The 112,372-nt window shown below is 71.9% G+C and carries 105 protein-coding genes (2 of these 105 cut by a window edge); 63 read left to right on the top strand and 42 right to left on the bottom strand.

Features of this window, described 5'->3' with window-relative positions:
* Nucleotides 1-811: the 3' portion of a hypothetical protein gene (locus tag ACICHK_RS31625; protein ID WP_406839547.1), read on the top strand. The gene continues 695 nt to the left of window position 1, outside the view; the window shows 811 of its 1,506 coding nt (coding positions 696-1,506); the start codon falls outside the window, past its left edge; the stop codon is at nt 809-811.
* Nucleotides 812-1,089: 278 nt separating this feature from the next.
* Nucleotides 1,090-2,016: a lysylphosphatidylglycerol synthase domain-containing protein gene (locus ACICHK_RS31630; protein WP_406841361.1), complete on the top strand. Its 927-nt coding sequence runs from the start codon at nt 1,090-1,092 to the stop codon at nt 2,014-2,016.
* 85 nt (nt 2,017-2,101) lie between these two features.
* Here ACICHK_RS31630 and ACICHK_RS31635 read toward each other — a convergent pair whose 3' ends face one another.
* Together ACICHK_RS31635 and ACICHK_RS31640 are read right to left on the bottom strand one after the other, a co-directional pair.
* Entirely contained in the window at nt 2,102-2,725 is a 624-nt protein-coding gene (locus ACICHK_RS31635) for a phosphatase PAP2 family protein (RefSeq protein ID WP_406839548.1), read from the bottom strand.
* Complete coding sequence (locus tag ACICHK_RS31640; RefSeq protein ID WP_406839549.1) at nt 2,722-3,396, bottom strand: DedA family protein; 675 nt, start codon at nt 3,394-3,396, stop codon at nt 2,722-2,724. The genes ACICHK_RS31635 and ACICHK_RS31640 overlap by 4 nt, the downstream gene beginning before the upstream one ends.
* Nucleotides 3,397-3,514: 118 nt before the next feature.
* On the opposite strand from ACICHK_RS31640, the gene ACICHK_RS31645 reads away from it, so the two are divergent.
* From ACICHK_RS31645 to ACICHK_RS31690, 10 genes are all read left to right on the top strand, one after another.
* Nucleotides 3,515-3,910: a BlaI/MecI/CopY family transcriptional regulator gene (locus tag ACICHK_RS31645; protein ID WP_151474687.1), complete on the top strand. Its 396-nt coding sequence runs from the start codon at nt 3,515-3,517 to the stop codon at nt 3,908-3,910.
* Entirely contained in the window at nt 3,907-4,839 is a 933-nt protein-coding gene (locus ACICHK_RS31650) for a M48 family metalloprotease (protein ID WP_406839550.1), read from the top strand. Before ACICHK_RS31645 ends, ACICHK_RS31650 begins: the two co-directional genes overlap by 4 nt.
* Nucleotides 4,840-4,924: 85 nt before the next feature.
* On the top strand, nt 4,925-6,559 hold the full coding sequence (locus tag ACICHK_RS31655; RefSeq protein WP_406839551.1) for an AlkA N-terminal domain-containing protein: 1,635 nt from the start codon (nt 4,925-4,927) through the stop codon (nt 6,557-6,559).
* A complete protein-coding gene (locus ACICHK_RS31660) occupies nt 6,556-7,041 on the top strand; it encodes a methylated-DNA--[protein]-cysteine S-methyltransferase (protein WP_151474689.1) in 486 nt (161 codons plus the stop codon). The genes ACICHK_RS31655 and ACICHK_RS31660 overlap by 4 nt, the downstream gene beginning before the upstream one ends.
* Before the next feature lie 167 nt (nt 7,042-7,208).
* Nucleotides 7,209-8,471, top strand: a complete 1,263-nt coding sequence (locus tag ACICHK_RS31665) for a glycosyltransferase family 4 protein (protein ID WP_406839552.1) — start codon at nt 7,209-7,211, stop codon at nt 8,469-8,471.
* 71 nt (nt 8,472-8,542) lie between these two features.
* Nucleotides 8,543-9,358, top strand: coding sequence for a hypothetical protein (locus ACICHK_RS31670; RefSeq protein ID WP_406841362.1), 816 nt, complete (start codon nt 8,543-8,545; stop codon nt 9,356-9,358).
* Between the two features lie 103 nt (nt 9,359-9,461).
* Nucleotides 9,462-10,097 (top strand): hypothetical protein, encoded by a 636-nt coding sequence (locus ACICHK_RS31675; RefSeq protein ID WP_406839553.1) that lies wholly within the window; start codon nt 9,462-9,464, stop codon nt 10,095-10,097.
* A gap of 143 nt (nt 10,098-10,240) precedes the next feature.
* On the top strand, nt 10,241-10,498 hold the full coding sequence (locus ACICHK_RS31680; protein WP_406839554.1) for a ferredoxin: 258 nt from the start codon (nt 10,241-10,243) through the stop codon (nt 10,496-10,498).
* Nucleotides 10,488-11,879 carry an NAD(P)/FAD-dependent oxidoreductase gene (locus ACICHK_RS31685; protein WP_406839555.1) on the top strand — a complete coding sequence of 464 codons (1,392 nt, stop codon included), beginning with the start codon at nt 10,488-10,490 and terminating at the stop codon, nt 11,877-11,879. Before ACICHK_RS31680 ends, ACICHK_RS31685 begins: the two co-directional genes overlap by 11 nt.
* A gap of 31 nt (nt 11,880-11,910) precedes the next feature.
* Nucleotides 11,911-13,149 carry a cytochrome P450 gene (locus ACICHK_RS31690; RefSeq protein WP_406839556.1) on the top strand — a complete coding sequence of 413 codons (1,239 nt, stop codon included), beginning with the start codon at nt 11,911-11,913 and terminating at the stop codon, nt 13,147-13,149.
* On the opposite strand, the gene ACICHK_RS31695 is transcribed toward ACICHK_RS31690, so the two are convergent.
* A complete protein-coding gene (locus tag ACICHK_RS31695) occupies nt 13,146-13,844 on the bottom strand; it encodes an SIR2 family NAD-dependent protein deacylase (protein WP_406839557.1) in 699 nt (232 codons plus the stop codon). The two genes, ACICHK_RS31690 and ACICHK_RS31695, sit on opposite strands and share 4 nt — an antisense overlap.
* A gap of 552 nt (nt 13,845-14,396) precedes the next feature.
* On the opposite strand from ACICHK_RS31695, the gene ACICHK_RS31700 reads away from it, so the two are divergent.
* Entirely contained in the window at nt 14,397-15,776 is a 1,380-nt protein-coding gene (locus ACICHK_RS31700; protein WP_406839558.1) for a hypothetical protein, read from the top strand.
* A 164-nt stretch (nt 15,777-15,940) separates the two neighbouring features.
* Entirely contained in the window at nt 15,941-16,468 is a 528-nt protein-coding gene (locus ACICHK_RS31705; RefSeq protein ID WP_406839559.1) for a hypothetical protein, read from the top strand.
* A 24-nt stretch (nt 16,469-16,492) separates the two neighbouring features.
* Here the strand turns inward: ACICHK_RS31705 and ACICHK_RS31710 are convergent.
* A protein-coding gene (locus ACICHK_RS31710; protein ID WP_406838891.1) for an IS3 family transposase occupies nt 16,493-17,655 on the bottom strand; the annotation gives its coding sequence in 2 pieces (ribosomal slippage) (nt 16,493-17,368 and nt 17,371-17,655; 1,161 coding nt in all).
* 43 nt (nt 17,656-17,698) lie between these two features.
* Between ACICHK_RS31710 and ACICHK_RS31715 the strand changes: the two genes are divergently transcribed.
* Nucleotides 17,699-17,839 (top strand): hypothetical protein, encoded by a 141-nt coding sequence (locus tag ACICHK_RS31715; protein ID WP_406839560.1) that lies wholly within the window; start codon nt 17,699-17,701, stop codon nt 17,837-17,839.
* A 19-nt stretch (nt 17,840-17,858) separates the two neighbouring features.
* On the opposite strand, the gene ACICHK_RS31720 is transcribed toward ACICHK_RS31715, so the two are convergent.
* The 4 genes from ACICHK_RS31720 to ACICHK_RS31735 all read right to left on the bottom strand — a co-directional run bounded on the left by ACICHK_RS31720 (nt 17,859) and on the right by ACICHK_RS31735 (nt 20,484).
* Nucleotides 17,859-18,593, bottom strand: coding sequence for an SIR2 family NAD-dependent protein deacylase (locus ACICHK_RS31720; RefSeq protein ID WP_406839561.1), 735 nt, complete (start codon nt 18,591-18,593; stop codon nt 17,859-17,861).
* Between the two features lie 116 nt (nt 18,594-18,709).
* On the bottom strand, nt 18,710-19,015 hold the full coding sequence (locus tag ACICHK_RS31725) for a DUF1905 domain-containing protein (protein ID WP_406839562.1): 306 nt from the start codon (nt 19,013-19,015) through the stop codon (nt 18,710-18,712).
* Between the two features lie 67 nt (nt 19,016-19,082).
* Complete coding sequence (locus tag ACICHK_RS31730) at nt 19,083-19,544, bottom strand: hypothetical protein (RefSeq protein WP_406839563.1); 462 nt, start codon at nt 19,542-19,544, stop codon at nt 19,083-19,085.
* A 46-nt stretch (nt 19,545-19,590) separates the two neighbouring features.
* Complete coding sequence (locus ACICHK_RS31735) at nt 19,591-20,484, bottom strand: 2-dehydropantoate 2-reductase (protein WP_406841363.1); 894 nt, start codon at nt 20,482-20,484, stop codon at nt 19,591-19,593.
* 411 nt (nt 20,485-20,895) lie between these two features.
* On the opposite strand from ACICHK_RS31735, the gene ACICHK_RS31740 reads away from it, so the two are divergent.
* The 3 genes from ACICHK_RS31740 to ACICHK_RS31750 all read left to right on the top strand — a co-directional run bounded on the left by ACICHK_RS31740 (nt 20,896) and on the right by ACICHK_RS31750 (nt 25,133).
* A complete protein-coding gene (locus ACICHK_RS31740; protein ID WP_406839564.1) occupies nt 20,896-21,180 on the top strand; it encodes a hypothetical protein in 285 nt (94 codons plus the stop codon).
* Nucleotides 21,181-21,639: 459 nt separating this feature from the next.
* Nucleotides 21,640-22,002 carry an effector-associated constant component EACC1 gene (locus tag ACICHK_RS31745; RefSeq protein ID WP_406839565.1) on the top strand — a complete coding sequence of 121 codons (363 nt, stop codon included), beginning with the start codon at nt 21,640-21,642 and terminating at the stop codon, nt 22,000-22,002.
* Nucleotides 22,002-25,133 carry a caspase, EACC1-associated type gene (locus ACICHK_RS31750; RefSeq protein WP_406839566.1) on the top strand — a complete coding sequence of 1,044 codons (3,132 nt, stop codon included), beginning with the start codon at nt 22,002-22,004 and terminating at the stop codon, nt 25,131-25,133. The genes ACICHK_RS31745 and ACICHK_RS31750 overlap by 1 nt, the downstream gene beginning before the upstream one ends.
* Nucleotides 25,134-25,337: 204 nt before the next feature.
* On the opposite strand, the gene ACICHK_RS31755 is transcribed toward ACICHK_RS31750, so the two are convergent.
* From ACICHK_RS31755 to ACICHK_RS31765, 3 genes are read right to left on the bottom strand one after another with little or no spacing between them, the layout of a single operon-like run.
* Nucleotides 25,338-26,024: a winged helix-turn-helix transcriptional regulator gene (locus ACICHK_RS31755; RefSeq protein WP_406839567.1), complete on the bottom strand. Its 687-nt coding sequence runs from the start codon at nt 26,022-26,024 to the stop codon at nt 25,338-25,340.
* Nucleotides 26,025-26,028: 4 nt separating this feature from the next.
* On the bottom strand, nt 26,029-26,742 hold the full coding sequence (locus tag ACICHK_RS31760) for an alpha/beta fold hydrolase (RefSeq protein ID WP_406839568.1): 714 nt from the start codon (nt 26,740-26,742) through the stop codon (nt 26,029-26,031).
* Nucleotides 26,739-27,683: an LLM class flavin-dependent oxidoreductase gene (locus ACICHK_RS31765; RefSeq protein WP_406839569.1), complete on the bottom strand. Its 945-nt coding sequence runs from the start codon at nt 27,681-27,683 to the stop codon at nt 26,739-26,741. Before ACICHK_RS31765 ends, ACICHK_RS31760 begins: the two co-directional genes overlap by 4 nt.
* Before the next feature lie 111 nt (nt 27,684-27,794).
* Here ACICHK_RS31765 and ACICHK_RS31770 point away from each other — a divergent pair, with 111 nt between their 5' ends.
* Nucleotides 27,795-28,223, top strand: a complete 429-nt coding sequence (locus ACICHK_RS31770; RefSeq protein WP_406839570.1) for an organic hydroperoxide resistance protein — start codon at nt 27,795-27,797, stop codon at nt 28,221-28,223.
* Nucleotides 28,224-28,326: 103 nt separating this feature from the next.
* On the opposite strand, the gene ACICHK_RS31775 is transcribed toward ACICHK_RS31770, so the two are convergent.
* Nucleotides 28,327-28,965, bottom strand: a complete 639-nt coding sequence (locus ACICHK_RS31775; RefSeq protein ID WP_406839571.1) for a hypothetical protein — start codon at nt 28,963-28,965, stop codon at nt 28,327-28,329.
* Nucleotides 28,966-29,220: 255 nt separating this feature from the next.
* Between ACICHK_RS31775 and ACICHK_RS31780 the strand changes: the two genes are divergently transcribed.
* Nucleotides 29,221-29,904, top strand: a complete 684-nt coding sequence (locus ACICHK_RS31780; RefSeq protein WP_406839572.1) for a DUF4389 domain-containing protein — start codon at nt 29,221-29,223, stop codon at nt 29,902-29,904.
* Nucleotides 29,905-30,014: 110 nt separating this feature from the next.
* Here ACICHK_RS31780 and ACICHK_RS31785 read toward each other — a convergent pair whose 3' ends face one another.
* Nucleotides 30,015-31,160 (bottom strand): MFS transporter, encoded by a 1,146-nt coding sequence (locus ACICHK_RS31785; protein WP_406841364.1) that lies wholly within the window; start codon nt 31,158-31,160, stop codon nt 30,015-30,017.
* A gap of 523 nt (nt 31,161-31,683) precedes the next feature.
* Here ACICHK_RS31785 and ACICHK_RS31790 point away from each other — a divergent pair.
* Entirely contained in the window at nt 31,684-32,988 is a 1,305-nt protein-coding gene (locus tag ACICHK_RS31790) for a chloride channel protein (protein WP_406839573.1), read from the top strand.
* Here the strand turns inward: ACICHK_RS31790 and ACICHK_RS31795 are convergent.
* Both ACICHK_RS31795 and ACICHK_RS31800 read right to left on the bottom strand, forming a co-directional pair.
* Nucleotides 32,939-34,756 (bottom strand): glycoside hydrolase family 15 protein, encoded by a 1,818-nt coding sequence (locus ACICHK_RS31795; protein ID WP_406839574.1) that lies wholly within the window; start codon nt 34,754-34,756, stop codon nt 32,939-32,941. The genes ACICHK_RS31790 and ACICHK_RS31795 overlap by 50 nt on opposite strands.
* A 54-nt stretch (nt 34,757-34,810) precedes the next feature.
* Nucleotides 34,811-36,229: a DUF2252 domain-containing protein gene (locus ACICHK_RS31800; RefSeq protein ID WP_406839575.1), complete on the bottom strand. Its 1,419-nt coding sequence runs from the start codon at nt 36,227-36,229 to the stop codon at nt 34,811-34,813.
* 365 nt (nt 36,230-36,594) lie between these two features.
* Between ACICHK_RS31800 and ACICHK_RS31805 the strand changes: the two genes are divergently transcribed.
* Nucleotides 36,595-37,239, top strand: coding sequence for a GAP family protein (locus tag ACICHK_RS31805; RefSeq protein ID WP_151474719.1), 645 nt, complete (start codon nt 36,595-36,597; stop codon nt 37,237-37,239).
* 128 nt (nt 37,240-37,367) lie between these two features.
* Entirely contained in the window at nt 37,368-37,787 is a 420-nt protein-coding gene (locus ACICHK_RS31810) for a DUF6325 family protein (protein ID WP_406841365.1), read from the top strand.
* Between the two features lie 230 nt (nt 37,788-38,017).
* Here ACICHK_RS31810 and ACICHK_RS31815 read toward each other — a convergent pair whose 3' ends face one another.
* Entirely contained in the window at nt 38,018-38,449 is a 432-nt protein-coding gene (locus tag ACICHK_RS31815; protein WP_406839576.1) for a hypothetical protein, read from the bottom strand.
* Between the two features lie 252 nt (nt 38,450-38,701).
* On the opposite strand from ACICHK_RS31815, the gene ACICHK_RS31820 reads away from it, so the two are divergent.
* The gene (locus ACICHK_RS31820; RefSeq protein ID WP_406839577.1) at nt 38,702-38,995 is read left to right on the top strand and encodes an SHOCT domain-containing protein; all 294 of its coding nucleotides are present in this window, start codon (nt 38,702-38,704) and stop codon (nt 38,993-38,995) included.
* A gap of 125 nt (nt 38,996-39,120) precedes the next feature.
* Here the strand turns inward: ACICHK_RS31820 and ACICHK_RS31825 are convergent, their stop codons facing one another.
* Both ACICHK_RS31825 and ACICHK_RS31830 read right to left on the bottom strand, forming a co-directional pair.
* Complete coding sequence (locus ACICHK_RS31825; protein WP_406839578.1) at nt 39,121-39,624, bottom strand: NUDIX domain-containing protein; 504 nt, start codon at nt 39,622-39,624, stop codon at nt 39,121-39,123.
* 38 nt (nt 39,625-39,662) lie between these two features.
* Nucleotides 39,663-40,730: an ADP-ribosylglycohydrolase family protein gene (locus tag ACICHK_RS31830; RefSeq protein ID WP_406839579.1), complete on the bottom strand. Its 1,068-nt coding sequence runs from the start codon at nt 40,728-40,730 to the stop codon at nt 39,663-39,665.
* Between the two features lie 201 nt (nt 40,731-40,931).
* On the opposite strand from ACICHK_RS31830, the gene ACICHK_RS31835 reads away from it, so the two are divergent.
* Entirely contained in the window at nt 40,932-42,050 is a 1,119-nt protein-coding gene (locus ACICHK_RS31835) for a glycerate kinase (RefSeq protein WP_406841366.1), read from the top strand.
* Nucleotides 42,051-42,275: 225 nt separating this feature from the next.
* Here ACICHK_RS31835 and ACICHK_RS31840 read toward each other — a convergent pair whose 3' ends face one another.
* Complete coding sequence (locus ACICHK_RS31840; RefSeq protein WP_406839580.1) at nt 42,276-43,505, bottom strand: PucR family transcriptional regulator; 1,230 nt, start codon at nt 43,503-43,505, stop codon at nt 42,276-42,278.
* A gap of 180 nt (nt 43,506-43,685) precedes the next feature.
* On the opposite strand from ACICHK_RS31840, the gene ACICHK_RS31845 reads away from it, so the two are divergent.
* The 5 genes from ACICHK_RS31845 (at nt 43,686) to ACICHK_RS31865 (ending at nt 48,707) form a co-directional block, all read left to right on the top strand.
* The gene (locus ACICHK_RS31845; protein ID WP_406839581.1) at nt 43,686-44,492 is read left to right on the top strand and encodes an ABC transporter ATP-binding protein; all 807 of its coding nucleotides are present in this window, start codon (nt 43,686-43,688) and stop codon (nt 44,490-44,492) included.
* A 73-nt stretch (nt 44,493-44,565) separates the two neighbouring features.
* Nucleotides 44,566-45,363 carry an ABC transporter ATP-binding protein gene (locus ACICHK_RS31850; protein WP_406841367.1) on the top strand — a complete coding sequence of 266 codons (798 nt, stop codon included), beginning with the start codon at nt 44,566-44,568 and terminating at the stop codon, nt 45,361-45,363.
* Nucleotides 45,360-46,250 (top strand): branched-chain amino acid ABC transporter permease, encoded by an 891-nt coding sequence (locus tag ACICHK_RS31855; protein WP_406839582.1) that lies wholly within the window; start codon nt 45,360-45,362, stop codon nt 46,248-46,250. Before ACICHK_RS31850 ends, ACICHK_RS31855 begins: the two co-directional genes overlap by 4 nt.
* Entirely contained in the window at nt 46,243-47,448 is a 1,206-nt protein-coding gene (locus tag ACICHK_RS31860) for a branched-chain amino acid ABC transporter permease (protein ID WP_406839583.1), read from the top strand. Before ACICHK_RS31855 ends, ACICHK_RS31860 begins: the two co-directional genes overlap by 8 nt.
* Nucleotides 47,445-48,707 (top strand): ABC transporter substrate-binding protein, encoded by a 1,263-nt coding sequence (locus tag ACICHK_RS31865; protein ID WP_406839584.1) that lies wholly within the window; start codon nt 47,445-47,447, stop codon nt 48,705-48,707. The genes ACICHK_RS31860 and ACICHK_RS31865 overlap by 4 nt, the downstream gene beginning before the upstream one ends.
* Before the next feature lie 164 nt (nt 48,708-48,871).
* Here ACICHK_RS31865 and pssA read toward each other — a convergent pair whose 3' ends face one another.
* The 9 genes from pssA to ACICHK_RS31910 all read right to left on the bottom strand — a co-directional run bounded on the left by pssA (nt 48,872) and on the right by ACICHK_RS31910 (nt 59,823).
* Nucleotides 48,872-49,690, bottom strand: a complete 819-nt coding sequence (gene pssA / locus ACICHK_RS31870; protein ID WP_406841368.1) for a CDP-diacylglycerol--serine O-phosphatidyltransferase — start codon at nt 49,688-49,690, stop codon at nt 48,872-48,874.
* A 22-nt stretch (nt 49,691-49,712) separates the two neighbouring features.
* On the bottom strand, nt 49,713-50,360 hold the full coding sequence (locus tag ACICHK_RS31875; RefSeq protein WP_078943298.1) for a phosphatidylserine decarboxylase: 648 nt from the start codon (nt 50,358-50,360) through the stop codon (nt 49,713-49,715).
* A 170-nt stretch (nt 50,361-50,530) separates the two neighbouring features.
* Nucleotides 50,531-51,736 carry an acyl-CoA dehydrogenase family protein gene (locus ACICHK_RS31880; protein ID WP_103551079.1) on the bottom strand — a complete coding sequence of 402 codons (1,206 nt, stop codon included), beginning with the start codon at nt 51,734-51,736 and terminating at the stop codon, nt 50,531-50,533.
* A gap of 2 nt (nt 51,737-51,738) precedes the next feature.
* Nucleotides 51,739-52,266 (bottom strand): MaoC family dehydratase, encoded by a 528-nt coding sequence (locus ACICHK_RS31885; protein ID WP_037621470.1) that lies wholly within the window; start codon nt 52,264-52,266, stop codon nt 51,739-51,741.
* A gap of 5 nt (nt 52,267-52,271) precedes the next feature.
* Nucleotides 52,272-53,237, bottom strand: coding sequence for an HpcH/HpaI aldolase/citrate lyase family protein (locus ACICHK_RS31890; RefSeq protein WP_406839585.1), 966 nt, complete (start codon nt 53,235-53,237; stop codon nt 52,272-52,274).
* Nucleotides 53,234-55,261, bottom strand: a complete 2,028-nt coding sequence (locus tag ACICHK_RS31895; protein ID WP_406839586.1) for a protein meaA — start codon at nt 55,259-55,261, stop codon at nt 53,234-53,236. The genes ACICHK_RS31890 and ACICHK_RS31895 overlap by 4 nt, the downstream gene beginning before the upstream one ends.
* A 9-nt stretch (nt 55,262-55,270) precedes the next feature.
* Nucleotides 55,271-56,608, bottom strand: a complete 1,338-nt coding sequence (gene ccrA / locus ACICHK_RS31900; RefSeq protein ID WP_406839587.1) for a crotonyl-CoA carboxylase/reductase — start codon at nt 56,606-56,608, stop codon at nt 55,271-55,273.
* 460 nt (nt 56,609-57,068) lie between these two features.
* Nucleotides 57,069-57,881 carry a TetR family transcriptional regulator gene (locus ACICHK_RS31905; protein ID WP_406839588.1) on the bottom strand — a complete coding sequence of 271 codons (813 nt, stop codon included), beginning with the start codon at nt 57,879-57,881 and terminating at the stop codon, nt 57,069-57,071.
* Nucleotides 57,882-58,017: 136 nt separating this feature from the next.
* The gene (locus ACICHK_RS31910; RefSeq protein ID WP_406839589.1) at nt 58,018-59,823 is read right to left on the bottom strand and encodes a 3-hydroxyacyl-CoA dehydrogenase family protein; all 1,806 of its coding nucleotides are present in this window, start codon (nt 59,821-59,823) and stop codon (nt 58,018-58,020) included.
* 369 nt (nt 59,824-60,192) lie between these two features.
* Here ACICHK_RS31910 and ACICHK_RS31915 point away from each other — a divergent pair, with 369 nt between their 5' ends.
* Nucleotides 60,193-60,771: an adenylosuccinate lyase gene (locus tag ACICHK_RS31915; protein WP_406839590.1), complete on the top strand. Its 579-nt coding sequence runs from the start codon at nt 60,193-60,195 to the stop codon at nt 60,769-60,771.
* Nucleotides 60,772-60,812: 41 nt separating this feature from the next.
* On the opposite strand, the gene ACICHK_RS31920 is transcribed toward ACICHK_RS31915, so the two are convergent.
* From ACICHK_RS31920 to ACICHK_RS31935, 4 genes are all read right to left on the bottom strand, one after another.
* Nucleotides 60,813-61,325: an N-acetyltransferase family protein gene (locus tag ACICHK_RS31920; protein ID WP_406841369.1), complete on the bottom strand. Its 513-nt coding sequence runs from the start codon at nt 61,323-61,325 to the stop codon at nt 60,813-60,815.
* A gap of 20 nt (nt 61,326-61,345) precedes the next feature.
* Nucleotides 61,346-61,744: a RidA family protein gene (locus tag ACICHK_RS31925; protein WP_406839591.1), complete on the bottom strand. Its 399-nt coding sequence runs from the start codon at nt 61,742-61,744 to the stop codon at nt 61,346-61,348.
* A 60-nt stretch (nt 61,745-61,804) separates the two neighbouring features.
* Nucleotides 61,805-63,388, bottom strand: coding sequence for an alpha/beta hydrolase (locus tag ACICHK_RS31930; protein WP_406839592.1), 1,584 nt, complete (start codon nt 63,386-63,388; stop codon nt 61,805-61,807).
* Nucleotides 63,389-63,607: 219 nt separating this feature from the next.
* Nucleotides 63,608-64,657: an Rv2578c family radical SAM protein gene (locus ACICHK_RS31935; protein ID WP_406839593.1), complete on the bottom strand. Its 1,050-nt coding sequence runs from the start codon at nt 64,655-64,657 to the stop codon at nt 63,608-63,610.
* Between the two features lie 181 nt (nt 64,658-64,838).
* Between ACICHK_RS31935 and ACICHK_RS31940 the strand changes: the two genes are divergently transcribed.
* The 9 genes from ACICHK_RS31940 to ACICHK_RS31980 all read left to right on the top strand — a co-directional run bounded on the left by ACICHK_RS31940 (nt 64,839) and on the right by ACICHK_RS31980 (nt 76,757).
* Nucleotides 64,839-65,282: an SRPBCC family protein gene (locus ACICHK_RS31940; protein ID WP_406839594.1), complete on the top strand. Its 444-nt coding sequence runs from the start codon at nt 64,839-64,841 to the stop codon at nt 65,280-65,282.
* Between the two features lie 162 nt (nt 65,283-65,444).
* Entirely contained in the window at nt 65,445-67,901 is a 2,457-nt protein-coding gene (locus tag ACICHK_RS31945) for a SpoIIE family protein phosphatase (protein WP_406839595.1), read from the top strand.
* 212 nt (nt 67,902-68,113) lie between these two features.
* Nucleotides 68,114-68,839 (top strand): class I SAM-dependent methyltransferase, encoded by a 726-nt coding sequence (locus ACICHK_RS31950; RefSeq protein WP_406839596.1) that lies wholly within the window; start codon nt 68,114-68,116, stop codon nt 68,837-68,839.
* 74 nt (nt 68,840-68,913) lie between these two features.
* Nucleotides 68,914-69,747, top strand: a complete 834-nt coding sequence (locus ACICHK_RS31955) for a M55 family metallopeptidase (RefSeq protein WP_151474905.1) — start codon at nt 68,914-68,916, stop codon at nt 69,745-69,747.
* Nucleotides 69,740-71,044, top strand: a complete 1,305-nt coding sequence (locus tag ACICHK_RS31960; RefSeq protein ID WP_406839597.1) for a M20/M25/M40 family metallo-hydrolase — start codon at nt 69,740-69,742, stop codon at nt 71,042-71,044. The genes ACICHK_RS31955 and ACICHK_RS31960 overlap by 8 nt, the downstream gene beginning before the upstream one ends.
* A gap of 9 nt (nt 71,045-71,053) precedes the next feature.
* Nucleotides 71,054-73,027: an LpqB family beta-propeller domain-containing protein gene (locus ACICHK_RS31965; RefSeq protein WP_406839598.1), complete on the top strand. Its 1,974-nt coding sequence runs from the start codon at nt 71,054-71,056 to the stop codon at nt 73,025-73,027.
* 154 nt (nt 73,028-73,181) lie between these two features.
* On the top strand, nt 73,182-74,108 hold the full coding sequence (locus ACICHK_RS31970; protein ID WP_406841370.1) for an LD-carboxypeptidase: 927 nt from the start codon (nt 73,182-73,184) through the stop codon (nt 74,106-74,108).
* Nucleotides 74,109-74,154: 46 nt separating this feature from the next.
* The gene (locus tag ACICHK_RS31975) at nt 74,155-74,703 is read left to right on the top strand and encodes a GNAT family N-acetyltransferase (RefSeq protein ID WP_151474908.1); all 549 of its coding nucleotides are present in this window, start codon (nt 74,155-74,157) and stop codon (nt 74,701-74,703) included.
* 77 nt (nt 74,704-74,780) lie between these two features.
* Entirely contained in the window at nt 74,781-76,757 is a 1,977-nt protein-coding gene (locus ACICHK_RS31980; RefSeq protein WP_406839599.1) for a DUF5107 domain-containing protein, read from the top strand.
* A gap of 144 nt (nt 76,758-76,901) precedes the next feature.
* On the opposite strand, the gene ACICHK_RS31985 is transcribed toward ACICHK_RS31980, so the two are convergent.
* Complete coding sequence (locus ACICHK_RS31985; protein WP_151474910.1) at nt 76,902-77,249, bottom strand: VOC family protein; 348 nt, start codon at nt 77,247-77,249, stop codon at nt 76,902-76,904.
* A gap of 119 nt (nt 77,250-77,368) precedes the next feature.
* Between ACICHK_RS31985 and ACICHK_RS31990 the strand changes: the two genes are divergently transcribed.
* The 3 genes from ACICHK_RS31990 to ACICHK_RS32000 all read left to right on the top strand — a co-directional run bounded on the left by ACICHK_RS31990 (nt 77,369) and on the right by ACICHK_RS32000 (nt 80,801).
* Nucleotides 77,369-77,860: a phage holin family protein gene (locus tag ACICHK_RS31990; protein WP_406841371.1), complete on the top strand. Its 492-nt coding sequence runs from the start codon at nt 77,369-77,371 to the stop codon at nt 77,858-77,860.
* A gap of 219 nt (nt 77,861-78,079) precedes the next feature.
* On the top strand, nt 78,080-79,927 hold the full coding sequence (locus tag ACICHK_RS31995) for a transketolase (protein ID WP_406839600.1): 1,848 nt from the start codon (nt 78,080-78,082) through the stop codon (nt 79,925-79,927).
* A gap of 139 nt (nt 79,928-80,066) precedes the next feature.
* A complete protein-coding gene (locus tag ACICHK_RS32000) occupies nt 80,067-80,801 on the top strand; it encodes a GvpL/GvpF family gas vesicle protein (protein WP_406839601.1) in 735 nt (244 codons plus the stop codon).
* A 108-nt stretch (nt 80,802-80,909) separates the two neighbouring features.
* Here ACICHK_RS32000 and ACICHK_RS32005 read toward each other — a convergent pair whose 3' ends face one another.
* The 3 genes from ACICHK_RS32005 to ACICHK_RS32015 all read right to left on the bottom strand — a co-directional run bounded on the left by ACICHK_RS32005 (nt 80,910) and on the right by ACICHK_RS32015 (nt 83,671).
* Nucleotides 80,910-81,080, bottom strand: a complete 171-nt coding sequence (locus tag ACICHK_RS32005; RefSeq protein ID WP_103551057.1) for a hydrophobic protein — start codon at nt 81,078-81,080, stop codon at nt 80,910-80,912.
* Between the two features lie 43 nt (nt 81,081-81,123).
* Nucleotides 81,124-81,957, bottom strand: coding sequence for a class I SAM-dependent methyltransferase (locus ACICHK_RS32010; protein WP_406839602.1), 834 nt, complete (start codon nt 81,955-81,957; stop codon nt 81,124-81,126).
* Nucleotides 81,958-82,165: 208 nt separating this feature from the next.
* Nucleotides 82,166-83,671 (bottom strand): bifunctional phosphatase PAP2/diacylglycerol kinase family protein, encoded by a 1,506-nt coding sequence (locus tag ACICHK_RS32015; protein ID WP_406839603.1) that lies wholly within the window; start codon nt 83,669-83,671, stop codon nt 82,166-82,168.
* A gap of 103 nt (nt 83,672-83,774) precedes the next feature.
* Here ACICHK_RS32015 and ACICHK_RS32020 point away from each other — a divergent pair, with 103 nt between their 5' ends.
* The 7 genes from ACICHK_RS32020 to ACICHK_RS32050 all read left to right on the top strand — a co-directional run bounded on the left by ACICHK_RS32020 (nt 83,775) and on the right by ACICHK_RS32050 (nt 91,607).
* On the top strand, nt 83,775-85,394 hold the full coding sequence (locus ACICHK_RS32020; protein ID WP_406839604.1) for an ABC-F family ATP-binding cassette domain-containing protein: 1,620 nt from the start codon (nt 83,775-83,777) through the stop codon (nt 85,392-85,394).
* A gap of 210 nt (nt 85,395-85,604) precedes the next feature.
* Nucleotides 85,605-85,847 carry a DUF6158 family protein gene (locus tag ACICHK_RS32025; protein ID WP_151473041.1) on the top strand — a complete coding sequence of 81 codons (243 nt, stop codon included), beginning with the start codon at nt 85,605-85,607 and terminating at the stop codon, nt 85,845-85,847.
* Entirely contained in the window at nt 85,844-86,422 is a 579-nt protein-coding gene (locus tag ACICHK_RS32030) for a TIGR03086 family metal-binding protein (protein ID WP_406839605.1), read from the top strand. Before ACICHK_RS32025 ends, ACICHK_RS32030 begins: the two co-directional genes overlap by 4 nt.
* Nucleotides 86,423-86,676: 254 nt before the next feature.
* Nucleotides 86,677-87,471: an RNA polymerase sigma factor SigF gene (locus ACICHK_RS32035; protein WP_406839606.1), complete on the top strand. Its 795-nt coding sequence runs from the start codon at nt 86,677-86,679 to the stop codon at nt 87,469-87,471.
* Nucleotides 87,472-87,927: 456 nt separating this feature from the next.
* Nucleotides 87,928-89,028: a hypothetical protein gene (locus ACICHK_RS32040; protein WP_406839607.1), complete on the top strand. Its 1,101-nt coding sequence runs from the start codon at nt 87,928-87,930 to the stop codon at nt 89,026-89,028.
* Nucleotides 89,029-89,193: 165 nt separating this feature from the next.
* Nucleotides 89,194-90,441, top strand: a complete 1,248-nt coding sequence (locus tag ACICHK_RS32045) for an aminotransferase class I/II-fold pyridoxal phosphate-dependent enzyme (RefSeq protein WP_406839608.1) — start codon at nt 89,194-89,196, stop codon at nt 90,439-90,441.
* A complete protein-coding gene (locus ACICHK_RS32050; RefSeq protein ID WP_406839609.1) occupies nt 90,438-91,607 on the top strand; it encodes an MBL fold metallo-hydrolase in 1,170 nt (389 codons plus the stop codon). The genes ACICHK_RS32045 and ACICHK_RS32050 overlap by 4 nt, the downstream gene beginning before the upstream one ends.
* Nucleotides 91,608-91,746: 139 nt before the next feature.
* Here ACICHK_RS32050 and ACICHK_RS32055 read toward each other — a convergent pair whose 3' ends face one another.
* Both ACICHK_RS32055 and ACICHK_RS32060 read right to left on the bottom strand, forming a co-directional pair.
* Nucleotides 91,747-92,370 carry a DedA family protein gene (locus ACICHK_RS32055; protein ID WP_406841372.1) on the bottom strand — a complete coding sequence of 208 codons (624 nt, stop codon included), beginning with the start codon at nt 92,368-92,370 and terminating at the stop codon, nt 91,747-91,749.
* Nucleotides 92,371-92,438: 68 nt separating this feature from the next.
* Complete coding sequence (locus tag ACICHK_RS32060) at nt 92,439-93,212, bottom strand: MBL fold metallo-hydrolase (RefSeq protein WP_406839610.1); 774 nt, start codon at nt 93,210-93,212, stop codon at nt 92,439-92,441.
* A gap of 85 nt (nt 93,213-93,297) precedes the next feature.
* Between ACICHK_RS32060 and ACICHK_RS32065 the strand changes: the two genes are divergently transcribed.
* The gene (locus ACICHK_RS32065) at nt 93,298-93,777 is read left to right on the top strand and encodes a hypothetical protein (RefSeq protein WP_404818649.1); all 480 of its coding nucleotides are present in this window, start codon (nt 93,298-93,300) and stop codon (nt 93,775-93,777) included.
* A 217-nt stretch (nt 93,778-93,994) separates the two neighbouring features.
* Complete coding sequence (locus ACICHK_RS32070; RefSeq protein ID WP_406841373.1) at nt 93,995-96,013, top strand: alkaline phosphatase family protein; 2,019 nt, start codon at nt 93,995-93,997, stop codon at nt 96,011-96,013.
* Between the two features lie 141 nt (nt 96,014-96,154).
* On the opposite strand, the gene ACICHK_RS32075 is transcribed toward ACICHK_RS32070, so the two are convergent.
* The gene (locus tag ACICHK_RS32075; protein ID WP_406839611.1) at nt 96,155-96,568 is read right to left on the bottom strand and encodes a DUF4345 domain-containing protein; all 414 of its coding nucleotides are present in this window, start codon (nt 96,566-96,568) and stop codon (nt 96,155-96,157) included.
* 91 nt (nt 96,569-96,659) lie between these two features.
* Between ACICHK_RS32075 and ACICHK_RS32080 the strand changes: the two genes are divergently transcribed.
* The gene (locus tag ACICHK_RS32080; RefSeq protein ID WP_406839612.1) at nt 96,660-97,316 is read left to right on the top strand and encodes a TetR/AcrR family transcriptional regulator; all 657 of its coding nucleotides are present in this window, start codon (nt 96,660-96,662) and stop codon (nt 97,314-97,316) included.
* Between the two features lie 329 nt (nt 97,317-97,645).
* On the opposite strand, the gene ACICHK_RS32085 is transcribed toward ACICHK_RS32080, so the two are convergent.
* Both ACICHK_RS32085 and ACICHK_RS32090 read right to left on the bottom strand, forming a co-directional pair.
* A complete protein-coding gene (locus ACICHK_RS32085; RefSeq protein WP_406839613.1) occupies nt 97,646-100,441 on the bottom strand; it encodes a tetratricopeptide repeat protein in 2,796 nt (931 codons plus the stop codon).
* 257 nt (nt 100,442-100,698) lie between these two features.
* The gene (locus tag ACICHK_RS32090; RefSeq protein ID WP_406839614.1) at nt 100,699-101,124 is read right to left on the bottom strand and encodes a hypothetical protein; all 426 of its coding nucleotides are present in this window, start codon (nt 101,122-101,124) and stop codon (nt 100,699-100,701) included.
* Between the two features lie 411 nt (nt 101,125-101,535).
* On the opposite strand from ACICHK_RS32090, the gene ACICHK_RS32095 reads away from it, so the two are divergent.
* The 10 genes from ACICHK_RS32095 to dnaK all read left to right on the top strand — a co-directional run bounded on the left by ACICHK_RS32095 (nt 101,536) and on the right by dnaK (nt 111,742).
* Complete coding sequence (locus ACICHK_RS32095) at nt 101,536-101,871, top strand: hypothetical protein (protein WP_406839615.1); 336 nt, start codon at nt 101,536-101,538, stop codon at nt 101,869-101,871.
* Between the two features lie 8 nt (nt 101,872-101,879).
* Nucleotides 101,880-102,311: a MerR family transcriptional regulator gene (locus tag ACICHK_RS32100; RefSeq protein WP_406839616.1), complete on the top strand. Its 432-nt coding sequence runs from the start codon at nt 101,880-101,882 to the stop codon at nt 102,309-102,311.
* On the top strand, nt 102,292-102,606 hold the full coding sequence (locus tag ACICHK_RS32105; RefSeq protein WP_406839617.1) for a hypothetical protein: 315 nt from the start codon (nt 102,292-102,294) through the stop codon (nt 102,604-102,606). The genes ACICHK_RS32100 and ACICHK_RS32105 overlap by 20 nt, the downstream gene beginning before the upstream one ends.
* Before the next feature lie 11 nt (nt 102,607-102,617).
* The gene (locus ACICHK_RS32110) at nt 102,618-102,953 is read left to right on the top strand and encodes a YnfA family protein (RefSeq protein ID WP_406839618.1); all 336 of its coding nucleotides are present in this window, start codon (nt 102,618-102,620) and stop codon (nt 102,951-102,953) included.
* A gap of 155 nt (nt 102,954-103,108) precedes the next feature.
* Nucleotides 103,109-103,855 (top strand): sulfite exporter TauE/SafE family protein, encoded by a 747-nt coding sequence (locus ACICHK_RS32115; protein ID WP_406841374.1) that lies wholly within the window; start codon nt 103,109-103,111, stop codon nt 103,853-103,855.
* Between the two features lie 376 nt (nt 103,856-104,231).
* Nucleotides 104,232-105,404, top strand: coding sequence for a hypothetical protein (locus tag ACICHK_RS32120; RefSeq protein WP_406839619.1), 1,173 nt, complete (start codon nt 104,232-104,234; stop codon nt 105,402-105,404).
* Between the two features lie 790 nt (nt 105,405-106,194).
* Complete coding sequence (locus ACICHK_RS32125; protein WP_151473026.1) at nt 106,195-107,256, top strand: ATP-binding protein; 1,062 nt, start codon at nt 106,195-106,197, stop codon at nt 107,254-107,256.
* 46 nt (nt 107,257-107,302) lie between these two features.
* Nucleotides 107,303-109,108 (top strand): DUF2201 family putative metallopeptidase, encoded by a 1,806-nt coding sequence (locus ACICHK_RS32130; protein ID WP_406839620.1) that lies wholly within the window; start codon nt 107,303-107,305, stop codon nt 109,106-109,108.
* A 165-nt stretch (nt 109,109-109,273) separates the two neighbouring features.
* Entirely contained in the window at nt 109,274-109,702 is a 429-nt protein-coding gene (locus ACICHK_RS32135; protein WP_406839621.1) for an OsmC family protein, read from the top strand.
* Between the two features lie 144 nt (nt 109,703-109,846).
* Nucleotides 109,847-111,742: a molecular chaperone DnaK gene (gene dnaK / locus ACICHK_RS32140; RefSeq protein ID WP_406839622.1), complete on the top strand. Its 1,896-nt coding sequence runs from the start codon at nt 109,847-109,849 to the stop codon at nt 111,740-111,742.
* On the opposite strand, the gene ACICHK_RS32145 is transcribed toward dnaK, so the two are convergent.
* On the bottom strand, nt 111,736-112,372 hold the 3' portion of the coding sequence (locus ACICHK_RS32145; RefSeq protein ID WP_151473022.1) for a helix-turn-helix transcriptional regulator. Its footprint extends 227 nt past the window's final position; only the last 637 of its 864 coding nucleotides appear in the window; its start codon lies beyond the right edge, outside the window; it ends in the stop codon at nt 111,736-111,738. The genes dnaK and ACICHK_RS32145 overlap by 7 nt on opposite strands.

Consider the following 112,372-nt stretch of genomic DNA (forward strand, 5'->3'; position numbering starts at 1 on the left):
GTGGATCGTCGAGGCGTACGTCTCGTACGGAGGCCTGGGCCAACGGCTCGCCGACGGTTCGCGCATCCAGGGCGGCCTCGGCTGGAACATCGCGGTCGGCGACCAGGTGCGCGGTCTCGGCGGGCGCGTGCTGTGCCGGCCCTGCACCGGCGGGATGCCGAACCCCGTGGTGACGGCGTGGTGGTTCGTCCTGCCGCTGATCGCCGCCCTCGGTCTGGTGATCGCCGTCAGGGCCCGCCGTCCGGCACCCACCCTGCTGCTCCTGGCCTGCGCCACGACAGCCGGGATCCCGTACCTCTTCATGATCGGATACGCGGCTCCGCGCTTCCTGCTGCCCCTCTACGCCCTCGTCGCGATCCCCGTCGCCGACGCCCTGGTCCATCTGGTCACCGTCCCCGGCGGGCGGTGGCGGCCGGTGCTCGTGACGCTGGTGGCCGCCGGTCTCGCCGGACATCTGGCCGTGCAGTTCGCGGTGCTGGAGACCACGGTCCGGCGCGCCGCCGACAGTCACCACGGCTGGGCGGTGACGGCGGCGGAACTGCACCGGCTCGGTGTACGGCCGCCCTGCGCGCTGGCCGGCCGTCAGTCCGTCCCCATCGCCTTCTACGCGGGCTGCTCCTCCGTGGCGACCAGCGGGCACAACGCCAACGCCACCGCGGCGGGCATCACGCGTTCCGCCCGGCACATGCCGGTCGCCGTCATCACGGCTCCGGGAGGCGAGCCGCCCGGATACGCCCGCGCCTGGGCGCACCGTCGCGCCGGTGACGTCGACATCCGCGTGTCTCCGGGTGTGGGGAGCCGTACGCCGTGATCCTTCCGCCGAAGACGCCTTCACCCGCGGGCGGGGCACGGACGGCCCGCGGCGGCCGGACGGCCGGTCCCGGCCGGCCCTCCGGCGGCGAACCGGCGGGCGGTCCGACGCGCGTCCCGGCCGGGAGCGGGCGGCCCGGCGGCGCACCGGTGTCCGTCGCGGGCCCCGGGCCGACGGCCGACGGCCCGGGGACGCCACCGCCCGAGCCGGTGTCCTGCCCGGGCGGGCCGTCGTCCCCCGTGCCGGCCCACGACGGGGGGACGGGCACCGGGCGACAGCTGTCCGTGCGGGACGGGCGGGTGGGCCGGCACGCCTGGCTCTCCCTGCTCGTGCTGGTGTGCGCCGCCTTCCTCGCCCACCGGCACTGGCCGGTGATCGAGGCGGGAGCCGGCCGGCTCGCCCACGCCGACCGGGGCTGGCTGCTGGTGGCGGCCGTCGCCACCCTGGCCACCTGGGCGTGCTCCGCCCTCGCCCAGCAGGGCGCGGTGCCGGAGCCGCTGCCGGCCGGACGACTGGTGGCGGTGCAGTTCGCGGCCGCCGCCGCCAACCACGTGCTGCCCTCGGGGCTCGGCGCGGGCGCCGTCAATCTCCGCTTCCTGACCCGGTGCGGACTGCCCCTCGCCCGTTCCGCGACCGCGCTCGCGGTCAAGGCCTGCGCCGGAACCGTCGTACGCGCCTGTCTGATCGGCGGGCTCGCCCTGGCCTGCCCCGGCGCGCTCCGTCCGCCCCGGCTGACGGCGAGCGCCTGGACCGTGGCCGCCTGGACGGCCGTCGCCGTGGCGGCCGCCGTCGCCGCGGCCCTCCTCGCCGGACCGCTGCGGCGGGTGCTGCGCCGTGTGCTCCTGGACGTCCGCGCCGTGCACGAACTCCCCGCGCGGGCCGCCGCGCTGTGGGGCGGCTCGCTCGCCTTCGCCGCGTTGCACACCACCGTGGTGGTCACCGTCGCGCAGGCCGTCGGTCTGCCGCCGTCACCGGCCCGGGTGGCCCTCGCCTACCTCGCCGCGAGCAGCGCCGCCGTCCTGCTGCCCACCCCGGGCGGTCTCGGCTCCCTGGACGCCGCCCTCGCGCTGGCCCTCACGCTCGCCGGGGCGCCCGGCGCCGCGGCGGCGTCGACCGTGCTCGGCTACCGGCTGCTCACCGTGTGGCTCCCGCTGCTTCCCGGGCTGGTGGCGCTGGGCGTGCTGATCCGCCGCCGGGTGCTGTGAACGAGGCCGGAGCCCTCGTCCCGGGGCCCGCGCCGAGCACGTGGTGGTCCTCGACGACCGGGATCCGTCGGTGCGTACGGCCCGCTCAGCCGCTCCTCGTGAGCCGGGGCGCGAGGAGCAGGACTCCGAGCCGCGACGCGGCCAGCGGGTGCCCCGACACGTCGGGGAGTATCCGCAGGGCCGCCGTCATCGCCATCGCGACCAGCGTGCCGACGAGCACACCGACCGCGACGTCGTGCGGGTAGTGCGCCCCCACCCAGACCCGGGAAGCGGCCATCGCGCCCGCGGCGACGACGGCGACGGCGCCGAGGCGGCGCGAGACGGAGAGGAGCGCGACGGCCACCGCGGCCGCGATCGCCGCGTGATTGCTGGGGAACGACCAGTCGCCCGGCGCCGGGCAGGCCTCCAGCGTCACCACCCGCAGGCTCCGGCAGGGCCGGTCCTCGCGCACCAGCAGCTTCACGCCGAGGTCCACCCCGTACGCCACGACCACGACGAGAGGCACGGCGAGCGCGGCCAGTGCCGCGCCGGGGCTCTCGCGCCGTGCCCGCCACCAGCCCAGCACCATCAGGACGGCGAACAGTCCGAGCCCGTACGTCGACCAGAAGGACACCAGGCCGTCGAGCCACGCGGGGGAGTGCGCGGCGAGACCGGTCACGTACCGGTAGGCGGAGCCGTCGACCGAGGATCCGTCGAAGGCCAGGATCATCCCCGGACCTCCTCCTCGCTCGTGGCGCCCCGCCGGCGCGAGCGGTACAGCTCGGCGGCGAGGGGGGCCAGGGACACCAGCACGATGACCGCGACGATCGGGAGCAGGTAGCGGTCCACGTTCGGGATCGAGGAGCCCAGCGCGTACCCGGCGAGGGTGAGGCCGAGACTCCAGACGAGGCCGCCGGCCACCTGCCACACGGTGAAGGTCCGCGCCGGCACGCCGAGGGCGCCCGCCATCGGGTTCAGCACCGTGCGCACGACGGGCACGAAGCGGGCCAGCACGATCGCCTTGGCGTGGCCGTACCGCTCCAGGAGTTCCTCGGCGCGGTGCGTGCCCGACCGCAGGCGGGGGGAGGAGGAGCGGGCGAGCAGGGCGCCGCCCGCCTTCCGGCCGATCAGGTAACCGGTCTGGGCGCCGGCCAGCGCGCCCGCGGCCGCGGCGATCAGCAGGGGAGGGAGCGACAGCTTCACGCCGTTCTGCCCCGATCCGGTGCAGAGCAGGCCCGCCGTGAACAGCAGTGAGTCGCCCGGCAGGAAGAAACCGATCAACAGGCCGGTCTCCGCGAACATCACCACGCCCACCCCCAGCACACCGAAGGCGGCGAGCAGGGACCGGGCGCTGAGAACATTCACGGCGAGGTCGGACGCCGTGAACAATGGTGCGGTCATCGTCGCGGTCCCTCTCATACTGGAAGGGGCGGGCACGGTCGAGACCCGCGCCCGACTGACTACAATTCTGTAGACGGTCTACTGAACTGTAGACGATGGTGGGGTGAGGATCGTTCCCATGAGCAGTGACAAGGACGAGCGCCGGCCTGCGGGCGAGCTGGAGGCCAGCGTGATGGCGGCTCTGTGGGCCGCGGGCGTGCCGCTCACGCCGGGACGCGTGCAGAGCGAGCTGGACTCGGGTCTGGCCCGCACGACGGTGACGACGATCCTTTCCCGGCTGCACGAGAAGGGCATCGTCGGCCGCGAGCGGCTGGGCCGGGGCTACGCGTACTTCCCCGTCCAGGACCCGCACGGCCTCACCGCGCGCCGCATGCACACCGAACTCGACCGCGACGACGACCGCGAGACCGCGCTGGCCCGTTTCGTCGCCCAGCTCAGTCCCGACGACGAGCGGCTCCTGCGGGACCTGCTGGAGCCGGACCTCGGCGTGCGTCCGGAGCCGGGTGGGGAATGATCCTCCTCCTGACGGTCCCCCTGCTGGTCCCCTTCGCGCTGGGGCCGCTGGCCCGCCGCTGCCTGGACCGGCTCACCCCGGTGGCCGCCCTGTGGTCGGTGACCCTCGCGCTCGTCGTGCTGGCCGGCGCCTCCGTGGCCGCGCTGGGCGCGTTCGTCCTGACGGGGCTGCTCAAGGTGCCCCTGCTCGCCGGCCTCGGTGACCTCGTCCATCCGTTGCGCACGGCCTCGGACCTCGTCGTCCTGCCCGCGGCCGCCGCCGCGACGGGTGTGCTCACCGTCGGCGCCTGGACCGTCGTCCGCTCGGCCGTGCGCCAGCTGCGCGCCTTCCGCACCGCGCGCAGCCAGGCCGACCGCCGTCCCGCCGCGGGCGACCTGTGCGTCATCGAATCGCCGCACCCCGACGCCTACGCGCTCCCGGGACGGCCGCACCGCATCGTCGTCACCACCGCGATGCTGCGCAGCCTCGGCGCCGACGAGCGCGAGGCCCTCTTCGCCCACGAGCGGGCCCACAACGCGGGCGGCCACCACCGCTTCCTCGTCGTGGCCGAACTCGCGGCCCACTGCCACCCGGGTCTGCGTACGGTCCGCGCGACCGTCGCGCTCGCGGCGGAGCGCGCCGCGGACGAGGCGGCGGCCCTCGCCGTGGGGGACCGGCGGCTGATCGCGCGGGCCATCGCCCGCGCCGCCCTGGCCACCGGCGAGGCCCGCCGCGAGCGCCCCGGCTTCGCCCCCGCGGCCACCACGGGCCCCGTCCCCCAGCGGGTCGCCGCCCTTCTGGCCGCCGCTCCCCGGCACCGCCCCCGCGCCGCCGCCCTGGCCGCTCTCCTCCTCGCCGTCTGCGCCGCCGTCTCGGCCGGGGCGTCGGGGGCGGGTGTCGTCTCCTTCCACCACGAGGTGGAGGTCGCGCAGGGCGAGGAGGCCCGTTGACGCGGCTCGCGCGGGCCGCAGGCCGGGCAAGGTTGATGTCGGATTCCTGCCAGCCCCGCCCCCCGGCGTACCCGATGCTTGAGGCATGCGGAACGGGATGCACACGGACACGGAGCGCTGCGTGCGTGCCGTCCAGTCGAAGGACGCGCGCTTCGACGGATGGTTCTTCACCGCGGTGACGACGACGAGGATCTACTGCCGGCCCAGCTGCCCGGTCGTGCCGCCCAAGCCCCGGAACATGACCTTCTACCCGAGCGCCGCCGCCTGTCAGCAGGCCGGGTTCCGGGCCTGCAAGCGGTGCCGCCCGGACACCAGTCCCGGCTCCCCCGAATGGAACCACCGGGCCGATCTGGTGGCCCGCGCGGTGCGGCTGATCGGCGACGGGGTCGTCGACCGCGACGGTGTCCCGGGCCTGGCCGCCCGGCTCGGCTACAGCACCCGCCAGATCGAGCGGCAGCTCCTGGCCGAACTGGGCGCGGGCCCCCTGGCGCTCGCCCGTGCGCAGAGGGCCCGGACGGCCCGGCTGCTCATCGAGACGACACCGCTCCCGATGGCCGAGGTCGCCTTCGCCGCCGGCTTCTCCTCCATCCGCGCCTTCAACGACACGGTCCGCGAGGTCTTCGCGCTGTCCCCGAGCGAGCTGCGCGCCCGCCTGCCCAGGAACCGGGCCGGCGCGACGGCCGCAGCCCCGGGCATGCCGGGCGCGCTGAACCTCCGGCTCCCCTTCCGCGCCCCGCTCAACCCCGACAACCTCTTCGGGCACCTCGCGGCGACCGCCGTACCCGGGGTGGAGGAGTGGCGCGACGGCGCGTACCGGCGGACCCTGCGACTGCCGTACGGACACGGCGTCGCCGCCCTGACACCGATGCCGGACCACATCGCGTGCCGCCTGGCCCTCAGCGACCTGCGTGACCTGTCCGTCGCGATCAGCCGCTGCCGCCGTCTGCTGGACCTGGACGCCGACCCCGTGGCGGTCGACGACCAGCTGCGTACGGATCCGCTGCTGGCACCGCTGGTCGACAAGGCCCCCGGCCGCCGGGTGCCGCGCACGGTCGACGAGGCCGAGTTCGCCGTACGGGCGGTGCTGGGGCAGCAGGTCTCCACGGCCGCCGCGCGCACCCACGCCGCCCGCCTGGTCACCGCGTACGGCGATCCGGTCGACGACCCCGAAGGCGGCCTCACCCACCTCTTCCCCTCGCCCCGGGCGCTCGCCGCGATCGACCCCGAGTCGCTCGCGATGCCCCGCACCCGGCGCACCACCTTCACCACGCTGGTGAGCCGACTCGCCGCAGGGGAACTGCACTTGGGAGTGGAGAGCGACTGGGAGCAGGCGCGGGCCGAGCTCCTGGCGCTCCCCGGCTTCGGCCCCTGGACCGTCGACGTGATCGCGATGCGCGCCCTCGGGGACCCGGACGCCTTCCTCCCCACCGACCTCGGGATCCGTTACGCCGCCAAGGAGTTGGGACTCCCGTCCACGCCCGCCGCGCTGACGGCCCGTGCCGCGGCCTGGCGTCCCTGGAGGGCCTACGCGGTCCAGTACCTGTGGGCGACCGGCAGCCACCCGATCAACTTCCTGCCGGGGCGGAACGGCGCCCCGCACCCGCCGGAGGCCACGAAGCCCGCCCCCCGTACGACACCGCCACGCGCGCGTGCTCCACGCACCCCGGCCGCCCGCGCCCAGGACTCCACCCGCACTTCACGCACCAAGGACGCCCAGTGAAACGGCACACGGTCATCGACAGTCCCTACGACCCCCTCACCCTCGTCGCCGACGACGACGGCGTCCTGTGCGGCCTCTACGTGGTCGGTCAGCGCCACCGCCCGCCGCAGGAGAGCTTCGGCGAGCGCGACGACACCCTCTTCGACGAGGCGACGGAACAGCTGAACGCCTACTTCGAGGGCGAGTTGAAGGAGTTCACCGTCCAACTGCGCCTGATCGGGACGCCCTTCCAGCGCAGCGTGTGGGACCAGCTGCGGCGGATCCCCTACGGCGAGACCCGGTCGTACGGCGAACTCGCCGAAGCCCTGGGCAACACGGGCGCCTCTCGCGCGGTCGGCCTCGCCAACGGCAAGAACCCGATCGGGATCATCGTGCCCTGCCATCGCGTGATCGGCGCGGGCGGGAGCCTCACCGGCTACGGCGGCGGGCTGGACCGCAAGAGGCGGCTCCTCGATCTGGAGAGCGGATCGGCACTCTTCTGACCGCTCCCGTCCGCCCCCCCCCACGCCCGCCCGCCGGGCCGCCGGACACCCCGGCCGCCCGGCCGGCGGAGCGGTTCCGGCGGCGGTTCGCGGCGGTTCGCGGCGACACGCGACACGGGTCGGTGACGAGCGGGAACCCTCACGGAGCCGGGGTCGTCTGAACCGCTATGAAGATCTCCTTTCTGATCCACAGCGCCTACGGGATAGGGGGCACGATCACCACCACCTTCAATCTGGCCCGTGCGCTCGCCGCACGGCACGAGGTGGAGATCGTCTCCGTGCTGCGCAACCGTGAGCACCCGTTGCTGTCCCTGGACCCCCGGGTCTCGCTGCGGTCACTGGTGGATCTGAGACGGGAGAAGGAACATCCGTCGCACCTGAGACCGGCGCGGGTCTTCCCCCGCGCCGAGTACCGCTACCGGGAGTACAGCGAGCTGACCGACCGGCGGATAGGCGAGTGGCTCGCGGGGACCGACGCCGACGTGGTGATCGGGACCAGGCCCGGGCTCAACGTGCACCTCGCGCTCCAGGCCCCGCGGCACGTCGCGCGCGTCGGTCAGGAGCACCTCACCCTGGACAGGCATCCGCCCCGGCTGCGTTCCGCCCTGCGCCGGGCCTATCGCCGGCTCGACACGCTCACCACGGTGACCGAGGCGGACGCCGCCGCCTACCGGCGCAGGATGCACCTGCCCGGAGTCCGGGTGGAGGCACTTCCGAACAGCGTGCCGGATCCCGTGCTGCCACCCGCCGACGGCACCGCGAAGGTGATCGTCGCGGCCGGCCGGCTGGTCCCCGTCAAACGCTACGACCTGCTCATCGAGGCCTTCGCCCTGATCGCCGCCGATTGCCCCGGCTGGCAACTGCGCATATACGGCAAGGGCGAGGAGCACGACCGGCTGCGACGGCTCGTCACCGACCTCGGCCTGTACGACCGGGTCCTCCTGATGGGCGCGGTGACCCCCATGGAGGCGGAGTGGGTCAAGGGCTCGATCGCGGTGGCGGCCTCCGACTCCGAGGCGTTCGGCATGACCATCGTCGAGGCGATGAGCTGCGGTCTGCCGGTGGTGAGCACCGACTGCCCCCACGGACCGGGCGAGATCATCGAGGACGGCGTCGACGGCCGGCTGGTGCCGGTCGGAGACCGTGACGCGCTCGGCGCGGCACTGCGGGAAGCGGTCCGCGACGACGAGTGGCGCCTGCGCGCGGGCCGTGCCGCCCGCAAGAACGCGCGGCGCTTCGCTCCAGGGCCCGTCGTCACCCAGGCGGAACGATTGCTCACCGAGGCCGTGGCGGCGAGGAGGGCGGGGCGGCCGGTCCTGCGGGAACGCCCGGGGGTGCGCCGTGCCCTGGCCGGCCGGGGCTTCGCGCTACGCGACATCGCGCGCGGCGCGGCCGGCCGCGTGCTGCGCGCCCTGCGGAGGCGAGGATGACCACCGACGGGACGAGCACGGACAGCACGAGCACCGACAGGACGAGCACGGACAGGACGAGCACGGACAGGATGAGCACCGACGGGGGAAAGCAGCCACGCGCCGGCTGCACGATCGACACGGACGGCCGGATCACCTTCGACCTGCCGCCCGGGCCGTCCGAAGGACAGCAGCTGCTGCTGCGACTGCGCCCCAGGAAGGGACAGCCCGAGAAGACGGTCCACGTCCTCGGCATCGAGCCGGCCGGTGAACGCCGGAGCGCCGTCCTGGACACGCGCCCCGTTCTCACGGAGGGCCGCTGGGACGTGTACCTGCTCCGGGAACCGGGGGCCGAGCGGCAGCGCCTGCGCGCCGGTCTGCGCGATCTGCGGGCCCTCGTCGGCGGACACCTCCGCCGGTGGCCGGCACCGCTGGCCGTCCGGATCCCCTACGTCACCAAGGACGGCCACCTCGCGGTGCGTGCCTGGCTGCGCACCGCCCACACGGAAGCCGAGGGCGTCGACGTCACCGGCCGTTCCACGACGGTCGGGGCACGCCTGCACGGCGCCTCGCTCCAGGAAGGAGCCGCCGTGATCCTGCGCCTGCGGGGTTCCGGCGACACCGTCCGCACCGTGGAGCACCGTGCCGGGGACGACGGCCGGAGCCTCTCCTTCACCGTCGACCACGCGGAGCTGGCCGCCGGGACACCGCCGGGGTCCGGCGTCTGGGACGTCTCCGTCCGGCCCGCGGCCGGAGCACCCCTCATCCGCGTCGGCCGCCTCCTCGACGACCTGGCGGACCGCAAGGACGTGGTCGTCTACCCGACGGCCGACCTCGGCGGTGTCGCCCTGCGCCCCTACTACACCGTCGACAACGACCTCTCCGTGGAGGTCGGAGGGCAGCCGTGACCTGTATGGCGCACCGCGCTCTTCCTCCCGGGTGACCCCGGTGGCGTGAGCCCCGCGATCACTGGTGTCTGGACGGAGGGGGAGCGGGCGGAAGGCGGAGACCATGGAGCGGAAGCACGACAGCCTCGCGACACCCCGGGCCGCCGGGATGGCCGGAGTGGTGTTCGCGATCCTGATGGCCTCGGCGATCGTGCTGGTGCGCATCGCCCTGCCCGGCGGCGAGGACGACGCGACCCTCGACGCCGGACAGCGCAGCGGCGTCCGCACCGCCCTGGAGCTGGTGCCGTTCGCCGGGATCGCGTTCCTGTGGTTCATGGGCGCCCTCCGCGAGCAGGCGGCCCGGGCCGAGGACCGGTTCGTCGCCACCGTGTTCCTGGGCAGCGGCCTGGTCTTCGTCGCCACGCTGTTCGGCGCCGCCGCGGCGGCCGGGACCGTGCTCGGCGAGAGCCAGCAGCAGGGACCCTCCTTCGGCAGCCGCTTCGCCTACGCCCTGCTGACCACGTACGCCATGCGGATGGCGGCGGTGTTCATCATCGCGACCTCGACCATCGGCCGCCGGCGCGGCATCCTCCCGCGCCCGCTCGTCGTGATCGGCTATCTGGCGGGCCTGACGCTGCTCGTGGCCGGAACGGGTCTGCCCTGGTCCGAACTGGTCTTCCCGGCCTGGGCGCTGCTCCTCAGCCTGAACATCCTGCGGGGCCGGCGTCCCCCCGCGGCACCGCCCGCCGCCCCGGCCTGACCGGGCCGCGCCGCTCACTCGAACGGTCTGCTTACTCGAACGGTCTGCTCACTCGAACGGTCCGTTCCTCGTCGCCGCTTCCCGTCCGGCCGTCGAGAGTGGTCGCAGGAGGGTTGACCGGGCCCATGGAGAGGACCGATCCCGTGGTAAGGATTGCCGTCGATCTGAACCGCTGTCAGGGGTACGCGCAGTGCGCGTTCCTCGCTCCCGAGATCTTCGCCATGCACGGCGACGAGGCGCTGCTGTACGACCCGGACGCCGACGAGGCGCCGCGCGAGAAGCTGGACCGGGCCGCCGCGGCCTGTCCGGTGCAGGCCATCCTCGTCGACGCGGTGGAGCCGGACGACGCGGAACCCGGCGCCCCGGACGTGCCGGCCGAGGCGGTGTCCCGTGCCCGGTGACGGATCCCTGGAACAGCTCAAGCGCGACGGCCGCATCGTCGTCGTCGGTGCCTCGCTGGCGGGCCTGCGAGCCGCCGAGACCCTGCGGGAGAAGGGCTTCGCGGGATCACTGACCATGATCGGCGACGAGCCCTGCGAACCGTACGACCGGCCCCCGCTGTCCAAGCAGGTGCTGCTGGGCCGGGCGAGCGCCGACCGTACGGCACTGCCCAGACTGCGGTCCGTCGACGCGACCTGGCGGCTCGGCACCCCGGCCACCGGCCTGGACATGGCCGCCCGGCGGGTGCGGCTCGCCGACGGCGACGAGGTGCCCTACGACCGCCTGCTGATCGCCACCGGCGTACGGGCCCGGCCGTGGCCCAACGAGGCCGAGGCGGAACTCGACGGTGTCTTCGCGCTGCGCACCCGGGACGACAGCGCCGCCCTCGCGCGCCGGCTCGACGCGGGCCCCAAACGGGTCCTGGTCATCGGGGGCGGATTCACCGGCTCGGAGATCGCCTCCGCCTGCCGCGAACGCGACCTCCCCGTCACCGTCACCGAACGCGGTGCCGCGCCCCTGGTCGGCGCGCTCGGCGGGGTGGTCGGCGCGGTCGCCGCGGAGATGCAGCGCGAGCACGGGGTGGACCTGCGCACCGGGGTCATGGTGACCGCCCTGGAGGGCGACGCCGCGGGAAGGGTGCGCGCGGCCCAGCTGTCCGACGGCTCCTCCGTGGAGGCCGACGTGGTGGTCGTCTCGCTCGGCGCCCTGCGCAACACCGAATGGCTCGCCGGGTCCGGCCTCGGCGCGGGTCCCCGGGGCATCGCCTGCGACGCGGGCTGCCGCGCCTTCGACATCCGCGGGATCGTCACCGACGACGTCTACGCGGCCGGTGACGTCGCCCGCTGCCCGAACGCCCTGTTCGGCTACCAGTTCCTGTCCCTGGAGCACTGGGGAAACGCCGTCTCCCAGGCCCGGATCGCGGCGCACAACATGCTCAGCGAGAGCACCGACCGCCTGCCCCACATGGAGGTCCCGGCCTTCTGGTCCTCGCAGTTCGGGGTCAACATCAAGTCCGTCGGGATCCCCTCGATGGGGACGGAGATCCTCATCTCCCAGGGCTCACTGGCGGATCACCGCTTCCTCGGCGTCTACGGGTACCAGGGACGCGTCATCGGCGCCGTCGCCTTCGACCACGGCCGGTGGCTGCCGTTCTACCAGGAGCTGATCGAGACCACCGCGCCGTTCCCGCCGCCGTTCACCACGGTCGACCGGCGCCCGGACGGACACCGCCCGCTCGACGCGGACTTCCCCGACCCCTCGGTCCCCACCCACGGCCCCACCGTGACCCTCAGCGGATACTCGCCGGCCGACCGCCGGATCACGTTCATCCCGGCGCACTGACCGCACGGCCACGAGGACCCTAGGACTCGCCATGACGCAAACCCTGCTGCACCAGATCCTGGACTACGCCAACCGGGCCGATCCGTACCCGATCTACAAGGAGCTGCGGAAGACCCCGGTCCACCACGAGGGCGACGGGCCGTACGTGGTCAGCACGTACTACGAGATCCGGAGCCTGCTGCACGATCCCCGGATCAGCTCCGACGCCCGCAACCTGGCCTCGAACGCGGCCGATCCGCTGGCCTCGGAGGCGCCCGCGGAGGAGAGCACCCTCCCGCCGGGCTTCCTGAAGCTCGACCCGCCGGAGCACGACCGGCTGCGGCGCATGACGAACCGCCCCTTCGGTCCGCCGCACTCCCCCCACCGGGTCGACGGGATGCGCGGAGAGCTCCGCGACATCGTCACCGGCCTCATCGACGGCATCGGCGAGCCGGAACGCATCGACCTGGTGGAGCAGTTCTCGTACCCCTTCCCGGTGACGGTGATCTGCCGGCTGCTCGGCATCCCCCGTGAGGACGAGGCGCGTTTCCACGTCTGGGCGGACACCCTGGCCGCGAGCCTGGACCCCGACCCGGACGCCGACACCGTCGGGAAGGGCAAGGACGCGCAGGACGCCCGAATGCAGTTGGGCATGTACCTGGCCGGTCTGATCGAGGAGCGCCGCAAGAACCCCGGGGACGACATGCTCTCCCAGCTGGCGACGGCCAAGGGCGACGACGGCCCGATGACCACGATGGAACTGCTCAGCACCGCGGCGCTGCTGCTCATCGCGGGACACGAGACCACGGTCAACCTGATCACCAACGGCATGCTGACCCTGTTGCGCAACCCCGATGTCCTCCAGCGGCTGCGTGCCGATCCGCGGCTGGCCGTGCCCATCGTCGAGGAACTGTTGCGCTTCGAGCCGCCGGTGCAACTGGTGCCGCAGCGCACCACCCTCGCCGACATCGAGGTCCGCGGGGTCACCATCCCCAAGGGCGCCGCCCTGTGGCTGGTCCTGGCGTCGGGCAACCGCGACCCCCAGCGCTTCGACGACCCGGACCGCTTCGACCCGGACCGCCCGGACATCCAGCACCTCGGCCTGGGCAGCGGCATCCACAGCTGCTTCGGCGCGCCGCTGGCCCGCCTGGAGACCCAGTTCGCCCTGGCGGAGCTGGCCCGGAGACTGGAGAACCCGCGCCTCCTGGAGGACCCGCCCCCGTACCGCCAGAACGCCGTCCTGCGCGGCCCCCGGCACCTGCACCTCGCCTGCGACGGGATCCGTCCCTAGGGAGCACCCTCCTCGCCGATCCGCCGCAGCAGCTCGGGCAGGGCGGTGCCGATGGGCTCGCGGACGACCTCCTCGGCTCGTTCGTCGTACGGGGTGGGTTCGGCGTTGACGATGACGAGCCGTGCGCCGTGGTCGGCGGCGACGCCCGCGAGTCCGGCCGCCGGGTGGACCTGGAGGGTGCTGCCGACGGCGATGAACACCTGGCAGGCCTTGGCGATGGCGGCGGCCTGGCCGAGGACGACGGGGTCGAGGTGCTCGCCGAACATCACGGTGGCGGGCTTGAGGATCCCGCCGCACTTCAGGCACTCCGGGTCGCTCTCACCGGCGTCGACGCGGGCGAGGGCCTCCTCCACGGGTGTCCTCGCGTGACACCCCGTGCACACCACCGCCCTCGCGGTGCCGTGGAGTTCGAGGACCTTGCGTTCGGGCATGTCGGCGAGCTGGTGCAGTCCGTCGACGTTCTGGGTGAGGACCCGCACGGGCACCCCGGACTTCTCCAGCTCGGCGACGGCCCGGTGCGCGGCGTTGGGCTCGGCCCCGAGCTCCTGCGTCTCCCGCCGCATCAGCCAGGCCCGGCGCCTGATCTCGGGATCACTCATGTAGTACTCGTACGTCACGAGCTTCTCGGCCTCGGGATCCTTCCGCCACAACCCGTTGGGCCCGCGGTAGTCGGGGATCCCAGAGTCGCAAGGCATCGGTATATGTAACCCTCTTGCATCGTCTTGCGATACAGCGACAGGCGGTGCTCACGGCGGCTACTTACCGCATTGAGCACCGCCGTTGTCCGCTTTGCTACTGATACTTGCTCTCCGGCACTGAGCAAGTGCACTTGCGTGTACGGAGAACATCTGCCGCGATCACGGCAACTGCGAGGGTCACAGTGGCCCAGGTAGTCTGTCCTTGGGTCTGGCCAGTGGCAATCCAGCCGGCAAGCCCGGATCCGGCGTAGGTGCCCACTCGGGATGTGAACCCGCAGGCGCGCGCCAACTTCCCCAGGCGAGGGACTCGAAGCGCCACTTGACGCCAACTGCCGTCCCCTGTGCTGGAAACGTGGTCGATACCGCTCAAGTGATCATCAAAGGCCATGTCAATTCCTCGTTCTTGCAGGTCAGTCGGTCGACTTGCCGCTCTGAGGTGAGCGAACAGAACCAACCTCACCACCATGCAAGGAACGAGCCGTTATTATGCTTCTAATTAGGACTAAAAGTTCCTACTCGGGAGTAGCTTTGGGTCGTCGCTTAGGTCGATTGGATCTATCTAAACCACTCGATGCCTTTGCATCTGACCTGCGGCGATTGCGGGATTCGGCCACGCCCATCAAGATTAAGATCAAAATCAAGGGCGAGCAGGGTGACCGTGTCGAGCAGGGCGAGCAGTGGGTGTTGCCCGATGTGAGGCACGTTGTGAAGAACTACGGGGTGAGTTCATCCAGCATCTACGCCGCCTTGAGCGCGCGGCGCTTGCCTTCTCGTACTTTGCTGCGAGCCATGGTCCTGGCTTGGGACCCGAGGGGGGAGAACGCGCTCCCCAATTGGATGAACCGAAGGTTGGAGGTTGAAACAGCGCTGAGTCTTGATCCGCCTGTCGTTCAGGACTCGATCACGGACACGGCTGAGATGCGTACTGCTGAGCTTGACGAGCCCGAGGTTCGCCGGCCTGAGCCCGTGGGTGGCTCCACGCCGTCAGGTGTTCCGTCGATGGCAGTTGGTCCCTCGTCGCCATCGGCGCTGACATCTGAGGTCAGACGGCTCTACGTGGCTGCCGGCCGCCCGTCGTTGAGGGCCATCAGCGAGGCTGTCCTGACCGACTCCGAAAGCAAGGATGTCAGTGCTGAGACCATTCGCCGCGTGATCTCTGGGGCACATGCAAAGCAGGGCAGTGTGATCCCCGTTGCCCGCGCATTGGCTGCCCTCAATGGCGACGACGTAGCGGCAGCGGAAGAGACGACGCGGCAGTTGCAGGAAGCTGAGGAAGTTGCTGCGGAAGCCGAACCCGCAGGGCGGAAGAGTGCTGGTGAGACACCGAGCGTGGTGGATCTAAGAGGAACAGTCATCTACGGCCTTCAGTTGATCGCAGGAGATGGACAAACGATTGACCTGCGCAATTCGGTGTTGAACCAGTCGGCTGTGCGGGCGGGGGATCAGCAGACTCTGCACATCGGTGGGAGCACGTTGAACGAGTCGGCTGTGCGGGCGGGGGATCAGCAGACTCTGCACATCGGTGGGAGCACGTTGAACGAGACGGCTGTGCGGGCGGGGGATCAGCAGACTCTGCACATCGGTGGGAGCACGTTGAACGAGACGGCTGTGCGGGCGGGGGATCAGCAGACTCTGCACATCGGTGGGAGCACGTTGAACGAGACGGCTGTGCGGGCGGGGGATCAGCAGACTCTGCACATCGGTGGGAGCACGTTGAACCAGTCGGCTGTGCGGGCGGGGGGACAGCAGACTCTGCTGACCAACGACAGTGTTCTTCAAGAATTGCCTGGTGAGGTGAAAGCCCTTCCGTCGCTTCCCGGAACTGATGCCTGCCTGTTGGGTGGTGCGCACCACCAAGATCATGTGGTAGCTCAACGCAGCAGCGATACTTGCGATGAAGCGCGGTCCTCGGGCCAGGAAACCTATTGACGAGCCCTTGAGTCGTAAGGCATTGGCAGATGTGACACCAGTGCCTGGATTGAGATCGTGACACCCACACATCGCATGTGTGGTAGGGACCGGACTGCGCACTGAACGAGGATCGCCTGTCCGATGCCGATCGTGGCGTCTCCATCAACCGCAGCAGCCGTGCAATGTTGGTCTGGGGCGAAATTCCGGTGATTGCAGGGCGCAGCATGCAGGATGATCTGCGCATGGGGATCGATATTGAGGCATTCAACAAGGCGGCAATTCCCGCTCTGGAGGCACTCACAGGGCTCCTAGCCCGGGGAGCGGCGGATTTCGCTCCAGCTCCCGCCGACAGGCGCCCGTTCCTGGTGGGCTGGGGCATGGTGGCTGCCCTGCACCGTCAGGCCGCAGCGGTAGTCACTCTGCACAGCAAGGGACTTGGGTACGAGGCTGCGCCCAACCGTCGCCTGATGGTGGAGTACGTGGCTAAGCTCCAGTGGCTCGTCCGGGATGGCGAGAACGCCGTGGATTCGATGAACATGGCGTTCAAGTACGAGCATTCGAAACTTCGGAAAGCGGCGGACGACGGCGGATACCAGTACGACGTGGACGCTGCGAACGCTGTTCGTGACGCGGTGCTTCCGAGCAACCCGGCCGATACCTACAACGGCACGAGCAACCTGCTCAAGCACCTTGGCGGCGGACGGGTCTGATGCAGGTTCGGGTGACAGGTTTGATCACGCGGCCTGGAAGGCCGGTGTGGTCATGACGGTCTCGAATTCGACGGGGGTCAGCCGGCCGAGTGCGGCTTGTCTGCGACGTCGGTGGTAGGTCCGCTCGATCCAGGTCACGATCGCGATCCGCAGTTCCTCGCGGGTGGTCCAGCTCCGGCGGTCCAGGACGTTCTTCTGCAGCAGGCTGAAGAAGGACTCCATGGCCGCGTTGTCGCCGGCTGCCCCGACTCTCCCTATCGAGCCAGCCATCCGGTGGCGGCCGAGCGCGCGCACGAATTTCCGGGACCGGAACTGCGATCCGCGGTCGCTGTGCAGGATGCATCCGTCGACGTGTTCCCGCCGGGCCGCGGCGTTGTCCAGGGCGGTCACGGCCAGGCGGGACTTCATCCGCGTGTCGATGGAGTAGCCCACGATCCTGTTGCTGAAGACGTCCTTGATCGCGCAGAGGTACAACTTCCCTTCGTTGGTGGCGTGTTCGGTGATGTCGGCGAGCCATAGTCGGTTCGGGCCGTCGGCGGTGAAGTCGCGGCGGACCAGGTCGTCGTGCACCGGCGGGCCGGCCTTCTTGGTCCTGCCGCGCTTCTTGCCGAACACACTCCACCAGTGGTTGTCCCGGCAGATCCGCCATGCGGTCCGGTCGGCCATCGCGGCCCCCGAGCTGCGGGCTTCATCGGCCAGGAAGCGGTAGCCGAACTCGGGATCCTCGCGGTGGGCGTCGAACAGCGCGTTCGCCCGGTACGCCTGCTCCAGCACGGCGTCGGTCACGGGCTTGTCGAGCCAGCGGTAGTAGGGCTGTCTGGCGAGCTTGAGCACCCGGCACGTCACCGTGACGGGCACCCCGTCCACGGCCAGCTCCTTCACGAGCGGGTAGATCCTTTTCCCGGCAGATGCGCCTGCGACAGACAGGCCGCCGCCCGGCGCAGGACCTCGTTCTCCTGCTCCAGCAGCTTGATCCGCCGACGTGCTTCCCGCAGTTCCGCGCTCTCCTGGCTGCTCACCCCGGGCTTGGCCCCGTCATCGATGTCCGCCCGGCGCATCCATTTCCACAACGTCATCGGATGGACACCGAAGTCCTTGGCCACCTGCTCCACCGTCACCCCCGGGCCACGGTTCCTCGCGACCCGCACGACGTCCTCACGGAACTCTTCGGGATAAGGCTTGGGCACAGCGACATCCTTCCCACCCGCCCCACAGGGCAAGCCAGTTCAGATGTCACCCGATCGTGCAGCAGACCCCTTCTTCTTCTTGTTCTTCGGCATGGTGGCCTTCAACGACTTGATGGTCGGCTCGCCCTGGACCGGTGATCTCAAAGCCATTGCCGACGCGGCTGGCCTCGCCAGCGCAATCTGAGCTGACACCGTGCTTACAGTTAGTCGCTCTTTGCCGTCAGTTCCGTCAGTAGCCTAGGTAGGGCGGTGCCGATGGGTTCGCGGACGACTTCGTTGGCGCGTTCGTCGTACGGGGTCGGTTCGGCGTTGACGATGACGAGCCGGGCTCCGTGGTCGGCGGCCACACCCACGAGGCCCGCCGCCGGGTGGACCTGGAGGCTGGTGCCGACGGCGATGAACACCTGGCAGGCCTTGGCGATGGCGGCGGCCTGGCCGAGGACGACGGGGTCGAGGTGTTCACCGAACATGACGGTCGCGGGCTTGAGGATCCCGCCGCAGGTGACGCAGGCCGGGTCGTCCTCGCCGGCGTCGACCCGGGCGAGAGCGTCCTCCATGGGCCCGCGTGCATGACATCCGGTGCACACGAAACTCCTTGCTGTGCCGTGGAGTTCGAGCACCTTGCGGTCGGGCATGCCGGCGAGCTGATGGAGTCCGTCGACGTTCTGGGTGAGGACCCGCACCGGCACTCCCGACCGCTCCAGCTCGGCGACGGCCCGATGCGCGGCGTTGGGCTCGGCCCCGAGCGCACCGCTCTCCCGCCGCATCTGCCAGGCCCGGCGCCTGATCTCGCGATCCGCCATGTAGTACTCGTACGTCACAAGCTTCTCGGCCTCGGGATCCTGCCGCCACAGACCCTTGGGCCCGCGGTAATCAGGAATGCCGGAATCGGTGGAGACGCCTGCCCCGCTGAGGATGGCGACGAGTGGCCTGTTCATGGACATGAAGGTACGGCGCGCACCTGTCCGGAGCGACCGGTTATCCGGGCGCGGGACAGGACGACATGGATCATCAAGCAGCGGTCACAGACCCTCCGGTCACCGGTGCCGTGAACCTAGCGGGGTTGGGGTTCGTGGAGGCGGACTGCCATCCTCACCGTCACGTCGTCTCCCGCCGAGAGGCCGCTCGGCTTGCGCACGGCCACCTTGAGCGGCAGCAGATAGCCGCCGTCCCTGGGGAAGAGAGACGTCTGGAAGACGACCTCACCGATCCGGGCCTCGACCGGGATCACGCCCCAGCCGTAGGTGGCCATTGCGGCCACCTCGCGGATGTCGGCGGACTCCTCGTCCGGCACGCGGACGAAGTAGTACGGCGACGGTCCGCGCCATTCGATCACTCGGCCGGAAAAGTCGAACTCCATGCGGTCGGTCTCCTTGCGTGGGGACGGCCAGGACGTGCGAAGGACCCTGCAGGGACTCCCGGTCGTCTCACCCCTCGACGAAGTAGGTGTACGGCGCCACCGAGACTCCCTCCGAGACCGCGCGTTCGTCGTCCTCGTCGGCCTCGGGGTCGATGTCACGGGCCCACAGCGAGTGCATGGACCATACGGAGAATCCGGCGTGGAAGTCGTGACCGATGTCTGAGGGCGTGCTCGTGTACCCCAGGCCGTGGAGGTCCGCGACGACGTCATCGAGAAAGCGATGAGTCAATTGGACCCCGTCGTAGTGCACTTCGGCCGGGCCGTCTTCACCGCTGTAGTGGGCCTCTACGAGTTCGACCGTCTCGTCGGTGGCGTAGGTGATGACCAGCATGGGTGTGGTGGTGTAGACGGCCCGTTGCCCGCCGGGGCCGTGATGCGGTGGCCCGATGGACTCTTCGACTTGCGAACGCCGGTCACCGATCCTGACCGTGTCGACGCCGATCCCCGGAATGATCTCCATGTCGGCCATACGACGATGGGTTACCGCGCCTTGGAACCTCACCGTCCAGCGGCCACTACGTCGCATCCCCGGATTCGCTGATGGCTTCGAGCAACGCGGTCGCGGTCTCGTTGTACGGAGTGGGGATGCCCAGGCGGGCACCTACGCGCACCACCGCGCCGTTGCGCGCGTCGTATTCCATGGGCCGGCCTGCCAGACGGTCCCACAGCATGCTGCTGCCGGACTCGGCAGACATGGCCCGCAGTCGGGCGATGACCCGGTCGGCCATGTCCTCGGGGAGGTTCGCCCCCGAAGCGGCGGCGACCTGTCGCGCTTCTTCCACCAACGCGTGGCCCAGGCGGGCGATGCGGGGATTGGCGAAGACCGGCATACGGCGCATCGTCAAGGCGGTAACGGCACCGTTGGCCGCGTTCAGGCACAGCTTCGCCCACGTTGCGGTGACGAAGTCCTCGGTCGAAGTCACGGTGATGCCGCTGTCCTCGCACAGGGCCGCGAACTTCGCACCGTCATCGCTCTCGGGTACCACGATCCTCGGGCGGTCGAACAGCCGGATGCGGCCGCGCTCCGGTGATTCGGCCGAGATCTCCACCACCGTCGGAAGGACCCGAGCCGCGCCCGCCAGCGGTGTGACCCGCTCCACGTGCTCGACACCGTTCTGCAGCACCACGACACGGGTGCCCGTGTCGCACAGTCGCTCCAGCCAGGGCGCGGCCCCGGCCGTCTGATGAGCCTTGGTCGCCAGCACCACCCACTCGACCGCGGACACCTGAGCAGGGTCGAGGATCTCCGGAATCACCGTGCTCTCGACCGCACCGCCAGGCTGTGTGATCCGCAGTCCGCCCAGTGGCGAGCGCACACAGGCAGTCACCTCCACACGCCCCGTCGAGGCCAGGCCAGCGGCCACCACGGCACCCACCGCGCCCATGCCCACCACCGCAACACGTGTCATGGCCACCGAGCCTACTCGCGGGTACGGGGCGGGGTGCGGGCTGGTGCCCAACGGGCTTCGCAGACAAGGCGGTTTGCTCCCTTGCAGGTCGCCCACCTGCCTGGCATCGACGTCGCCCGGCAGTACGGCGAGACCTATGACGACTGCCTGGAGATCCTCAACCTGCTGGGCGCCTTCGAAGAGTCCCGGAAGAGTCTGTGAACGCCCGAGGCTGCTCCACTCCACACTCCATGTCGATGCCGTCTCGTGGCAGACCTGCGCAGGGCCGTGTGTCCGGGCCGGCGGCCGCCGTTCGGATCACCCGAGGCGGCCCTTCAGGTGACTGCCGGACGCCTCATGAGGCAGGCGGGCGTCGCAGGGGTACGACGTCTCAGCAGAGAACGAACCCGGAACGCCGTGAGGAGCTTGGCGATGTACGCAGCAGTCCGGCGGTACGAAGGGGTGACGGATCCCGCCGAGGCGGCACGTCTCGTGAACGAGGGGTTCGTGGCCCTCGTGCGCCAGGTCCCCGGCTTCGTGGCCTACTACTGGATCGACGCCGGGGACGGAGTGATGGTCTCGACCAGCGTCTTCCAGGACCGGGCCGGTGCCGAGGAATCGATCTCGAGGGCCGCGGACTTCGTGCGGGACAACCTCGCGTCACTGCTCCCCAACCCTCCCCAGGTCATGGCCGGCGAGGTGGTGGCTTCCGCATGACCGCGTCCGGACCGGTCACATGAAGCTTCCAGGACTGTACCGGCCCGCAGTGTCCACGTGGTCGCCCTGCACAGCGTTGATCCCGCGAGGTGCGTCGGCCGCGAAGAGGGCTGTGAACGCGGCTTGACTTGGATCATCATGCCGCGTTCGCAGACTTTTGACGTCCTGTTGGCGAGATCGGGGTTGCCGGCGCCCGCATCGTCGCCCTGGTCATGGTTTCGAACTTGTCGGGTCCGCCCGGCAACGGTGGTGGGCTCTGAACGCACGCCGTCTCGTCGCCTGGTCCGGGAGGCACCCGCTTCGAATGCGGTCGGCTGGTCGAACTCTCCGAAGCGGTTGCGGCGTGGTCAAGGCCGGGCGGTGACCGCATCCGATGGTCCAAGTCCGGGTCTTGGGTGCCGTGTCGCCTCTACTCTGGATGTCCTGTGGGCAAGTGGTGCACGTCGGGAATGGTGGGGCATGCGCATCCGGGTTTTGGCCGAGAGTGACGAGCGGACGCTGGCGGATCTCCAGTCCTGGCTGGGGCGGGATCCGGGTACGGCCGGGCTGCCGGTGGAGCCGGTGACCGGTGACGGTCCGAGGACCATGGGGGTGCTGGAGGCGCTCGACGTGGTTCTCGGCAACGCCACCGGCATCGCGAACTTCGCCGTCGCCTACGCGACGTGGCGTACGACCCGGCCGACCGGGACGGCCCCCGGGGCGAGGACGCTGACACACGGCACCAGCACGGTCGACATCGGCCACCTCTCTGCGGAGGAACTCGCCGAGCTGCTGCGGCGCCTGCAGGGCGACGAGGACGGCACGCCTTCCGGTTCTTCCTGATGGCACTCGACCAGAGCGGGTCCCGGGCCGTCCTGTTCGGGGTGCACGCCTATCAGCACCTGTCGGCCCTGGACGGCGTCCGTCACAACGTGCCCGCGCTGCGGGACCGGCTGACCGCGCGGGAGGCGGGAGGCTTCGCCGGTGAGCACTGTGTGGCGGTCCCCGCCAACAGCGCTCCCCAGACGTTCCTGGACGCCGTGCAGGAAACCGCGGACCACGCGAGCGGTCTGCTGCTGGTGTACTACGCCGGGCACGGCCACTTCGGCCGTGACGGCCGCACCCTGCTGCTGGCAACCCAGGCCTCCCGCCCGGACCGCCCGCACCACTCGGTTCCCTACGAGGAGATACGGGCGATCGTGGCCGCCTCCAAGGCCCGGCACCGCGTCGTGGTGGTCGACTGCTGCTTCAGCGGGGCCGCCCTGCACATGAACGCACAGGACGACGGCCGGACGGGAGTGGAGTTCGACATCGAGGGCGCGTGCGTGCTGACCTCCTCGGCCGAGACCGAGCGGTCCCTGTGCCTGCCGGACGGCAGCGTCTTCACCCGGGAACTGGTCCTGCTCCTGCGCGACGGCCTCACCGGAGAACTGCCCGACAGCCGCCGCGGCGAACACCTTCGCGTACTGACGATGGCCGACGTCTACGACGTGCTGCGCGAACGGCTCAAGGGACGCACCGTGGAGGGCCACCGGGTGCCGGCCCCGCGGATGAGCACCCGCGACAGCGGCCACCGCATCCCTCTCGCCGCCAACCCGGCCCACCCCCCGCACACATCATCCCCGCCCCTCGCCCCGCCCCTCGCCCCGTCGGCCGCCCAAGCGTTCGGCCCGCCGGCCAAGGTGCATACGGCCTACGCGGCCACCCGGTACTTCACCGGCCGGGAGGACGAGCTGGCGGCGCTGACCGGGGCGGCCGGGCAGCCGGCCGCGGTGTGCGTCGTGCACGGGCGCGGTGGCCAGGGCAAGACCGAACTGCTGCGCGCCGCGGCCGCCCGTGCGGGGCATCGCTTTCCCGGCGGCTGCCTGGAGATCGACCTGCGCGGCTGGACACCCGGCCAGCAGCCCCGTGACCCGTACATGGTCATCGCCGAGCAGCTCCACCACCTGGGCCACGGCCCCGAACGCATCCCGGCCGACCTGACCGCGCGTGCCGAGACCTGGCGCCTGCAGCTCGCGCAGCATCCCGTCCTCCTGCTGCTGGACAACGCCCACGACGCCAAGCAGCTGGCGCCGCTTCTGCCGTCGGCGGGCTCGCCGAGCGTCGTCATGATCTCCAGCCGCTCGGCCTTACCCGAGATCAGCGCACACCTGCGCTGCGAACTGCGCCCCCTGCCCACCGATGACTGCGTCACGGTCTGGCACAAGATGGGCATCTCCCAGGACACCGATGATCTCGGCCAACTGGCCGACCGCGTCAACGGCAGTCCTCTGGCCCTGGGACCCGTCGGCACCCGCCTGCTGCGCGGAGCCCACCCCACCGCCATCCTCGCCTCACTGGCCGGCCAGGACCGCTCCACCGTCTTCCCCGACCTGGACGCTGCCGAACGCGACGCCTTCGACAGCGCCTACACGGCCCTGGACACCGACCTGCGTACCCTGATCCACCACTGCGCCTGGCACCCGGGACCCGACTTCGCCCCCGACTCCCTCGCCGCCATGGCCCAACGCCCCGAACACGAGGTCGAGGTCCGGCTCACCGAGATCGAACAGATCCTGATCCGCAAGAACAACCGCTACAGCCTCCACGACAGCAGCCTCGCCTACGCCCGCCGGACAGCCGCACACCACTGCACCCAGGACGAAGAACGATCCAGCAGATCCCGGCTCTACCACCACCTGCACACCAAGCTCAGCCACGCTCGAGACACCCTGAGCACAAGCGGGTCCCAGGAGGAGCAAGAAGTACGGAGCGCACGCGAGTGGCTCGATGCACACGCCCAGGAACTCCAGTCCGCCGCACACACCTCCAGTACGGACAAATGGCAGGACGCAGCCTCGTTCCTCAATGCTGTCGGTGAATCGCTCTACCTGGACAATCGCTATATCGAGGCCGATGGGCTTTTCCGGACGGTCTTGAGAACCACAGCCCCTGGATCCCTCGACCAAGCCAACGCCACCTACAGCCTTGGCGAGGTGCACCGGATGCAGGGTCGCTATGACGAGGCCACTACCGCCTACCGCAACGCCCTGACCATCTACCAAGCCATCGGTAACCGCCATGGTCAAGCCAACACCACCAAAGGCCTTGGCGAGGTCCACCGGATGCAGGGTCGCTATGACGAGGCCACTACCGCCTACCGCAACGCCCTGACCATCTACCAAGCCATCGGCAACCGTCTCGGCCAGGCCAACGTCATCGACAGCCTCGGCGACGTCCACCGGATGCAGGGTCGCTATGACGAGGCCACTACCGCCTACCGCAACGCCCTGACCATCTACCAAGCCATCGGCAACCGTCTCGGCCAAGCCAACACCACCAAAGGCCTCGGCGAGATCCATCAGGTGCAGGCTCGCTACGACGAAGCCACCACCGCCTACCGCAACGCCCTGACCATCTACCAGGACCTCGGCTACCGCCTCAGCCAAGCCAACACCACCTACAGCCTCGGCGAGGTGCACCGGATGCAGGGTCGCTATGACGAGGCCACTACCGCCTACCGCAACGCCCTGACCATCCACCAAGCCATCGGTAGCCGTCTTGGCCAGGCCAATACCACCAAAGGCCTCGGTGACGTCCACCGGATGCAGGGTCGCTACGACGAAGCCACCACCGCCTACCACGACGCCCTGACCATCCACCAAGCCATCGGCGACCGTCTCGGCCAGGCCAATACCACCAAAGGCCTCGGTGACGTCCACCGGCTGCAGGGTCGCTACGACGAAGCCACCATCGCCTACCACGACGCCCTGACCATCTACCAAGCCATCGGCGACCGTCTCGGCCAGGCCAACATCAGCTACAACCTCGGCGACGTTCACCGGACGCAGGGTCGCTACGACGAAGCTGTCGGGGAGTTTCAAAAGGCAAGAGATCTTTACACCGAGCTGGGCATCACCGCGTGGGCCGACCGCTGCCAACTGGCTGCGAGCGAAATCGAAGCCGCCAGGGCGAAAGATACAAGTTCCGGGTGAGCCCTCAGCACGAACCTCAGCCAGACACCCGTCATGCTCAGGCCGTAAGGATCAGCTCCTGCACACAGGTACGGGACGGTCGGGCCAGCCCTCACAAAGGGGGTCTGCGAACGCGGCTTGACTTGGATCATCGAGCAGCGTTCACGGACCACTCCCGGCGAGGGCTTCGGAGCACCGGTCGTTCCGGTGGGATCGGGAGGAGGATCAGGGCGAGGTCCGGTCCGTTCTCCGGGGGTGTGGGGGAGGCATGCGGAACAGGCCCCCCAGCCTGCACAGCGCCTCGCTGTCGCCCGTCGCCGACGCGGCACCGCTCTCGATCGCCTCGGCCCAGGTGAGGCCCTGGCCGGTCAGGCGGAGGAACGCGTCCGTGCTGGTCGTGACGGTCGCGTCCGGGTGCTGGGCCGGTCCGTGCAGCGCCTCGATCGTCCCGTCGTCGATCCGGGCGTGGAAGACCTCGTCGTCGATGCGGAACTCGTACACCGCGCGCAGTCCCGTGGCGGCCTCGGGGTCGAAGCAGGCCCGCAGGCCGAGCACGGCCCAGCCCGGGTGGAACGTCTCGGTCGCGCGCGGCTCGCCCATCGCCCACTTCAGTCCCCACCGGGCCAGCTCCAGGATCGCCGGCCCGAGTTCCTCACCGGCTTCGGTGAGGGCGTAGGCGGCGGTCCGGGCGGGCGGGGGAAGCGTGACCTTCCGGGCCAGGCCCTCGCGCTCCAGATGCTTCAGGCGCGCGGCCAGCAGCCCGGTGCCGAGGCCGCGCAGGCTGGCCTGCAGATCGCCGAACCGCTTGGGCCCGGTCAGCAGCTCGCGGATCAGCAGCAGCGTCCAGCGCTCGCCGACGAGGTCGAGGGTGCGCGCGGTCGCGCAGTACTGGTTGTACGTTCGCTGTTCCACTTCATCACTCTAGACTCGACGCTTCTCGTTCTTGAACGAAGAGGTCTTCAGAGGTCTCCATGAGCATCCGGGCGAGCGGCTCGGGCCGGGTGAGCATCACGTCGTGCGGGCCGTCCAGCGCCCGTGTCCGGTACCCGACGGCCTCGCCGAACCGGTCGAAGGGGTAGGCCCCCGGTCTGCAGTGGACGGCCGTTCCGGGGATCCGGTCGACGGCCCCGGTCAGGCGGGTGGTTTCGGTGAACGTGCGCAGCGGCTGGGGGAGCAGGCGCGCGGCGAGCCAGGCCGTGTCGTCGGCGTCGACGATGCCGAAGGCTTCCGGAGGCGGGGCCGGGATCCGCCGCCCGTGCCCGGACGTCTCGGCCGCCGTGCGCATCGCGTCGACGAAGGCGTCGGGGGCCAGGGTGAACATGCCGGAGCCGTCCGGCCCGGCCCATCCGTCCACGAGGACGATGTGGCCGACGGCGTCGGGCCGCGCGTCGGCCGCCTCCCGTACGACCAGGCCCGCGTAACTGTGCCCGACCAGTACGAGCTCGCCCTCCTGCCCGACGGTGTCGATGGCGGCGACGACCGTCCCGGCGTCGTCGTGGAGCCCGCGGTCTCCGACGGCGCCCAGGTCCGGGGTGAGCGCCCGCGCCCCGGCGGCGCGCAGCAGCGGGACGATCCGGTCCCAGGCCCACGGGCCGTGCCAGGCGCCGTGGACGAGAACGAACGTGGTCATCGGTGACGCTCCTCGCGCAGCAGGGGCAGGACCCGGTCGGCGAACTCCTCCAGGCCCGCGTCGTGGTCGTCGGTCGCCAGGCGGATCACCAGGTGGCGGGCGCCGGCCGCGACGTAGCCGGTCAGCCAGTCGGCGGCCTGGCGGGCGGTACCGGCGAACAGGGCCTGGATCGGTGCGATGGTGTCGAGCGGCGCGTTGTAGTAGCGCTCGACGCTCGTCCGCAGGCGTCGGCGTGCCTTCTCCGGGTCCTGGTCCAGGCAGAGCGTCGCGTACAGGGCGGGGGTGACCGGGCGCGCGGCCGCCTGCTCGATGACCTGGTGTTCCTCCGCGTACGTCGTCCACTCGGGCGGGTAGGGGAGCCAGCCGTCGGCGAGGCGGGCCACGCGCCGCAGTGCCGGTACGCCGCTCCCGGCCAGCCAGATCGGCGGACCTGAGGGGCGGGACGGCGGGGGCGCGATCCGCACGTCCTCGAAGGCGAAGTGCTCGCCCCGCCAGGACACCGCCTCCCCCGACCAGAGCTTCCGCATGACGTCGATCGACTCCGCCGTGCGGCCGGCGCGGCTCGCGAATCCGACACCGATCGACGCGAACTGGGCACGGGTCGCCTGGTTCGGGAACCCGCCGCCCATGCCCGCGATCAGCCGTCCGTCCGACAGCCGGTCGAGGGTGGCGAGTTGGTGTGCCAGCAGGATCGGATGGCGCAGCGCCGGCAGGAGCACCGCCGTGCCGAGCGTGACGCGTTCGGTGGCCTGGGCCACGGCGGCCAACAGCAGCAGCGGATCCGCGCGCGGCCTGGTCACGGGACTGTCGCCCGCCCAGACCGAGTCCAGCCCCAGCTCCTCCGCCCGCCGCGCCTGGGCGACGAGCCGCCTCGAGTCGTGCTCACCCATGACGGACCGGTCGCGTGTCGGCAGCAGATAGCCGACCTCCGGCTTCGCCATCTTTCCTCCCGGTCGTCGCGGGGCTCCCGATTCGGCTCCTGACCCTAGCTGTTGACTTCTTGTTTTTGAAGTGACAGGTTCAAACTACGGTAGCGACTGAAGGAGTTCAGGATGTCCAAGGCGCTCTACACGGCGCAGGCGCACGTCACCGGGGGCAGGGACGGCCGGGGGAGCACGTCCGACGGGAGACTGGATCTGGACCTGCGGATGCCCAAGGAGCTGGGCGGGGACGGCGAGGGCGCCAACCCCGAGCAGCTCTTCGCGATCGGGTACGCCGCCTGTTTCAGTACGACGCTCGCCCTGGTCGGGCAGCGGGGCGAACTCAAGGCGGACGACGCGGAGGTCGACGCGCTCGTCTCGCTGGTCCCGGTCGACGGCGGCCGCTTCGAGCTCGGCGTCGAGCTGCGGATCTCGCTTCCCTCGGTCGCCGGGGAGCAGGCGGTCGAGCTGGCGAGGACGGCCCACCAGGTCTGCCCGTACTCCAACGCCACGCGCGGCAACGTCGAGGTGGCGCTGGTGGTCAACGGCACACGGCTGTGACGCCGGCCCCGCTTCTCCAGGCCTGGGGGAAGCGGGGTTCCGCGCCGGCTCCTGCCGCCCGCCGTCGCCCGCCCGCCTGCGGGCCCGGCGGTGGGCGGAAGCCCTACGCTCCTCCGGCGAACGGATTGCCGTGCCCGGGAAGCTGCCCTTCCCTGGGGACGTACCGCAGCCGCCCGCTCCGCTCGGTCACCGGCGTGAACCCGGCGGCCTGCAGCAGGGCGGCGTACTTGGCTCTGTAGCGCCGGTTGACGACGAGCCCGACGGGCACGAGGGCCATCAGCACCGCCCAGGTGATGCCGGCGACGACCGCGGCGGTGGTGTCCGCGCCGAGTTGAAGGCCGAGACACACGGCCAACGTGCTGAAGCCGGCGACCAGGATGACCACCAGCTGTTTCTCGGTGTACCTGGTGGCGAGATCGAACGAGATGCGCGCCTTGAGGAGCTCGACCTCGCCGGGCACGAGCTCCGGCAGCGCGCCCCCGTCGACCGCGTCCGGATACCGCGCCCGGCTCTGCTCGGCACGCGCCCGGGCCTGCGGGCTGGGGTCGGGCACGATCAGCATCGTGAACCCGTTGCCCTGTGCCCCGCCGCCCTGCCGTACGTCCGCGTACTCGTACCCGAACTGCTGGGCGATGAAAGCGAGTCGGGCGATCTTCTTCATGGACGCCCTGGCGGTGACGACCTGAACGGGTTCCCCGCTCGCCATCTGCCGCAGCATCTTTCGCGCCTGCCGGTTACTCACCGATCGCCTCCTCGCACACGATCAGGCAGTCTTTCATATTGGCATGCTCATGCCAGACGTGGGCTGAGTCGTGGTGAACGGCGAGAGCGGCACGAACAGGGGGGGGCGGACCCACCCGAGTCGCGGCCCTCCACCTCGCGTGCGAGCCTGAATTCATGATCAGGCGATCGCCTCGCTGCCCGCCCACCTGCCCGTTCGGGTGAGGGCGGCCACCGGTGGCCGCCGGGCGGGGACGCCCGAAAGGAGTTCGGCCCCATGATTCCTGCCACCGCGTCACCTGTGCGTATCGAGGCATTCATCGATCCCCGGCTGTCCAGATGGATGTGGCTGGTGAAGTGGTTCCTCGCCATCCCGCACTACATCGTGCTGTTCTTCCTGTGGATCGCGTTCACCTTCGTGACCGTCGTCGCGTTCTTCGCCATCCTGTTCACCGGCCGCTACCCCCGATCCCTCTTCGACTTCAGTGTCGGCGTGCTGCGTTGGAACTGGCGTGTCGGCTATTACGCCCACACCGCGCTCGGCACCGACCGGTACCCGCCGTTCACCCTCGCGGACGCGCCCGACTACCCGGCGCGTTTCGATGTCGCCTATCCCGAACGTCTCTCCCGCGGTCTGGTCCTGGTGAAGTGGTGGCTGCTGGCGATCCCGCAGTACATCGTCGTCGGGATCTTCGTCGGCGGCTGGGGCTGGGGCGGAGAGGACAGCTGGCGCGGCATCGGCCTGATTCCCTTCCTCTCCCTGGTCGCCGTGGTCATCCTGGCGTTCACGGCCCGATACCCGGTTCACCTTTTCGACCTGCTGCTCGGTCTGGCCCGCTGGGCCGCACGGGTCGCCGCCTATGCCGCGTTGATGACCGATGAGTACCCGCCGTTCCGCCTCGACCTGGGAGGGCAGGACTCCCTTCTCATGAAGGCCCCGGCGACCGGTTCCGATCGATAGGACGGGCTCGGCGGGCCCAGCGGGGAAGAGGTGCGTGAGGGAGCGGCCCGTGGTGTGAACCGGGGTCGCGACACGCCCGGTTCGACACCCGGGGCGGGGGCCGGGCCCGGTCAGCGGGGGTCGGGTTCCCTCGCCGCCCGGCGCCCGAGAGCCGTCACCGGTGCCACGGCCAGGAGCACGGCCAGTGCCGCGTAGCCGTGGTCGAGGGTGGTGAGCGAGGCGACCGTGGCGACGAGCAACGGGCCGCCCGCGTCGCCGAGTTCCCGGCCGAGTTCGGCGGTGCCCATGGTCTGGCCGAGCCGTTCGGCGGGGGTCGAGGCGGCCAGGGCGGCGAAGCCGAGCGGGGTGATCAGGCCGGTTCCGGTGCCGATCAGCGCCGCGCCGGACAGCACCCCCGAAACGCCCGGCAGGGTCGCGCAGCCCGGGCCGGCTGCGGTGAGCAGCAGCCCCGCCAGGATGCCGCCGCGCGCGGTGAGGCGCCCGGCGTCCAGGGCACGTCCGGCCCGGGGCTGGACGACGGCCGCGCAGGCGGCGAGCACGGACACCGCCGCACCGGTGGCGACCGTGTCCAGACCGGCCGCCCGGCCGGAGACGGGCAGGAAGCCCACGCCGACGGACAGGGCGGCGGTCGCCGCGGCCAGCGCCGCCGTCGGACGGAGGAAGTCAGGACGGGCCAACCGCCGGGCCAGGTCCAGCACCGTCTGCCGGGCCTTCGGCAGCGGCGGCACCACGGGGACGGCGAGCGCCGCCCAGGCGGCGACGGCCGCGCCGGTCACCGCGAGGACCGTGAACAGCAGCCGCAGCCCGCCGGTCCACACGAGCACTCCGCCGAGCAGCGGGCCGAGGGTGTAGCCGACGGACTTGTAGAAGCCGTAGCCGCCGAAGGCCCTGCCGTGCTTCGCCGCCGGGTTGAGCCGGGCGACCAGCGCGGAGGCGGAGGGCGAGAAGGCGGACGCGGCGGCGCCCTGACCGAGGCGCGCCGCCCACAGCAGGCCGGGACTGTCCGCCAGCGCGTACACGGCGGAGGCGGCGGCGAACGCGACGAGCCCGCCGAGCAGGACCGGGCGGGCCCCGACACGGTCCGCGAGCGTGCCGAAGACCGGCTTGAGCAGCACCTCGGCGCCGTCGTACAGGGCGAGCAGCCCGCCGAGCACCATCAGCGAGGTGACCGCGCCGCCGCCGTGGCCGCCGAGGTTCGCGGCGATGCCGTGGGCGCCGAAGGCGGTGGTGAATCCGGCCGCGTACAGCGGCCACATCTGCCGGTCCGGGGCCGCTCGGGCGACGGGGGCTTCGGGGGTGCCAGGGCTGCCGAGGCCGCCCGGGGAGCCCGGGGTCCCGGTCACCGTACCGGCTTCCGCGGTACGGACGAAGCGCGGAAGGACCGCTTCCCGTCGGCGGGGGCGGCCGCGTGTCGGCCGAGGCGTTCGCCGGTCATGGAGCGAGGCTACGCCGGGCGGGCATCCCACCCGGCCGGGATGCCCGCGCCGGGTCACGAGGGTGCGTACGACGCGTCCACCCGGAGGGTTTTCGGGGCTCGGCGCGCGGGCCGCCCGGATGCGGAGGATCCCGTGGGTACGCTCGCGCTCCGACGGCAGAATCCCACGGCGGCCGGACAGCGGTCGCACGGCGTTCCACCGCAGCATCCCTCCGAGCGGACGTAGGAGAAGACCCATCACCGAGCCGAAGCCCGAGAAGGCCGGGACCGCTCCGGAGGGCCGGTCCGCCGGGGCGGAGTCCGCGCCGGGCAATCAGCCCACGGAGGCCGAGCAGCTGCGGAACATGCTGGTGCAGCCCGCGTACCGCAAGGCGCTGGTGTTCTGCGCCGTGATCGGCGTCCCGGTCTCGCTGGCCGCGTTCTGGTTCCTGGTGCTCCTCCACGAGCTGGAGAACCTGATGTGGGAGGAGTGGCCGAAGGATCTCGGGTGGTCGGATCCCCCGTGGTGGTGGCCGCTTCCCCCGATGCTCCTGGCCGGCGTGCTGGTGGGCCTGATCGTGCGGTGGCTTCCGGGCCGGGGCGGACACATCCCGGCCTCGGGCCTGCACGCCGGCGGGGTGGCGACGTCCGCGCTGCCCGGCATCGTGCTCGCCGCGCTGGCCAGCCTTCCGCTGGGAGCCGTGCTCGGCCCCGAGTCACCGCTGATCGCGCTCGGCGGAGGCCTGGCCCTGCTGTTCCGGGATCTCGTACGGGCCCCCGCGACCCCCCAGGGCACGGCGCTGCTCGGTGCCGCGGGCGCCGCCGCGGCCATCTCGGCGATCTTCGGCAGCCCCCTGGTCGCGGCCGTGCTGCTGATGGAGGTCGCCGGTGTCGGCGGGCCCCAGCTCTTCGCGGTGATGCTGCCCGCGCTGCTCGCCAGCGGGGTCGGCGCCATCGTGTTCACCGGCTTCGACGACTGGACCGGACTGCAGACCGGCAGCCTCAGGATCGGACTGCCCGCGCCCTCCACCCTCGACACCGGGGACGTGGTCTGGTCGGTGCTCATGGCCCTCGTGATCGGGTTCGGCGTCCACTGGGTGATCGTGGGCGGCCGGTACGCGGCCCGCGCCGTGTCCGCGCACATCCTGCGGGCCACGGCGCTGTGCGGGCTCGGGGCGGGCTGCTGCGCGGCGCTCTACGCGGTCCTCACCGACCGGTCTCCGGCCGAGGTGGCCCTGTCCGGCCAGACCACCCTCGCCCAGCTCGCCGCCCATCCGCACGCCTGGTCGGTCGGCAGCCTGGTGGCCGTCCTGGTGTTCAAGTCCATCGCGTACACGCTGTGCCTGGGCAGCCTCAGGGGCGGCCCGGTGTTCCCCTCGCTGTTCCTCGGCGGCGCGATGGGCGCCCTGCTGGCACCGCTCCCGGGGTTCGGCGTCGTACCGGCCATGGCGGCCGGCATGGCCGCGGCGTCCGCCGCCGCGCTCAGGCTGCCGGTCAGCTGCGTCGTGCTGGTCGTCCTCCTGGTGGGCAACTCGGGAACGGTGCCGGTGATCGTGCTCGCCGCCGTGGTGTCCTTCGTGACCGTGGAACTGCTTCCGCAGGGCCCGGACATCCCGCCGTTCAGGGCCGCAGCCGGTCGAGCGCCTCGTCCAGCGTCGTCGCGGCCATGATGAGGGAGAGATGGGTGAACGCCTGCGGGAAGTTGCCCAGTTGCTCACCGCTCGGGCCGATCTCCTCGGCGAACAGGCCGACGTGGTTGGCGTACGTCTGCATCTTCTCGAACGTGTAGCGGGCCTGGGGGAGCCGTCCCGCCCGCGCGAGCGCGTCGACGTACAGGAACGTGCAGAGGCTGAACGTCCCCTCGGAGCCGCGCAGCCCGTCCGGGGAGGCCTCGGGGTCGTAGCGGTAGACGAGGCTGTCGGAGACGAGGACGCGCTCCATGGCGTCCAGCGTGCTCAGCCAGCCGGGGCTGCGCGCGGAGACGAAGCCGACGCGGGGGGCCAGCAGCAGGGAGGCGTCCAGGACGTCGCTGCCGTAGTGCTGGACGAACGCCCGCTGCTCCTCGTTCCAGCCGCGCTCCATCACCTGTTCGAGGATCGCGTCCCGGGCCTTCGTCCAGCGGACCGTGTCGGCCGGCCTGCTGTACTCCACGGCCAGCTTCAGGCCCCGGTCGAAGGCGGCCCAGCACATGACCCGGCTGTAGGCGAAGTCCTTGCGTCCGCCCCGGGTCTCCCAGATGCCCTCGTCGGGGCGGTCCCAGGAGTCCGCGAGCCAGTCGAGGATGCCGGCCAGCGCCTTCCAGCCCTGGTAGCTGCCCTGTTCTCGCACCGCGCGGCTCTCGGCCAGGGCGTAGAGGGCCTCGCCGTAGATGTCGAGCTGCAGTTGACCGGAGGCGCCGTTGCCGGCGCGCACCGGGTACGAGCCCCGGTAGCCCTCGAAGTGCTCCAGGATCTCCTCCGTCAGATTCGGGTCACCGTCGACCCGGTACATGATCTGCAGCGGCTCGTCCTCCGGTCCCTCGCGCTCCTGGAGGCGTTCGCCCAGCCAGCGCGTGAAGTGGGTCGCCTCCTCCACGAAGCCGAGGTCGAGCAGCGCCCGCACCGACAGCGAGCCGTCGCGCACCCACGTGTACCGGTAGTCCCAGTTGCGCTCGCCGCCGATCTGCTCGGGCAGCCCCATGGTGGCGGCGGCGACCGGCGCCCCGGTCGGGGCGTAGGTCAGGAGCTTGAGGGTGATCGCGGAGCGGTGCACCATCTCCGTCCAGCGGCCCCGGTAGTTGGAGGTGCGGACCCACTTCTGCCAGAAGTCGACGTTGTTCCACAGTTCCTCGGTGAGCGAGTCGAGCGTGGGCGGCCGCGGGGCCTCGCCGTCCGGCCCGCACACCGTGAACACGACGGCCGCCTGCTCGCCGTTCTTGAGGGTGATGCCGCCCCGGACGTCCTGGCCGTCGCGTTCGAGCGGGATGTTGCCCTGGAGGTGCGCGGTGGCTCCCGGGGACCGGAACACGGCCTGGCCGGGGGTCAGTTCGAGTTCGTGGTCCGCCCGCGCGTAGTCGAACCTCGGCCGGCACTCCAGACCGAAGTGCACGGTGCCGCGTACCGTGCGGACGACGCGCACCAGACTGTGCCGGTCGCTCGGCGTCCGGCCCGTGAGGACCGGCATGTGGTCGATGGTCTCGCCCACGCCGTCCGGGGACATGAAGCGGGTCACCAGTACGGCCGTGTCCGGGTAGTAGAGCTGTCTCCAGGTTCCCTCGGGGTGATCGGGGGCGAGACGGAAGTGGCCGCCGCGGTCGTGGTCCAGCAGGGAGGCGAAGACGCTGGGGGAGTCGAAGCGGGGTGCCGCGAACCAGTCGACCACTCCCTGGGACGACACCAGGGCCGCGGTCTGCAGGTCCCCGACCAGGCCGTGGTCGGCGATGGGGGGATAGCGGTCCATGCGGGCCTCCTTGTCGGCCGCTTCTGTCGGACGGCCTCTGCCGGGTGGCTTCCGTCAGGCGGCCTCGGCCTTGACGCGGCCCGAGCGGACGGCGTCGACGAGTGCCTGGTGGTCCTTCTCGTTCTGGTCCGCGTACGACTCGGCGAACGGGACGAGCGCCCGGTCGAAGACGTCGCCCCCGCCCAGGTAGGAGGCGATGGCGATCCGGTCGCCCGACCTCGCGTGCGCGCGGGCCAGCGTGGCACCGCACAGCTCGCCGAAGGCCCGCATGGCCGCCGGCACCATCAGCTCGGGTTCGGCTATGCCCTTCCAGTCCCGCAACTGCCTCACGTAGAAGTCCCGTCGGCGGCCGTCGATGCCCTCGGCCCGCTCCCAGCCCAGGAAGATGTCGCTGGTGGCCTGCATGAGCCGCTGGCCGGCGACCACGCGCTCGCCCTGCGTCCGGTACTCGCTCGCGCCGACGTAGGGCGCCAGCACGGACTCGTCCGCCTCCTTGGCCTGCAGGAGCAGCGGATCCGAGTCGTCCCGGCCGAGCATGAGGACGATCCAGCAACGGGTGCCCACGCTGCCGACGCCGACCACCTTGCGGGCCACGTCGGCGAACCGGTACTGCTTCAGCAGGAACCGCCGGTCCGAGTTCAGACTCCGGCTGTAGCTCCCGATCAGTTTGCGGAGCTGCTTCTCCAGAGCGCCGCGTTCCATGTCGGGAAGCAGGTCCTGCAGCGGTACGACGAGCGGGGGATCCGCGGCGATCAGGGCCTGGCCGTCGACCATGTGCGTGAGCTTGTTGAACGCCTGGAGACTGTCCCGGCTGCGCGCCTTGGCGGTCGTCTTCTTCCAGCGGTCACGCCCCCGCGAGCCCAGCTCCCCGACGATGTGGGTCCGTACCCAGTCCTCGTCGAAATGCGTGTACCAGACGGGGAGGTTCCCGAGGCCGGCGAAGCGTCTCATCCACTCGCGGTACGACCGGACCGTCGTGCGGACGATGTCGGCGCGCTCCTTGCCGCTGTAGCCGTTCGCCCGGGCCGCGATGACGAGGCTGGCGGACAGCCGTTTGACGTCCCACTCCCAGGGACCGGGCAGCGTCTCGTCGAAGTCGTTGATGTCGAACATCATGCGGCGCTCCGGCGAGGCCAGCAGCCGGAAGTTCAACATGTGCGCGTCACCGCACAGTTGCGTCCTGATGCCGGACCGGGGCGTGCCGGCGAGGTCCGCGGCCATGATGGCGGCGGCCCCGCGGTAGAAGCGGAACGGCGACTCGGTCATCCGGCCGTAGCGGATCGGCACGAGTTCGGGCACCCGGGTCGCGGACTGCGCCTCCACGATGTCCACCGGGTCGGGACGCTTCGGCGCGGGGGTGAAGTCGGCGTGGCTGGAGCGCGGCACGGCGGAGCGGGCGGCCTTGCCGAGCGCGGCGCGCTCCGCCGGGGTGTGGTGCGGTGGAAGGCTGCCGGCCGGGTGCTTGGGAGTCATTGCGGACGCTCCGCGATCTGGTCGCAGGCGCGCGGGGCGCCGGCGAAGGCGGTCGGCGGGGGAATCACCGCGCCGAGGCTCGGGAGGGGAGCTCCTGTCGGGGACGTGCCGGTGGCCGGCGGGACGCGGCCGGCCGTGCGGGGCTCGCCGGCGACCCGCGGGCGGTCGGGGCGCGCCGGTCGTGGCGGGAGGGGCCCGGCCCGGTCACCAAGGTAGCTCCGGGCGATATGTCCGGCGAGTCGGGCCGGGCGGGCGCCGACGCCCGGGGCGGAACACCGGATTTGTGGGCGCATGAGGCAAAGGTGACGATGATGGCATGCGCGATACCGCGGCTCCGGGCCGCGCGAGACCACGCGGGGGCGGCGATGGTCCTTGACCTGCTCCTCATCGCCCTGGCGATCGCCCTGGACCCGCTGCCGGTCACCGGATTCGTGCTGGTGCTCTCCTCGGACAAGGGGATCTGGAAGGGCCTCGCCTTCATCCTGACCTGGCTGGCCTCCTTCGTCGCCATCATCGCCGCCGTGCTGCTCATGACCGGCGGTGAGCCGCCGCCTCCGAAGTCCACGCCCTCCACGGCCGCGCTGGCCGGCAAGCTCGCCATCGGCGTCGGACTCGTCCTGTACGCGGAACGCAGACGGCGCAACCTCGACAAGCAGCCGAAGTCCTCCGGCTTCATGTCCCGGATCGAACGGATCTCCCCCTGGACGGCGGCCGGGCTGGCGCTGCTGCTCCAGCCGTGGGGGATGATCGCGGCCGGCGCCTCCACCGTCGTGGACGCGAACCTCGACCACGCCGCGTCGTACGCGGCCCTGATGGGCTACGTCCTGCTGGCCAGTTCCAGCATCCTGGCGATGGAGCTCTACGCGACGTTCGCCCCGCGGACGGCCCACGTCCGGCTGGGGAAGCTGCGCGCGTGGCTGGAGCGGCACCAGGACCAGGCGCTGGTGTCGCTGTTCCTGTTCCTGGGGCTGTGGCTGGTGGGCAAGAGCATCTACCAGCTCACCGCGTGAACCACCCGGCCCGTCCGGGCACCGAAATGCGGCGGCTTCCGTCCGGTGCTGCAATGACATTGACCTGGGGCAGGGGAAAACCATGACCACGCAGGGGTGAAGCCGTGAGCGAAGATGAATTCGTCGAGATGGGACCGATCGACTATATCGTCGTGGAGTTTCCCGGTAACCGGATGACAGGGGAGGGACTGCCGATCCTGGTCGATCTGGTGGACCGCGGCCTCATTCGGATTCTCGACCTCTTGTTCGTGAGGAAGGACGAGGACGGATCCGTGGTCGGCATGGAGATCGCCGATTTCGACGGGGACGGAGCCCTCGACCTCGCCGTGTTCGAGGGCGCGTCCTCCGGTCTGCTGGGCGAGGACGACATCGAGGAGGCCGGGAAGGCGCTCGAACCCGGCAACTCCGCCGGAATCCTGGTCTACGAGAACGTGTGGGCGGCGCCCTTCGCCGCCGCGCTGCGACGTGGCGGCGCCCAGCTGGTCGCCTCCGGGCGCATCCCGGTGCCGGCCGTGCTGGCCGCGCTCGAGGAAACGGAGGCCGCGTAGCCGACACGAGTGCCGGACGCCCCCCACGGCGGCCCGGCCACGGCAGGAGCCGTGCCCCCGGACCCGCCGCCCGGCGGAGATCCGGGGGCACGGCCGTGTCCGTCCCCGGAGCCGGGGCCTCGCCGGACCCGGCCGGACGGGGGACGGGAACCGTCGGAGACGTGCGGCGGCCCCGCACGTCGGTGCGGGGCCGCCGCCGGCCGGAGACCTCGGGGAGGTCGCGCCCGGGGCTACGCGGTACGGGCGTCCCGGCTGGATCCGACGCACAGCGCCCAGATGACGAAGGCGTCGATGGCGATCAGCACGCTGGCCCACACCGGGGAGTACGGCAGCCACATGAAGTTGGCGATCATGGCCAGCCCCGCCAGGGTGATACCGACGATCCGGGCCCACAGCATGCCGCGGAACACGGCGATGCCGGCCAGGACGATCAGGACGCCGAGGGTGAGGTGGATCCAGCCCCAACTCGTGAGGTTGAAGGTGTAGACGTAGTTGCTGGTGGTGACGAAGACGTCGTCCTTGGCGATGGCGGCGATGCCCTGGAATATCGCCATCGCACCTCCGAAGATCATCATGACTCCGGCGAAGGCGGTCCAGCCGGACACCCACGCCCCCGAACCGCCGGCGGATTCCTGCCGGTGGTGCATACCCGTCGTAGCCATTGCGAGCTCCTCCTGCGTAGACCTCGCCACCGTCCGTCGCCGGCCGGTGGCCACATTTCAGCTTGCCACGGGAATGACGGACCGGCAGATCGTCGGAAATCGCGCCCGGTGACGGCGGGACCGAGATGCGGGGGAATCCGTTCGGTGCTCCAATGGACCTGCCCGGTGCGCCGGGACGAATTCGGCGCGCGCAAGGGACCGAATCCCTTTCGGGCCCGTTCCGTATGTTCTCGTGCCGGAAAGGAAACCACCGTGCCAGGTCTCCTCCGCGGGGTCGCCCGCACCGCCGTGGTGGCCGGTACGGCCACCGCCGTCTCGAACCGGGTGTCACGTCGTCAGCAGGGACGATGGGCCCAGCAGGAAGCACAGCAGCAGTACCAGTACCAGCAGCAGTACCAGGAGCAGCAGCCCCCGCCTCCGCCCGCGGCGCCGGCCGACGAGATGACCAGCAAGATCGACCAGCTGAAGCAGCTGGGGGACCTCAAGGCCCAGGGCGTGCTCACCGAAGCCGAGTTCGAGGCGCAGAAGGCCCGGATCCTCGGCTGACCCCCACAGGACCCCGTCGAGGGCACCTGACGACAACCTCGACGAGGACGCGTATATCGCGAACACCGGCCCGGCGGCCGGGGGCCCGGCCCCCGGCCGCCGGGGCGTGTGCGGCGGACTCCCGGTCAGCCCCGGGGCCGGTCCACCCGGTGGCCGTTCTCCAGTTCCGCCGCGCCCGAGCCCTCCGCCAGGACGTCGAGCGCGGCGAGGACACGGCGGCCCGTGGCCCCCGACAGGTGGGAGACCACGTCCTCGCGCGGCACCATCCGCCAGGACAGCAGTTCCTCCTCCTGCAGCCGGATCTCCTTGAGTTCCCGCTCGCCCAGCACGCCGCCGTCGTACAGATAGGCCACCAGCGGCGGCCGTCCCGGCCCGAGGACCCAGTCGACCGCCAGCAGCCGTCCGAGCTCCACGTCGAGCCCGATCTCCTCGGCCGTCTCGCGGCGCGCCCCCTGCCGCGGGCTCTCACCGGCGTCCGATTCCACGGTTCCGCCCGGAAGCGTCCAGCCCTCGCGGTAGTTCGGTTCGACGAGCAGCACCCGCCCGTCGGCGTCCCGGAAGAGCGCGGCGGCCCCGGCGAGGACACGGGGCAGGCCGGCGATATATGCGGCATAGTCCGAAGTGCTCACCCCGGAAGGGTAACCAGACCCGGCCCCGGACCCCCGGTTCATGCCTCCACCAGCGCGACCGTGCGGGACGCGAGCTCGCTGATCCGTGCCCCGTCGAAGCCGAACACCGCGCTGCGGACGGTGTCCTCCAGCGGGTCCTTCCACTGCGGGGGAATCGCCTCCGCCCCGCACAGGACGCCCGCGACGGAGCCCGCGGTCGCGCCGTTGGAGTCGGTGTCCAGTCCGCCGCGGACCGTCAGCGTGATGGTGCGGGTGAAGTCTCCGTCGCCGTACAGCAGCCCGGCGGTCAGCACGGCCGCGTTCGGGACCGTGTGGATCCAGCCCATCCCCGCGGTCTCCTCGGACATGGTGGTGAGCGTGTCCTCCCAGCTCATCCGGGCCTCGTGGAGCGCGATCACCCGGCGCACGGCGCGGGCCAGCCGGCTGCTCGCGGGGATCACGTCGAGCGCCGTGTCCAGCGCGTCCCGGACGGACGGGGCGGTGAAGGCCGCGGAGATCAGCGCCGCCGCCCACATCGCGCCGTAGACGCCGTTGCCGGTGTGGGACAGGACGGCGTCACGGCGGGCCAGGGACGCCGCGCGCCACGGCAGCCCCGGGGACGTCCAGCCGTAGACGTCGGCGCGGATCAGCGCGCCGATCCACTCCTGGTACGGATTCTCGTACGTCGCCGTCACCGGCGGTTTCAGCCCCTTGGCGAGGTTGCGGTAGGCGGCGCGCTCCGCCGTGAACGTCTGGAGGTACGGCAGGCGCGCCAGCCACAGGTCACCGACCTGCTCGGTGCTGAACGAGAAGCCGTGCGTCTCCAGCAGGTCGAGTCCGAGGATCGCGTAGTCCACGTCGTCGTCACGGCAGCTGCCGTGGATGCGGCCGCGCACGCACTCGCGCCACTCGGGCCGCAGCTCGAACTCGCCCCCGGCGCCGTCGTCGGCGGGCCCGGGGAGGTAGTCGGTCAGCGGCAGGGCCGCGGCCTGCCGTAGATAGCGGTCGATCCGGTCCCGCGTCCAGTGGTCGCCCTGCTCGACCGGCTTGCCGAGCATGTTGCCCGCGATCCGGCCCAGCCAGCCCCCGAGGACGCGGTCGGCGATGTCGGTGCCCAGGGGGGTCATGGCTCCGGTCTAACCGATTCCGGGCGGGCGTGCTCGCCGGGGCGGCGCGGCACCGGGCCGGTCCCGGGGATCGGGCAGGGGCATGACGACGGGGGCGCGCTCCGGCTATGGTCGCAGCGGCGCGACTGCCTTGACGTGCGCAAGGCCCGGAAGCAAGGGGAATGCAAGGTGGCGGACGCTGCTGTGGACCGGACCCCGCGTGTGCTCATCGCGGCGGACAAGTTCAAGGGATCGCTGACGGCCGTGCAGGTCGCGGAGCGGGTGACGGCCGGACTGCGCCGCGCCGCGCCGCACGCCGAGGTCGAGTCGCTGCCCGTGGCCGACGGCGGCGACGGCACCGTCGACGCGGCGGTCGCGGCCGGGTTCGAGCGCCGCGAGGTGCGCGTCGCCGGGCCGCTGGGCCACGAGGTGACCGCCGCGTTCGCGCTGCGCGGGTCGACCGCGGTCGTGGAGATGGCCGAGGCGAGCGGGCTGCAGCGGCTGCCCGAGGGCGTCTTCGCTCCGCTCTCGTCCTCGACGTACGGCACCGGGGAGCTGCTGCGCGCCGCGCTGGACGCCGGCGCCCGCACCGTCGTCCTCGGCGTGGGCGGCAGCGCGACGACGGACGGCGGAGCGGGCATGCTCTCCGCGCTCGGCGCGCGCTTCCTCGACGCGGAGGGCGAGCCGGTGGCTCCCGGCGGCGCCGCGCTGTGCGACGTGCGGAGCGCCGATCTGTCCGGCCTCGACGAGCGGCTCGCCGCGGTCGACCTGGTCCTCGCCGGCGACGTGGACAACCCGCTGACCGGTCCCCGGGGCGCGCCCGCCGTCTACGGCCCCCAGAAAGGAGCCGGTCCCGACGACGTGGCGGTGCTGGACACCGCCCTCGCCCACTTCGCCGGCGTCCTGGAGGAGGAGATCGGGCCGCAGGCCGCCGGATGCGCCGCCGCGCCCGGCGCCGGTGCCGCGGGCGGTGTCGGCTACGGGGCGCTGGTGCTCGGCGCCCGTTTCCGGCCCGGTATCGAGGTGATGCTCGAGGTGCTGGGCTTCGCGCCCGCGCTGGAGCGCGCCACGCTGGTGATCACCGGTGAGGGGTCGCTGGACGAGCAGACCCTGCACGGCAAGGCGCCCGCCGGGGTCGCGGCGGCCGCCCGGGCCGGGGGCAAGGAGGTCGTCGCGGTCTGCGGCCGCCTCGCGCTCCCGCCCGAGGCGCTCGGCAGGGCCGGCATCCGGCGGGCGTACCCCCTCACCGAGGCCGAACCCGACATCGCGAAGTGCCTCTCCGACGCCGGGCCGATCCTGGAGCGGGTGGCGGAGGACATCGGACGGGACTTCCTGGTCTGACGGCACGCCCACCGCGCGGCCGGTGTTCCTGCACGCCCACCGCGCGGCCGGTGTTCCTGCAGGGCCTCGGCGCGGCCGGTGTGCTCGTGGGCCTCGGCCCGGGCGCGTTTCGTACGGGCCCGCTTCCGGGCCGACGTTCGCACGGACCGGCCGCCTGGCCGGTGTTCCCACGGACTCATGGCCGGACCGACGGTCCCACGGCCGACGCCGAGGGGCCCACGGCCTTCACCGGCCCGGACCCGCCCCCGTGGCGGCCGGGGCGCCCGCCAGCCGGTAGGCGTCCAGGGCCAGGGTCATCTCGATCAGGTCGCGGGGACGGGCCAGTGAGCGCGAGGTCAGCTGTTCCAGCCGGCGCAGACGGTTGAAGACCGTGTTCCGGTGGCAGTACAGCCGTCCCGCCGCGCGCCCCGCCGAGCCCTCGCAGGCCAGCCACATGTCCAGCGTCTCGATGAGCACGGCCCGGTCCCCGGGTTCGAGCTCCAGCAGCGCCCCGAACACGTCCGACACCAGCCGGCCCGCCAGCTCCGGCTGGCTCACCACGAGCGCCGTCGGCATCCGCTGGTCGAGGCGTACGACCCCGGTCGCGTCCGGCGGACAGGTGCGCAGCGCCAGCTCGGCCCACCGCCGGGCCCGCCCCAGCTCGCCGAGCCCCGAGACCACGGGAGAGATGCCGCCCGGACCCGAACGCCGTCCGTCCAGCAGCCGGGCCACCCCGTCCAGGCCCTGCCCGGGGTCCAGCGCCACCACCGCGATCTCGCAGTCGGCCCGCATCCGCCAGATGAACCGCAGCCCCGCGCCCAGCACCGGCCGGACGCAGCCGTCCCGTCCGTCGTGACGCTCCGTCCGCAGCACGACGACGGCGTACGGTCCCCGCTCGGGCAGATCGAGCCCGGCGGCCGCCCGCGCCGCGAGCCCCGGTGTCTCCTGACCCTCCAGCAGGGCGTCGAGCAGGGCCTGCAGCTGTTCGTCGGTGCGCCGCCGCAGTTCGCGTTCCGTGGCGAGGTAGGACTCCGAGGCGGCCCTGGCCTGCGCGTCCACCGCCGACCACACCATCGTGGCGCACCGCATGAGCACCGCGAGCCGCTCGGGCTCCCGGCCCGCCGCGCCCTCCATCAGCGCGTCCCACACCAGATAGCCCGCGGCACGGTAGGCGTGCACGAGGAGTTCGAGCGGCAGCCCCTGATGGGCCCGCCGCCGGCCCGCCTCCTCGGCGTGCTCCAGATCGCGGCGCGGTGAGTCCCGCGGCGCGGAGATCGCCTCGATGCCGATGCGCATCGCGGTCTCCGCCTCCCGCCACTGCTGGTCGTACGGCAGCACCTGTCCGTAGACGGGGGAGTACTCGGCGAGCTGCCCGACGTGCTCGTCGACGAGCTCGGGCAGCCGTTCCAGCAGAGCCGCACACGACTCCGCGAGCAGCTTCCAGTCATGACCGGTCCGCGGTCTGCGCCCTCCCATGGCCGGAGCATGCCACCGGGACACGGGGGCGCACAGGCCCCTGACACGCGGTGTTGTGCGCGTGCACAACGGGCGGGCACCACCGGTGGGCTCCCGCCGCGTATCGGCCGCGGCCCGTGGACGGGGGTCTCCGCCGGTGCTGAGGTGAGCGCCACACCGAGTGAGGACAAGGGAGATGCCATGGGCGGTTCCGCTCTGCTCGTGCGGGATCTGTCGGCCGGATACGGCCCCGTACGCGCACTGCGTCATGTGTCGCTGGAGGTGCCCGGGGGAACCGTGGTGACGGTCCTCGGCGGCAACGGCGCGGGCAAGTCGACGCTGCTGCGGGCGGTGTGCCGCACCCTCTCCTTCCACGGGGGAGCGGTCACCGGCGGCACGGTCACCCTGGGCGGGCGCCCGCTGGACCGGCTGCCGCCGGACCGGGTGGTGGCCGCCGGGGTGTCCCAGGTCCCGGAGGGGCGGCGGGTGTTCAGCCGGATGACGGTCGCGGACAACCTGCGCGCCGGAGCCCTCGGCGGCACCGGCGGTCGCGCCGGCCGGGCCCGCGCCCTGCGGCGCGTGCACGAACTGTTCCCGGTCCTCGCCGACCGCGCCGGGCAGCGGGCGGGGCTGCTGTCCGGCGGGGAGCAGCAGATGCTCGCGGTCGGCCGGGCGCTCATGGGCGCCCCCGAGGTGCTGCTGCTCGACGAACCCTCGCTCGGGCTCGCCCCGCTGATGGCCGCGCGGATCGCCGACACCGTGCGGGAGATCAACGAACAGGGCACCTCGGTCCTGCTCGTCGAACAGAACGCCGCCCTCGCCCTGCGCCTCGCGTCCAGCGCCTACGTCCTGGAGGTCGGTGAGGTCACCCTGTCCGGTCCCGCGGACGAACTCGCCGCCTCCGACGAGGTGCGCCGCCGCTATCTCGGCGTGGTCGACGAGGACGCCGCGGCCGACGGAGCGGCCACGCCGGACGGCCTTCCGTCCCTGTCCCGCTGGAAGGGGTGAACCCGCCGTGGAGGAACGCGACGACGCACCGGCCCGCACGGCCGCTCCGGCCCGTACCACCGCTCGGACGACCGTGCCCTCCGGCGTCCCGTCACTCGACGTCCGGGACGTGACCGTCCGCTTCGCCGGGCTGACCGCGCTCGACGCGGTGAGCTTCACCGTGCGGCCGGGCACCGTGCACGCCCTCATCGGCCCCAACGGCGCCGGGAAGTCGACCTGCTTCAACGTGCTGTCCGGTGTGTGCCGGCCCGCCGCCGGAAGCGTCCGCCTGGGCGGCCACGAGCTCACCGGCCTGCCGCCGCACAGGATCGCCGGGCTCGGAGTGGCCCGCATCTTCCAGAACCTCGCCCTGCCCCCGCACGCCAGCGTCGAGGACTGCCTGCTGCTCGGCCGGCACCGGCTGACCCGCGCCGGGTTCCTCTCCGCCGGGCTGCGGCTGCCCTCGGCGGCCCGCGAGGACCGGCGCCACCGCGAGCGCGTCCGCGAGATCGCCGCGTTCGTGGGCCTTCAGCGGCAGCTCGGCCGGCCCGCCGGTTCGCTCCCGTACGGACAGCAGAAGCTCGCCGAGCTCGCCCGCGCCCTGTGCATGGAACCCCGGGTCCTGCTCCTGGACGAACCCGTCGCCGGCATGACCGCCGACGAACGGCGCCGTACCGCCGCGGTCGTCGCGGGGGTCCGCGACAGCCTCGGCATCTCGATCGTGCTCGTGGAACACGACATGGGGGTGGTGATGCGGCTCGCGGACGCGGTGACCGTACTCGACTTCGGGCGCCGGATCGCCGACGGCGCCCCCACCGACGTACAGAACGACCCGGCGGTGATCCGCGCCTACCTGGGCGAGCGCGCCGGACCGGAGGAGACCCCGTCATGAGCACCTTCGCCGAACTCCTGCTCAACGGACTGTCGTTGGGCTCCGTCTACGCCCTCATCGCGCTCGGATTCGTCGTCATCTTCCGGGCCACCGAGGTCGTCAACTTCGCGCACGCCTCGCTGCTGCTGGCGGGCGGCTACGTCACCGCGACCCTCCACGACGACATCGGCTTCTGGCCCGCCCTGCTCGCCGGGATCGCGGGTGCCGCGCTGGTGGGGGCGGCCGTGGAGTTCCTGGTGATGCGCCGCTACCGGGGCTCCGACCAGAGCGTCCTCGCGATCGTCACCATCGGCGTCGACATCCTGCTCACCACCGAGCTGACGCGCCGGATCGGCACGGACGTCCTGGTGCCGGGCGACCCCTGGGGCGACGCGGTCCTCACCGTGGGACCCGTGTCCGTCGCCCACACCCGGATCGCCGCCTTCGTCACGGCGTCCCTGCTCATCACGGCCTTCCTGCTGGCCTTCCGGTACACGTCCTGGGGAGTCGCGATGCGCGCCGCGGCCGAGAGCCCGGAGACCGCCGCCCTGATGGGCGTCCGGCTCGGCCGGGTGTCGCTCGGGGCGTGGGCGGTGGCGGGCGCCCTCGCGGCCGTCGCCGCGCTGTTCCTGACCGTCTTCCCGACCCCCGGGCTCGAACGCGCCACCTCGCTCGCCGCGCTCAAGGCGTTCCCCGCGGCGATCCTCGGCGGCCTCGACTCGACGACCGGCGCGCTGGTCGGCGGTCTCCTCGTCGGCGTCACCGAGTCCCTGGCCACCGGCTACCAGAGCGACCTCACCTTCCTCGGGCGCGGCCTCGGCGACCTCGCGCCCTACGTGGTCATGGTCGCGATCCTGCTCATCCGGCCCGCCGGGCTGTTCGGCACGAAGGAGCTCGCCCGTGTCTGAGGTCCTCACCCGCGACGAGGCGGCCGGCACGGCCGGTCCCGCCCGCCGGCGCACGGTCCGGCTGCCCGCGGCCCGGACAGCCGGCTGGGCCGGCGGCACGGTCCTGCTGCTCGCGCTGCCCTTCTACGTCGACCGCTTCTGGCTGCAGGCCGGACTGTTCGCGATGGCGGCCGCGATCGGCGCGATCGGCCTGAACCTGCTGACCGGCGCGACCGGGCAGCTCTCCATGGGGCACGCCTTCTTCCTCGCGGTCGGCGCGTACGGCTACTGCGTGTTCGCCGCCGACGGGAGCGACGGGCCGGCCGGCCTGGGGCTGCCCGCCTGGCTCGCGGCCGTGCTCGCCGTGGCCGTCTCCGGGATCGCCGGGGGCCTGTTCAGCCCGATCGCGGGACGGCTGCGCGGCGCCTACCTCGGCATCGCCACACTCGCCCTGATCTTCATCGGACAGCACGTCCTGTTCAACGCCCGGGATCTGACGGGCGGCTTCAACGGCCGCGACGTACCGCCGCTGAGCCTCTTCGGGCTCACCTTCGACGACCGCGAGCTGGTCGTCGCGAACGTTCCGTTCGGCTCGGCCGAGAAGCTCTGGTACGCGGGTCTGCTGCTGCTCCTCGGCTGCGCCCTCTTCGCCCGCGGCGTGCTGCGCGGCCGGCCCGGCCGGGCGATGAACGCGATCCGCGACCACCGGATCGCGGCCGGAGTGCTCGGCGTGCCGGTCGCCCGTTACCGCGCGGGCGTCTTCGTCCTGTCCTCGATGTACGCGGGGCTCGCCGGGGTGCTGCTCGCCCTGGTCTTCCAGCGCACGGTGCCCGACTACTTCGGGATCACGCTCTCGCTGGACTACCTCGCCATGATCGTCATCGGTGGGCTCGGCTCGGTGGGGGGAGCGGTGGCGGGGGCCGTGTTCGTCTCGCTGCTGCCCCAGGTGCTGACCCGCTACAGCGACGCCCTGCCCCTGGTCTCGGACCCGGGCACGGGCGGGATCGCGCCCGGCGAGGCGGCCCGGTACCTGTACGGCGCCGCCGTCGTGGCGGTGGTGCTCTTTCTTCCGGGCGGCCTGGTCAGGATGGCCGCCCGGCTGCGCGTCACGCCCCGTCCCGGGGCCCGCGTCACGCCCCGTCCCGGGGCCCGCGTCACGCCCCGTCCCGGGGCCCGCGTCACGCCCCGTCCCGGGGCCACCGAAGGGGAGGAACGATGAGAACGACACACACCGCGCGGCTGGCCGCCGGGGCGCTGGCCGCCCTGCTGGTCCTGGCCGGATGCAGTGCCAAGGCCAAGGACGGCGGCGGCGACAAGGGGGCGGCGGGCGGGGTGAAGACCGGGGAGGGGATCTCCGGGAAGACGATCAGCCTCGGCGTGCTCACGGACATGAGCGGGGTGTACGCGACCCTCGGCAAGAGCGTCACCCAGGCCCAGCAGCTCTACGTGAAGCAGACCAACGCCGCGGGGGGCGTCTGCGGCTACAAGCTGGCGCTGACGGTCCGCGACCACGGGTACGACCCGCAGAAGGCCGTCTCCGGCTACACGGAGCTGGCGCCGAAGGTGCTGGGCTTCACCCAGTTCATCGGCTCGCCGTTCGTCGCGGCCGTCAAGCAGCGCATCGACGGCCGGGACAAGGCCCTGGTCCTGCCGCAGGCCTGGTCGGCCACCCTGCTGGGCAGCCCGTACATCCGGCCCATCGGCTCCACGTACGACATCGAGACGATCAACGCGATCGACTTCCTGATGAAGGAGAAGGGGCTGAAGAAGGGCGACAGCATCGGTCACGTGTACTTCGAGGGCGACTACGGGGAGAACGCCCTGACGGGCTCCCGGTACATGGCGAAGCAGTCGGGGCTCAAGGTCGTCGAGCAGAAGATCAAGCCGACGGACAACGACATGACCGGCCAGGTCGTCGCACTGAAGAAGGCCGGGGTGAAGGCCGTGGTGATCAGCGCCGGCCCGCGCCAGGCGGCCTCGCTCGTCGGGGTCGCGGCGGCCGTCAAGTTCGACGTGCCGGTGATCGGCAACAACTCGGCGTTCGCCCCGCAGCTCCTCGCCACCGCGGCGGCCCCGGCCCTGCAGGCGAACTACTACGTGGCCAGCCCCCTGCTGCCGGTCGGCGCGGACACCCCGAAGGCGAAGAAGCTGGTCGCGGACTACAGGGCCGCCTATCCGAAGGACTCCCTGGACAACGGCGTGGTGGCCGGCTGGGTGGCCGCCTCGGCGTTCGGTGAGGCGCTGAAGAAGGCCTGCGCGGCCAAGGACCTCACCCGTGAGGGCGTCGACAAGGCCCTGCTGACCATCGACGCGTTCGACACGGGGTTCGGCGTCTCCCAGAACTTCACCGACCCGAAGTCGGCCTCGTCGAGGGAGAGCGTCATCCTGCGGCCCGACAAGAACGCCGTGGGCGGGATGAAGGCCGTCCGCGAGGCCGAGGCCTCGTCCGTCGCACAGGGGTACACACCCGGCACCTGACCCCGGCGCACGCCCGGCGCATGATCCCGTGCGCCCCCGCGCGGGGGCGCACGGGACCGGAAGAAGCCGTGTCCGGCCCGGCGGGACACCCCGCCCCGCCGGGCCGGACACGGCGAAGGGCCCCGAACCGTGTGGTTCGGGGCCCTTCGCCGTCGTACGGGGTGTTACGGGAGCTGCGCGGCTCGCGCCTCGCGGCGGTTGCCCCGGAAGTTGTTCACCCGGCGGGCCGTGGCGAACAGCGGGATCACCGCGCCCATCACCAGCTGCAGCGCGCAGCCGGTCTGGAGGAGCAGCTGGCCGCCCGGGGCGTCGAACGCCCACGCCGCCAGGAGACCCATCGACAGGACGATCCAGGAGAGCATCGCGACCGCGAGGCGTCCACGCGGCTTCGGGTACTCGACCCGGCTCACCATCAGCCAGGCGGTGCCCATGATCGCCATGAGCGTGGCGACGAAGGGCAGCTCGAGCAGGATGATGGAGACCACCGTCAGCGCGCCGAACGGGCTCGGCATGCCCTGGAACGTGCCGTCCTTCACCGTGACGCAGGAGAATCTCGCGAGCCTGAGCACCACGGCGAGGAGCACCACGATCGCTCCGACCGCCGCCACCTTCTGGTAGGCGTCGTCCGCGACCATGCCGTACACGAGCACGAAGTACGCCGGCGCGAGACCGAAGCTGATCAGGTCGGACAGGTTGTCCAGCTCGGCGCCCATCGGGGAGGAGCGCAGCTTGCGCGCCACCAGGCCGTCGAACAGGTCGAAGACCGCGGCGCAGAGCATGAGGATCACGGCCGTCGCGGCGGAGTGACGGGCCATGCCCGACTCGTCGCTGCCCGTGAGGTGCGGGATCAGGATGCCGGTGGTGGTGAAGTACACCGCCATGAAGCCGCACGTGGCGTTGCCGAGCGTGAGCGTGTCCGCTATCGAGAGGCGGAGCGAGAGAGGCATCTCCTCCTCGTCGTCCATCCCATCGGCCTCCGGCACCCAGCCGGCCTGTGTCTCGGGATCAATCACGGTCAATTCGAGTCACCCCAGCCACGGTCTTCTGACCGACCTCCACGTCGACCTCGACACCCTCGGGGAGGTAGATGTCGACGCGCGAGCCGAAGCGGATCAGGCCGATCCGGTCGCCCTGCTCGACCTTCGTCCCCTGCGGGATGTAGGGCACGATGCGGCGGGCGACGGCGCCGGCGATCTGGATCATCTCGATGTCACCGAGCTCGGTGTCGAAGTGCCAGACGACGCGCTCGTTGTTCTCGCTCTCCTTGTTGAACGCCGGGACGAACCCACCGGGGATGTGCTCGACCGACGTCACGGTGCCGGAGAGGGGCGCGCGGTTGACGTGGACGTTGAGAGGGCTCATGAAGATCGCGACGCGGGTGCGCCCGTCCTTCCACGGCATGATGCTCTGCACCACACCGTCGGCGGGCGAGATGACCCGGCCCTGCGTGATCTCACGCTCGGGGTCGCGGAAGAACCACAGCATCCCGGCCGCGAGCGCGGTGGCGGGTACGGCCACGGCCTTGGCCGCGCCGGAACGGCGCGAACGGGCCAGGCTGAGTGCTGCGGTGGCAACGGTCGGGAGAAGCCACGGCGATGCTCCGCGCGCGAGGCGGACCCGGCCGCGAGGTGCAGAGGTTTGGCTGTGGGGCATGGATGACCTTCGTAGCGGATGATGCCGCGCTCGAACGGGGGACGGCGGCTTTCACGCGATCGTACCGGTCGCATACCGCAACTGGGCAAGCCAAGATGCGGAGTCGACGGCTGAAGAGAGCTGACGGGGTGTGATCTTTTTCGCCAAGAAAACACCCCGAACCCGGACATCTAGCCCTGGAGTCGATACTCTTCGAGCAGCCGGCGCCCGATGATCATTTTCTGGATCTCGGCGGTACCTTCGCCGATCAGCAGCATCGGTGCCTCACGGTAGAGGCGCTCGATCTCGTACTCCTTGGAGAAGCCGTAGCCGCCGTGGATCCGGAACGCATCTTCCACGACCTCTTTGCAGTACTCGGAGGCGAGGTACTTCGCCATCCCTGCTTCGAGGTCGTTTCGTTCCCCAGAGTCCTTTTTGCGAGCTGCGTTCACCATCATTGCATGGGCGGCCTCGACCTTGGTAGCCATCTCGGCCAGCTTGAACTGGATGGCCTGGTGCTGGGCGATCGCCTTGCCGAAAGTGTGACGTTGCTGGGCGTATGACACACCGAGCTCGAATGCGCGCTGCGCGACGCCGCAGCCACGGGCCGCGACGTTGACGCGGCCGACCTCGACCCCGTCCATCATTTGGTAAAACCCTCGGCCGGTGGTGCCGCCGAGGACCCGATTGGCCGGAATGCGCAGTCCGTCCATGATGAGTTCGGTGGTGTCGACCCCCTTGTAACCCATCTTGTCGATCTTGCCGGGGATGGTCAGACCGGGACGGACCTCGCCGAAGCCCGGTTCCTTCTCCACCAGGAAGGTCGTCATCGACTTGTGGGGGGCCGTGCCCTCGGGGTGTCCTTCGTCACTTCTGACGAGAACGGCCACCAGGGTCGACGATCCGCCGTTCGTCAGCCACATCTTCTGGCCGTTGAGGACGTACTCGTCGCCGTCCTTGACCGCCTTCGATGTGATCGCCGACACGTCCGAGCCGAGCCCCGGCTCCGACATGGAGAACGCGCCGCGCACCTCGCCGAGCGCCATGCGGGGCAGGAAGTGGTCCTTCTGCTCCTGGGTGCCGTGCTGCTTGAGCATGTAGGCGACGATGAAGTGGGTGTTGATGATGCCGGAGACCGACATCCAGCCGCGGGCGATCTCCTCCACGCACAGCGCGTAGGTCAGGAGCGACTCGCCCAGGCCCCCGTACTCCTCGGGGATCATCAGACCGAACAGACCCAGCTCCTTGAGTCCGTCGACGATCTGCTGGGGGTACTCGTCGCGGTGCTCCAGCTCGGTGGCGACCGGGATGATCTCCTTGTCCACGAAATCGCGGACCGTGGAGAGGATCTCCTGCTGGACATCGGTCAGACCGGCGGTCTGGGCGAGTCGCGCCATGACTACTTCTCCGTCTTCTTCTCCGCCGGGGCGGTGAGTTCGGGCCGGCCGGGCTGCTCGCCGCCGCGCTCCTTGATGTACGTCTCGGTGGGGACCATCACCTTGCGGCGGAACACGCACACCAGCGTGCCGTCCTGCTTGTAGCCCTTGGTCTCCACGTAGACGATCCCGCGGTCCGACTTGGACCGGGAGGGCGTCTTGTCGAGGACCGTGGTCTCGCCGTAGATCGTGTCGCCGTGGAAGGTCGGCGCCACGTGCTTGAGCGACTCGATCTCCAGGTTGGCGATCGCCTTGCCGGAGACGTCCGGCACGGACATGCCGAGCAGCAGCGAGTAGATGTAGTTGCCGACGACGACGTTCTTGCCGAAATCGGTCGTCTTCTCCGCGTAGTTGCTGTCCATGTGCAGCGGGTGGTGGTTCATGGTCAGCAGGCAGAAGAGGTGGTCGTCGTACTCCGTGACCGTCTTCCCGGGCCAGTGCTTGTAGACCGCCCCGACCTCGAACTCTTCGTAGGTGCGTCCGAACTGCATGGTGCTCAGGCCTCCGGGGCTTCGAACTTGCTGGTGCGCTGCATGCCGGCGGCCCGGCCCTTGCCCGAGATGACCAGCGCCATCTTGCGGCTGGCCTCGTCGATCATCTCGTCGCCGAGCATCGCGGAGCCCTTCTTGCCGCCCGCCTCGGACGTGTAGTAGTCGTACGCGTCCAGGATCAGCTCGGCGTGGTCGAAGTCCTCCTGCGAGGGGGAGAAGATCTCGTTCGAGGCCTCCACCTGGCCCGGGTGCAGCACCCACTTGCCGTCGAAGCCGAGGGCCGCGGCGCGCTGGGCGACCGCCTTGTAGCCGTCGATGTTGCGGATCTGGAGGTAGGGGCCGTCGATCGCCTGGAGGTTGTTGGCGCGCGCGGCCATCAGGATCTTCATCAGGATGTAGTGGTAGGCGTCCGCCGGGTAGCCGGGCGGCTGCTCGCCCACGACCAGCGACTTCATGTTGATGGAGGCCATGAAGTCGGCCGGGCCGAAGATGATCGTCTCCACGCGCTGCGAGGCGGTGGCGATCGCGTTGACGTTGTTCAGGCCCTGGGCGTTCTCGATCTGCGCCTCGATGCCGATCTTGCCGACTTCAAAGCCCATGGTCTTCTCGATCTGCGTCAGCAGCAGGTCGAGGGCGACGACCTGCTCGGCCGTCTGCACCTTCGGCAGCATGATGCAGTCGAGGTTCTGCCCCGCGCCCTCGACGACCGTGACGACGTCGCGGTACGTCCACTCGGTGGTCCAGTCGTTGACGCGCACGACCCGCGTCTTGCCGGTCCAGTCACCCTCGTTCAGGAACTTCACGATGGTGTGCCGCGCCTCGGGCTTGGCCAGCGGCGCGCACGCGTCCTCCAGGTCGAGGAAGACCTGGTCCGCGGGGAGCCCCTGGGCCTTCTCCAGGAAGCGGGGGTTGCTGCCCGGCACGGCGAGACAGGAGCGCCTGGGACGCAGACGGTTGACGGGCGTGGTCATGCGGGGACCTCCAGGGGGTCGAGCTTGTTCGCTTTCCGGATCTCGTCGACGATACGGCCGATGATTCCGGTGATGTCGAAGTCCTTCGGTGTGAAGACCGCGGCCACTCCCGCGGCCCGCAGCTGTTCGGCGTCCGCGTTCGGGATGATCCCGCCCGCGATCACCGGAATGTCGCCCGCGCCGGCCGTGCGCAGCTTCTCCAGGACGTCCGGGACGAGCTGGGCGTGCGAGCCGGAGAGGATGGACAGGCCCACGGCGTGCACGTCCTCGGCCACGGCCGCGTCCACGATCTGCTCCGGGGTGAGCCGGATGCCCTGGTAGACCACCTCGAAGCCGGCGTCACGGGCCCGCACGGCGATCTGCTCGGCACCGTTGGAGTGCCCGTCCAGGCCCGGCTTGCCGACCAGGAACCGGAGGTTGCCGGCGCCGAGCTCCTTGGCGGTCAGCTCCACCTTGCGGCGCACCAGCGCGAGCGCGGTGCCCTCCTCGGCGGTGACCGCGACGGGCGCCGAGGAGACACCGGTCGGGGCGCGGAACTCGCCGAACACCTCGCGCAGGGCCCCGGCCCACTCGCCGGTGGTGACACCGGCGCGGGCGCACTCCAGGGTGGCCTCCATGAGGTTGCCGGTGCCCTTCGCGGCCTCCTTCAGCCGCTCCAGCGCCTTGCACGGGCGCGGGTGGTTGAAGGGCGGCTGGTACCGGGTGTCGCGCCAGGTCCCGAGCGCGGAGATCACCCGGGCCTCGACCGCGGGGTCGACGGTCTGGATCGCCGCGTCGAGGTCGGCCGTGAGCGGGTTCGGCTCGGTGGACTCGAAGACGTTGACGCCGACGATCTTGTCCTTGCCGCCCTCGATGCGGGCCCGGCGCTCGGCGTGCGAGGAGACGAGCTGCGACTTGAGGTAGCCGGACTCGACGGCGGCCATCGCGCCGCCCATCTCCTCGATCCGCGCGATCTCGGCCAGCGACTCCTCGACGAGGGTGGTCACCTTGGCCTCGATCACGTGCGAGCCCTCGAAGATGTCCTCGTACTCCAGCAGGTCGCTCTCGTGTGCCAGGACCTGCTGGATGCGCAGCGACCACTGCTGGTCCCACGGGCGGGGCAGGCCCAGCGCCTCGTTCCAGGCGGGCAGCTGGACGGCACGCGCGCGGGCGTCCTTGGACAGGGTGACGGCCAGCATCTCAAGGACGATCCGCTGGACGTTGTTCTCCGGCTGCGCCTCGGTCAGACCGAGGGAGTTGACCTGGACGCCGTACCTGAAGCGCCGCTGCTTGGGGTCCTCGATGCCGTACCGCTCGCGCGTGATCTTGTCCCAGATCCGCCCGAACGCCCGCATCTTGCACATCTCCTCGATGAAGCGGACACCCGCGTTCACGAAGAAGGAGATGCGGGCCACGACGTCGCCCTTGCGGTCTTCGGAGATCTGTCCGGACGCGAACACCGCGTCCAGGACGGCGATCGCGGTGGACATCGCGTACGCGATCTCCTGGACCGGCGTGGCGCCCGCCTCCTGCAGGTGGTAGCTGCAGATGTTGATCGGGTTCCACTTGGGGATGTGGTTGACCGTGTACGTGATCATGTCCGTCGTGAGGCGGAGGGAGGGTCCCGGCGGGAAGACGTGCGTCCCGCGCGAGAGGTACTCCTTCACGATGTCGTTCTGGGTCGTCCCCTGGAGCTTGGTGATGTCCGCACCCTGCTCCTCGGCGACGACCTGATAGAGCGCCAGCAGCCACATGGCGGTGGCGTTGATGGTCATCGAGGTGTTCATCTGCTCCAGGGGGATGTCCTGGAACAGCCGGCGCATGTCACCGAGGTGCGAGACCGGAACACCGACCCGGCCGACCTCGCCGCGGGCGAGGATGTGGTCGGGGTCGTAGCCCGTCTGCGTCGGCAGGTCGAAGGCCACGGAGAGCCCTGTCTGCCCCTTGGCGAGGTTGCGCCGGTACAACTCGTTGGACGCCTCGGCCGTGGAGTGGCCGGCGTACGTGCGCATGAGCCACGGCCGGTCCTTCTGGCGCTCTGTCATGGATGGACCTCAGACGTTCCGGAAGCGGTTGATGGCGTCGATGTGCTGGGCGCGCTTCTCGTGGTCGCGCACGCCCAGACCCTCCTCGGGCGCCAGCGCGAGCACGCCGACCTTGCCCTGGTGGAGGTTGCGGTGCACGTCGTAGGCGGCCTGTCCGGTCTCCTCCAGGGAGTAGACCTTGGAGAGCGTCGGGTGGATCTTGCCCTTGGCGATGAGGCGGTTGGCCTCCCAGGCCTCGCGGTAGTTCGCGAAGTGCGAGCCGATGATCCGCTTCAGCGACATCCACAGGTAGCGGTTGTCGTACTCGTGCATGTAGCCCGAGGTCGAGGCGCAGGTGGTGATGGTGCCGCCCTTGCGGGTGACGTAGACGCTCGCACCGAAGGTCTCGCGGCCCGGGTGCTCGAAGACGATGTCGATGTCCTCGCCGCCGGTGAACTCGCGGATGCGCTTGCCGAAGCGCTTCCACTCCTTCGGGTCCTGGGTGCGCTCGTCCTTCCAGAACTTGTAGCCCTCGGCGCTGCGGTCGATGATCGCCTCGGCGCCCATCGAGCGGCAGATGTCCGCCTTCTGCTCGCTGGAGACGACGCAGATCGGGTTGGCGCCGCCGGCGAGCGCGAACTGCGTGGCGTACGAGCCCAGTCCGCCGCTCGCGCCCCAGATCAGGACGTTGTCGCCCTGCTTCATGCCGGCGCCGTTGCGGGAGACCAGCTGCCGGTAGGCGGTGGAGTTCACCAGTCCGGGAGCGGCGGCCTCCTCCCAGCTCAGGTGGTCCGGCTTGGGCATCAGCTGGTTGGACTTGACGAGCGCGATCTCGGCGAGACCGCCGAAGTTGGTCTCGAAGCCCCAGATGCGCTGCTCGGGGTCGAGCATCGTGTCGTTGTGGCCGTCGCTGGACTCCAGCTCGACGGACAGACAGTGCGCGACGACCTCGTCGCCGGGCTTCCAGGAGTTCACGCCCGGACCGGTGCGCAGGACGACGCCCGCGAGGTCCGAACCGATGATGTGGTACGGCAGGTCGTGGCGCTTGCTGAGCTCGCTGAGCCGCCCGTAGCGCTCCAGGAAGTTGAAGGTCGACACCGGCTCGAAGATCGACGTCCAGACCGAGTTGTAGTTCACGGAGGACGCCATGACGGCGACCAGCGCCTCGCCCGGGCCGAGCTCCGGCAGCGGAACGTCGTCCAGGTGGATCGACTTGCGGGGGTCCTTGTCGCGACTGTTGAGCCCGGCGAACATCTCCGCCTCGTCCTTGTGCACGGTGATCGCGCGGTAGGACTCGGGGAGCGGAAGAGCGGCGAAGTCGTCGGCCGTGGCCGTCTGCGACTGGATCGCGTCCAGGATTTCCTTCACGGTGTTGCCTCCGGCGAGATGGGGTCTCCCCTGGTCGAGCGAAGTCGAGAGCTTGGGGAAGTTCCGAGGGAGAACGCTGAGGGGTACGTCGGTGCTGCTGCTGAGGGGTGTGCCGTCGGTCCGGCGGAGGGTGGTGCTGTGGCAGCGCTGTGGTTGGCGCAGGAGGTTGCCTGTGACGCAGGCGTCCGGGCGCGCAGGCCATGTGGCTTGCGGGGACAGCCGGCGTACGCATGGTCTCTGCACGCCGGCCGCCCGGACTCCTTCAACGTATGGCACGCCGTGTCACCTGACAAGGCACGGAGTGCCAGAAGTTGCGCTCAGGTGAAATCTTTACGTAACACCTGAGCGATGATCGATCAGATCGAGCCGTAAAACACTCAAACCGGGACACAAAAAACGCCGGACGCGCTCGAGAAGAGCGTGTCCGGCGAGAGTCTTGCCGTTATGGGGAGAAGGGGTCCTACGGCCGTTCCTTGAGGGCCTGCTCGATGGTGCGCATCACCTGGTCCAGCGGGGCGTCCACACGGGCGACGGTCACCAGGACGTCCCCCTCGGTGAAGGAGGACGCCGGCGCGGGTCGCGGCGCGGTCTCCCGTCCCGCACCGATCCCGGTGCCGAAGGTCTTGCGGACGATGGCGAAGGCGTGGTCCAGCTGCGACTCCACGTCGCCCTGGCCGCCGGCCCGCAGCCACCGCCGCAGGACGTGGTTGTGGGCCGTGACCACGGCCGACGCGGCGACCTCGGCGAGCAGCGGATCGTCGTTGGCGTCGTCGTCGTGCGCGTGCTCGTCGAAGTGGCCGAGGAGGTAGCGGGTGAAGAGCCGCTCGTAGCGGGCCACCGAGGCGATCTCGGCCTCGCGCAGCGTCGGCACCTCGCGCGTCAGCTTGTAGCGCGAGACGGAGATCTCCGGCTGGGCCGCGTACATCCTCATGACTTCCTTGATGCCGCGGCACACGGTGTCGAGCGGATGCTCGTGCGCGGGTGCCGCGTTGAGCACCGCCTCCGCCCGGATCAGGGTGTCGTCGTGATCGGGGAAGATCGCCTCTTCCTTGGAGCGGAAGTGGCGGAAGAACGTACGGCGGGCCACTCCGGCCTGGGCCGCGATCTCGTCGACGGTGGTCGCCTCGTACCCCTTGGCGGCGAACAGCTCCATGGCCGCGGCCGCCAGTTCCCGGCGCATCTTGAGGCGTTGGGCCGCCGCGCGACTGCCCGCGGCGCTCTCCGGCGCGTCGGGCGTGGCTGGTGTACGTGAGGACTTGGCGGGCTGGGACATGACCCGAACGTACTGCATGTGCGCAGGAGAGCGCGCATGTCCGGGGATCCCCCCGCCCTGGAAGAGCGGGGGGTGTCCGGCGGGGTCGAGCAGTCCGCCCCAGTCGGCGTCGTCCGCGAACCGGTCGCCCTGGCCGTCAGCGGCGGGCATATTCGCGGAAGCCGCGGCCCGTCTTGCGGCCGAGGCAGCCCGCGGCCACCAGGTGCTCCAGGAGTGGCGCGGGGGCGAGTCCCGGGTCCCGGAACTCGCGGTGCAGGACCTTCTCGATGGCCAGCGAGACATCGAGCCCGACCACGTCGAGCAGCTCGAAGGGGCCCATCGGGTAGCCGCCGCCCAGCCTCATCGCCGCGTCGATGTCGTCCAGCGAGGCGTAGTGCTCCTGCACCATCTTGATCGCGTTGTTCAGGTACGGGAACAGCAGCGCGTTCACGATGAAGCCGGCCCGGTCACCGCAGTCCACCGGGTGCTTGCGGATCTTCGCGCAGACCTCGCGCACGGTGGCGTGCACGTCGTCCCCGGTCAGCACGGTCCGCACGACCTCGACGAGCTTCATCGCCGGGGCCGGGTTGAAGAAGTGCATGCCGATGACGTCCTGCGGGCGCGAGGTGGCGCGGGCGCAGGCGACGACGGGCAGCGAGGAGGTGGTGGTGGCGAGGATCGCGCCGGGCTTGCAGACCTTGTCGAACGTGCCGAAGAGCTGCTGCTTGATCTCCAGGTCCTCGGCGACCGCCTCCAGCGCCAGGTCGACGTCGGCGAAGTCGTCGTAGCTGCCGGTCGGCGTGATCAGCTCCAGGGTCCGCGCCGCCGCCTCGGCCGTCATGCGGCCCTTGTCGACGGAACGGGAGAGCGACTTGCCGATGCGGGCCTTGGCGGTCTGCGCCTTCTCCTCCGTACGGGCGGCGAGGACGACCTCGTACCCGGCCTTGGCGAAGACCTCGGCGATCCCGGAGGCCATCGTGCCGGAGCCGGCGACACCCACCGAGCGGACCGTGCGCCCCTCCGCCAGGACGGCGCCCTCCAGCGGCGTCAGCGCGTCCCGCACGACGGCGTCGCTGCCGGGGGCCTCGTACGAGTAGAAGCCGCGGCCGGACTTGCGTCCGGTCAGGCCCGCCTCGCTGAGCTGCTTGAGGATCGGCGCGGGGGCGTGCAGCCGGTCGTGCGACTCGGCGTACATCGCCTCCAGGACGGTCCGCGCGGTGTCCACGCCGATCAGGTCGAGCAGCGCGAGCGGGCCCATGGGCAGTCCGCAGCCGAGCCGCATCGCCGCGTCGATGTCCTCGCGGGAGGCGTACTTCGCCTCGTACATCGCGGCCGCCTGGTTGAGGTAGCCGAAGAGCAGGCCGTCGGCGACGAAGCCGGGGCGGTCGCCCACCGCGACGGGCTCCTTGCCGAGCTCCAGCGCCAGGTCGGTGACCGCGGCCACGGCCGCCGGCGCGGTCAGCACCGAGGAGACGACCTCGACGAGCTTCATCGCGGGCGCCGGGTTGAAGAAGTGCAGGCCGAGGACGCGCTCGGGGCGGGCCGAGTCGGCGGCGAGACGGGTCACGGACAGGGCGTTGGTGCCCGTCGCGAGGATCGCCTCGGGGCGCACGATGCCGTCGAGCGCCCGGAAGACCTGCTGCTTGATGTCGTACGACTCCGGGGTCACCTCGATGACGAGGTCGGCGTCGGCGGCGGCCGCGAGGTCGGTGAAGGTGCGGAAGCGGGCGAGGGCGTCCGTGCGCTCCGCGTCGCTCAGGTGCTCGCGGCGCACGGCGCGGGCGGTGGAGGCTTCGAGGGTGGCCACGGCCTGGGCGGCCGCGGCTTCGCTGACGTCGATGCCGATCACGTCACGGCCGGCCCGGAGCAGGACCTCGGCGATGCCGGTGCCCATGGTGCCGAGGCCGACGACGGCGACGGTCTTCAACGGGGACAGAGGGGTGTCGGACAGGGGAGTGGCCATCGCGGGACTCCTGGAAGAGGTGACGACTGAGGAGCGCACGCGGGTGCGCCGAAAGGCGCACACCGTGCGGAGGTTGCGGGTGTTTCCGGGCTGACGAGCGCACACGCCCGGTGCCGTCCCGAAGCGCCGTCGAACGGGCGCCCACGGGCGGTGAAAGCCGACCGGCCCTGTCCCGGAGCCATGTCGTACTGAGGTACCTGAAGTACCGAACCGACTGCTCTCACGGCGGCTGCGTCACCAGGCCACCGAGAGGTGAGACACGAGTGGGTAACTCGCTCGTCTGAGCTTAACCCGCCGGTAACGAGCGCGCCAGTCCCCGACTTTGTGATGTACGTCCCCGCACCTCGCGGGCTTGCCTAAGCTCGGCCCATGGACGAAGCGTTGCGATCGCTCACGGAGCGTCTGCGGACCGAGGCCGGGGCTTCGGCGGCATTCGAACGTCTGGCGCGGACGGAGGACCGCGAAGTGCTGGCCGCCGCCCTGACCGAGCCGGGACAGCCTCTCTGGGCAAGGGAGTTGGTCGCCTTCCGGCTCGGCACGGCAGGGGACCGGCGGGCTTTCGAGGCACTCGTCCTGCTGCTCAACCACCGCGATCCGCAGCGCTGCGCGTCCGCCGCCGACGCCCTGGCCCGGCTCGGCGACCCGCGCACGGCCCGCGCCGCCGCCGCGCTCGCCACCAACGAACTGCGGGTCGCGTACGCGCTCCAGCCGGTACGCCTCCTGGTCCGGCTGCGCGCCCCCGAGGCCGTACCCGCGCTGATCACCACCCTGGAGCGCAGGCTGCGCCCGCACGACCCCTACCGAAAGGTCGCCCTCGCGTGCGCCGAGGGCCTGGGCGTCCTGGGCGACGCCCGGGCGAGAGGAGTCCTGAACGAGGCACTGGCCCACCCGGCGCTCGCCGAGACGGCCGTGCACGCCCTGGCCCGGCTGACCGAGGCACAGGTGTAGGCGCCGGCCCGTGGGTGCGCCCGCGGGCCGGCACGCCCTCGTCAGTCCGCGTCGCCGCCCGTCAGCACGCGCGTGTAGCGCACCTCGGGCACCGCGACCCCGGCCGCCTCGAAGGGCTCCTCGGCGCCGTCGGGGCGGAAGCCGGCCCGCTCGTAGAAACGGCGGGCCGGGGCGTTCTCCTTGAGGACCCACAGCAGCATGCGCTCGTGCCCGGCCGCCGCGCAGCGGTCCGCGGACTCCCGCAGTAGGGCCTGCCCGATCCCCTGGCCCAGCACGTCGGGGTGTACGTAGATGGCGTACAACTCGACTTCCCCGGAACGGGCTTCGTCGTCCCGGTGCGGTCCGTGGCAGGCCCAGCCGACCACGGACCCGTCGCGCTCCGCGACCAGGTTCACGACGCCGCCGTCACCCTGCTCGAGGGTGCGGCGGCGCCGCGCCGCGTCCTCGGTCACGCTGAGCCCGTCCAGGTACGACCGCGGTATCAGGCCCTCGTACGCGGTCTGCCAGCCGCGCACCCGGATCTCGGCCACGCGCGCGCAGTCGTCGAGGGTCATCTCGCGGACCCGGGTCCCGCTCACGCGCCGACCACCGCGTACGCCTCGATCTCCATCAGGAACTCGGGCCGGACCAGCGCGGCGACCTGGACCGCCGAGGCGGCCGGAAGGCGTTCCGCGGGTATGTGCGCGGCGCGGGCGGCCCGGATCGCGGGCATGTGGGCCATGTCCGTGACGAAGAAGGTGAGTTTGACGACGTCGTCGAAGCCGGCGCCCGCCGCCGCCAGGCACCGGCGCAGGTTCTCGAAGACCTGGCGGGCCTGGGCCTCGGCGTCGCCCTCGCCGACGAGGGCGCCGTCCTCGTCCAGGGGGAGCTGGCCCGACACCGCGACGAAGCGGCCCGTGCCCGTCACGACATGGGAGTAGGCGGTGGCTGGGGCGACCCCGTCGGGGGCGGAGATGCGTGTCGGCTCACTCATGGGTCCATCGTGGACCATGGGTCCGGCGGTGCCCCCGACGGGTTCGCGGGCGGGGCGGGATCAGCCGCGGTGACCGAGGAGTTCGTGCAGTGTCGACCCCCGCGAGGAGGCGGACGCGGCCTTCGCGGTCAGCGGCTTCGGGTCGGGCAGCGTCTGGCACACCGCGTCGGCCTCGCCGTCGCCGCGCGGCACCCTGCCGTCGGCCAGATAGGCCGCCAGGTACTTGTCCAGGCAGTCGTTGCCGCTCAGGGTGATGCCGTGGTTGCCGCCGCCCTGCTCGACCACCAGGCTCGATCCGCGCAGCTGGTGATGGACGGTCACCCCGCCCTCGTAGGGCGTGGCCGCGTCGTCGGTCGCCTGGAAGAGGAGCGTCGGCGGGAGCCGGCGGTTGGAGACGTCCACCGGCCGGAGCGAGTCCGTGGGCCAGAACGCGCACGGCGCGTTGTACCAGGCGTTGTTCCAGGTCATGAACGGTGCCTTGGCGTGGACCGCCCAGTTGTCCCGGCGCCACCGGCGCCAGTCGCGCGGCCAGGACGCGTCACGGCACTGGACCGCCGCGTAGACGCTGTAGCCGTTGTCGCCCGAGGCGTCGACGGCGCCGAAGTTCTCGTACGCCTCCACGAGCGCGTCCGAGTTCTTGTCGTTCACGTAGGACGCGAACGCCTCGGCGAGGTAGGGCCAGTAGCCGTTGTAGTAGCCGCCCGGGATGAAGGTGTCCTCCAGTTCGGAGGCGCCCACCGTCTTCTGGGCGGGGTTCTTGGCGAGCGCCGCGCGCATCGCGTACCACTTGGCCTCGACCGCGGCCGGGTCGGTGCCGAGCCCGTAGGCCGCGTCGTTCCTGGCGACCCACGCGAGGAACGCCAGGTGGCGGTCGTTGAAGGCGTAGTCCTGGCTGATGTTGTCCTCGTACCACACACCGGTGGGGTCGACGATGGAGTCGAGGACCAGCCGGCGGACCCGCTGCGGGTAGAGCTTGCCGTACACGGCCCCCAGATAGGTGCCGTACGAGTAGCCGAAGTAGTTGATCTTCTTGGCGCCGAGGGCGGCGCGGATCGCGTCCATGTCGCGGACCGCGCTCACCGTGTCGAGGTACGGCAGCAGCTTCGCGTACTTCTTGCCGCACGCCTCGGCGAAGGACCTGGCGCGGGCCAGGTTGGCCTTCTCGAGGGCCCGGGTGCTCGGAACGGTGTCGGGGCGGACGGGCTTGAAGTACCCCGGCTCGCAGTCCAGCGCGGGCTTGCTCGCGCCGACACCGCGCGGGTCGAAGCCGATGACGTCGTACTGCGCCGCCACGGCCTTGGGCAGCGCGGAGGCGACGAAACCGGCCAGTGTGAGTCCGCTGCCGCCGGGACCGCCCGGGTTCACCAGCAGCGGCCCCTGGAACTTCTTCGCGGTGTGCGGGACGCGGGACAGGGCGAGGGTGATCCGCTCGCTGTAGGGGTTCGCGTGGTCCAGCGGCACCTTCAGGGACGCGCACTGGAGCGTCGGGTAGTCGTTGGTGCCGCACTTCTTCCAGACGGGTTTCGCGGTCGGGGCGGTGCGCGGTGCGCCAGCGGAGCCGGGGCTCGCGCCGGCGGGGACCGACGTGATCATCCCGGCCAGTACGACGGCCGCCCCGCACACAGCGGCTGCGCGTTTCTTCACAAGGCCTCCCAGGACGGAGGGTTCTGAGCCGTGCACGCCACGGCCTTCGCCGTATCGTGCCGGAGGGGGGTCCTGGAAGAACGCGTTCCGGCGGGACTCGACCCGATCGGACCGCGGGATGCGCCCGGATGCCGTCACGGCCGCCTCCGGAGGCATTCAGGGGCCCGGAGGTTCCGGGGGAGCGCGCGGCGGACGGCCGTGAGGGCCCGTCACCGTCCTTCAGAGCAGCGTCAGCTGGGTCGGTCCGGGCGCGGCGGGCGCCGGCGCGAGGGTGGGTTCGGGGACGGTGATCCGGCGTGGCATTCCCGCGCGCACGGGGCCGATGCCGTACTCCTGGGCCAGTTCGTGGACCTGACGGGTGATCCGGCGCTGGTACCACTTCGGGGCGTAGGCGCCCTCCGCGTACAGCCGCTCGTAGCGCCGTACGAGGTGGGGGTGGTGGCGTTCCAGCCAGGCCGTGAACCACTCGCGGGCGCCGGGCCGCAGGTGCAGCACCAGCGGGGTGACCGAGGTGGCCCCCGAAGCGGCGACGGCCCGTACGGTGGCGCGCAGCTGGGCGGGGTGGTCGCTCAGGAAGGGGATCACGGGGGCCATCAGGACGCCGCAGCCGATGCCGTGGTCCGTCAGCGTCCGGACGACGTCCAGGCGGCGCTCGGGGGCCGGTGTGCCCGGCTCCACGGTGCGCCACAGCTCGCCGTCGGTGAAGCCCACGGAGACCGATATCCCGACGTCGGTGACCTCGGAGGCCTGCTTCAGCAGGTCGAGGTCGCGCAGGATGAGCGTGCCCTTCGTCAGGACGGAGAAGGGGTTCGCGTGGTCGCGCAGGGCCGCGATGATGCCCGGCATGAGCCCGTAGCGGCCCTCGGCGCGCTGGTAGCAGTCGACGTTGGTGCCCATCGCGATGTGCTCGCCGTGCCAGCGGGGCGAGGCGAGCCGGCGGCGCAGCAGCTCCGGCGCGTTGACCTTCACCACGATCTGCGAGTCGAAACCGAGTCCGGTGTCGAGGTCCAGATAGCTGTGCGTCTTGCGGGCGAAGCAGTAGACGCACGCGTGCGAGCAGCCGCGATAGGGGTTGACCGTCCATTCGAACGGCATGCGGGAGGCCCCCGGCACCCGGTTCACGATGGACCGTGCCTGGATCTCGTGGAACGTGATCCCTCTGAACTCGGGGGTGTCGAACGTCCTCGTCGTGACCGCGTCCGCGTCGAACAGGGCGGCGTCCCGGGCGGGGCTGCCGGCGAGGTCCGCTGTCAGGTTCTCCCAGCGCATGGCGCCTCCTAGGTAGCACTGGACAGAGAATAGAACACATGTTCCCTTGATCGTGCGACCCGTTTCCCGTGTCGCCCCGCGGGCGGGGCACGCACCCGCGGGCACCCCGATTTGGGCGGCCGGGGCGCCGGGTGGTTGGCTGGCCGTACAACCCGAGGAACCACACGCTGGAGGAAGTGCCATGGCGCAGGTCGAGGCCACGACGGAGCGGGTCATCGCGGCGGACGCGGAAACGGTGTTCGACGCCCTGGCCGACTACAGCGGCACGCGGCCGAAGCTGCTGCCCGAGCACTTCAGCGAGTACGAGGTGCGCGAGGGCGGCGACGGTGAGGGCACCCTCGTCCACTGGAAGCTCCAGGCCACCAGCAAGCGCGTCCGTGACTGCCTGCTCGAGGTGAGCGAGCCCACCGACGGCGAGCTCGTGGAGAAGGACCGCAACTCCTCCATGGTCACCACCTGGCGCGTCACCCCGGCCGGTGAGGGCAAGGCCCGCGTCGTGGTCACCAGCGTCTGGAACGGCGCGGGCGGCATCGGCGGCTTCTTCGAGCGGACCTTCGCGCCCAAGGGCCTCGGCCGCATCTACGACGCCCTGCTCGCCAACCTCGCGGCGCAGACCGAGAAGTGACCCGCTCCCCCGGGAGGCACGCGCTTCCCGGGGGCCCCGCGCGCCGGAGCCGCCCCCGCCGGGGCCAATTCCCGCGTTGCCGCACATCGTGACGGGACGCCGCCGTACGGTGGTGGGGGCGGCACAGATCTTGCGGAGCCGTGGGGAGAGAGGGCCTGGGCCATGGACCGTGGCACCGAAGCGGGCGCGACTTCCAGCCCCGGAGCTGGGAACGGCGCGGCGGAGCGCGCCGACGCCGGCCGTGTCCCGCTGGCCGTGGTGGTCGTGGACCGCGACGGGCTCGTCTCGCACTGGAGCAGCGGCGCGCGGCGGATGTTCGGCACCCCCAAGGAGGAGGCGCTGGGCCGCCACGCGGCGGACCTGCTCCCCGTCTCCGGCGCGCTCCCCGAGGGCGCGGACGGGTCCCCCTTCGGGAGCCGTGCCACGTACGACGGACTCGGGCCCGGTCTGGAGTCCTCCCTGGACGGACGGCTCTCCTACCCGGCCGCCGGACGCGCCCGGCTCACCGCGGCCGGTGCCGACCGGATCGACGTCCTGTGGTGGGCCTACCCGCTGGTCGGCCCGGGCCCGGAGCGGCTGCTCGTGCTCGCCGCCGACGCGGGCGCGACGCGCCACGAGGACGACGACGTCTCCTTCGAGCGCATCGCGCCCGGCTTCGCGCTGCACACCGACTTCCCCGGCGCCGACGAGCTGGCCCGCCGGCTCCCCGAGATCCTGCCCAGCATGAGCGTCGGGGACAGCGCCCGCATCGTCTCGCAGGTACTGGAACTGGGATATCCCGTCCTGGAGTTCAGCCAGAACGACCGGGTGCCCGTCACCCCCGACTGGGGCGTGCCCCGGCGCGCGGAGCGCAGGGCGCGCCGCGAGCGGGCGATGCGGGCCGCGGCCCTCGGCGCGCCCGTGCCGCGGGACCTCCCGGACGACGAGGGCGAGGACCTCGAGTACGTGGCCGTCCGGGAGCGCCTGGAGTTCCTGAACGAGGTCAGCGGGCGCATCGGGACCTCCCTCGACCTGTCGCGGACCGTCCTGGAGGTCAGCCGGGCCGTCGTGCCGCGCTTCACGGACGTGGCGGGCACCTATCTGCGCGAGCAGGTCGTCGCCGGTGAGGGCTTTCCCGAAGGCGTGCCCGACACGACCACGATGTGGCACCGGGTCGCCGTGGAGCACACCGACGAGCCGGGCCGCTGGGACGACGTCGTGCCGGTCGGGGAGGCCATGCCCTTCCCGGCGCACACCCCGTTCTTCCAGTGCATGACCACCGGTGAGCCCGTCCTCGTGCCGCGCATCAGCGAGCAGATGGGACACATGATCGCCGCGCAGTTCGAGAAGCGCGACATCAGACCGCTCATCACCGGCCGCTCCATGCTGGTCGTGCCCCTCAAGGCCCGTGACGTGGTGCTCGGTTTCATGATCCTGCTGCGTCACCCCGAGCGCGTCGAGTTCAACGACATGGACCGGGTCACCGGCGCCGAACTGGCCGCCCGCGCGGGCCTGGTGCTGGACAACGCCCGCATGTACACGTACCAGGAGAGCGTCGCCGAGACCCTCCAGGACAGCATGCTGCCGACCATCGAGCCCCGTATGGCCGGCTGCGACATCGCCACCCGCTATCTGCCGGGAACGCTCCTCGGACGCATCGGCGGCGACTGGTTCGACTCGGTGAAGCTGCCCGGCTCGCGCACCGCCCTGGTCGTCGGGGACGTCATGGGCCACGGCCTCAACTCGGCCGCGATGATGGGCCAGTTACGCACCGCCGTACAGACCATGGCCGCACTCGACCTGCCGCCCGCCCAGCTTCTGCGCAACCTCGACGACCTCGCCCAGCGCCTCGGCGACAGCTACCTCGCGACCTGCCTGTACGCCGTCTACGACCCGATCGCCGGAATGCTGCACATCGCCAACGCGGGCCACATCCCGCCGGTCCTGGTCCGCGCCGCGGACGGCCGCAGCGAACTGCTCGACCTGCCGACCGGAGCGCCCATCGGGGTCGGCGGAGTGCCCTTCGAGGCGGTCCGCGTGCGGGTGCGGCCGGGCGACCGGCTCGTGATGTGCACCGACGGGCTGGTCGAGATGCGCGGCGAGGACATCGGTGTCGGCCTCGCCACCCTCTGCGAGTCCGCCGCCCACCCGGCCGCCTCCATGGACCACGCCTGCGACACCATCATCCGCGCGCTCAACACCCGCGGCGGGCGCAAGGACGACGTGGCCCTGCTGATGGCCCGGCTCAACGGGATCGCGCCCGCGGACGTCGCCGAATGGCGCCTGGCCCTCGACCCGGCCGAGGCCGGCAGGGCGCGCGCCGTGGTCCGCGAACAACTGCACGCGTGGGGTCTGGCGGGGCTCGTCGACAACGCCGGGCTGATGGTCGGCGAGCTCGTCACCAACGCCGTACGGCACGCGAACAGCCGGGGGATCGGACTGCGGCTCGTGCGCGGCGACACCCTGCTGTGCGAGGTGGACGACGAGGACCACACGCTCCCGATCCTGCTCAGCGCCGGTCCCGGCGACGAGTTCGGACGCGGACTGCGGCTCGTCAGCGCGCTGTCCCGCGCGTGGGGGTCCAGCCGCACCGGCGCGGGCAAGACCGTGTGGTTCGAACTGACGCTCCCGCGGAGCTGATCCGTCCGCGCGGCGTCCGCACGGTGTCCGCGGCGCCCGCACGACGGGGTCGGCTCCGGCACGCGAAGGAGCACGGAGGCGCACGGAGGCGTACGGGGTTCGAATGAGCGGTGAAGGAATGCGCCGGCGGCTTGTCGCCGCACCCCGGGCGCGGTAGACCGATCGGGCCCGCCGGGTCCCGGCGGGCGCGGTCACGACCCCGGGGAGCGGACATGAGCGTGAGCAGTCGGTACAGGCAGGCCTGGGAGGGCTTCTGGCGCGAGGCCCCCGGCGGACAGGGCGGGGTCCTCTGGGACGCCGAGCCCGTGCTCACGGCCGCGGTCCACCTCGCCCACTTCGAGCCGCACCTGACGACGCCCGAGCTGCCCCTGGTGGACCTCGGCTGCGGCAACGGCACCCAGACCCGCTTCCTGGCCGGCCGGTTCCCCACGGTCGTCGGCACCGACCTCGCGCCCGCGGCGCTCGACCACGCCCGCACCGCCGATCCGGCGGGCCGGGCCCGGTACCGGCTGCTCGACGCGGCGGACAAGTCCGAGACCGAGGCGCTGCACGCGGAGCTCGGCGACGCCAACGTCTACATGCGGGGCGTGCTCCACCAGACCGAGCCGGACGACCGGCAGCCTTTGGCGGACGGCCTGGCCACCCTGGCGGGCGACCGGGGCCGGGTCTTCCTGGTCGAACTCGCCGAGGCCGCCGGTCCGGTCCTGCGCGCGCTGGCCCAGGGTCCGGACGGCCCTCCGGCCAAGCTGGCCCCGGTGTTCCGGCACGGCATCGCCCCGGGCGAGATCGCGGACGCGGCGGTGCCCGAGCATCTGCGCCGGGCCGGCCTCACGGTCCTCGCGAGCGGCGAGCTCCCGCTCCTCACGACCGAGCACACGCCCGACGGCACCCTCATCGAGCTTCCGTCGCGGTGGCTGGTGGCCGGCCGCCCCGGCTGACACCGGTGGTCCGGACCCGCCCGAGTTGTCCACAGGCTCTGCCGGGTCCGGGCCGAAGCGCGTACGGTTTCGGCATGAAGATCCTCATCAGCGCCGACATGGAAGGCGCCACGGGTGTGACCTGGCCGGCCGACGTGTTGCCGGGGACTCCCCAGTGGGAGCGGTGCCGCGCGCTGTTCACCTCGGACGTGAACGCCGCGGTGCTCGGCTTCTTCGACGGCGGCGCCGACGAGGTGCTGATCAACGAAGCCCACTGGACCATGCGGAACCTCCTGCTGGAGCGGCTCGACGAGAGAGCGGAGATGCTCACCGGGCGGCACAAGGCGCTGTCCATGGTCGAGGGCGTGCAGCACGGGGACGTGGACGGCATCGCGTTCGTCGGGTACCACGCGGGGGCGGGCACGGAGGGCGTCCTCGCCCACACCTATCTGGCGAACTCCATCACGGGCGTGTGGGTCGACGACGTACGGGCCAGTGAGGGGCTGCTCAACGCCCGCGTCGTCGCCGAGTACGGCGTGCCGGTCGTGCTGGTCACCGGCGACGACGTGGCCTGCGAGGACGCGCTGGGGTACGCGCCGGGGGCGCTGAAGGTCGCCGTGAAGGACCACGTCTCGCGGTACGCGGCCGTGTGCCGCACCCCGGCCAGGACCGCCGCGGACATCCGGGCCGCGGCCAAGGAGGCGGCGGCGCTCGCGGTGCGGCACGAGCCGGTCGCCGGCGGGCCGGTCACCATCGCGGTGGAGTTCGACGCCGAGCACCTGGCCATGGCCGCCACCGTCGTGCCGGGGGTCGGCCGTGCCGGTGAGCGGAAGATCGTGTACACCAGCGACACGATGTACGAGGGGATCCGGACCTTCAAGGCGGTCACCACGATCGTCTCGGCTGCGGTGGAGGAGCAGTATGGCTGACGAACGCGCACTCGACGAGGTCGTCCGGTTCACTTCCGACCTCATCCGGATCGACACGACCAACCGGGGCGGCGGGGACTGCCGGGAGCGTCCCGCCGCCGAGTACGCCGCCGCGCGGCTCGCCGAGGCGGGCCTGGAGCCCACGCTGCTGGAGCGCACCGAGGGGCGCACGAACGTCGTGGCCCGCCTGGAGGGCACCGACCCCTCCGCCGACGCGCTGCTCGTCCACGGTCATCTGGACGTGGTGCCCGCCCAGGCGGAGGACTGGAGCGTCCACCCGTTCTCCGGGGAGGTCCGCGACGGCGTCGTCTGGGGACGCGGCGCGGTCGACATGAAGAACATGGACGCGATGATCCTCTCCGTCGTCCGCTCCTGGGCCCGCGAAGGGGTACGGCCCCGGCGTGACCTGGTCATCGCCTTCACCGCCGACGAGGAGGCGAGCGCCGCGGACGGCTCGGGCTTCCTGGCCGACGAGCACCCCGAGCTCTTCGAGGGCTGCACCGAGGGCATCAGCGAGTCGGGGGCGTTCACCTTCCATGACGGCGCGGGACGGCAGCTGTATCCCATCGCGGCGGGTGAGCGCGGCACCGGATGGATCAAGCTCACCGCGCGGGGACGGGCGGGCCACGGCTCCAAGGTGAACCGGAGCAACGCGGTGACCCGCCTGGCCGCCGCGGTCGCCCGCATCGGTGCCCACAAGTGGCCGCTGCACATCACCCCGACCCTGCGGGCCGCCCTGACCGAACTCGCCCTCCTGTACGGCGTGGACGGCGACCTGGACGACGTGGACGCCCTGCTGGTCAAGCTCGGCCCGGCCGCCTCGCTCGTCGAGGCGACCGTCCGCAACAGCGCCAACCCGACGATGCTGAGCGCCGGTTACAAGGTCAACGTGATCCCGGGGGAGGCCGTCGCCTACGTGGACGGCCGCTATCTGCCGGGCGGCGAGGGCGAGTTCCGCACGACCATGGACGAACTCACCGGACCGGACGTGGAGTGGGAGTTCTACCACCACGGGGTGGCCCTCCAGGCACCGCTGGACTCGCCGACGTACGCACGGATGCGCGCGGTCATCGAGGAGTTCGCGCCCGAGGGCCATGTCGTCCCCTACTTCATGTCGGGCGGCACGGACGCCAAGCAGTTCTCCCGCCTCGGCATCACCGGCTACGGCTTCTCGCCGCTCAGGCTCCCGGAGGGCTTCGACTACCAGGCGATGTTCCACGGGGTCGACGAACGGGTCCCGGTCGACGCGCTCCACTTCGGCGTCCGGGTCCTCGACCGCTTCCTGCGCACGGCCTAGGGGGACGAGATGCAGACCACGCCATACGGTTCATGGCCCTCGCCGATCGACGCGAGGCTCGCCGCCGCGCACGACGGCCATCCCGAGTTCGTCGGCTTCGTCGGCGACGAGGCCTGGTGGACCGAGCCCCGGCCGGCCGAGGGCGGGCGGCGCACACTGGTCCGGCGGAAGGCGGACGGCACCGAGGAGCCGGTGCTCCCGGCTCCCTGGAACGTGCGCAGCCGCGTCATCGAGTACGGCGGCAGCCCCTGGGCCGGAGTCATGCGCCCCGAAGGCCCGCTGATCGTCTTCGTCGACTTCGCCGACCAGCGCCTCCACGTCTGCGAGCCCGGAGGCGAACCGCGCCCGTTGACCCCGCTCTCGCCGGTGGGCGGCGGACTGCGCTGGGTGGATCCGCAGCTGCGGCCGGAGTACGGCGAGGTCTGGTGCGTCATGGAGGAGTTCACCGGGGACGGACCCGCCGATGTGCGCCGGGCCGTCGTCGCGGTGCCGCTGGACGGATCGGCGGCGCGGGACCGGGACGCCGTGCGCGAACTGTCCGACGGGCGGCACCGGTTCGTCACCGGGCCCCGGCTCTCGCCCGACGGCCGGCAGGCGGTCTGGCTAGCCTGGGACCACCCGCGCATGCCCTGGGACGGCACCGAGGTGATCCTCGCGGACGTCACCGGGCACGGCACGCTGTCCGGCCCGCGAGCCGTCGCGGGGGGTCCGGAGGAGTCCGTCGTCCAGGCCGACTGGGCGGCCGACGGCACGCTGCTCTACGTCAGCGACCGCGGCGGCTGGTGGAACCTCCACCGTCTCGGCGCGGACGGCGGGGCGATCGTCCTCTGTCCGCGCGAGGAGGAGTTCGGCGGCCCCCTCTGGAAGATCGGACTCCGCTGGTTCGCGCCGCTGGACAGCGGTCTGGTCGCCGTCGTGCACGGGCGGGGCGCCACCGCCCTCGGGATACTGGACCCCGAGACCGGCGAACTCGTCGACACGGCGGGTCCCTGGACCGAGTTCGCGCCCACGCTCGCCGTCCACGGCAGCAGGGTCGTCGGCGTCGGGGCCAGCCCCCGCAGCGCCCACGAGGTCGTCGAACTGGACGCCCGCACCGGCCGGGCCCGGGTGATCGGCGCCGCGCACGACGACCCGGTCGACCCCGCGTACTACCCCGAGCCCCAGATCCGTACCTTCGCCGGCCCCGCCGGACGCGAGGTCCACGCGCACATCTACCCGCCGCACCACCCCGGCCACGTCGGCCGCGCCGACGAGCTCCCGCCGTACGTCGTACGGGTCCACGGCGGTCCCACCAGCAGGTCGCCCCTGGTCCTCGACCTGGAGATCGCCTACTTCACCTCCCGGGGGATCGGGGTGGCCGAGGTCAACTACGGCGGATCGACCGGCCATGGACGGGAGTACCGCAACCTGCTGCGCGAACAGTGGGGTGTCGTCGACGTCGAGGACTGCGCCGCCGTCGCCCTCGCCCTCGCCGACGAGGGCACCGGGGACCGGCGGCGGCTCGCGATCCGCGGCGGCAGCGCGGGAGGCTGGACCACGGCCGCCTCGCTGGCCCGCACCGACGTCTACGCCTGCGGCACCATCCTCTATCCCGTGATCGACCTCACCGAATGGGCCTCGGGCGAGACCCACGACTTCGAGTCGCAGTACCTGGAATCGCTCGTCGGCCCGATCGCCGAGGTCCCGGCCCGGTACTCGGAGCGGTCGCCGTCCACGCACGCCGACCGGATCACCGCCCCCTTCCTGCTGCTCCAGGGGCTCGACGACGCGGTCTGCCCGCCCGCGCAGTGCGAACGCTTCCTGGCCCGTGTCGAGGAGCAGGGTCGCCGTGTCCCGCACGCCTACATCGCCTTCGAGGGGGAAGGGCACGGTTTCCGGCGCGCCGAGACGATGGAACGGGCCCTGGAGGCCGAACTCTCCCTGTACGCCCAGGCCCTCGGACTGAACCCGCCCGGCATCCCCACGCTGGAGCTGTCCAAGTGAGGCGGCCGCCGGCACAGGGGCCACTCGCGGATGAACCCCCGCACATGAACCGCCTGCACATGAACCGCCTGCACATGAACCGCCTGCACATGAACCGCCCGCATACGAACCACCAGTGACCGGAGCCGCACGAGTGATACGAACGACCGCGCCGATCCCCGCCCTGACCCGACCCGCGCGGCTCGCCGCCGGGGCCAGGGTGGCGGTCGTCGCGCCCAGCGGGCCCGTCCCCGAGGAGCGGCTCGAAGCCGGCCTCGACATCCTGCGCGGCTGGGACCTCGACCCCGTCGTGGCACCCCACGTCCTGGACCGGCACACCGGGTTCCCCTACCTGGCGGGGACGGACGCCGACCGGGCCGCCGACTTCCAGGCGGCCTGGTGCGACCCGGACGTGACCGCCGTGCTGTGCGCCCGCGGCGGGTACGGCGCTCAGCGCATGGTCGACCTGCTCGACTGGGACGCCGTCCGGGCCGCGGGCCCCAAGGTCTTCGTCGGCTTCAGCGACATCACCGCGCTGCACGAGGCGTTCGCCACCCGGGTGGGGCTCGCGACCCTGCACGGGCCGATGGTGTCGGCCATGGGCTTCCTGAAGAACGCGCGGTCGCAGGAGCATCTGCGGGCGACCCTCTTCGAACCCGAGTCGGTGCGGACCATCGCCTCCGGCGAAGCCACCGCGCTGGTGCCCGGCAAGGCCCGCGGTGTCACGCTCGGCGGCTGCGCCAGTCTGCTGGCCGCGGAACTCGGCACCCCGCACGCCCGTGCCGGTGCCCGGGGCGGGCTCCTCCTGATCGAGGACGTCGGTGAGGAGGCCTACCGCCTGGACCGGATCCTGACGCAACTGCTGCGCGGAGGCTGGCTCGACGGGGTGGCCGGGGTCGCGCTCGGCTCCTGGACGGACTGCGGACCGTACGAGAGGCTCCGCGAGGTCTTCGCCGACCGGCTCGGCCCGCTCGGCGTTCCCGTCGCCGAGCACTTCGGGTTCGGGCACGTGGAGGGAACGCTGACGATGCCGTTCGGCCTCCGGGCCGAACTCGACGCGGACGCGGGGACGCTGACCCTGGAGGAGCCCGCGCTGGTCTGACCTCGGGGAAGCCGCCGCCGGGTCCGTGCTCGCGTAAGGTGTCCGGATGCCTGAGAAGATCGGCTCACTCGCCGAAGGCCCCCGCGTGGGCATTCGCCGTTTCACCCTGGACGACGGCCCGGAGTTCACCGCACGGGCCAGGGAGAGCCGGAGCCTGCACCGGCCCTGGCTCTTCCCGCCCGATGACACCGACGCCTATGCCGCCTACGCCGGGCGGCTCATCGAGGACCCCACCAAGGCCGGGTTCCTCGTCTGCGAGCGGGACGGCGGGGGGATCGCCGGTTTCATCAACATCAACAACATCGTCGAGGGCGGCTTCCTGTGCGGCGCCCTCGGCTACGGCGCCTTCGCGCACGCGGCGGGACGCGGGCTGATGACCGAGGCCCTCGGCCTCGTCGTGCGGTACGCCTTCGGCGAGATGGGCCTGCACCGGCTGGAGATCAACGCGCAGCCCGGCAACGCGGGTTCGATCGCCCTCGCCCGCAAGTGCGGCTTCCGGCTCGAAGGCTTCTCACCGGACTTCATCCGCATCGACGGTGCCTGGCGGGACCACGAACGGTGGGCGATCACCGCGGAGATGGTCGAACCCGGCTGACCGGCGGCGCCTTTGCGGAATCCTGACCCGATTCCGGTGAGCGGACACCCTGGTCAGCAGGCCGATGACCATGTTCCATGGTCGTCGTGACGACGATCCGACGTGACGTACTGACCCTCCCGGCGGCCGAACTGGGTCCGAGCAACCCCCTGCCGCCCCTGCGGACCCTCGACGAGATGCACCAGATCGACGACCGCGACCGCGTCGGCCTGCCGGGCGACATGGCCCGGCAGATCGGGTACGAGCCGCTGCGCAGCGTGCTGCCCGAGCGCATACGCGACGGATACGGGCGCGAGAGGACGCCGCGCGAACTCGACACGATAGTGATCGAGAACGACCGGCTGCGCGCCACCGTGCTGCCCGGCTACGGCGGCCGTGTCGTCTCGCTCTTCCACAAGCCCACCGAGACGGAACTGCTCTACACCAACCCGGTGCTCCAGCCGGCCTGCTTCGCCCTCAACGGCGCCTGGTTCTCCGGCGGCATCGAGTGGAACATCGGGGCCACCGGGCACACCACCCTGTCGTGCTCACCCGTCCACGCCGCCCGTGTCCCCGCCCCGGACGGCGGCGAGATGCTGCGCCTGTGGGAGTGGGAACGCCTGCGCGACCTCCCCTTCCAGGTCGATCTGTGGCTGCCGGACGGCTCCGACTTCCTGTACGTCGGCGTCCGCGTCCGCAACCCGCACGAGAAACCCGCCCCGCTGTACTGGTGGTCCAACATCGCGGTCCCCGAGGAGCGCAGGGTCATCGCCCCCGCCGAGGAGACCTGGCACTTCGGCTACGAGCGACGGCTGCGCCGGGTGCCCGTGCCGACGTACGACGGAACCGACCGGACGTACCCGCTGAACAGCACCTTCCCCGCCGACTACTTCTACGAGGTGCCCGACGGCCGGCGCCGCTGGATCGCCGCGGTCGACGAGTCGGGCGAGGGCCTGGTCCAGACGTCCACCGACGTCCTGCGCGGGCGCAAGCTCTTCGTCTGGGGCTCGGGGCCCGGCGGACGGCGCTGGCAGGAGTGGCTCACCGAGCCGGGGACCGGCGGGTACTGCGAGATCCAGGCCGGACTCGCCCGCACCCAGCTCGAACACGTACGGCTCGACGCCGAGAGCGACGTCTCCTGGCTGGAGGCGTACGGGCCGCTGTCCGTGAGCGCCGAGAGCGCGCACGGGGCGGACTGGGAGGCCGCGCGGGCGGAGGTCGAGGGCCGTCTGGAGAGCGTCCTCTCCCGGGAGGCGGTCGATACCGCGTACGCCGCCTGGCTGCCGCACGCCGACACCGCGCCCGGCGAGGTCCTCGCCGTCGGATCCGGCTGGGGAGCGCTCGAAGTGCTGCGCGCCGCGCACAAGCTGCCCGGCACGCCCTTCGACGAGAGCACGCTCGGGGAGGACCAGGAGCCGTGGCTGGAACTGCTGCGCTCCGGCGCGTTCCCGGAGCCCCGGCGGATCGGCCCGCCCGGCGAGACCCTGGTGGCGTCGCACTGGCGCGACATGCTGGAGACGGCCCCCGCCACACCGGTCGCCGAGTACCACCTCGGAGTCGCCCAGTGGCATGCCGGGGACGTGGCCCAGGCCGTGCGGAGCTGGGAGCGGGCGCTCGGACTCGCCCCGTCGCTCTGGCCGTTGCTGCGCTGTCTCGCCGTCGCCGACCAGGAGGCGGGCGCCGCCGAGCGCGCCGCCGACCGTTACGCCGAGGCCTTCGACGACCTGTGCCGGGAGCGGCGCGACGACGGGCCCCGGTGGACCGCGGTGACCGCCGCGCTCGGCCGCGAGGCCATCGAGGCGCTGCTGACGGCCCGCCGTCCGGCGCAGGCGCGTGCCGTGTGGGAGCGGCTGCACCCCGAGACCCGGGAGCGTGGCCGGTTCCGTCTCGTCGAGGCCGGACTGCTGCTCGCCGAGGGCCGCCGCGAGGACGCGCGGGCGGTCTTCGACGCGGGCTTCGAGGTCGCCGACCTGCGCGAGGGGGCGGAGACCGTCGACCGGCTGTGGTCCCGGCTGGGCGACGAGCCCCTGCCGGCGCGCTACGACTTCCGCATGCGGCCGCCGTCCACGCCCTGAGCCGTCCGATGCCGGACGGTTCCCGTCCGGACCGTCGGTCCCCGACCCCGGTCCCGGTCGCCGTCCGGCCTTCGGGGCGCGGACTCGGGTGCTCCGCCGCCGGGTGGGGCACCCGGGACCGGGCGCGTCCGGGCGCGGTGCCGCTCAGCCGTTGCGGTCCGCGTACTCGTACACCGATCCGTCGGGATGGACGGCGATGAGGTTGCGGCCCGCGGGTGTCTCCACCGGGCCCGCGACGACACGGGCGCCGAGGCCGGTGAGGACCCGGCCGGTCTCCTCGACGTCCTTGACGGCGATCGTCGCCGCGACCTTGCGCAGCACGTCGAGTTCGGACTCGGGCCCGCTCATCAGCAGGAAGCAGCCGACCGCGGCGACCGACACCCCGCCGCGCTCGAAGCGGAGCGCCCTGCCGCCCGCGAGCCGTTCGTAGAAGGGGACCGCGGTCTCCAGGTCGTCGACGCAGACGCGCAGCGTGGCTCCCAGAATCTCCATGAGGACGAGCCTAGTTGGGCACGCGCGGCGGGGGAGATCGATTCGGACGATCGCCTCCGGAGCCGGGGCCGGTCCGTTACGGGTCCGGCCCGGCGGGGTACCCGCGGACGATGAAGCGCATCGAGCACCTGGAACATCTGGAGCATCTGGACAGGGAACTCGTCGACGAACTCGCCATGGTGGCCCGCGAGACCGTCCGGGACGAACTGCGCGAGCAGACGCGCGCGAAGCGCCGGACGGCCGCGCTGTACGCCGCTTCGGGCGCCGCCGCGCTGTACGCGGGCGCCGCCCTGGTCCTCGCCCTCGGTCTGGCCCTCGCGTCGGCGATGCCCGGTTGGGCGGCGGCCCTCGTCGCGGCGGTGGCGCTCGGGGCCGTCGCGTACGCGCTGCGGGGAACGGCCCGGCCGTCCGCGCCCGGGCCGACGACCGGGGACGCGGCCGCACTCACCCCGCCCGACCGGGTCGTCGGCGCCCACGCGCCCCCCTTCCCGCCCGGCGGCCTGGGTCTGCCGTACCCGCCGATGCCGACCGGGGCGCCCGGTGTCCCCGACGGCGGCACGGGCCCGGGTCTCTCCGACGACCCCGAGGTGTGGCATCGCCGGGCGCGATGAATCCTCCGCCGCGCACGGCGCCGGTGCCGGGTCCGTGGCACCGGCGCCGGCCGTGTCCGCGCCCCGGGCGGGAAACGCCGGACGTGCCCGTGTTTGGGCGCCGGGGTCGGGGGGACGCGGAAAGCCCGTACGGCGGGAGGGAACCGGCCTCGTCCGAAGGGGCGGAACGGCCGGAGCGCCGGGCTGTCCGGAAACCGCCGGAGGTCTGGAAGGAGCATCATGAACACACGCCAGCTCATCGATCTGGCCCAGCAACTGCGCGTCGACAGCGTCCGGGCCGCCGACGCCGCGGGCTCGGGGCACCCGACGTCGTCCATGTCCGCCGCCGACCTGATGGCGGTCATGCTGGCCAACCACACACGGTACGACTTCGAACGTCCTCAGCATCCCGGCAACGACCGTTTCGTCCTCTCCAAGGGGCACGCCTCACCGCTCCTGTACTCCGCGTACAAGGCGGCCGGCGCGCTGAACGAGGCCGAACTGCTCACCTTCCGCAAGGCGGGCAGCAGGCTCGAGGGGCATCCCACGCCCCGGCGGCTCCCGTGGGTGGAGACCGCCACCGGATCGCTCGGCCAGGGGCTGCCCGTCGGGGTCGGCATCGCGCTCGCCGGAAAGCGGCTCGACCGCACCGGATACCGCGTCCGGGTGCTGTGCGGCGACAGCGAGCTCGCCGAGGGGTCCGTGTGGGAGGCCGCCGAGCACGCGGGCCACGAGCACCTCGACAACCTGACCGTGATCGTCGACGTCAACCGGCTGGGCCAGCGCGGGCCGACCCGGCACGGACACGACCTCGACGCGTACGCACGCCGGTTCGGGGCGTTCGACTGGCACACCGTCGAGGTCGACGGACACGACGTGGACGCGATCGACCGGGCCTTCCTGGAGGCGGACTCCACCAGCGGACAGCCCACCGTGATCCTCGCCCGCACGCTGAAGGGCAAGGGCGTGGCCTCGGTCCAGGACCGCGAGGGACTGCACGGCAAGCCGCTGCCGGACGCCGAGGAGGCGATCGCCGAACTCGGCGGTGTGCACGACCGCCGGGTGGAGGTCCAGCCGCCGCCCGTCGCCAGGATGCTGCACGCCGTACGCTCCGGACACCTCGACCTGCCGCGGTACGAGACGGGTGACGAGGTCGCCACCCGCGACGCCTTCGGGAAGGCGCTCGCCGCGCTCGGCGGCGCCCGCGGTGACGTGGTGGCCCTGGACGGCGAGGTCGGCGACTCGACCCGCGCCGAGTTCTTCGCCAAGGAACACCCCGAGCGCTACTTCGAGTGCTACATCGCCGAGCAGCAGCTGGTCGCCACCGCCGTCGGCATGGCGGCGCGCGGCTGGGTCCCCTACGCCTCGACGTTCGCGGCCTTCCTCACCCGGGCCCACGACTTCGTCCGCATGGCCTCCATCAGCGGCGCGGGCGTCAACCTCGTCGGCTCCCACGCGGGCGTCGCCATCGGGCAGGACGGGCCTTCGCAGATGGGTCTCGAGGACCTGGCGATGTTCCGGTCCGTGTACGACTCGACCGTGCTGTACCCGTGCGACGCCAACCAGACGGCGAAGCTCGTCGTCACGATGGCCGGTCTGGAGGGCATCCGCTATCTGCGCACCTCACGCGGTGAGAGCCCCGTCATCTACAGCGCCACCGAGGAGTTCCCGGTCGGCGGCAGCAAGGTGCTGCGCGCCTCCGCCGACGACCGGCTCACGTTCGTCGCGGCGGGGGTCACCGTCCACGAGGCGCTGGCCGCCGCGGAAGCGCTCGACCGGGAGGGCATCCAGGCCCGCGTGATCGACCTCTACTCGGTGAAGCCCGTGGACCGCGCGACCCTGCGCGAGGCCGCCGAGGAGACCGGCTGCCTGGTCACGGTGGAGGACCACCGGGAGGAGGGTGGCCTCGGGGACGCGGTGCTGGACGCCTTCACCGATGGCCGCCCCGTGCCCCGCCTGGTGCGCCTCGCCGTCCGTACGATGCCGGGCTCCGCGAGCCCCGACGAGCAGCTGCGCGCCGCGGGCATCGACGCCGAGTCGATCGCGGCGGCGGGCCGTCTGCTGGTCGAGACGGCCGTGGTGCGCTGACCGGGCCGGGGCCGGAGAGAGCCCTTGCGGCCCGCCCGCCGGAGCGCGGGCGGGCCGTCGTGGTGCGCCGACCGGAGTCCGGAGCGCACCATGGTCAGTACGCCGTGGGGGGCGCGAGTGGAAGCGCGGGAGGAGACCCATGAGCGCTCTGCGCTATGTGTACGCGATCTGCCGCCCCTTCTCGGCAGCGCTGTCGGCCGAGCTGACCGGGGTCGGGGGCATTCCGCCCAGACTGCTGCGCCACGGCGACCTGGTCGCCGTGGTCGGCTCGGTCCCGGAGCGGGAGTTCGCCGCGGAACCGCTGCGCCGCCGGCTGGAGGACGTCCACTGGCTGGAGGCGACGGTCCGCGCGCACCAGAGCGTCATCGACGCGCTCACCGCCGTCACCAGCCCGCTGCCGCTCCGGCTCGCCACCGTCCTGCGGGACGACAGCGGCGTACGCGTGATGATGGACGAACGCAGGGAGGATTTCCTGCGGACCCTCGACCGGCTCGACGGGCGAGTGGAATGGGACGTGAGGGTGTACGCCGCGCCCGCGGGGGATTCCGGGGGCTCCGGGAACTCCGCGGGCGAATTCACGAGCCGGCTGCACGACACCCTTTCCGAGTGTGCCGAGGAGAACCGGCTGCTGACCCCGCGGAATCCGCGATCCGCTCGGGACGCTCCTCCCGGGGGAGAGGGCGAGAAGATATTCGACGCGGCCTATCTGGTGCCGCGCGCGGACTCGGGGGAATTCGTGGAGCGGGTGAACGGAAAGGTGGGGGAGGAGCCAGGGGTGCGGGTGGAGCTCACGGGGCCGTGGGCCGCGTACTCCTTCACGCGATCCACTGGCCTCACCGGGTTCAGCGGTCTCACGAGCTGTACGGGCTGCTGAGCCGTACGGCTGCTGAACGGCACGGAGCCCGGCCCGGGATCCAGGACTGTCCTGGATCCCGGGCCGGGCGAAGCCGTTTCTCCCCGGATTCTCACCGAAGGGGGAGAGCTACCACCTGTACCAGCGGCCCCGGCCGCCGGAAGCGTTCGTGCCGCGCACCAGGAATCCGAGCAGCCACAGGACGATGACCACCAATGCTATCCACCACAGAATCTTCAGCGCGAATCCGGCGCCGAAGAGAATCAATGCGAGCAGCAGAACCAGCAGAATGGGAACCATAGTGTGTAACCTCCTGCGTTCCTGGTTGCCCGATATCGCGGGATCACGCTTCCTTTCGGCAGAGAATTTCCCCGTGCAGGACGGAGAACCAGCCGTCCTCCTGCCGGCCCCACTCCCGCCAGGCCTCCGACACCGCCCGCAGGTCCTCCGCGGTCGCGTGGCCCCCTTCCGTCGCCCGCTCCGCGTACGCCGAGGCCAGCGTGCGGTCGGCCCACAGGCCGCTCCACCACTCCCGCTCGTCCTCGGTGGAGAAGGTCCAGGTGCTCGACGTGGCCGTGACGTCCCGGATGCCGGCCGCCAGTGCCCATGACTTGAGACGGCGGCCGGCGTCGGGCTCGCCCCCGTTGGCGCGGGCGACGCGCAGGTACAGGTCCAGCCACCCGTCCATGCCCGGCGTGGACGGGTACCAGGTCATGGACGAATAGTCCGCGTCACGGACCGCGATGAACCCGCCGGGCTTGGTCACCCGGTGCATCTCGCGCAGCGCCAGCACCGGATCGCCCACGTGCTGGAGCACCTGATGGGCGTGGACCACGCAGAACGTGTCGTCCGGGTACTCCAGCGCGTGGACGTCGGCGACGGCGAACTCGACGTTGCGCAGGCCGCGTCCGTCCGCCGTCCGGCGTGCCTGGTCCAGGATGCCGGGCGCGTGGTCGACGCCGGTGACATGACCGTCCGGCACCCGCTCGGCCAGATCCGCGGTGATGGTGCCCGGTCCGCAGCCGATGTCGAGGATCCTCATGTGCGGCTTCAGCGAGCCGAGCAGGTAGGCCGCCGAGTTGGCGGCCGTGCGCCAGGTGTGCGAGCGCAGCACCGACTCGTGGTGGCCGTGGGTGTAGACGGCGGTCTCCTGCGGCTTCGCCTCGGACTTCGACATGACCGGTCCCCTTCTCGTCGTACGGGCCTCGCCGGGTGCACGTACTCCCTGACGCGATGTCATCACCGTACGCGGGCATGTCGAATTATGAGATACATGTCTTGCCATGTGGACATGGGATCGGTGGGCGGGATCAGGTGGGGCCCGCGGGGACGCTCCGCGGGGGCGGTCCGCGCGGTGCCGGGCGCGGGCGGCGTGCCGGACGCGGTCAGTGCGCCGGAAGAGGGCGGTAGACGGTCAGCGCCTCGGGGCTCTTGCTCAGCGTCACCTCGCCGCTCACCTCGGTGACCTCGCCGTCGTAGGCCAGCAGCGTCCCGGGCGCCATCCCCTCGATGCGCAGGCGGCCCACCCGTACCGCCGCGTGCGCGGGGGAGCGGGTGAGGGGCCCCGCGAAGGCCGCGGCCAGCAGCCGCACCGCGGGATGGCGGCCGCCGTGCACGACCCGTACGTCGAGGCGGCCGTCCGCGAGGTCGAAGCGGCGGGCGGGTGCCAGGCCCATCCGGTGATAGGTGCCGTTGCCGGCGAACAGCAGCCACAACGGGTGGCTGCGGCCGCCGAGTTCGGCCCGCAGCGGGTGGTGGTCGGCCCGGAGTACCCGCAGGGCGCCCAGCACTCCCGCCGGCCAACTGCCGATCACCTTGGACCAGTTCTCCCGCTCGCGCACCAACTCCGGATAGATGCCCAGGCTGCAGGTGTTGAGGAAGACGCCGCTCCTGCCGCCGGACGCGAACCGGCCCACGTCCACCCGGACCGCCTCGCCCTCCTGGAGCGCGCGGACCAGATCGCGCTCGCCCTCCACACCGAGGTCGTGCGCGAAGTGGTTGAGCGTGCCGCCCGGCAGGACGGCGAGGGGGATCCCGTGGCGCAGGGCGACCTCGGCCGCGGTGTTCACCGTGCCGTCGCCGCCGCACACGCCCAGCACCCGGGCGCGGACCGCCGCCTTCTCCAGCTCCTCCCGCACGTCGGAGGGTTCGCACTCCACGATCTCCGCCCCCGGCAGCGCGGCGGCCAGCGCGCCGGCCCGCTCCGCGGTGCCCGAGCCCCTGTTGGCCACCATGACCAGGCCCTCGCCCTCGCTGTCGGCCAGCGCGGGCGCGTCGGCGCGCGGCCGGCCGGGCGGGGTCAGCTGGTCCCGGGTGGGCACCAGCGCCCGCACGGCGTACGCGGCGCCGACGCCCAGGGCCGCACCGGCCACGACGTCGCTCGGGAAGTGGACGCCGGTGTAGACGCGGGACACGGCCACCGCCGCGGCGAGCGGGGCGACGGCCGCACCCCAGCCGCGGGACTCCAGCGCCACCCCCGCGGCGAAGGCGGCGGCGGAGGCGGCGTGCCCCGACGGGAACGACGTGGTGATCGGCTGCCGCTTCAGCTGCCGGCCGGTGGGCACCGGGCCGAGACCGGGGCGGGCGCGCCGCACCGAGCGCTTGCCGAGCGTGTTGATCGCCGCGGAGGCCAGGGCGAGCGAGGCGACACCGCGGACGGCGGCCCGGCGGGCCCGCGGAGTACGGCTCGCCGCCACGGCGGCGGCCGTCGCGAACCACAGCACACCGTGGTTCGCGCCCCTGCTCAGCCGCGGCAGCACGGGATCACCGCCCGGCCAGTGCCGTGCCGCGACCGCCTCGAAGAGGCGCAGGTCCAGGCCGAGCAGGCGGTCCCGAAGGGCGTGGCGGCCCGGTACGAGGGCGGTCAGGTCGACATCCGGGGTCGTCGTCATGCGGCTCCGTCTACCCCGGATCGGGCGCTTCCCGCCCCGGCTCCGGGGCCCCGCCCGGATACGCGTTTGCCCGGCGCCCCCGCTCCCCGGAGAATGCCTGCCCATGGGACATCTCGAAGCCGCACACCTTGAGTACTACCTTCCCGACGGGAGGGCGCTGCTCGGCGACGTGTCGTTTCGGGTGGGCGAGGGGGCCGTCGTCGCCCTGGTGGGACCGAACGGCGCCGGCAAGACGACGCTGCTGCGGCTGATCTCGGGGGAGATCAAGCCCCACGGCGGGACCGTGAACGTGAGCGGCGGGCTCGGCGTCATGCGCCAGTTCGTGGGGTCCGTACGCGATGAGACGACCGTGCGCGAGCTGCTCGTCTCCGTGGCCCCGCCCCGCATCCGCGAGGCGGCGAAGGCGGTGGACGCCGCCGAGCACGCCATGATGACCGTGGACGACGAGGCGGCGCAGCTCCAGTACGCGCAGGCGCTGTCCGACTGGGCCGAGGTCCAGGGGTACGAGGCCGAGACCCTCTGGGACATCTGCACCACGGCCGCTCTCGGCGTCCCCTACGAGAAGGCGCAGTGGCGGCTGGTGCGGACCCTGTCCGGAGGCGAGCAGAAGCGCCTGGTCCTCGAGGCCCTGCTGCGCGGCACCGACGAGGTGCTGCTCCTCGACGAGCCGGACAACTACCTCGACGTGCCCGGCAAGCGCTGGCTGGAGGAGCGTCTCAAGGAGACCCGCAAGACCGTCCTGTTCGTCTCGCACGACCGCGAACTCCTCGCCCGCGCCGCCCAGAAGATCATCAGCGTCGAGCCCGGTCCGGCCGGCGCGGACGCCTGGGTGCACGGTGCCGGTTTCGCGACCTACCACGAGGCCAGGCGGGAGCGGTTCGCGCGCTTCGAGGAACTGCGCAGGCGCTGGGACGAGAAGCACGCGCAGCTCAAGAAGCTGGTGCTGAACCTCCGTCAGGCGGCCGCCGTCAGCCATGAGATGGCGTCCCGCTACGCGGCGGCGCAGACCCGGCTGCGCAAGTTCGAGGAGGCCGGACCGCCCCCGGAGCCGCCGCGCGAGCAGGACATCACGATGCGGCTGCACGGCGGCCGCACCGGGGTGAGGGCCGTGACCTGCAAGGGACTCGAGCTCACCGGGCTGATGAAACCCTTCGACCTGGAGATCTTCTACGGCGAACGCGTCGCCGTCCTCGGCTCCAACGGCTCGGGCAAGTCGCACTTCCTGCGGCTGCTCGCGGGCGGCGACGTCGCGCACACCGGCGAGTGGAAGCTCGGCGCCCGCGTGGTCGCCGGCCACTTCGCGCAGACGCACGCCCACCCGGAGCTGGAGGGCCGCGCCCTCCTGGACATCCTGTGGACCGAGCACGCGCAGGACCGCGGAGCCGCGATGTCCCGGCTGCGCCGCTACGAGCTGACCGCCCAGGCCGAGCAGCGCTTCGAGAAGCTGTCGGGCGGCCAGCAGGCACGTTTCCAGATCCTGCTCCTCGAACTGGAGGGCTCGACGGCCCTGCTCCTCGACGAGCCGACCGACAACCTCGACCTGGAGTCCGCAGAGGCGCTCCAGGAGGGACTGGAGGCGTACGAGGGGACGGTGCTGTCCGTCACCCACGACCGCTGGTTCGCCCGCTCCTTCGACCGCTACCTGGTCTTCGGCTCGGACGGCCGGGTGCGGGAGACGTCGGAGCCGGTGTGGGACGAGCGCCGCGTCGAGCGGGCGCGGTAGGCGGGCGGGAGCGGAGGCCCCCGCACGGACGCCTCCGCCGGGGGCGCCGGGTACCGGGCACGTCCCGGGGAGGCCCGGTACCCCGGATGTTCGTAGAGTGGAGGGAGTGGGTCTCGATCCACGGCTCCCTCCCGGACGCCGCTCGGGGCAGTGACTGCCCGTGGCGGGTGCCCGGAGCGCACCGACGGCCACGACGAGCGGGGTAGCACCATGACCGGAGTCGACCCGGGCCGGCTGGACGACCAGCAGCTGATGAAAGAGCTGGAGGCCATCCACCGCACCCGCCACGACACGCTGCTGCACGGTTCGAACGACGCGCTGCACACCCACAACGTGCGCATGGCCCAGCTGGAGGGCGAGTACCTGCGCCGCCACCCGCGACGGCCCGTCATCGCGGGCCGTACCCGCGACGGCGCCCGGGAACGCGGGCCCGCGGGGGTGCCACCGGCGTGAACGGTCCGCATGCGGTCCTGGCCCGGCAGACGGAGGCCCTGGAGCTCTTCGGCCGCCGGGTCCACGCGATCCGGGACGACCAGTGGGGGGCCCGCACCCCGTGCACCGACTGGAGCGTGCGCGATCTCGTGGGTCACCTCGTCTCGGAGCAGGCGTGGGTGCCCGCGCTGGTCCGGGACGGCGCCACCGTCGACTCGGTCGGCGACGACCTGGAGGGCGACCTGCTCGGCTCCGACCCCGTCGCCGCCTGGGAAGCCGTGGCCGACGCCTCCCGCGCCGCGTTCGCCGAGCCGGGCGCGCTCGACCGCACGGTCCACCTCTCGTTCGGGGACATGCCGGCGGACGACTACTGCGCGCAGCTGGTCACCGATCTGACGGTCCACACCTGGGACCTGTCCCGCGCCATCGGCGCCGACGAACAACTCCCCGATGAGCTCCTGTACTTCGCGGTCAGGGAGGTCACCCCGCACGCGGCGGAACTGGAGCGGACCGGACTCTTCGCGGCGCCGGAGGAGCCACCACCCGGAGCCGACGTCCAGACGAAGCTGCTCTGCCTGGTCGGGCGCCGGCCCTGACCCCGGGCGCCGCCCGGTGAGAGCCCGTGGAGAGCCGGGATCCGGACCCCCGAGGGGCCGGGCGGCCGGGCGTCGGGGAGAATAGGGGGTGTTTGCCCCGCATGGCGCGGGGCAGACGCAGTTGCAGTGCTTCGGACAGGAGGCACGTCCGTGGGAGCGGCCATCCGCGCCATGGGTGTACTCGTCCGGAGCACGGGTGCGTTCCCACGATGACTGTCCATCACATGGCACCATCAAGGGAGTTGCGACGCATCATGCGAACTCGAGCGAGCGCGACGCACCATCCGCACGACGACGCCCCCGACACCGCGGAGGCGTTCCGCAGGCTCGCCGCACTTCCCCCGGGGCAGGAGCGCGACGCGCTCCGCGCGGAGATCGTCGAGTCCTGGCTGCCGATGGCCGAACGGCTCGCGGGTCGCTTCCGCAGCCGTGGCGAGAGTTACGAGGACCTGCGCCAGGTCGCGTCGCTCGGGCTGGTCAAGGCCGTCGACCGCTACGACCCCGAGCTCGGCAACGCCTTCGAGAGCTACGCCGTGCCCACGATCACCGGCGAGATCAAGCGCCACTTCCGCGACCACATGTGGACCCTGCACGTGCCGCGCCGGGTCCAGGACCTGCGCAACCGGGTCCGGTTCGCCGGCCAGGACCTGTCGCAGACCATCCCGGGCCGCCGGCCCACGGTCGCCGAGATCGCCGAGCACGCCAGCATGAGCGAGGAGGACGCCCGGACGGGCCTGGAGGCCCTGGAGAGCTTCACCGCGCTCTCCCTGGACGCCGAACTGCCGGGCGGCGAGGACGGCTACTCCCTCGGCGAAGGCCTCGGTTCACCCGACCCGGCCCTCGACACCGTCATCGACCGCGAGGCCGTCAAGCCCCGGCTCCAGGCCCTGCCCGAGAGGGAACGCGCCATCCTCTACATGCGCTTCTTCGACGACATGACCCAGAGCCGCATCGCCGACGAACTGGGCATCTCCCAGATGCACGTCTCCCGCCTCATCAGCCGCTGCTGCACCCGGCTGCGCGACCAGATCATGCGCGACGCGGCCTAGGCCCTGTCGTCAAATTCCCGCCTGCCCCGCGACGCCCGGCACTCCCCCAAGCTCTTCGAGCAGGGGGTACCCCCACTCGCCGCACCGGGCGAAAGCCCGAGTACGTCCAGTACGAGGACTTCCGCCCGGCACTCCCCCTAGCTCTTCGAGCAGGGGGTACCCCCAGAGCACGCTCCCCCGAGCTCTCGGCTTCGCTCGAGCAGAGGGGACCCCCACGACGCCGCAGGGCCGCCCTTCGGGCGACGACGGGAATGTGACGACAGGGCCTAGGACCGATCGGGCCGGTGCCGCGGGCGCCCCAGGGGATCCGGTGGCGATGTCACCCGCTCGGGCCCCCGCTTTCCCGCGAATGGTGCCCGGCCGTTCGCGCCCGGCGGTACGGCGGGCTCTGATGGCCCCGAGGGGCACGACGGCCGTGGCTCTCGGACCGCACGCCCCGCCGAAGGAGCCCCGCTCATGCGCCGTACCGCCTGTGTCCTGTACGCCACCGCCCTGGCCGGCGCCGCCCTCGGCGCCGCCGCGTCGGGCGCGTCCGCGGATCCGGCCGCGCAGGTCAGTCCGGGCTCCGTCGAACCGGGCGGCACCGTCACCGTCACGGTCAGCTGCGAGGCGACCGGGGGGACCCTGCCCGACTCCATCGACGCCAGCTCCCAGGGGTTCCAGGAGGGCATGGTCCAGCTGCACCGCGTCGAGGGCGCCGACCCGGGCGCCGCGGGCGCGGCCTCCTACAGCGGCACCGCCCACATCTCGTCCGGCGAGCCCGGCACGGCTCCCGACCAGGCCGCGTACTCCGCCACGGAGGGGGCCTCCACGGCGCGCGGCCCCGGCGTCCCGGAAGGCTCGGGCGCTTCCGACGCGAAGAACTCCGACGGCGCGGGCGCGGCGGACCCCGTGTCCGGGGGTTCGAACATCATGGGTCCCGATGCCCCGGCACCGGCCCCCGGCGCCGGAGACCCCGCGGTCCCGGTCCCGCCGCCCGCCGGTACCACGGGGCCGGACACCGCCGGTCCGGACACCGCGGGCCCCGATGACGTGGGTCCGGACACGGTCCCCGAGACGCCGGGTCTCGACACGCCGGGCCCGGACGCGGTCCCCGACATGGTGGGTCCGGATACGCCGGGTCCGGACACGGTTCCCGACACGCCGGGCCCGGACACCGTGGGCCCCGACACCGCTGCTCCCGGCCCGGTGGACCCGGACCGGGCGGACCCCGGCACCGGGGGCGCCGACGGGCGCTGGAACGTCGGCGGCGTCTGTCCCGCGCCCCCCGGCGGCCACGGGAAACAGTGGACGGCCTCGTACGCCGTGGCCCGGGGTGTCACGGCGACGCACGGGCCCGACGGCGGGACCGGCTCCGACAGCTTCGCGGGCGGGCGTCCGCCCACCGTGCAGCGGGGCGTACGGGCCGGCGAGGGCGGTGTGTTCACCGACTCCGTGCCGGCCCTGGTCACCGGCGGAGTGCTGATCGCCGGGGCCCTGGGCGCGGTGGCGCACCGGCTGCACAGACTGCGCAGGCGACGTTACGCGGCCTGGACGGCACGGCGGCCGACGAGGTGACGGGCGCACGCGTGAGGACACGCCCGGGGCGGCACTGAACGGCTCACGGCACGGACCGGCGGGCAGCGCCCGGTGAGCTGTACGAGGGGACGAGGAGACCCGGAACCGTACGGGCGGGCGGGCTCCGGAACGGGGACCGGCGGTATCCACGGTGCGGAGGCGGACATGCGGCGGACGGCCCCGGAGAGCCACGGACCGGTCCGGTACGGCCCGCCCCTGCCCGACCAGGGCCTGCCCGTGCCGCCGGAACTCCGTTCCGTGCCGGCCGCCGCCGCGGACCGCTTCGCCGCCGAGCCCTTCGGCGGCGGCCCGGTGCTCCGGGACGCCGCCGGCGGCTACTGGACCCGGCGCGGACTGCGCGCCGCGCCCGACCGGGTGGCGGCCGCCCCCGGAGCCCCCGCGCTGCTGCTGGCCCTGACCGGCGCGCTCGGCGGCGACCTCCTCGTGCCCCGCCCGTGCGCCGCGTGGTGGGCGCCGCAGGCACGCCTGCTGGGCAGATCCGTGTTCCACGTGGCGACGCCCGCGGAGTGCGGCGGCGTCCCCGATCCCTACGCCCTCCTGGAGACCGTCCGCAGGGTCCGCGCGGAGGGCGGCGACCCGCGGCTGCTCCTGCTGTCCGTCGCCGACGACCCGACCGCCACCGTCGCACCCCCCGAGGTGGTGCACGAGGCCGTCGAGGCCGCGGCGGGCGAGGGGCTGCACATCGTCAGCGACGAGACCTGGCGCGACACCCTGCACCGGCCGCAGGACACCGTGCTGCTCAGCCCCGCCGAGATGCTCCCCGACGACGTCGTCGTGATCACCGACCTGGCGGGCGCCTTCCTGCCGCAGGGCTGGCCGGCCGCCGTCGCCCGCTTCCCCGACAACGACGCGGGCGCGTCGCTGCGCTCCCGCGTCCTCGACGTGCTCACCGTGCTGGGCGCGCGCGTCGCCGAACCGGTCGCCGCCGCGGCCGCGTACGTGCTCGACGAGCCCGCCGCGGTCGCCGACCGGCTCACCGCCGCCGTACGCCTGCACGCGCGCGTGGCCGAGGCCGTTTACCACGTGGTGGGCGGCGCGGGGGCCGTCGTGCGCCCCCCGCAGGCCGGCCGGCACCTGTACGTCGACCTCGGTCCGCTCCGCTCCGCCCTCGCCGCGCACGGCGTCGGTGACGCGCAGGACCTGGAGGACTGGCTCTCCGCCCGGCTCGGCATGCCCGCCCCGGGTGGACACCGCTTCGGCGACGACCTCGCCGCCCTCCGGGTCCGCCTCGGCACCGGGCCGCTGCTCGGCTCCACGGACGAGGAGAGGGAGGAGTCGCTCGCCTCCCCCTCGCCACTGGAACTGCCGCATGTGCACCGCGCGTTGACCCTGTTGGAGTCGGCCTTCGGCGATCTCCGCGACGACGCTCGGCGACGGGAGTCCCCTCGATGACGCAGCAGTCCGAGTCGACCACCACGAGTACGACGCCCCGGGACACCGGCGATTCCGCGCCCCCGGCCGCTCCGGCCACCTCGGCCGCTTCGGCCACCTCGGCCGCTTCGGCCACCTCGGCCGCTCCGGCCACCCCGGCCGCTCCGGCCGTCTCGGCCGCCCCGGCGCCGGGGCGGCCCACCGTCCTTCCGCCGCCTCCGCCCCTCGCCGAGCCGCGCCCGCTCGGCGAACGGCGGCTCTGGCCCCGGTCCTTCGTGGACCGGCTGACCGCGCCGCTGCCGGGGCCCCGGGCCTTCGCGCGGCTCGCCCGCGAGGGCGCCCTGCGGCCGCGCGCCGAAGGGCTCGCCGACATCCCGCTGCTGCCTTTCGAACCGGGACCGCTGCCCGGCGTGGACGCCGGGACGATCGCCGTCTCCTGGGCGGGACACGCGAGTTGGGTGATCCGGATCGGCGGGCTCACCGTCCTCACCGACCCGGTCTGGTCCCGCCGGATCGTGGGGACCCCCGCCCGGATCACCCCGGTCGGCGTGGCCTGGAGCGCGCTGCCGCGCGTCGACGCGGTCGTCATCAGCCACAACCACTACGACCACCTGGACGCGCCGACCCTGCGCCGACTCCCGCGCGACACACCGGTGTTCGTGCCGGCCGGACTCGGACACTGGTTCAGGCGCCGCCGGTTCACCCGTGTCACCGAGCTCGACTGGTGGGAGGCGGCCCGACTGGACGGCGTCCGCTTCGACTTCGTCCCCGCCCACCACTGGTCCAGGCGCACCCTCACCGACACCTGCCGCTCCCTGTGGGGCGGCTGGGTCCTCACGGCGCCCGAGGGCCGGCGCGTGTACTTCGCGGGCGACACCGGATACGGCCACTGGTTCACCCGCATCGGACAACGGCACCCGGGGATCGACCTCGCCCTCCTGCCCATCGGCGCGTACGAACCCCGCTGGTGGCTGGGCGACGTGCACTGCGACCCGGAAGAGGCCGTGCGGGCCGCCGTCGACCTGCGCGCGCGGCGGATGGCCCCGATGCACTGGGGCACGTTCGTGCTCTCGGCCGAGCCCGTGCTGGAACCACTGCGGCGGGTGCGGGCCGCGTGGGAGCGGGCGGGCCTGGCCCGGGAGAACCTGTGGGACCTGGCGGTGGGAGGCTCCCGGGTGCTGGAGTGACGGTGCTTCTCCCTCGGGGTCCCGGGGCACGGTGACCGCCCCCTCGTGGAGGACGTCCGGCGCGTCCACGGCGTCCACGGCGTCCGCCGGGTCCAGCGCGTCCACCACGTCCACGGCGTCCAACGGGCCCACCGCGGCCCTACGACGGTTTCGCCCCGTGGAGCCTGCGCCACACGCTCGGTGCCACGCTGATCGCGACGGTCAGCGCCACCGCCGCCACCACGCCCTCCCACGGCTCGGGGAAGAGCGAACCGCCGAGGATGCCGATGACCTGGTAGGTCGCCGCCCACGCCAGACAGGCGGGGACGTCGCCGCGGGCGAAGACACGCAGCGGCATCTTCGCCAGCAGACAGGCCAGCATCACCGGGATGCGGCCCGCCGGGACGAGGCGGGACAGGACGAGGACCGCGATTCCGTGGTCGGCGAGCTTCTGCTGCGCCTGGGTGAGCCGGTCCTCGGGGGCGCGTTCCCGGATCGCCTCCAGCCAGCGCGACCCGTTCTTCGAACCCATGCCGCGCCGCCCGAGCCAGTAGAGCGACATGTCACCGAGGAACGCGGCGACCGAGGACACCAGGAACACCGACAGCAGCGCGAAGGGCGAGGTCTGGTGGAAGGCCACCACCGCCGCCGAACTCACCAGGGCACCCGTCGGCACCACCGGCACCAGAGCGCCGATCAGCACCAGCAGGAACAGCGACGGGTAACCGAGCGCCTGCTGGGTGGACTCCGGCGGAACGGTCGGCGCCGTGGCGGACAGGAACATCACCGGAGCGGTGCTCCCGAGCGGCTGGAGGACCGGTGGAACCACCGTCCCCGCGGCGGACCAGGGCATCACCGAGCGGCCTCCGGACGCACGCTCTCGCCCTGCCGCAGCAGGTGCACCGCCACCTGGGGCGCACGCTCGGCGGCCAGGCGCACGAACTCCTCACCCGGCGCATGGAATTCATGGGGGCGCACGGCATCCATCCCGATGGGCCAGAACGTGCCGTAGTGCACCGGCACAGCGCTGAGCGGACGCAACTCCGCGAGCGCCTCCGCGGCACGCCCCGCGTCGAGATGTCCCTCCCCGAGATACGGACCCCAGCCGCCCACCGGCAGCAGGGCCACGTCGACCGGTCCGACCTCCTCGGCCATCGACGCGAACAGCCCCGTGTCCCCGGCGAAGTACGTCCGCGCCTCGCCCTCGATCACGTACCCCACGGCGGGGGAGCGGTGCGGGCCGATCGGCAGCCGGCGTCCGTCGTGCCGCGCCGGGACCGTGCGTACGGCCAGGTCACCGACCCGGGTGCGGTCACCGGGCACGACCTCCGTGAGCCGCAGATGGTCCAGCCTGCGCAGTCCCGGCACCGAGCGCGGGGCCCCGCGCGGCACGAGCAGCCGGGTGCCCGGGGCCAGCCGCGCCAGCGAGGGCAGATGCAGATGGTCGGCGTGCAGATGGGAGACGAGCGCGACGTCCGCGACCGCCGCCGGGGGAGGGGGCGGCGCCCCGCGCCTGCGCCGCAGGTGCGCGAGCCGGCGCGCGAAGAGGGGATCGGTGAGCACGCGTGTCCCGGAGTCCTCCAGCGTGCAGGTGGCATGCCCCCACCAGGTGATCTCCACCGGCACCTCTTCGCCTCCTTGCGCGCGACTCCCCCCGAGCCTACGGGCAGGAGTAGGGTCTGCGGCGAAACCCGGAGGTGAGGGGGACACCATGAGAGACGCACGCGGTGCCTCCGGCACGCACGCCCTCGCGCGCCCGCACGAGCGGAGCGGCCCCGTGCCGCGCCCCCCGTCGCTCCGCGTCATGGCGATCGCGAGCCTGACGCCCCTGGAGGAGCTCGACGAGGACCCCTTCCTCGTCGACTCCCGCAGCCAGCACGCGATGTGCGCCCGCTGGGCCGCCGAACACGGCCATGTCGTCACCCGGGAACTCCTGGTGCGCGGTCTGCGCCCCGACCACCGCAGCCTGTGGGCGGACGTCGAGGCCGGTCTCGTGGACCTGTTCGTCGCGCCCAGCCGCCGGGTGCTGGAGCGCGCCCTCGCCTCGGTGGAGGAGTTCACCGCCGAGTGCGCGCGCCGCGGCGTCCGCGTCGAGACCGTGGGCACCGCCGAACCGTCGTACGACGCCCAGATGAAGGCCAGCGTCCACCGCCGCCTGTCGATGCCGACGGCCGGATACGACGGCCGTTGACCCCTCACCCGGGGCGATTCCCCGGACCCCCGGGGGAGTTCCCGCGGCTTTTGGGGACTTCTGGGGATCTCCGGCCGTTGTGACAGGGTGGGAGCAGGCCGCGCGGACCGGGCGGGCCGGGACGTGAGGTGGGCTGGGCGTGGACAAGGGACGGTGGCGGCGCCTCGCCAGCGCGACGGGACGCAGCATCACGGTGTGGGCCGTGTCCACGGTCACGATGCTCGTCCTCGCCGGTGCGCTGCCCGACTTCCGGCTGCAGTCGCAGAGCGGGGACAGCGCGACACGGATCGCCGTCACCGCGGCGGCCGGCGCGGGTGTCTTCGGTCTCCTGTCGTCGCTGGTGTGGCCCCTGCTCGTGCGGACCCTGCTGCTCGTCCCGGCCTTCGTGCTCGGTCTGCTCGTCTTCTTCCTGAACGGCTCGCTGCTGCTGATCGCCCTGCGGCTCAACCCCTCCGGGCACGGTGACGCGGCCCCCGAGACCGCCGTGGTCGTGGCCGCCGTCATGTCGGCCGTCGCCTCGGCCACCGGCGCCGCCCTCGCCGTACGGGACGACGACGCGTACCGGCGCCGCCTCTACCGGCTCGCCGACCGGCGCCGCAGACGTGCCGCCGGGCGGCCCGGCCCCTCCACCCCCGGCATGGTCTTCCTCCAGCTCGACGGCGTCGGGCACGACGTGCTGCGGGAGGCGGTCGACAAGGAGCTGATGCCGACCACCGCCCGCTGGCTCGACGGGACCCGCCCCACCCACCGGCTCACGCCCTGGAGGACCGACTGGTCCAGCCAGACCGGCGCCAGCCAGCTCGGCATCCTGCACGGCAGCAACCACGACGTCCCGGCCTTCCGGTGGTACGAGAAGGACACCCAGGAGGTCATGGTCTGCAACCGGCCGACCAGCGCCGCCGAACTCCAGCGGCGGGCCGTCGCGCACACCGGCGACGGGGGGCTGCTCACCGCCGGCGGCGCGAGCCGCGGCAACCTCTTCAGCGGCGGCGCCGACGAGCTCGCCCTCGTGCTGTCCGTGGCCGCGCGCAGGGGACGGGACAACCGCTCGCGGGCCGGCTACTTCGCGTACTTCTCCGACCCGGCCAACGCCGTCCGTACGGCGATGTCGTTCGTCGCCGAGGTGTTCAGGGAGGCGGGCCAGTCGGTCCGGGCCCGTCTCCAGCGCCGGCGGCCCCGCGTCAAGCGCGGCGGGCTGTACCCGTTCGTCCGTGCCTTCGCGACCGTCGTCGAGAGGGACGTCGTGGTCGCCGCGGTGATCGGCGACATGCTCGCCGGACGCGACGCGGTCTACGCGGACCTGGTGGCCTACGACGAGGTGGCGCACCACTCCGGGCCGCGCAGCCGGGACGCCGAGAAGATCCTGGAGCGGCTCGACCGGTCGCTCGCGCTGATCGAGAAGGTCGCCGAGCACGCCCCGCGGCCGTACCGGATCGTGGTGCTCTCCGACCACGGCCAGAGCCCGGGAGAGACCTTCCTGACCCGGTACGGCCTCAGCCTCGGCAATCTGGTCCGGGCCGGCTGCGGACTGCCCGTGCCCCGCAAGGCGCGGCGCACCCACAGCGGTGCCGAGGCGCGGGCCGCCGTCCGGGCCGCCCTGCGCAGACCGGTCGAGGAGCGCGAGGAGTTGCGCGGACCGGCGGGGCGCCGCTCCGAGCCCCTGGTCCTGGCCTCCGGCAACCTCGGTCTCGTCTCCTTCCCCGACGTTCCGCACCGGATGAGCCGGGAGGAGATCGACCGGCGCCATCCCGCGCTGCTGTCCACGCTCGCCAACCACCCCGGCGTCGGCTTCCTCCTGGTCCGCAGCGAGGAGCACGGCGGCCTCGTGCTCGGCGCGCACGGCGCCGAGGTGCCGGTGGACCGGCTGGACGACGGACACCCGGGCCCCCTGGCCGACTTCGGCCCCGGCGCCGCCGCCGCGGTGCGGCGCACGCACACGTTCCCGCACACCGCCGACATCATGGTCAACTCCTCGTACGACCCCGCCGAGGGCGAAGTCCTCGCCTTCGAGGAGCAGATCGGCTCGCACGGCGGGCTCGGCGGCGCCCAGGGGCGTCCCTTCCTGCTCTCCCCGGTGACCCTGTCCGCACCGGCCGGCGCGGACACCGGACCCGCGGGGCCGGACCCCGGGATCGTCGGCGCGGAGCGCGTGCACGACGTGCTGCGGCGCTGGCTGCGCGAGTGCGACGGGCCCCAGGTACCGCTGCCGTCCCACCCGGACGAGCGGGCCGCCTGAGCGGGGATCCCACCTCACGGCCGGGGCGGGGACCACGCCTGTGTCGTCGGTGCATGCGACGCGGTCGATGCCGGCTCACCCGCCACGGCACTGGAGCGGCCTACGGCCGCGCGTCTCCGGGCCCGCTCCGCTCGCGCGCGTTCACCGCCCGGCAGGCGTGGCCTCCACGTCGTCGCGCAGGGTCCGCTCCTCCGAGTCGGCCAGCCGGAAGAAGACCAGCGGCAGGCTGAGTTCGATCACCGCCAGCGCGATCTGGAACCACTGCGGCCGGCCGTGCACGGCGAGCGAGAGCAGCCGGCCCACGCCGCCCAGCAGGAAGACGCCGGCCAGCCATCGCACTGCCCGAGCCGGGATCGGACGCTGCCGCGCGGCCCAGAGCCAGGCCAGTCCGTAGCCGACGAAGACGGCTCCCATGAACCGGCCCCAACTGTCGACCGTCGCGCCGGCGGAACCGGCCCCGGGAATCGCCGCGTTGCCGAGCGCCACGTGGAACAGGCCGATCGCCACAGAGGACCAGCCCATCAGCTGGGTGAGTATGCGCAGAACCCTGGCCATAGTTCTCTCCAAGCCGTCTCGGCGGAGCTTAGTTGACGTGTGTCTACTACGATGGGAGCTCTAGTAGACATATGTCAACTAGACTTCATCCGTGTCTCCCCGCCAACGACTCGCCCCCGCCGACCGCCGCGCCCAGCTCCTCGCCGTGGGCGCACGGCTCTTCGCCGCGCACGCGTACGCCGACGTGCTGATGGAGGAGGTCGCCGAAGAGGCCGGTGTCTCCCGGGCCTTGCTCTACCGTCACTTCTCCAGCAAGCACGCCCTCTTCGCGGCCGTCTACCAGCAGGCGGCCGACCAGCTGCTCGCCGAGACGCGGCTCGACCCCGCCGACTCCCTGGTGGAACAGCTCGTCCAGGGCATGGATGTCCATCTCGACTACTTCGTGGCGAACCGCAACGCCGTCCTCGCGGCGAACCGGGTGCTCGCGGGCGATCCGGTGATCCAGACGATCATGACGAACGAGCTGGACGCGCTCCGCGCGCGACTGATGGGCGTGCTCCCGCTCGCGGACGAGAGTGCCCGCGAGGCCGTGTCCGGCGTCCTGAAAAGCTGGCTGGTCTTCGTCCAGGTCCTCTGCGTCGACTGGCTCACCCACGAGACGTGCACCCGCACCCAGTTGCGCGACGTCTGCATCGGCGCGGTCCTCGGCGCCCTCCGGCCGCTGCTCGCCGAGGACCCCGCCCCCGACTGGCCGCGACAAGGGTCCGACCCGGGCGTCCAGGGCGCCCGGAGAGGTTTCGGCGCATGAAGAAACGCCTCACATCTGCGCCGACCGCGCGGGTGGGAGGCGTGATCACGGAAGCTGCTCCCTCTTGCCCCGGGTCTTGCCGGGGATCTCGGCGAGCTGCGTCCTTCCTGTCCGGGAGCGGTCAACTCAGGCGCCTGGTCGCCGCCGGTGGCCGGCCTCGGCCACGGTTGAGCAACCTGGGACGGCCGGCTCCGCCGCGCGCGATCGATGGCCGACACCCTTGCTGCACGCCGCCTGAACTTCGGCCGAAGACAGTCAGCCGCGGCGGCGGGCACGAACTCTTCGTCCCGAACTCTCGGCAGGGAGGTCACTGACAGTTCGCGGGCTGCTCAATCAGCCGTGGCCGGCTTTTGAGGTACAGCCTCGGTCGCTGAGGTTGCCGTACTTCCGTGCTGTACGGCTTCGGCTTGTCGACGGGCGTTGGCGAGGTTGTCGCGGCATTGCAAGGTGTGGGGGTGGGTGTCGCCGAGGATCTGCTCGCACTGGGCGAGGGTGGCTTCCAGCAATGGGATGGCGCGCCGCAGATCACCCGCCGCGTGATGGACGACGGCGAGGTTGATGCGGCTGTTGAGAGTGAGGGGGTGAGTGTCGCCCAGGGCCTGCTCGCACTGGGCGAGGGTGGCTTCCAGTAGTGGGATGGCGCGCCGCAGATCGCCTGCCGCGTAGTAGGCGCCGGCGAGGCTGTTGCGGCATTGCAAGGTGTGGGGGTGGGTGTCGCCGAGGACCTGCTCGCACTGTGCCCGGGTGGTCTCGTACAGAGGGAGAGCGCGCTGCAGATCGCCCGCTGCCATGTAGGCACTCGCGAGGTTGTTGCGGCTGGTCAGGGTGTTGGGGTGGGTGTCGCCCAGGGTCTGCTCGTACTGGGCGAGGGTGGCTTCGTACAGAGGGACGGCGCGGCCCAGGTCCCCCGCCGCCTTGTAGGCATAGGCGAGGTTGTTGCGGCCGTCGAGGGTGTTGGGGTGGGTGTCACCGAGGACCTGCTCGTATTGGGTGAGGGTGGCTTCGTACAGGGGGATGGCGCGGCCCAGATCCCCTGCCGCCTTGTAGGCACTCGCGAGGTTGTTGCGGCTGGTCAGGGTATGGAGGTGGGCGTCGCCCAGGGCCTGCTCGCACTGGGCGAGGGCTGCCTCCAGCAGAGGGATGGCACGGTCAAGTTTCCCTGCCGCCGTGTATGCACCAGCGACGTTGATGCGGCCGTTGAGTGTGTCCGGATGGGTGTCGCCGAGGACCTGTTCGCACTGGGCGAGGCTGGCTTCCAGCAAAGGGATGGCACGCTGCAGATCACCCGCCGCGTGGTAAGCGATGGCGAGGTTGTTGCGGCTGTTCAGGGTGTCGGGGTGGGTATCGCCCAGGACCTGCTCGCGTTGGGTGAGGGTGGCTTCGTACAGGGGGATGGCGCGGCCCAGATCCCCTGCCGCATTGTAGGAGCTGGCGAGGTTGTTGCGGCTGGTCAGGGTGTCGGGGTGGGTGTCGCCCAGGACCTGCTCGCGTTGGGCGAGGGCGACCTCGTGCAGGCGGATGGCGCGGCCCAGATCCCCCGCTGCCTTGTAGGCGTAGGCGAGGTTACTGCGGCTTTGCAAGGTGTCGGGGTGGGTGTCGCCCAGGGCCTGTTCGCGTTGGGTGAGGGTGGCCTCGTACAGAGGGATGGCGCGGCCCAGGTTCCCCGCGGATTCGTAGGAGCTGGCGAGGTTGTTGCGGCATCGCAGGGTGCTGGGGTGGGTGTCGCCCAGGGTCTGCTCGTACTGGGCGAGGGTGGCTTCCAGCAGGGGGATGGCGCGCTGCAGGTCGCCCGCTGTGTAGTAGGCGCTGGCGAGGTTGTTGCGGCAGTTGAGGGTGTGGGGGTGGGTGTCACCCAGGGTCTGCTCGTACTGGGCGAGGGTGGCCTCGTACAGAGGGACGGCGCGCTGCAGGTCGCCCGCCGCACTGTAGGCGCTGGCGAGGTTGTTGCGGCAGTCGAGGGTGTGGGGGTGGGTGTCGCCCAGGGTCTGCTCGCACTGGGCGAGGGTGGCTTCGCGCAGGGGGATGGCACGCGCTGTGTGGCCTTGCTGGTGAAGCCGATGGCCGGCGATCTCGTACAGGCTGGTCAATGGGCTGTCGTGGTGTTCGGCCTGTCTGGTGCCCGCCAGGGCAACGAGATGAGGTGTCAGCGTGTCCCACTGCTCTTCGGCAGCGGTGTCTTGGGCGGGGAGGGGAGCCAGACTGTGGAGGACCGCTCGTTCAGCGCGGTCGCGCCCCTCCAGGTGTCGGGACAACTGCGTGTCGTCAGTGTTCTGAGCGCTACGCAGGACGGTCTGGACCAGGCGGTGAATGCTCAGAGTGGCGCCGGTGTCGGTGACCATGCTGTAGGCGGCCAGGGTTCCCACGGCTTCGGCGACGTCGTCCGGGTCGGTGCCGGGCGGGGTGAGCAGGCTGTGGGGGATGTCGTCGGGGGCCAGCCAGGCGGCGGTGTGCAGCACCTCCACGGCCAGTGGATCGGCCTCCTCCAGTGTGTGGAGGGTGACGTTCCAGATGCGGGCGAGGGTGCGTTCGGTGTCGGTGCCGTGGGCGGTCTTGGCGAGTTTGGTGTCCAGGCGGCGGCGGTAGGAGTCCAGGCTGATGCCGCGGTTCTGGGCCAGGTAGGCGCCGGCCTGTTTGATCGCCAGCGGGAAGTATCCCAGCTCGGCGGCAAGGGCCCTGGCTTCGGCCTGCTGGCGAGGTGTGGGGCTGGTCTCCTTGAACACGAGCCGGCACAGCAGGGCAGTGGCGTCGTCAGGGTCGAGGTTGCCCAGGGTCAGGGTGGGGGCGCTGTCGGGCCAGCCGGTGGTGCGGCGGCTGGTGGCGAGGTGATGGCCCTGGTGAAGGGCACCGGTGTAGGCGGCGAGGTCGTCGGGATCCTCCACGTTGTCGTAGACCAGCAGCCAGCCCGGATGCCAGGCCAGCCACTGCATCGCCCACGCCACCTGCGCTTCCCGCCCCGCGGTGGTGGCCCAGTCGGGTACCAGGGTGTGGGTGAGGCTGGTGAGTGAGGTCTCGATCTCGTCGGGAGACCCGGCGTTGATCCACCAGATCAGGCTGTAGTCGCCGCGGTGGCGGTGGGCGTAGTGCAGGGCGAGCGTGGTCTTGCCGATCCCGCCGAGACCATGCACCGTCCCGCTCTGCGTGATCGCACTCTCATGGCGGCTGGTCAGGATGCGCCGCAACGCAGCTAGTTCATCCTCCCGCCCCAGGCAGAGGGCAGCCGGGGGCAGATTGGAGGTGCCCGGGGCCGCCGCGGCCTTGCTCGGTGCGTGCAGTGCCTCGACCGGCAGTACATCGCCCGTGAAGGCGCTACCGATGCGCTGGGCGGCGATCGCCCTCGGCCCGACCGCCTCGATCCCCGGCCGCGACCAATCCTTGTCCGTACTCACGGCCGCGGCGCAATGTGACCGTCACCGGTGATGGCAGTACCGATGTGCTGGGCGGCGATCGACCGCTCACCAGACGCCGTGACATTGACCGTGCCCGGCACAGGAGCGGGCAGTACGGCGGCCAGTTCCTCCCGGAGTGCGGGATCGTTCTGCAACGCCTGCTTGAGCAGGCGGCTCAGCACGGCTGTGGAGTACGTGTCGTCCTGCTCGTCGGCGGCCTCGCCCACCACCCGTTCCAGCTCCGCCTGACCTTCTTCGTCCCTATGCCGCCAGACCAGTTGAAGAATCCGTTGCCCGAGACTAACGGTGGCGTCGGCGGCAGCATCCTGTGTGCGGGTCAGCACCGCTGCCCCATACGCCCCCACCGCAGCCGTCACGGCCGGCCCCGCCTGCCCGACCAACTGCACGATCTCAGCATCCACTTGATCCCCAAACCCACGCGGCTCCGAAAGAACTCAGCGTAGGAACAAGGCTCTGGCCGTGAGGCCAAGACGCCCGAATCATCTGAAGCGGCTCCCGCGAACACCTCGCCGGTCATCGACTTGAGCACGACTGCACCGGAGAAGGGCAGACCGCGGCCTTGTAAGGGCGGAAGCGGTCGGCGACGCACTTCTCCGGGTCGCTTCGGCTGTAGCCGCTGCCAAGGTGCACGGCGCATCTCGGCTGTGGTGAACCGTCGTTGACCGTGGCTGACCGCACGATGTGGCACGGATGCGGCACGGGAGGGGCGCGTCGCCCGGTCTCACGCCTGTGCGGGGTTGCAACCGGTACCCAGGTACAGGTTTACCGTCGGAGTGTCCCCATCCGCGGGGCGTGAAGACGGGAGCGACGCGATGAGCGATCTGGCATGGGTACCGCAGTCCTGCACGCTGCCCACCGAGGAGCAGCCTTTGCGGGTCGCGGAGTGGGATGCGTTGTTCTCCGAGCGGCTGAGGTCTCTGTCCCGTCCCGAGCCGCTTCAGCTGCGGCTTGATCTGGCGGGCGGGCCCGGCGTCGAGGAGCGGGTCCGGGACCTGGTGGAGCGCGAGAGCGGCTGCTGCTCGTTCTTCGCTTTCACGGTCACCCCGGACGAGGACCTGATCCGACTGGTGATCTCCGTCGACCAGCCGCACGCTGCGGTGTTGGACGCTCTCGCCTCCCGGACCGCCGCTGATGGGGAACGAGGGTGAGCGCGGGCATGCGCAGTGGTCAGGTCGCCGAGGCTGCCGGGGTGAACATCCAGACCCTGCGCTACTACGAGCGGCGTGGCTTGCTCGCCGAGCCGCAACGCAGCAACGGCGGTCACCGCCTGTACGGCGAGGATGCGGTCACTGCACTGCGGGTGATCAAGGCCGCTCAACGGCTCGGGTTCACCCTGGAGGAGGTCGGCGAGCTGCTGGAGGCCGGCCGCCACCGTCACGGCCGCCCGGTGGCCGGCCTGCAGGAGCGCGCCGCGGCCAAGCTCGCCGAGGTCGACGCGAAGATCGCCGACCTGACCACCATCCGCACCGCCCTGGTCGCCGCCGTCGAGGCGGGCTGCGACGACCTGACCGTCTGTGCCTCCAGTTCCTGCTGCCCGATCCCCTTCACCGACCTCGCCAAGGAGCGTCATGCCGGACCCTGCTGCTGACTCCCGCCCGCACAAGACATCCACGGCGCTCGGGGGCCTGGCCGCCCTGGCCTGTGTGGCCTGCTGCGCGCTGCCCGTCCTGATCACGGCCGGGGTCGTCGGCGCGGGTGCCGGAGTGGTCGTGGGATGGCTGCCTGCCATCGCCGTGGTCCTGGCCGTCCTCGCCGTCGGAACGTGGTGGCTCGGCCAGCGCCGCCCCTCCTGCTCCTGCTCGCCGAAGAGTGCAGGTGAGGGCGCATGTGGCTGCAACGCCTCCGATGACCCGCTGAAGATCACAGGGGTGGGCCGCCGGTAGGGTCCGCCGATATGACCGTTGCTCGTTCCATTGCCCTGTTCGTCGTCGCCGCTCTCTTCGAGATCGGTGGTGCCTGGCTGGTGTGGCAGGGCATCCGCGAGCACAAAGGCTGGGCCTGGATCGGCGCCGGCGTCATCGCCCTCGGCATCTACGGGGTGGTGGCGACCCTCCAGTCCGACGACAACTTCGGCCGTGTCCTCGCCGCGTACGGCGGCATCTTCGTCGCAGGGTCGATCGCCTGGGGCATGGTCGCCGACGGCTACCGCCCCGACCGGTGGGACCTCACCGGCGCGCTGATCTGCCTCGCCGGAATGGCCGTGATCATGTACGCCCCGCGCGGCCATTGATCGTGCCCGGGGTGTCCCACGGAGTGGGACGGAGCCTTTGACCCTCGACGTCCAGGGCGATCTAGTCTGTCGCCACTGGGCGACCGGGACGGACTGAGGCACGGCGGGGGCATCGGGTGGATGGGGAGCTGGGGGCGGCCGGCCTCGCGGTCGGGATGCTCATCGCTGTGGTGACTGCGCCGGTCGGGGTGTCCGGGGCGGTGTTCCTCCTGCCCGTACAGCTCAGCGTGTTCGCCGTGCCGAACCCGTCCGTCACGCCCACGAACCTGCTCTACAACGTCGTGGCAGGCCCTGGAGCCCTCCTGCGCTACCGTCGCGACGGCGCCCTGAGGGGACCGCTCGTGCGCCGACTGGTGCTGGGCACCCTGCCCGGGGTGGTCCTCGGAGCGGTCATCCGCGTGTTCGCCCTCCCGGGCCCCGACGTCTTCCGTCTCCTGGTCGCCGCCCTGATGCTGCCGCTCGGCACCTGGCTCGTCATCCGGACGCTCCGCCCCGAGCCCCCGGAACCCCAACGGTCTGCGCCTTCGCCCCGGGCCGTGACGGGTCTGGCCCTCGTGGTCGGGGTCGTGGGCGGCGTCTACGGCATCGGTGGCGGTTCGATCCTCGGCCCCGTCCTCGTCGGTCGTGGCCTCCCCGTCTCCCAAGTCGCCCCGGCCGCGCTCGCCTCCACGTTCGCCACCTCGTTGCTCGGCGCCTCCACCTACGCCCTGCTCTCGCTGGGCCACGGCGGCAGCATCGCTCCCGACTGGTTCCTCGGCCTGGCCTGCGGTTCGGGCGGTCTCATCGGCGGCTACCTCGGCGCCCGTCTCCAGCCACGGATGCCCGAGACCTTCCTGCGCCTGCTCCTGGGCTCACTGGCCGCCGGTCTCGGCACCCTCTACGCGATCAACGCGCTGCGCTGACCTGCGTCGAACCAGTGGAAAAGGTTGTAACTCACTCGGTGACAGTGGGCTGTCGGGCCGTGGGTGCTGCTCGATAAGGCCGCTGGGCGCCGTGGTGACGGGGGTTCTTGAGAATGACCGGGGACGCTCCTCGCCCCACTTGGCCCGGTGCTCGCGGAACGGACCCGGCAAGCCCTCGGTGCCCGGTACAACCCTGGGCCCGCCGGACTTGTCCTCACAGGTAAAGGCCATGCACCCGGGCTCGCCGGCACGTTCGCGGCGCCTGCCCCGCTCTGCCCGGGCCCCGTTCGAAAGGGAACACGTGATCAGACGGCTCGGGCTCGCTCGGGTATGTGCGGTGACGGCTGCCGTGTTGGGCGGAGGGTTGCTCCCGGGCGTGCCGGTGACGCACCAGCCCGGGCAGGGGGACGCGGGGTCGCTGCCCGCGGGCAGCAGTCGCGTCCTCCCGGCGGAGAGTGCGGAGGACGAGGACCGGCTGACGTTCGACCGTCTGGAACAGGACGGTGGCAAGCTCATCCACGGAGGGTCGACGTTCCGCGTGCGGGGCGGGTTCACCTATCACGGTGAGCGGGCGCTGCGGCAGGTCGCCGTCTCCATGAAGGTGTCCGAGGGGATCTCGTTCGCGACGGAGTACAGCAACTGCGAGTACGGCACCGAGGAACCGTCCTCCCCGGAGTTCCGGGGCTCCCGCCAGGCGCTGTGCCTGATCGAGGCGCGGGTCGAGTCCGGCGAGTCCGTCGACCTGGCCCCCATCCCCCTGAAGGCGGGCAGTCTGGCCAGCTCAGGAGACGTGGACATGACCGTGGGAAAGATCGAGCAGAGGGGCTGGTCCAACCGCAAGTGGCGGGACCGGCATCGGGGCCGGGGCGAGGAGCTGACCCTCGCGCGGCGCACCGGCAGCGTGCCGCCCGCCGCCGGCCGGGCCGGCGGCACGCACAGCCCTCTGTTCGAAGACACGCACGGCGTTCTGTTCGTGCCCATGGACAACCCGTGGGATTTCGAGGTGACGGGCACCGCGCTCAAGGGCAGGAAGGGCGGGAGGGTCACGGCCGACCTGGCCCTGGACTTCCACGGCGCCAACGTCTGGGCCCAACACAGCATCGAGAACGACGATCCGTTCGCCAATGTCGAAGTGAGGCTCCCCAAGGGCGTGACCGTGCTGAGCGACCCGGAGAAGTGCAAGATCACCGACCGCAGGCCGGTGAAGACATATACGTGCGAGTACGGTGTGTACACCTCCGACTTCGAGGTAGCCCTGCTCCGGGACGGGTTCCACATCGCCTATCCCTTCGAGTTGCGGATCGATGACCCGTCCAGGCTCACCGGCGGCAGGATCCGTGTCGTGGACGCTCAGGGGAGGCCGCTGCGGGGCGACGCCGACCCCGGGAACAACACCGCTCCCATTACCGCTCCCGTCACCACCGGCGCAGCCGACGGCTCCGGTGCGACGGCCTGGGCCGTAGCCGCGAGTACGGCAGCCGTGGCGCTGACCGGGCTCCTCGCCGCCGCCCTGATCCGCACCCGCCGAGCCCGCCGCCGGACGGACTGACGCCACCTGGCAGGGTCCGCCCCCGCTTTTGGATGCAAGGAGGGGCAGTGCCGCAAGATCAGAGTGCCGATACGGGTGGCCTCACGTCCGGGGGAGCGTCCCTCCGTACCTGGCTGACAAGAGGGAAGTACCTCCTCGTCGAGGTGGTCGCGCTGACTCCGCTGCTCGGTATCGGCGGGGTCTTCCTGGGAGCGTTGTCCGCTTTTCCGTGCGTGTCACCCGGCAGTGGACCCGAGGCTTCGGACCACGTTGTCCGTCCTGCGGCCTTCGACCCTGTCCCGCCCTTCGCGGGCATGGTGCTTGTGGCACTGGCTGTCGTTGCGGTCTGGGGTGCGTATCACGCGAAACTGATGGTGGTTGTGCGCTGTCCGTCAACCCCTGCAGTTCCCCGTCGGTTCCCGGTCGACCGGGAGTTGCAACCGGTGGTCCGTGATCACGGGAGGCGTGCATCACGGAGGTGGTGAGTGCGGGACCGGGTGTGCCGGCGGGGGCCTGCGTTGCTCCGTTCGCGAAACAGTTCGGCGCAGAGCCTCCGCTGATCTGCCCGAGGCACCGGTTCCTCAGAGGGGTGCGTCTTGGACGCCACCAACTGCCGGACCGCGCAACCCGGTTCAGGCGCCGTTCGCGGCGACGACGCAAAGACGCCCGTCCTCTCCGGAGGCCGTGCGCGCCGGAAAATGGGAGGCGGCGGACGGACCGCCGCGCCCACACTGTGGGCGCCGCGCGCTTTCGCGCACACGTCCCTCACGTCCTTTTCGCCACCTCTCCCGTCCGTCCAAGGAGTCCGCCTGTGCAGGCAGCCGTCACCGTCACTCCCTCCCGCGTCCCGGAACTGCTTCTCGGTCTCGCCACCGTGCGGCCGGTCTTCCTCTGGGGCGCCCCCGGCATCGGAAAGTCCTCCCTGGTCAGGGAGTTCGCCGAATCGCTCGGGCTGGAGTGCGTGAGCCTGCTGGGCACGCAGCTGGCGCCCGAGGACCTGATCGGCGTGCCGCAGATCCGTGACGGGCGTTCCGTCTTCTGCCCGCCGCAGGCCATCGCCCGCGACGAGCCGTACTGCCTGTTCCTGGACGAGCTGAACGCGGCGACCCCCGACGTGCAGAAGGCCTTCTACTCGCTGATCCTGGACCGCCGCATCGGTGACTACGAGCTGCCGAAGGGCTCCATCGTGATCGGCGCGGGCAACCGGGCCACGGACAACGCGCTGGCCCGTCCGATCGCCTCGGCGCTGGTCAACCGGCTCACCCACGTCCACCTGGAGGCCTCCCCGAAGGACTGGCTCGCCTGGGCCGCCGCGAACGACATCCACCCCTGGGTGCTCGACCACCTCACCGACCGCCCCGACCACCTGTGGTCCAAGCCGCCGAAGACGGAGGAGCCCTTCTCCACGCCGCGCTCCTGGCACATGCTCTCCGACGCGCTGGGATCCTTCGGCGACGCGGTCGACGAGCAGACCCTGAAGGTGATCGCCCACGGCACGCTGACGCCCGCGCACGCGGTCGCGTTCTGCGGTTACGTCAAGATCGTGCGCAGCCGGTTCGGCATCGAGGCCATCCTCAAGGGCGACGCCGGCTGGCCCTCCCGCACGGAGGACCGCGATCTCCTGTACTACCTCGCGGAGTCCTTCCGCGGCCGGCTCATCAAGGAACTCCCGGCCGCCCGGGAGCACATCTCGGCGAACACCCGCCAGACCGCGTACCGGGCCAAGTCCCTGCTCGTCCAGCTCGCCGAGATATCCGTCGAGATCGCCCGGAGCGTCATCGCGTCGGACGCGGACGGCAATCCCGTGCTGCCCGCGTGGTTCCTGGTCGAGGCCGCCCGCGACATGCCGCGCCTGGTGGAGGCGCGCCGGTGAGCGTCCCCGCGATCCCGTGTCCGGCCCGGCCCGCGGGGGACGCGCGATGAGCCGTTCCCGCAGGGCCGGGGCCAAGGCCAAGCCCGATCCCGCCGCCGAGGCGTTCGCCGAGGGGCTGCGGCTGGTGCGGGCCAACCCGGCGCTGGCCGCCATGGACTTCCGCGTCTGCCGGGAGGAGACGTGCGCCAGGGTTCCCCGGGACGGACTGGCGGTCGTCGACTCCAACGGGACCGTGCACGTCCACCCGACCCGTCGCGCCGAACCCGCCGCCTGGGCCTGGGCGGTGGCGCACGCCGTCATCCACCTGGGCTTCGGCCACGTCCCCGCCGCGACCGGGCCGCGCGAGCAGCCGGACCGCTTCGACCTCGCCGCCCGCTGCGCGGTGGTGAACCGTTTCCTGCTCGGCTTCTCGGTGGGGCTGACCCCCGAGGACCTCCCGGACTCCTACCCCGACGGCGACGAGGAACGGCTCGCCGCGGCCTGGCGCCGCGACGGCATCCCGTCCCGGTACGAACGCTGCGGCACGGCGGGCGGCGCCCCGGACCAGGTGCTCGTGCCCCGGAGCACGTGGCACGGCTCCGTTCCGACCGACTGGCAGGTGGCCTTCGCGCACGCGCTGACCCGCACCATGGCCGCCGCGATGGACGTCGCGGGCGGCAGGCGCGCCTCCATGAGCGAGGGGCCCACCCCGCTCCGGCCCTGGGAACGGGCGCTGAGCTGGTTCGTCTCCTCCTACCCGCTGCTCGGCGGCCTCGCGGCGGGCATCACCCTCGTCGCCGACGCCGAACTCGCCCGCGCCCACGGCATCTCCGTCGCCGCCGTGGATACCGGGGCGGCCGAGATCTACATCAACCCGCTGCGCACGTTCAGCGACGAGGAATGGCGGTTCGTCCTCGCCCACGAGATGCTGCACGCCGCCCTGCGCCACGGTGACCGCTGCGGCACCCGGGACCCCTACCTCTTCAACGTCGCCGCCGACTACGTGATCAACGGCTGGCTGTGCGAGATGCAGGTCGGCACGATGCCGGACGGGCTGCTGCACGACCCGGAGCTGAAGGACCTGTCGGCCGAGGAGGTGTACGACCGGATCGCCGGAGACCTGCGCCGGATGCGCCGCCTCGCCACGCTGCGCGGCAGGGGAGCGGGCGACATCCTGGGCGGGCCGCTCGGCTCACCGCGCGACTACGTCGACCTCGACGAGTTCTACCGTCGCGGCCTGGCCCAGGGCCTCGACCTGCACCAGCAGCAGGAGCGCGGCTTCCTGCCCGGCGGCCTGGTCGAGGAGATCCGCGCGCTCAGCCACCCGCCGCTGCCCTGGGACGCCCGGCTCGCCCGCTGGTTCGACGAGTTCGTGCCCCGGCCCGAGCCGCTGCGGTCGTACGCGCGTCCCTCGCGCCGGCAGGCGGCCACCCCGGGCATCCCCCGCGCGGGCCGCTGGTACCCGCCCGAGGAGATCGCCCGCTGCACCTTCGGCGTCGTGCTCGACACCTCCGCCTCCATGGACCGCACCCTGCTCGGCAAGGCACTGGGGGCCATCGCCTCCTACGCCGAGGCCCGTGACGTACCCGCCGCCCGCGTGGTGTTCTGCGACGCCGCCCCGCACGACGCGGGCTATCTGCCCGTCACGGAGATCGCCGGACGCGTACGGGTGCACGGGCGCGGCGGCACCGTGCTGCAGCCGGGCGTCGACCTGCTGCACCGCGCCGACGACTTCCCGCCGGGCGCACCCGTCCTGGTGATCACGGACGGGTACTGCGACGTACTGCGGGTGCGGCGCGAGCACGCCTATCTGGTGCCACACGGCGCACGGCTCCCGTTCACCGCGCGGGGGCCGGTCTTCCGGGTGACCTGAGCACCCGCCGCGCCGCCCCGGCGAGTCAGTCCGCGGCCCGCGGCGACGAAATCCCGGACACGCACCGGCAGGTCGCCGCCCGAACCACCGGGTGCACCGGCCCCAGGTGTGATCGGATGGGAGACCCGGACCCCGGCAACGGGACCACACCCGAAAGGAATCACCGTGGCAACCACGCGCACCGCACACACCGTGTGGGAAGGCAACCTGCTCGAGGGCAACGGCGTCGTCACCTTCGACTCCTCCGGTGCCATCGCCGACCAGCCGGTCACCTGGGCCTCGCGCGCCCAGGACGCGAACGGCAGGACCAGCCCCGAGGAACTGATCGCGGCCGCCCACTCCAGCTGCTTCTCCATGGCGCTGTCGCACGCCCTCGCGGGTGCCGGGACGCCGCCCACCAAGCTCGTCACCAACGCCGACGTCAGCTTCCAGCCCGGTGAGGGCATCACCGGCATCCACCTCACGGTCGAGGGCACGGTGCCGGGCCTCGACGAGGACGGCTTCGCCTCGGCGGCCGAGGACGCCAAGAAGAACTGCCCGGTCAGCCAGGCGCTGACCGGTACGACGATCACCCTGTCGGCGAAGCTCGCCTGACGTACGCACGCCGGTGCCGCGTCCTCCCCGCGGGGGCGCGGCACCGGCGTGTCCGCCCCCGTGCGGCCGTCCGCGCCATTGACAAGCGAGAACACAGGTTTTGTGCTTGAGGGCGGGCAGAGCCGTGGGCGGAAGGGGACGGACATGGCACGCGCGGTCGGGATCGACCTCGGTACGACGAACTCGGTGGTGGCCGTTCTGGAGGGCGGTGAGGCGACGGTCGTCGCCAACGCCGAGGGAGCACGCACCACGCCCTCGGTGGTGGCCTTCGCCAAGAACGGAGAGGTGCTGGTCGGCGAGGTCGCCAAACGGCAGGCCGTGACGAACGTGGAGCGCACCGCGCGGTCCGTGAAGCGGTACATGGGCGACGCGAACTGGCGGTTCCCCGAGAAGGGCAGCGTCGACGGCACCCGCTACCGCGCCCAGGAACTGTCCGCGCGGGTGCTGCAGAAACTGAAACGGGACGCCGAGGCCTATCTCGGCCAGGACGTCACGGACGCCGTGATCACCGTGCCCGCCTACTTCGACGACGCGCAGCGCCAGGCCACCAAGGAGGCGGGCGAGATCGCGGGCCTGAAGGTGTTGCGGATCGTCAACGAGCCGACCGCCGCGGCCCTGGCGTACGGGCTCGACCGCGGGGAGGAGCAGACCGTCCTCGTCTTCGACCTGGGCGGCGGCACCTTCGACGTCTCGCTCCTGGAGATCGGTGACGGGGTCATCGAGGTCAAGGCGACCAACGGCGACACCCGGCTCGGCGGTGACGACTGGGACCAGCGGATCGTCGAGCACCTGGCCCAGCGCTTCAAGGCCGCGCACGGGATCGACCTCGGACGCGACAAGATGGCCCTGCAACGGCTGCGCGAGGGCGCCGAGAAGGCCAAGATCGAGCTGTCCTCGTCCACCGAGACCACCGTCAACCTGCCCTACATCACCGCCACCGCCCAAGGTCCGCTGCACCTCGACGAGAAGATGACGCGCGCCCAGTTCCAGGAGCTGACGGCCGACCTGCTCGACCGCTGCAGGACCCCCTTCCACCAGGCCGTCAAGGACGCCGGGGTGAAACTGTCCGCCGTCGACCACGTCATCCTGGTCGGCGGATCCACCCGGATGCCCGCCGTCACCGACCTGGTGAGGGAACTCACCGGCAAGGACCCCCACAAGGGCGTCAACCCGGACGAGGTCGTGGCCCTCGGCGCCGGACTCCAGGCCGGTGTGATCCGGGGGGACGTGAAGGACGTCCTGCTCCTCGACGTGACCCCGCTGTCCCTCGGCATCGAGACCAAGGGCGGCATCATGACCACGCTCATCGAGCGCAACACCACGATTCCCACACGGCGTTCGGAGATCTTCACGACGGCCGCCGACAACCAGCCCTCGGTCGGCATCCAGGTCTACCAGGGCGAGCGCGAGATCGCCGCGTACAACAAGAAGCTCGGGGTCTTCGACCTCACCGGCCTGCCGCCCGCGCCGCGCGGTGTCCCGCAGATCGAGGTCGCCTTCGACATCGACGCCGACGGGATCACGCACGTCTCCGCGAAGGACCTGGCCACGGGACGCGAGCAGAAGATGACCGTGACCGGCGGCTCCGCGCTGCCCAAGGACGACATCGACCGCATGGTGCGCGAGGCCGAGCGGTACGCCGAGGAGGACCGGCGCCACCGGGAGGCGGCCGAGACCCGCAACCAGGGCGAGCAACTCGTCTACCAGACCGAGAAGTTCGTCCGTGACAACGAGGACCGCATCCCCACCGACGCGAAGGACCAGGTCGCCTCGGCGGCCGCCGAACTCAAACAGCTCCTGGAGGACTCCTCAACCGACACCGCCGCCCTGCGCGGCGCCATCGAGAGACTGGCCACCGTCAGCCAGCAGATGGGCCAGGCCATGTACGCCCGGGCCCAGCAGCAGTCGGCCCCGGAGGACCGGCCGCCCACGGAGTCGCCCACCGGGCAGGCCGAGGACGAGGTCGTGGTGGAGGCGGAGATCGTGGACGAGGAACGCGAAGGCGGCGGAGGGCACCGGGGCCCGGGGGCCGCTCAGTAGCGCTCGCGGAACTCCCGGAGGATCTCCTTGGTGCGCTCGGCGGAGGCGGCGTGGGCCGACATGTGGTCCAGCACCTCCAGGTGCAGGGCCACCTCCTCGCGCGCGTCGAGGTAGAGGGCGCCGGTCACGTACTCGCTGTAGACGATGTCCGGCAGCTCTCGCTCGGCGAAGCGGAACAGCGCGAAGGACGTGTACGTCCCCGGGTGCGGGCCGGCCGCGAACTCGGCGACCTGGAGCGTGACGTGATCGAGCTCGACCCATTCGAGGAGCCGGTCCATCTGGTCCCGCATGACCTCGCCCCGGATGCTCACCGGACGCAGCAACGCCGTCTCGTCCATGATCACCCAGAGGTGGGGAGGGTTCTCGCGGGTGAGCAGCGTCTGCCGCTTCATGCGCAGGGCCACGTGCCGGTCGATGGCCTCGGTGCCCGTCTGCCCGACCGTCCCGGCCTCCAGCACGGCGCGCGCGTACTCCTCGGTCTGCAGCAGTCCCGGCACGAAGTGCGGTTCGTACGACCGGATCATCCGGGCCGCGCCCTCCAGGCTGACGTGCATGCTGAACCAGTCCGGCAGCACGTCGTGGTACCGCTGCCACCAGCCCGGCTCGTTCGCCTCCTCCGCCAGCGCCACG

Origin of the sequence: Streptomyces sp. AHU1, from assembly GCF_045343905.1 — a bacterium.
In the GTDB taxonomy this organism is placed as follows: Bacteria; Actinomycetota; Actinomycetes; order Streptomycetales; family Streptomycetaceae; genus Streptomyces; species Streptomyces triticiradicis.

Excerpts from the sequence above, each read along its gene's own strand:
- ACICHK_RS31635 (WP_406839548.1), bottom strand. The coding sequence starts at position 2,725 with ATGATCCTGGCCTTCGACGGATCCTCGGTCGACGGCTCCGCCTACCGG.
- ACICHK_RS31640 (WP_406839549.1), bottom strand. The coding sequence starts at position 3,396 with ATGACCGCACCATTGTTCACGGCGTCCGACCTCGCCGTGAATGTTCTC.
- ACICHK_RS31645 (WP_151474687.1), top strand. The coding sequence starts at position 3,515 with ATGAGCAGTGACAAGGACGAGCGCCGGCCTGCGGGCGAGCTGGAGGCC.
- ACICHK_RS31650 (WP_406839550.1), top strand. The coding sequence starts at position 3,907 with ATGATCCTCCTCCTGACGGTCCCCCTGCTGGTCCCCTTCGCGCTGGGG.
- ACICHK_RS31655 (WP_406839551.1), top strand. The coding sequence starts at position 4,925 with ATGCGGAACGGGATGCACACGGACACGGAGCGCTGCGTGCGTGCCGTC.
- ACICHK_RS31665 (WP_406839552.1), top strand. The coding sequence starts at position 7,209 with ATGAAGATCTCCTTTCTGATCCACAGCGCCTACGGGATAGGGGGCACG.
- ACICHK_RS31670 (WP_406841362.1), top strand. The coding sequence starts at position 8,543 with ATGAGCACCGACGGGGGAAAGCAGCCACGCGCCGGCTGCACGATCGAC.
- ACICHK_RS31675 (WP_406839553.1), top strand. The coding sequence starts at position 9,462 with ATGGAGCGGAAGCACGACAGCCTCGCGACACCCCGGGCCGCCGGGATG.
- ACICHK_RS31690 (WP_406839556.1), top strand. The coding sequence starts at position 11,911 with ATGACGCAAACCCTGCTGCACCAGATCCTGGACTACGCCAACCGGGCC.
- ACICHK_RS31695 (WP_406839557.1), bottom strand. The coding sequence starts at position 13,844 with ATGCCTTGCGACTCTGGGATCCCCGACTACCGCGGGCCCAACGGGTTG.
- ACICHK_RS31705 (WP_406839559.1), top strand. The coding sequence starts at position 15,941 with ATGTTGGTCTGGGGCGAAATTCCGGTGATTGCAGGGCGCAGCATGCAG.
- ACICHK_RS31715 (WP_406839560.1), top strand. The coding sequence starts at position 17,699 with ATGTCACCCGATCGTGCAGCAGACCCCTTCTTCTTCTTGTTCTTCGGC.
- ACICHK_RS31720 (WP_406839561.1), bottom strand. The coding sequence starts at position 18,593 with ATGAACAGGCCACTCGTCGCCATCCTCAGCGGGGCAGGCGTCTCCACC.
- ACICHK_RS31725 (WP_406839562.1), bottom strand. The coding sequence starts at position 19,015 with ATGGAGTTCGACTTTTCCGGCCGAGTGATCGAATGGCGCGGACCGTCG.
- ACICHK_RS31730 (WP_406839563.1), bottom strand. The coding sequence starts at position 19,544 with ATGGCCGACATGGAGATCATTCCGGGGATCGGCGTCGACACGGTCAGG.
- ACICHK_RS31735 (WP_406841363.1), bottom strand. The coding sequence starts at position 20,484 with ATGACACGTGTTGCGGTGGTGGGCATGGGCGCGGTGGGTGCCGTGGTG.
- ACICHK_RS31740 (WP_406839564.1), top strand. The coding sequence starts at position 20,896 with ATGTACGCAGCAGTCCGGCGGTACGAAGGGGTGACGGATCCCGCCGAG.
- ACICHK_RS31745 (WP_406839565.1), top strand. The coding sequence starts at position 21,640 with ATGCGCATCCGGGTTTTGGCCGAGAGTGACGAGCGGACGCTGGCGGAT.
- ACICHK_RS31750 (WP_406839566.1), top strand. The coding sequence starts at position 22,002 with ATGGCACTCGACCAGAGCGGGTCCCGGGCCGTCCTGTTCGGGGTGCAC.
- ACICHK_RS31760 (WP_406839568.1), bottom strand. The coding sequence starts at position 26,742 with ATGACCACGTTCGTTCTCGTCCACGGCGCCTGGCACGGCCCGTGGGCC.
- ACICHK_RS31765 (WP_406839569.1), bottom strand. The coding sequence starts at position 27,683 with ATGGCGAAGCCGGAGGTCGGCTATCTGCTGCCGACACGCGACCGGTCC.
- ACICHK_RS31770 (WP_406839570.1), top strand. The coding sequence starts at position 27,795 with ATGTCCAAGGCGCTCTACACGGCGCAGGCGCACGTCACCGGGGGCAGG.
- ACICHK_RS31780 (WP_406839572.1), top strand. The coding sequence starts at position 29,221 with ATGATTCCTGCCACCGCGTCACCTGTGCGTATCGAGGCATTCATCGAT.
- ACICHK_RS31785 (WP_406841364.1), bottom strand. The coding sequence starts at position 31,160 with ATGTGGCCGCTGTACGCGGCCGGATTCACCACCGCCTTCGGCGCCCAC.
- ACICHK_RS31790 (WP_406839573.1), top strand. The coding sequence starts at position 31,684 with ATGCTGGTGCAGCCCGCGTACCGCAAGGCGCTGGTGTTCTGCGCCGTG.
- ACICHK_RS31795 (WP_406839574.1), bottom strand. The coding sequence starts at position 34,756 with ATGGACCGCTATCCCCCCATCGCCGACCACGGCCTGGTCGGGGACCTG.
- ACICHK_RS31800 (WP_406839575.1), bottom strand. The coding sequence starts at position 36,229 with ATGACTCCCAAGCACCCGGCCGGCAGCCTTCCACCGCACCACACCCCG.
- ACICHK_RS31805 (WP_151474719.1), top strand. The coding sequence starts at position 36,595 with ATGGTCCTTGACCTGCTCCTCATCGCCCTGGCGATCGCCCTGGACCCG.
- ACICHK_RS31810 (WP_406841365.1), top strand. The coding sequence starts at position 37,368 with ATGGGACCGATCGACTATATCGTCGTGGAGTTTCCCGGTAACCGGATG.
- ACICHK_RS31815 (WP_406839576.1), bottom strand. The coding sequence starts at position 38,449 with ATGGCTACGACGGGTATGCACCACCGGCAGGAATCCGCCGGCGGTTCG.
- ACICHK_RS31830 (WP_406839579.1), bottom strand. The coding sequence starts at position 40,730 with ATGACCCCCCTGGGCACCGACATCGCCGACCGCGTCCTCGGGGGCTGG.
- ACICHK_RS31840 (WP_406839580.1), bottom strand. The coding sequence starts at position 43,505 with ATGGGAGGGCGCAGACCGCGGACCGGTCATGACTGGAAGCTGCTCGCG.
- ACICHK_RS31845 (WP_406839581.1), top strand. The coding sequence starts at position 43,686 with ATGGGCGGTTCCGCTCTGCTCGTGCGGGATCTGTCGGCCGGATACGGC.
- ACICHK_RS31855 (WP_406839582.1), top strand. The coding sequence starts at position 45,360 with ATGAGCACCTTCGCCGAACTCCTGCTCAACGGACTGTCGTTGGGCTCC.
- ACICHK_RS31865 (WP_406839584.1), top strand. The coding sequence starts at position 47,445 with ATGAGAACGACACACACCGCGCGGCTGGCCGCCGGGGCGCTGGCCGCC.
- ACICHK_RS31875 (WP_078943298.1), bottom strand. The coding sequence starts at position 50,360 with ATGCCCCACAGCCAAACCTCTGCACCTCGCGGCCGGGTCCGCCTCGCG.
- ACICHK_RS31880 (WP_103551079.1), bottom strand. The coding sequence starts at position 51,736 with ATGGCGCGACTCGCCCAGACCGCCGGTCTGACCGATGTCCAGCAGGAG.
- ACICHK_RS31885 (WP_037621470.1), bottom strand. The coding sequence starts at position 52,266 with ATGCAGTTCGGACGCACCTACGAAGAGTTCGAGGTCGGGGCGGTCTAC.
- ACICHK_RS31890 (WP_406839585.1), bottom strand. The coding sequence starts at position 53,237 with ATGACCACGCCCGTCAACCGTCTGCGTCCCAGGCGCTCCTGTCTCGCC.
- ACICHK_RS31895 (WP_406839586.1), bottom strand. The coding sequence starts at position 55,261 with ATGACAGAGCGCCAGAAGGACCGGCCGTGGCTCATGCGCACGTACGCC.
- ACICHK_RS31905 (WP_406839588.1), bottom strand. The coding sequence starts at position 57,881 with ATGTCCCAGCCCGCCAAGTCCTCACGTACACCAGCCACGCCCGACGCG.
- ACICHK_RS31910 (WP_406839589.1), bottom strand. The coding sequence starts at position 59,823 with ATGGCCACTCCCCTGTCCGACACCCCTCTGTCCCCGTTGAAGACCGTC.
- ACICHK_RS31915 (WP_406839590.1), top strand. The coding sequence starts at position 60,193 with ATGGACGAAGCGTTGCGATCGCTCACGGAGCGTCTGCGGACCGAGGCC.
- ACICHK_RS31920 (WP_406841369.1), bottom strand. The coding sequence starts at position 61,325 with ATGACCCTCGACGACTGCGCGCGCGTGGCCGAGATCCGGGTGCGCGGC.
- ACICHK_RS31925 (WP_406839591.1), bottom strand. The coding sequence starts at position 61,744 with ATGAGTGAGCCGACACGCATCTCCGCCCCCGACGGGGTCGCCCCAGCC.
- ACICHK_RS31935 (WP_406839593.1), bottom strand. The coding sequence starts at position 64,657 with ATGCGCTGGGAGAACCTGACAGCGGACCTCGCCGGCAGCCCCGCCCGG.
- ACICHK_RS31940 (WP_406839594.1), top strand. The coding sequence starts at position 64,839 with ATGGCGCAGGTCGAGGCCACGACGGAGCGGGTCATCGCGGCGGACGCG.
- ACICHK_RS31945 (WP_406839595.1), top strand. The coding sequence starts at position 65,445 with ATGGACCGTGGCACCGAAGCGGGCGCGACTTCCAGCCCCGGAGCTGGG.
- ACICHK_RS31950 (WP_406839596.1), top strand. The coding sequence starts at position 68,114 with ATGAGCGTGAGCAGTCGGTACAGGCAGGCCTGGGAGGGCTTCTGGCGC.
- ACICHK_RS31955 (WP_151474905.1), top strand. The coding sequence starts at position 68,914 with ATGAAGATCCTCATCAGCGCCGACATGGAAGGCGCCACGGGTGTGACC.
- ACICHK_RS31960 (WP_406839597.1), top strand. The coding sequence starts at position 69,740 with ATGGCTGACGAACGCGCACTCGACGAGGTCGTCCGGTTCACTTCCGAC.
- ACICHK_RS31965 (WP_406839598.1), top strand. The coding sequence starts at position 71,054 with ATGCAGACCACGCCATACGGTTCATGGCCCTCGCCGATCGACGCGAGG.
- ACICHK_RS31975 (WP_151474908.1), top strand. The coding sequence starts at position 74,155 with ATGCCTGAGAAGATCGGCTCACTCGCCGAAGGCCCCCGCGTGGGCATT.
- ACICHK_RS31980 (WP_406839599.1), top strand. The coding sequence starts at position 74,781 with ATGGTCGTCGTGACGACGATCCGACGTGACGTACTGACCCTCCCGGCG.
- ACICHK_RS31985 (WP_151474910.1), bottom strand. The coding sequence starts at position 77,249 with ATGGAGATTCTGGGAGCCACGCTGCGCGTCTGCGTCGACGACCTGGAG.
- ACICHK_RS31995 (WP_406839600.1), top strand. The coding sequence starts at position 78,080 with ATGAACACACGCCAGCTCATCGATCTGGCCCAGCAACTGCGCGTCGAC.
- ACICHK_RS32000 (WP_406839601.1), top strand. The coding sequence starts at position 80,067 with ATGAGCGCTCTGCGCTATGTGTACGCGATCTGCCGCCCCTTCTCGGCA.
- ACICHK_RS32005 (WP_103551057.1), bottom strand. The coding sequence starts at position 81,080 with ATGGTTCCCATTCTGCTGGTTCTGCTGCTCGCATTGATTCTCTTCGGC.
- ACICHK_RS32010 (WP_406839602.1), bottom strand. The coding sequence starts at position 81,957 with ATGTCGAAGTCCGAGGCGAAGCCGCAGGAGACCGCCGTCTACACCCAC.
- ACICHK_RS32015 (WP_406839603.1), bottom strand. The coding sequence starts at position 83,671 with ATGACGACGACCCCGGATGTCGACCTGACCGCCCTCGTACCGGGCCGC.
- ACICHK_RS32020 (WP_406839604.1), top strand. The coding sequence starts at position 83,775 with ATGGGACATCTCGAAGCCGCACACCTTGAGTACTACCTTCCCGACGGG.
- ACICHK_RS32025 (WP_151473041.1), top strand. The coding sequence starts at position 85,605 with ATGACCGGAGTCGACCCGGGCCGGCTGGACGACCAGCAGCTGATGAAA.
- ACICHK_RS32035 (WP_406839606.1), top strand. The coding sequence starts at position 86,677 with ATGCGAACTCGAGCGAGCGCGACGCACCATCCGCACGACGACGCCCCC.
- ACICHK_RS32040 (WP_406839607.1), top strand. The coding sequence starts at position 87,928 with ATGCGCCGTACCGCCTGTGTCCTGTACGCCACCGCCCTGGCCGGCGCC.
- ACICHK_RS32045 (WP_406839608.1), top strand. The coding sequence starts at position 89,194 with ATGCGGCGGACGGCCCCGGAGAGCCACGGACCGGTCCGGTACGGCCCG.
- ACICHK_RS32050 (WP_406839609.1), top strand. The coding sequence starts at position 90,438 with ATGACGCAGCAGTCCGAGTCGACCACCACGAGTACGACGCCCCGGGAC.
- ACICHK_RS32055 (WP_406841372.1), bottom strand. The coding sequence starts at position 92,370 with ATGTTCCTGTCCGCCACGGCGCCGACCGTTCCGCCGGAGTCCACCCAG.
- ACICHK_RS32065 (WP_404818649.1), top strand. The coding sequence starts at position 93,298 with ATGAGAGACGCACGCGGTGCCTCCGGCACGCACGCCCTCGCGCGCCCG.
- ACICHK_RS32070 (WP_406841373.1), top strand. The coding sequence starts at position 93,995 with ATGCTCGTCCTCGCCGGTGCGCTGCCCGACTTCCGGCTGCAGTCGCAG.
- ACICHK_RS32075 (WP_406839611.1), bottom strand. The coding sequence starts at position 96,568 with ATGGCCAGGGTTCTGCGCATACTCACCCAGCTGATGGGCTGGTCCTCT.
- ACICHK_RS32095 (WP_406839615.1), top strand. The coding sequence starts at position 101,536 with ATGAGCGATCTGGCATGGGTACCGCAGTCCTGCACGCTGCCCACCGAG.
- ACICHK_RS32100 (WP_406839616.1), top strand. The coding sequence starts at position 101,880 with ATGCGCAGTGGTCAGGTCGCCGAGGCTGCCGGGGTGAACATCCAGACC.
- ACICHK_RS32105 (WP_406839617.1), top strand. The coding sequence starts at position 102,292 with ATGCCGGACCCTGCTGCTGACTCCCGCCCGCACAAGACATCCACGGCG.
- ACICHK_RS32110 (WP_406839618.1), top strand. The coding sequence starts at position 102,618 with ATGACCGTTGCTCGTTCCATTGCCCTGTTCGTCGTCGCCGCTCTCTTC.
- ACICHK_RS32115 (WP_406841374.1), top strand. The coding sequence starts at position 103,109 with ATGCTCATCGCTGTGGTGACTGCGCCGGTCGGGGTGTCCGGGGCGGTG.
- ACICHK_RS32130 (WP_406839620.1), top strand. The coding sequence starts at position 107,303 with ATGAGCCGTTCCCGCAGGGCCGGGGCCAAGGCCAAGCCCGATCCCGCC.
- dnaK (WP_406839622.1), top strand. The coding sequence starts at position 109,847 with ATGGCACGCGCGGTCGGGATCGACCTCGGTACGACGAACTCGGTGGTG.